The 113,164-nt window shown below is 66.8% G+C and carries 104 protein-coding genes and 7 pseudogenes; 44 read left to right on the top strand and 67 right to left on the bottom strand.

Features of this window, described 5'->3' with window-relative positions; all coding sequences use genetic code 11:
* Positions 1–30: 30 nt before the first annotated feature.
* From truD to FKV23_RS05455, 8 genes and pseudogenes are all read right to left on the bottom strand, one after another.
* Complete coding sequence (gene truD / locus FKV23_RS05485; protein ID WP_279633043.1) at positions 31–1,098, bottom strand: tRNA pseudouridine(13) synthase TruD; 1,068 nt, start codon at positions 1,096–1,098, stop codon at positions 31–33.
* On the bottom strand, positions 1,091–1,582 hold the full coding sequence (gene ispF, locus FKV23_RS17325) for a 2-C-methyl-D-erythritol 2,4-cyclodiphosphate synthase (RefSeq protein ID WP_208543280.1): 492 nt from the start codon (positions 1,580–1,582) through the stop codon (positions 1,091–1,093). Before ispF ends, truD begins: the two co-directional genes overlap by 8 nt.
* 33 nt (positions 1,583–1,615) lie before the next feature.
* A pseudogene (gene ispD / locus FKV23_RS17320) lies at positions 1,616–2,308 on the bottom strand (2-C-methyl-D-erythritol 4-phosphate cytidylyltransferase); the annotation flags it as partial.
* Positions 2,305–2,684: pseudogene (gene ftsB / locus FKV23_RS05475) on the bottom strand (cell division protein FtsB). The pseudogenes ftsB and ispD, both read right to left, overlap by 4 nt.
* On the bottom strand, positions 2,685–3,968 hold the full coding sequence (gene eno, locus FKV23_RS05470; RefSeq protein WP_141622940.1) for a phosphopyruvate hydratase: 1,284 nt from the start codon (positions 3,966–3,968) through the stop codon (positions 2,685–2,687). It abuts the pseudogene before it with no gap.
* 171 nt (positions 3,969–4,139) lie between these two features.
* The gene (gene kdsA / locus FKV23_RS05465; protein ID WP_141622939.1) at positions 4,140–4,973 is read right to left on the bottom strand and encodes a 3-deoxy-8-phosphooctulonate synthase; all 834 of its coding nucleotides are present in this window, start codon (positions 4,971–4,973) and stop codon (positions 4,140–4,142) included.
* Positions 4,974–5,027: 54 nt separating this feature from the next.
* Positions 5,028–6,698 carry a CTP synthase gene (locus FKV23_RS05460; RefSeq protein ID WP_141622938.1) on the bottom strand — a complete coding sequence of 557 codons (1,671 nt, stop codon included), beginning with the start codon at positions 6,696–6,698 and terminating at the stop codon, positions 5,028–5,030.
* Between the two features lie 112 nt (positions 6,699–6,810).
* On the bottom strand, positions 6,811–7,215 hold the full coding sequence (locus tag FKV23_RS05455) for a globin (RefSeq protein WP_141622937.1): 405 nt from the start codon (positions 7,213–7,215) through the stop codon (positions 6,811–6,813).
* A 200-nt stretch (positions 7,216–7,415) separates the two neighbouring features.
* On the opposite strand from FKV23_RS05455, the gene parE reads away from it, so the two are divergent.
* Entirely contained in the window at positions 7,416–9,323 is a 1,908-nt protein-coding gene (parE, locus tag FKV23_RS05450) for a DNA topoisomerase IV subunit B (RefSeq protein ID WP_141622936.1), read from the top strand.
* A gap of 30 nt (positions 9,324–9,353) precedes the next feature.
* Here parE and FKV23_RS05445 read toward each other — a convergent pair whose 3' ends face one another.
* The 6 genes from FKV23_RS05445 to FKV23_RS05420 all read right to left on the bottom strand — a co-directional run bounded on the left by FKV23_RS05445 (position 9,354) and on the right by FKV23_RS05420 (position 16,213).
* Positions 9,354–10,409, bottom strand: coding sequence for a hypothetical protein (locus FKV23_RS05445; RefSeq protein WP_141622935.1), 1,056 nt, complete (start codon positions 10,407–10,409; stop codon positions 9,354–9,356).
* A 120-nt stretch (positions 10,410–10,529) separates the two neighbouring features.
* Positions 10,530–11,312 (bottom strand): N-formylglutamate deformylase, encoded by a 783-nt coding sequence (gene hutG, locus FKV23_RS05440; protein WP_141622934.1) that lies wholly within the window; start codon positions 11,310–11,312, stop codon positions 10,530–10,532.
* Positions 11,313–11,499: 187 nt separating this feature from the next.
* On the bottom strand, positions 11,500–12,894 hold the full coding sequence (gene gorA, locus FKV23_RS05435) for a glutathione-disulfide reductase (protein WP_244244110.1): 1,395 nt from the start codon (positions 12,892–12,894) through the stop codon (positions 11,500–11,502).
* A gap of 65 nt (positions 12,895–12,959) precedes the next feature.
* Positions 12,960–14,219, bottom strand: coding sequence for an NAD(P)/FAD-dependent oxidoreductase (locus tag FKV23_RS05430; protein WP_141622933.1), 1,260 nt, complete (start codon positions 14,217–14,219; stop codon positions 12,960–12,962).
* A 12-nt stretch (positions 14,220–14,231) separates the two neighbouring features.
* Positions 14,232–15,455 (bottom strand): DUF418 domain-containing protein, encoded by a 1,224-nt coding sequence (locus FKV23_RS05425; RefSeq protein ID WP_141622932.1) that lies wholly within the window; start codon positions 15,453–15,455, stop codon positions 14,232–14,234.
* A 278-nt stretch (positions 15,456–15,733) separates the two neighbouring features.
* The gene (locus tag FKV23_RS05420; protein ID WP_141622931.1) at positions 15,734–16,213 is read right to left on the bottom strand and encodes an FKBP-type peptidyl-prolyl cis-trans isomerase; all 480 of its coding nucleotides are present in this window, start codon (positions 16,211–16,213) and stop codon (positions 15,734–15,736) included.
* Between the two features lie 158 nt (positions 16,214–16,371).
* Between FKV23_RS05420 and FKV23_RS05415 the strand changes: the two genes are divergently transcribed.
* Together FKV23_RS05415 and FKV23_RS05410 are read left to right on the top strand one after the other, a co-directional pair.
* Positions 16,372–16,944, top strand: coding sequence for a C40 family peptidase (locus FKV23_RS05415; RefSeq protein ID WP_244244109.1), 573 nt, complete (start codon positions 16,372–16,374; stop codon positions 16,942–16,944).
* Positions 16,945–17,072: 128 nt separating this feature from the next.
* Positions 17,073–17,792 carry a C40 family peptidase gene (locus FKV23_RS05410; RefSeq protein ID WP_244244108.1) on the top strand — a complete coding sequence of 240 codons (720 nt, stop codon included), beginning with the start codon at positions 17,073–17,075 and terminating at the stop codon, positions 17,790–17,792.
* Between the two features lie 48 nt (positions 17,793–17,840).
* Here FKV23_RS05410 and FKV23_RS05405 read toward each other — a convergent pair whose 3' ends face one another.
* Together FKV23_RS05405 and FKV23_RS05400 are read right to left on the bottom strand one after the other, a co-directional pair.
* The gene (locus tag FKV23_RS05405) at positions 17,841–18,350 is read right to left on the bottom strand and encodes an acyl-CoA thioesterase (RefSeq protein ID WP_141622930.1); all 510 of its coding nucleotides are present in this window, start codon (positions 18,348–18,350) and stop codon (positions 17,841–17,843) included.
* Complete coding sequence (locus FKV23_RS05400; protein ID WP_208543246.1) at positions 18,340–18,939, bottom strand: NADPH-dependent FMN reductase; 600 nt, start codon at positions 18,937–18,939, stop codon at positions 18,340–18,342. The genes FKV23_RS05405 and FKV23_RS05400 overlap by 11 nt, the downstream gene beginning before the upstream one ends.
* A gap of 162 nt (positions 18,940–19,101) precedes the next feature.
* On the opposite strand from FKV23_RS05400, the gene bla (FKV23_RS05395) reads away from it, so the two are divergent.
* Together bla (FKV23_RS05395) and FKV23_RS05390 are read left to right on the top strand one after the other, a co-directional pair.
* Entirely contained in the window at positions 19,102–19,986 is an 885-nt protein-coding gene (gene bla, locus FKV23_RS05395) for a subclass B3 metallo-beta-lactamase (protein ID WP_141622929.1), read from the top strand.
* Positions 19,986–20,474, top strand: coding sequence for an NUDIX hydrolase (locus FKV23_RS05390; RefSeq protein ID WP_141622928.1), 489 nt, complete (start codon positions 19,986–19,988; stop codon positions 20,472–20,474). The genes bla (FKV23_RS05395) and FKV23_RS05390 overlap by 1 nt, the downstream gene beginning before the upstream one ends.
* A gap of 304 nt (positions 20,475–20,778) precedes the next feature.
* On the opposite strand, the gene FKV23_RS05385 is transcribed toward FKV23_RS05390, so the two are convergent.
* Both FKV23_RS05385 and FKV23_RS05380 read right to left on the bottom strand, forming a co-directional pair.
* A complete protein-coding gene (locus tag FKV23_RS05385; RefSeq protein WP_141622927.1) occupies positions 20,779–21,045 on the bottom strand; it encodes a DksA/TraR family C4-type zinc finger protein in 267 nt (88 codons plus the stop codon).
* Positions 21,046–21,117: 72 nt separating this feature from the next.
* Positions 21,118–22,404, bottom strand: coding sequence for a dicarboxylate/amino acid:cation symporter (locus FKV23_RS05380; protein ID WP_141622926.1), 1,287 nt, complete (start codon positions 22,402–22,404; stop codon positions 21,118–21,120).
* 183 nt (positions 22,405–22,587) lie between these two features.
* On the opposite strand from FKV23_RS05380, the gene FKV23_RS05375 reads away from it, so the two are divergent.
* Positions 22,588–24,288 (top strand): alkaline phosphatase, encoded by a 1,701-nt coding sequence (locus FKV23_RS05375; protein WP_141622925.1) that lies wholly within the window; start codon positions 22,588–22,590, stop codon positions 24,286–24,288.
* 106 nt (positions 24,289–24,394) lie between these two features.
* Here the strand turns inward: FKV23_RS05375 and FKV23_RS05370 are convergent, their stop codons facing one another.
* Positions 24,395–24,817, bottom strand: a complete 423-nt coding sequence (locus FKV23_RS05370; protein ID WP_141622924.1) for a CopD family protein — start codon at positions 24,815–24,817, stop codon at positions 24,395–24,397.
* Between the two features lie 248 nt (positions 24,818–25,065).
* Between FKV23_RS05370 and FKV23_RS05365 the strand changes: the two are divergent.
* Together FKV23_RS05365 and FKV23_RS05360 are read left to right on the top strand one after the other, a co-directional pair.
* Positions 25,066–25,676 (top strand): annotated as a pseudogene (locus tag FKV23_RS05365) (class I SAM-dependent DNA methyltransferase).
* A 267-nt stretch (positions 25,677–25,943) separates the two neighbouring features.
* Positions 25,944–27,188: a polyhydroxyalkanoate depolymerase gene (locus FKV23_RS05360; RefSeq protein WP_141625064.1), complete on the top strand. Its 1,245-nt coding sequence runs from the start codon at positions 25,944–25,946 to the stop codon at positions 27,186–27,188.
* A 61-nt stretch (positions 27,189–27,249) separates the two neighbouring features.
* On the opposite strand, the gene FKV23_RS05355 is transcribed toward FKV23_RS05360, so the two are convergent.
* From FKV23_RS05355 to FKV23_RS05345, 3 genes are read right to left on the bottom strand one after another with little or no spacing between them, the layout of a single operon-like run.
* Complete coding sequence (locus FKV23_RS05355; protein WP_141622923.1) at positions 27,250–27,603, bottom strand: DUF6289 family protein; 354 nt, start codon at positions 27,601–27,603, stop codon at positions 27,250–27,252.
* 28 nt (positions 27,604–27,631) lie between these two features.
* Positions 27,632–28,531: a sensor domain-containing protein gene (locus FKV23_RS05350; RefSeq protein ID WP_141622922.1), complete on the bottom strand. Its 900-nt coding sequence runs from the start codon at positions 28,529–28,531 to the stop codon at positions 27,632–27,634.
* Positions 28,528–28,893, bottom strand: coding sequence for a PadR family transcriptional regulator (locus tag FKV23_RS05345; RefSeq protein WP_141622921.1), 366 nt, complete (start codon positions 28,891–28,893; stop codon positions 28,528–28,530). The genes FKV23_RS05350 and FKV23_RS05345 overlap by 4 nt, the downstream gene beginning before the upstream one ends.
* A 300-nt stretch (positions 28,894–29,193) precedes the next feature.
* Here FKV23_RS05345 and FKV23_RS05340 point away from each other — a divergent pair, with 300 nt between their 5' ends.
* From FKV23_RS05340 to FKV23_RS05325, 4 genes are all read left to right on the top strand, one after another.
* On the top strand, positions 29,194–30,039 hold the full coding sequence (locus FKV23_RS05340; protein ID WP_141625063.1) for a peptidylprolyl isomerase: 846 nt from the start codon (positions 29,194–29,196) through the stop codon (positions 30,037–30,039).
* A 93-nt stretch (positions 30,040–30,132) separates the two neighbouring features.
* Positions 30,133–30,456, top strand: coding sequence for a metalloregulator ArsR/SmtB family transcription factor (locus FKV23_RS05335; RefSeq protein ID WP_141622920.1), 324 nt, complete (start codon positions 30,133–30,135; stop codon positions 30,454–30,456).
* Positions 30,457–30,624: 168 nt separating this feature from the next.
* Positions 30,625–31,920, top strand: a complete 1,296-nt coding sequence (locus FKV23_RS05330) for a DUF2867 domain-containing protein (RefSeq protein ID WP_341867573.1) — start codon at positions 30,625–30,627, stop codon at positions 31,918–31,920.
* A 78-nt stretch (positions 31,921–31,998) separates the two neighbouring features.
* A complete protein-coding gene (locus tag FKV23_RS05325) occupies positions 31,999–32,295 on the top strand; it encodes a hypothetical protein (RefSeq protein WP_141622918.1) in 297 nt (98 codons plus the stop codon).
* A 34-nt stretch (positions 32,296–32,329) separates the two neighbouring features.
* Here FKV23_RS05325 and FKV23_RS05320 read toward each other — a convergent pair whose 3' ends face one another.
* Positions 32,330–32,578, bottom strand: coding sequence for a hypothetical protein (locus FKV23_RS05320; RefSeq protein WP_141622917.1), 249 nt, complete (start codon positions 32,576–32,578; stop codon positions 32,330–32,332).
* 154 nt (positions 32,579–32,732) lie between these two features.
* On the opposite strand from FKV23_RS05320, the gene FKV23_RS05315 reads away from it, so the two are divergent.
* Positions 32,733–34,562: a DUF885 domain-containing protein gene (locus tag FKV23_RS05315; RefSeq protein WP_141622916.1), complete on the top strand. Its 1,830-nt coding sequence runs from the start codon at positions 32,733–32,735 to the stop codon at positions 34,560–34,562.
* Positions 34,562–35,428 carry a DUF72 domain-containing protein gene (locus FKV23_RS05310; protein ID WP_141622915.1) on the top strand — a complete coding sequence of 289 codons (867 nt, stop codon included), beginning with the start codon at positions 34,562–34,564 and terminating at the stop codon, positions 35,426–35,428. Before FKV23_RS05315 ends, FKV23_RS05310 begins: the two co-directional genes overlap by 1 nt.
* 7 nt (positions 35,429–35,435) lie before the next feature.
* Here FKV23_RS05310 and arsN2 read toward each other — a convergent pair whose 3' ends face one another.
* Both arsN2 and FKV23_RS05300 read right to left on the bottom strand, forming a co-directional pair.
* On the bottom strand, positions 35,436–36,110 hold the full coding sequence (gene arsN2, locus FKV23_RS05305; RefSeq protein ID WP_208543245.1) for an arsenic resistance N-acetyltransferase ArsN2: 675 nt from the start codon (positions 36,108–36,110) through the stop codon (positions 35,436–35,438).
* An 8-nt stretch (positions 36,111–36,118) separates the two neighbouring features.
* Complete coding sequence (locus FKV23_RS05300; protein WP_141622914.1) at positions 36,119–37,045, bottom strand: DMT family transporter; 927 nt, start codon at positions 37,043–37,045, stop codon at positions 36,119–36,121.
* A 103-nt stretch (positions 37,046–37,148) separates the two neighbouring features.
* Here FKV23_RS05300 and FKV23_RS05295 point away from each other — a divergent pair, with 103 nt between their 5' ends.
* From FKV23_RS05295 to FKV23_RS05275, 5 genes are all read left to right on the top strand, one after another.
* Complete coding sequence (locus FKV23_RS05295) at positions 37,149–38,033, top strand: LysR substrate-binding domain-containing protein (protein ID WP_141622913.1); 885 nt, start codon at positions 37,149–37,151, stop codon at positions 38,031–38,033.
* Between the two features lie 229 nt (positions 38,034–38,262).
* On the top strand, positions 38,263–39,204 hold the full coding sequence (locus FKV23_RS05290; protein ID WP_141622912.1) for a DMT family transporter: 942 nt from the start codon (positions 38,263–38,265) through the stop codon (positions 39,202–39,204).
* Positions 39,205–39,268: 64 nt separating this feature from the next.
* Positions 39,269–39,664 (top strand): DoxX family protein, encoded by a 396-nt coding sequence (locus FKV23_RS05285; protein ID WP_141622911.1) that lies wholly within the window; start codon positions 39,269–39,271, stop codon positions 39,662–39,664.
* A 52-nt stretch (positions 39,665–39,716) separates the two neighbouring features.
* Complete coding sequence (locus tag FKV23_RS05280; RefSeq protein WP_141622910.1) at positions 39,717–40,283, top strand: hypothetical protein; 567 nt, start codon at positions 39,717–39,719, stop codon at positions 40,281–40,283.
* A 7-nt stretch (positions 40,284–40,290) separates the two neighbouring features.
* Positions 40,291–40,512: an RNA-binding S4 domain-containing protein gene (locus FKV23_RS05275; protein WP_141622909.1), complete on the top strand. Its 222-nt coding sequence runs from the start codon at positions 40,291–40,293 to the stop codon at positions 40,510–40,512.
* Positions 40,513–40,571: 59 nt separating this feature from the next.
* Here FKV23_RS05275 and FKV23_RS05270 read toward each other — a convergent pair whose 3' ends face one another.
* The 3 genes from FKV23_RS05270 to FKV23_RS05260 form a co-directional block, all read right to left on the bottom strand.
* Positions 40,572–41,510 (bottom strand): COG3904 family protein, encoded by a 939-nt coding sequence (locus FKV23_RS05270; protein WP_167284986.1) that lies wholly within the window; start codon positions 41,508–41,510, stop codon positions 40,572–40,574.
* A 225-nt stretch (positions 41,511–41,735) separates the two neighbouring features.
* Positions 41,736–42,845 carry a WD40/YVTN/BNR-like repeat-containing protein gene (locus FKV23_RS05265; RefSeq protein ID WP_141622907.1) on the bottom strand — a complete coding sequence of 370 codons (1,110 nt, stop codon included), beginning with the start codon at positions 42,843–42,845 and terminating at the stop codon, positions 41,736–41,738.
* A 1-nt stretch (position 42,846) separates the two neighbouring features.
* A complete protein-coding gene (locus FKV23_RS05260) occupies positions 42,847–43,140 on the bottom strand; it encodes a MoaD/ThiS family protein (RefSeq protein ID WP_141622906.1) in 294 nt (97 codons plus the stop codon).
* Positions 43,141–43,789: 649 nt separating this feature from the next.
* Between FKV23_RS05260 and FKV23_RS05255 the strand changes: the two genes are divergently transcribed.
* The 6 genes and pseudogenes from FKV23_RS05255 to FKV23_RS05230 all read left to right on the top strand — a co-directional run bounded on the left by FKV23_RS05255 (position 43,790) and on the right by FKV23_RS05230 (position 47,963).
* Positions 43,790–44,212, top strand: a complete 423-nt coding sequence (locus FKV23_RS05255; protein WP_141622905.1) for a YciI family protein — start codon at positions 43,790–43,792, stop codon at positions 44,210–44,212.
* Positions 44,213–44,237: 25 nt separating this feature from the next.
* The gene (locus tag FKV23_RS05250; protein WP_141622904.1) at positions 44,238–44,681 is read left to right on the top strand and encodes a VOC family protein; all 444 of its coding nucleotides are present in this window, start codon (positions 44,238–44,240) and stop codon (positions 44,679–44,681) included.
* Between the two features lie 40 nt (positions 44,682–44,721).
* Entirely contained in the window at positions 44,722–45,135 is a 414-nt protein-coding gene (locus FKV23_RS05245; RefSeq protein WP_141622903.1) for a VOC family protein, read from the top strand.
* 45 nt (positions 45,136–45,180) lie between these two features.
* Complete coding sequence (locus FKV23_RS05240) at positions 45,181–46,461, top strand: RNA polymerase sigma factor (protein WP_141622902.1); 1,281 nt, start codon at positions 45,181–45,183, stop codon at positions 46,459–46,461.
* A gap of 11 nt (positions 46,462–46,472) precedes the next feature.
* Positions 46,473–46,874, top strand: a pseudogene (locus FKV23_RS05235) (DUF1428 domain-containing protein).
* A 174-nt stretch (positions 46,875–47,048) separates the two neighbouring features.
* Complete coding sequence (locus FKV23_RS05230) at positions 47,049–47,963, top strand: CPBP family intramembrane glutamic endopeptidase (RefSeq protein ID WP_167284985.1); 915 nt, start codon at positions 47,049–47,051, stop codon at positions 47,961–47,963.
* 5 nt (positions 47,964–47,968) lie between these two features.
* On the opposite strand, the gene FKV23_RS05225 is transcribed toward FKV23_RS05230, so the two are convergent.
* Positions 47,969–48,955, bottom strand: a complete 987-nt coding sequence (locus tag FKV23_RS05225) for a zinc-dependent alcohol dehydrogenase family protein (RefSeq protein WP_141622900.1) — start codon at positions 48,953–48,955, stop codon at positions 47,969–47,971.
* Positions 48,956–49,085: 130 nt separating this feature from the next.
* On the opposite strand from FKV23_RS05225, the gene FKV23_RS05220 reads away from it, so the two are divergent.
* A complete protein-coding gene (locus tag FKV23_RS05220; protein ID WP_208543244.1) occupies positions 49,086–49,847 on the top strand; it encodes a pseudouridine synthase in 762 nt (253 codons plus the stop codon).
* A gap of 20 nt (positions 49,848–49,867) precedes the next feature.
* Here FKV23_RS05220 and FKV23_RS05215 read toward each other — a convergent pair whose 3' ends face one another.
* The 7 genes from FKV23_RS05215 to hutU form a co-directional block, all read right to left on the bottom strand.
* A complete protein-coding gene (locus FKV23_RS05215) occupies positions 49,868–50,248 on the bottom strand; it encodes a SpoIIAA family protein (RefSeq protein WP_141622898.1) in 381 nt (126 codons plus the stop codon).
* 153 nt (positions 50,249–50,401) lie between these two features.
* The gene (locus FKV23_RS05210; protein ID WP_141622897.1) at positions 50,402–52,288 is read right to left on the bottom strand and encodes a DUF3857 domain-containing transglutaminase family protein; all 1,887 of its coding nucleotides are present in this window, start codon (positions 52,286–52,288) and stop codon (positions 50,402–50,404) included.
* Positions 52,289–52,430: 142 nt separating this feature from the next.
* Positions 52,431–52,940 (bottom strand): DUF1697 domain-containing protein, encoded by a 510-nt coding sequence (locus FKV23_RS05205; protein WP_141622896.1) that lies wholly within the window; start codon positions 52,938–52,940, stop codon positions 52,431–52,433.
* An 83-nt stretch (positions 52,941–53,023) separates the two neighbouring features.
* Positions 53,024–53,818, bottom strand: coding sequence for a class I SAM-dependent methyltransferase (locus FKV23_RS05200; protein WP_141622895.1), 795 nt, complete (start codon positions 53,816–53,818; stop codon positions 53,024–53,026).
* 60 nt (positions 53,819–53,878) lie between these two features.
* Entirely contained in the window at positions 53,879–55,336 is a 1,458-nt protein-coding gene (locus FKV23_RS05195) for an MATE family efflux transporter (protein WP_141622894.1), read from the bottom strand.
* A 146-nt stretch (positions 55,337–55,482) separates the two neighbouring features.
* A complete protein-coding gene (gene bla, locus FKV23_RS05190; protein WP_141622893.1) occupies positions 55,483–56,379 on the bottom strand; it encodes a class A beta-lactamase in 897 nt (298 codons plus the stop codon).
* A gap of 42 nt (positions 56,380–56,421) precedes the next feature.
* On the bottom strand, positions 56,422–58,095 hold the full coding sequence (gene hutU, locus FKV23_RS05185; RefSeq protein ID WP_141622892.1) for a urocanate hydratase: 1,674 nt from the start codon (positions 58,093–58,095) through the stop codon (positions 56,422–56,424).
* Between the two features lie 146 nt (positions 58,096–58,241).
* Between hutU and FKV23_RS05180 the strand changes: the two genes are divergently transcribed.
* The 6 genes from FKV23_RS05180 to FKV23_RS05155 all read left to right on the top strand — a co-directional run bounded on the left by FKV23_RS05180 (position 58,242) and on the right by FKV23_RS05155 (position 64,322).
* Positions 58,242–58,832, top strand: coding sequence for a TetR/AcrR family transcriptional regulator (locus FKV23_RS05180; protein ID WP_141622891.1), 591 nt, complete (start codon positions 58,242–58,244; stop codon positions 58,830–58,832).
* Positions 58,833–59,152: 320 nt separating this feature from the next.
* Complete coding sequence (locus FKV23_RS05175; RefSeq protein WP_244244107.1) at positions 59,153–59,803, top strand: ThuA domain-containing protein; 651 nt, start codon at positions 59,153–59,155, stop codon at positions 59,801–59,803.
* A 78-nt stretch (positions 59,804–59,881) separates the two neighbouring features.
* Complete coding sequence (locus tag FKV23_RS05170; protein WP_141622889.1) at positions 59,882–61,174, top strand: alkaline phosphatase family protein; 1,293 nt, start codon at positions 59,882–59,884, stop codon at positions 61,172–61,174.
* Positions 61,175–61,317: 143 nt separating this feature from the next.
* A complete protein-coding gene (locus tag FKV23_RS05165) occupies positions 61,318–62,856 on the top strand; it encodes an AlkA N-terminal domain-containing protein (protein ID WP_141622888.1) in 1,539 nt (512 codons plus the stop codon).
* Positions 62,857–62,858: 2 nt separating this feature from the next.
* Positions 62,859–63,425: a methylated-DNA--[protein]-cysteine S-methyltransferase gene (locus tag FKV23_RS05160; RefSeq protein ID WP_244244155.1), complete on the top strand. Its 567-nt coding sequence runs from the start codon at positions 62,859–62,861 to the stop codon at positions 63,423–63,425.
* 81 nt (positions 63,426–63,506) lie between these two features.
* Positions 63,507–64,322 (top strand): isocitrate lyase/PEP mutase family protein, encoded by an 816-nt coding sequence (locus FKV23_RS05155; RefSeq protein WP_244244106.1) that lies wholly within the window; start codon positions 63,507–63,509, stop codon positions 64,320–64,322.
* Positions 64,323–64,368: 46 nt separating this feature from the next.
* Here FKV23_RS05155 and FKV23_RS05150 read toward each other — a convergent pair whose 3' ends face one another.
* The 7 genes from FKV23_RS05150 to FKV23_RS17130 form a co-directional block, all read right to left on the bottom strand.
* Positions 64,369–65,148, bottom strand: a complete 780-nt coding sequence (locus FKV23_RS05150) for a LytR/AlgR family response regulator transcription factor (RefSeq protein ID WP_141622887.1) — start codon at positions 65,146–65,148, stop codon at positions 64,369–64,371.
* Positions 65,145–66,362, bottom strand: a complete 1,218-nt coding sequence (locus FKV23_RS05145) for a sensor histidine kinase (protein ID WP_141622886.1) — start codon at positions 66,360–66,362, stop codon at positions 65,145–65,147. Before FKV23_RS05145 ends, FKV23_RS05150 begins: the two co-directional genes overlap by 4 nt.
* A 174-nt stretch (positions 66,363–66,536) precedes the next feature.
* Positions 66,537–67,952: a serine hydrolase gene (locus FKV23_RS05140; protein ID WP_141622885.1), complete on the bottom strand. Its 1,416-nt coding sequence runs from the start codon at positions 67,950–67,952 to the stop codon at positions 66,537–66,539.
* Positions 67,953–68,091: 139 nt separating this feature from the next.
* Positions 68,092–69,465: a formimidoylglutamate deiminase gene (locus tag FKV23_RS05135; RefSeq protein WP_141622884.1), complete on the bottom strand. Its 1,374-nt coding sequence runs from the start codon at positions 69,463–69,465 to the stop codon at positions 68,092–68,094.
* A gap of 49 nt (positions 69,466–69,514) precedes the next feature.
* Positions 69,515–70,354 carry a class I SAM-dependent methyltransferase gene (locus FKV23_RS05130; protein WP_141622883.1) on the bottom strand — a complete coding sequence of 280 codons (840 nt, stop codon included), beginning with the start codon at positions 70,352–70,354 and terminating at the stop codon, positions 69,515–69,517.
* A 42-nt stretch (positions 70,355–70,396) separates the two neighbouring features.
* Positions 70,397–70,585, bottom strand: a complete 189-nt coding sequence (locus FKV23_RS05125; RefSeq protein WP_141622882.1) for a hypothetical protein — start codon at positions 70,583–70,585, stop codon at positions 70,397–70,399.
* On the bottom strand, positions 70,575–70,739 hold the full coding sequence (locus FKV23_RS17130; RefSeq protein ID WP_167284984.1) for a hypothetical protein: 165 nt from the start codon (positions 70,737–70,739) through the stop codon (positions 70,575–70,577). Before FKV23_RS17130 ends, FKV23_RS05125 begins: the two co-directional genes overlap by 11 nt.
* 115 nt (positions 70,740–70,854) lie before the next feature.
* Here FKV23_RS17130 and hutI point away from each other — a divergent pair, with 115 nt between their 5' ends.
* Complete coding sequence (gene hutI, locus FKV23_RS05120; RefSeq protein ID WP_141622881.1) at positions 70,855–72,078, top strand: imidazolonepropionase; 1,224 nt, start codon at positions 70,855–70,857, stop codon at positions 72,076–72,078.
* Positions 72,079–72,087: 9 nt separating this feature from the next.
* Here hutI and FKV23_RS05115 read toward each other — a convergent pair whose 3' ends face one another.
* The 3 genes from FKV23_RS05115 to FKV23_RS05105 form a co-directional block, all read right to left on the bottom strand.
* A complete protein-coding gene (locus FKV23_RS05115; protein WP_244244105.1) occupies positions 72,088–72,774 on the bottom strand; it encodes a hypothetical protein in 687 nt (228 codons plus the stop codon).
* Between the two features lie 200 nt (positions 72,775–72,974).
* A complete protein-coding gene (locus tag FKV23_RS05110; RefSeq protein WP_141622879.1) occupies positions 72,975–73,151 on the bottom strand; it encodes a 30S ribosomal protein THX in 177 nt (58 codons plus the stop codon).
* A 338-nt stretch (positions 73,152–73,489) separates the two neighbouring features.
* Positions 73,490–73,912 (bottom strand): MerC domain-containing protein, encoded by a 423-nt coding sequence (locus FKV23_RS05105; RefSeq protein WP_141622878.1) that lies wholly within the window; start codon positions 73,910–73,912, stop codon positions 73,490–73,492.
* An 80-nt stretch (positions 73,913–73,992) separates the two neighbouring features.
* Between FKV23_RS05105 and FKV23_RS05100 the strand changes: the two genes are divergently transcribed.
* The gene (locus tag FKV23_RS05100) at positions 73,993–76,221 is read left to right on the top strand and encodes a TonB-dependent receptor (protein WP_141622877.1); all 2,229 of its coding nucleotides are present in this window, start codon (positions 73,993–73,995) and stop codon (positions 76,219–76,221) included.
* Between the two features lie 132 nt (positions 76,222–76,353).
* Here the strand turns inward: FKV23_RS05100 and FKV23_RS05095 are convergent, their stop codons facing one another.
* The 5 genes from FKV23_RS05095 to FKV23_RS05075 are packed head-to-tail and all read right to left on the bottom strand — an operon-like array spanning position 76,354 to position 81,440.
* On the bottom strand, positions 76,354–76,842 hold the full coding sequence (locus FKV23_RS05095) for a transcriptional repressor (protein WP_141622876.1): 489 nt from the start codon (positions 76,840–76,842) through the stop codon (positions 76,354–76,356).
* 9 nt (positions 76,843–76,851) lie between these two features.
* Complete coding sequence (gene gltX / locus FKV23_RS05090) at positions 76,852–78,258, bottom strand: glutamate--tRNA ligase (RefSeq protein ID WP_141622875.1); 1,407 nt, start codon at positions 78,256–78,258, stop codon at positions 76,852–76,854.
* A 33-nt stretch (positions 78,259–78,291) separates the two neighbouring features.
* Complete coding sequence (locus tag FKV23_RS05085; RefSeq protein WP_141622874.1) at positions 78,292–79,611, bottom strand: sensor histidine kinase; 1,320 nt, start codon at positions 79,609–79,611, stop codon at positions 78,292–78,294.
* Entirely contained in the window at positions 79,608–80,297 is a 690-nt protein-coding gene (locus tag FKV23_RS05080) for a response regulator transcription factor (protein ID WP_141622873.1), read from the bottom strand. The genes FKV23_RS05085 and FKV23_RS05080 overlap by 4 nt, the downstream gene beginning before the upstream one ends.
* 3 nt (positions 80,298–80,300) lie before the next feature.
* The gene (locus tag FKV23_RS05075; RefSeq protein WP_244244104.1) at positions 80,301–81,440 is read right to left on the bottom strand and encodes a type 1 glutamine amidotransferase domain-containing protein; all 1,140 of its coding nucleotides are present in this window, start codon (positions 81,438–81,440) and stop codon (positions 80,301–80,303) included.
* Positions 81,441–81,550: 110 nt separating this feature from the next.
* Here FKV23_RS05075 and lpxH point away from each other — a divergent pair, with 110 nt between their 5' ends.
* Entirely contained in the window at positions 81,551–82,288 is a 738-nt protein-coding gene (lpxH, locus tag FKV23_RS05070) for a UDP-2,3-diacylglucosamine diphosphatase (protein WP_141622872.1), read from the top strand.
* A 21-nt stretch (positions 82,289–82,309) separates the two neighbouring features.
* On the opposite strand, the gene FKV23_RS05065 is transcribed toward lpxH, so the two are convergent.
* From FKV23_RS05065 to FKV23_RS05020, 10 genes are all read right to left on the bottom strand, one after another.
* Complete coding sequence (locus tag FKV23_RS05065) at positions 82,310–83,113, bottom strand: ferritin-like domain-containing protein (protein WP_141622871.1); 804 nt, start codon at positions 83,111–83,113, stop codon at positions 82,310–82,312.
* 62 nt (positions 83,114–83,175) lie between these two features.
* Positions 83,176–84,645: an amidophosphoribosyltransferase gene (purF, locus tag FKV23_RS05060; RefSeq protein WP_141622870.1), complete on the bottom strand. Its 1,470-nt coding sequence runs from the start codon at positions 84,643–84,645 to the stop codon at positions 83,176–83,178.
* Between the two features lie 59 nt (positions 84,646–84,704).
* Complete coding sequence (locus FKV23_RS05055) at positions 84,705–85,340, bottom strand: CvpA family protein (RefSeq protein WP_141622869.1); 636 nt, start codon at positions 85,338–85,340, stop codon at positions 84,705–84,707.
* Positions 85,340–85,561 (bottom strand): CvpA family protein, encoded by a 222-nt coding sequence (locus FKV23_RS17660; protein WP_167284982.1) that lies wholly within the window; start codon positions 85,559–85,561, stop codon positions 85,340–85,342. The genes FKV23_RS05055 and FKV23_RS17660 overlap by 1 nt, the downstream gene beginning before the upstream one ends.
* 220 nt (positions 85,562–85,781) lie before the next feature.
* Positions 85,782–86,759 (bottom strand): SPOR domain-containing protein, encoded by a 978-nt coding sequence (locus tag FKV23_RS05045; protein ID WP_141622867.1) that lies wholly within the window; start codon positions 86,757–86,759, stop codon positions 85,782–85,784.
* 108 nt (positions 86,760–86,867) lie between these two features.
* Positions 86,868–88,136, bottom strand: a complete 1,269-nt coding sequence (gene folC, locus FKV23_RS05040) for a bifunctional tetrahydrofolate synthase/dihydrofolate synthase (RefSeq protein ID WP_141622866.1) — start codon at positions 88,134–88,136, stop codon at positions 86,868–86,870.
* Positions 88,137–88,227: 91 nt separating this feature from the next.
* Positions 88,228–88,875, bottom strand: coding sequence for a histidine phosphatase family protein (locus FKV23_RS05035; RefSeq protein ID WP_141622865.1), 648 nt, complete (start codon positions 88,873–88,875; stop codon positions 88,228–88,230).
* A 9-nt stretch (positions 88,876–88,884) separates the two neighbouring features.
* Complete coding sequence (gene serA / locus FKV23_RS05030; RefSeq protein ID WP_141622864.1) at positions 88,885–90,450, bottom strand: phosphoglycerate dehydrogenase; 1,566 nt, start codon at positions 90,448–90,450, stop codon at positions 88,885–88,887.
* Between the two features lie 486 nt (positions 90,451–90,936).
* On the bottom strand, positions 90,937–93,027 hold the full coding sequence (locus FKV23_RS05025; protein ID WP_141625058.1) for a S46 family peptidase: 2,091 nt from the start codon (positions 93,025–93,027) through the stop codon (positions 90,937–90,939).
* Between the two features lie 177 nt (positions 93,028–93,204).
* Entirely contained in the window at positions 93,205–95,370 is a 2,166-nt protein-coding gene (locus tag FKV23_RS05020) for a S46 family peptidase (protein WP_167284981.1), read from the bottom strand.
* Positions 95,371–95,556: 186 nt separating this feature from the next.
* Here FKV23_RS05020 and tdh point away from each other — a divergent pair, with 186 nt between their 5' ends.
* Positions 95,557–96,594 (top strand): L-threonine 3-dehydrogenase, encoded by a 1,038-nt coding sequence (gene tdh, locus FKV23_RS05015; protein ID WP_208543243.1) that lies wholly within the window; start codon positions 95,557–95,559, stop codon positions 96,592–96,594.
* Between the two features lie 118 nt (positions 96,595–96,712).
* Here tdh and FKV23_RS05010 read toward each other — a convergent pair whose 3' ends face one another.
* On the bottom strand, positions 96,713–97,417 hold the full coding sequence (locus FKV23_RS05010; RefSeq protein WP_141622863.1) for a hypothetical protein: 705 nt from the start codon (positions 97,415–97,417) through the stop codon (positions 96,713–96,715).
* A gap of 84 nt (positions 97,418–97,501) precedes the next feature.
* On the opposite strand from FKV23_RS05010, the gene kbl reads away from it, so the two are divergent.
* Entirely contained in the window at positions 97,502–98,722 is a 1,221-nt protein-coding gene (gene kbl, locus FKV23_RS05005; RefSeq protein ID WP_141622862.1) for a glycine C-acetyltransferase, read from the top strand.
* A gap of 10 nt (positions 98,723–98,732) precedes the next feature.
* Here kbl and FKV23_RS05000 read toward each other — a convergent pair.
* From FKV23_RS05000 to FKV23_RS04980, 4 genes and pseudogenes are all read right to left on the bottom strand, one after another.
* Positions 98,733–99,613: pseudogene (locus FKV23_RS05000) on the bottom strand (pseudouridine synthase).
* Positions 99,614–100,256: 643 nt separating this feature from the next.
* The gene (locus FKV23_RS04990; RefSeq protein WP_141625055.1) at positions 100,257–101,390 is read right to left on the bottom strand and encodes an OmpA family protein; all 1,134 of its coding nucleotides are present in this window, start codon (positions 101,388–101,390) and stop codon (positions 100,257–100,259) included.
* Positions 101,391–101,699: 309 nt separating this feature from the next.
* Positions 101,700–102,833 (bottom strand): OmpA family protein, encoded by a 1,134-nt coding sequence (locus FKV23_RS04985; protein ID WP_141622859.1) that lies wholly within the window; start codon positions 102,831–102,833, stop codon positions 101,700–101,702.
* A gap of 184 nt (positions 102,834–103,017) precedes the next feature.
* Positions 103,018–103,944, bottom strand: coding sequence for a LysR family transcriptional regulator (locus FKV23_RS04980; protein WP_141622858.1), 927 nt, complete (start codon positions 103,942–103,944; stop codon positions 103,018–103,020).
* Positions 103,945–104,071: 127 nt separating this feature from the next.
* On the opposite strand from FKV23_RS04980, the gene FKV23_RS04975 reads away from it, so the two are divergent.
* The 7 genes and pseudogenes from FKV23_RS04975 to FKV23_RS04945 all read left to right on the top strand — a co-directional run bounded on the left by FKV23_RS04975 (position 104,072) and on the right by FKV23_RS04945 (position 111,656).
* Complete coding sequence (locus tag FKV23_RS04975; protein WP_208543242.1) at positions 104,072–105,304, top strand: MFS transporter; 1,233 nt, start codon at positions 104,072–104,074, stop codon at positions 105,302–105,304.
* Positions 105,305–105,315: 11 nt separating this feature from the next.
* Positions 105,316–106,581 (top strand): SGNH/GDSL hydrolase family protein, encoded by a 1,266-nt coding sequence (locus FKV23_RS04970; protein ID WP_407067647.1) that lies wholly within the window; start codon positions 105,316–105,318, stop codon positions 106,579–106,581.
* Positions 106,582–106,653: 72 nt separating this feature from the next.
* A pseudogene (locus FKV23_RS04965) lies at positions 106,654–106,875 on the top strand (aldo/keto reductase); the annotation flags it as partial.
* A 25-nt stretch (positions 106,876–106,900) separates the two neighbouring features.
* Positions 106,901–107,920, top strand: a complete 1,020-nt coding sequence (locus tag FKV23_RS04960) for a zinc-binding alcohol dehydrogenase family protein (protein WP_141622855.1) — start codon at positions 106,901–106,903, stop codon at positions 107,918–107,920.
* A gap of 63 nt (positions 107,921–107,983) precedes the next feature.
* Positions 107,984–110,035 (top strand): NADPH-dependent 2,4-dienoyl-CoA reductase, encoded by a 2,052-nt coding sequence (locus FKV23_RS04955; RefSeq protein WP_141622854.1) that lies wholly within the window; start codon positions 107,984–107,986, stop codon positions 110,033–110,035.
* Between the two features lie 447 nt (positions 110,036–110,482).
* A pseudogene (locus FKV23_RS04950) lies at positions 110,483–110,955 on the top strand (cell wall hydrolase).
* Positions 110,956–111,044: 89 nt separating this feature from the next.
* The gene (locus FKV23_RS04945) at positions 111,045–111,656 is read left to right on the top strand and encodes a glutathione S-transferase family protein (RefSeq protein ID WP_141622853.1); all 612 of its coding nucleotides are present in this window, start codon (positions 111,045–111,047) and stop codon (positions 111,654–111,656) included.
* Between the two features lie 280 nt (positions 111,657–111,936).
* Here the strand turns inward: FKV23_RS04945 and prpC are convergent, their stop codons facing one another.
* Positions 111,937–113,091, bottom strand: coding sequence for a bifunctional 2-methylcitrate synthase/citrate synthase (prpC, locus tag FKV23_RS04940; protein ID WP_141622852.1), 1,155 nt, complete (start codon positions 113,089–113,091; stop codon positions 111,937–111,939).
* Between the last annotated feature and the right edge of the window lie 73 nt (positions 113,092–113,164).

Below are 113,164 nucleotides of genomic sequence, written 5' to 3'. Positions count from 1 at the left end.
GCCTGTCTACACGCTTCCGACAGGCGGTAATCAGCGTGACACGGATGAGGCGTCCCGCACCGCACCGAGCTCGGCAAGCAGCGTGGTCGCATAGGTGCCGGCCGGTAGGCTGAAGCACAACTCCAGCTCATTGTCGGCCGGCCACGACCACGTCAGACCGTCCGGACGTAACCGCAGTGCGCGCCGCTCCTGCTTCAGGCCGGCTTTCTCCAGCCCGCGGCACAAGGCCTCGCCCGGCGGCTCGGCCAGCGCGGCCAACTCGATCCGGGCCGTCCCGGCCTCACTGCGCAGCTCGCCCCGCCCCCACAACGGTCCACTCGGGTGGATGTCGAAAGCCGCCAGACGCCGCATCAACTCATCGTTGAACGGCTCCGGGCCGAACACGCTGCGGCTTCCATCCAGGATCCAGACCTCGCCCTCCAGCGGCGCATCCCAGCAACCGGCCGTCACCCGCGCGGCCAGCACCCGGTTGAACAGCGCCGAGCGCGCCGCCGACAACAGGTGGGTGCGCTGCTCGCGCCCGACCCGCCGCCCGGCGAACATCGACAATGCGGCGTGCAGGTTGTCGCCACCACGACCGAAGCGCTGCTCGCCGAAGTAGTTGGGCACGCCGCGGCTTGTCAATGCCCGCAGGCGTGCCTCGATGGCCTCACGGTCGCCGGCGACCTCGCGCAGCACCAGCACGAAGCGGTTGCCGGCCAGCGCACCGCGTGGCAGCTTCTTCGCGTGCCGGGCATGATCGAGCACCCGTAAAGACTCGCCACCCTCGTTGTCGAAAGCGAGTGTCTCCAGCGACGGCGCCTCACGTCCGGGCAGGTGCACGCTGAAGCGCTGACGGGTCACGGCATGGCGATCCTTCAGGCCGGCATAGCCGATCGCCGACACGTCGACGCCTGCCCATTGCGCGATCCGCTGGGCGGCAAAGGCGGTGTTCATGCCGCGTTTCTCGACCGTCAGCAGCAGGTGCTCGCCGCTGCCGCTGGGCTCGAAGCCGGGCAGTTCCTCGACGAAGAAGTCCTCCGGCACGCTGCGCATGCAGGCCGAAAGCACGGCCTCGCCATGCGCCCGCGGCAAGGCGGACGGGCGCGGGTCAGACACGGTGGAGCAGTACCGCCGCCTGCGCGGCGATCCCCTCTTCGCGACCGGTGAAACCGAGCTTCTCGGTGGTGGTCGCCTTGATGCTGACGGCATCGACCTCGACACCGAGCTCTGCCGCCAGTTTTTCGCCCATGGCCTGCACGTGCGGGCCGACCTTGGGTCGCTCGCAGATCACGGTGACGTCGGCATTGCCGAGCACCCAGCCGCGCTCGCGCGCCAACTCATTGCAGTGGCGCAGGAACGCGCTGCTGTCGGCATCCTTCCAGCGCGGGTCGCTGGGCGGGAAATGGCGGCCGATGTCGCCCAGCGCCAACGCGCCGAGCATGGCGTCGCACAGCGCGTGGATGACCACGTCGCCGTCGGAATGAGCGACCACACCGCACTCGTGCGGCACGCGCACGCCACCGAGCATGACGTGGTCGCCATCGCCGAAGGCGTGGACGTCGAAGCCCTGGCCGATGCGGATGTTCGGGGTGCCTTGCATGGTCGATTCCTTGCCACGTCGCTCCTGTGCGCCGCGTCGGGAGAGTATGAAACGGAAACGGTCGAGGTCGGCCGGGGTTGTGACCTTGAAGTTGTCCTCGCGGCCCTCGACCAGTGCCGGCCGTGCGCCCTGGCGCTCCATCGCCATCGCCTCGTCGGTGACGGCGATGCCCGCCGCACGGGCCGTTTCCAGCGCCAGGATCAACGGGCCGCGGCGGAATGCCTGCGGAGTGAATGCGCGCCACAGCTGCTCGCGTGGTTCGGTCGTGGCGATACGGGCCGCGTCGTAGGCACGCTTGAGGGTGTCGCGGACCGGTGCAGCGAGGATGGCACCATCGGCGTGGGCTTCGGCCGCTTCGATCAGGCGGTCGAGGTCGCCGAGCGCGAGGTTGGGCCGCGCGGCGTCGTGGACCAACACCAGAGTGTCGTCCCCAAGCTCAGCCGGCAGCGCGCGCAATCCCGCAAGCACCGAATCGGCGCGCTCGCCGCCACCGATGCATCGCAGCACCGGCTTGCCGAGACGCCCGGTCCAGCCGGGCCAGTCTCCATCATCGGCCGCCAGCGCGACCATCGCCCCAGCCACGCGCGGATGCGCGAGCAGTGCATCGAGGGCATGCGCGAGTACCGGTTGACCGGCGACTTCAAGGTACTGTTTCGGCCGTGACCCGCCGAAACGGGTGCCACGGCCTGCCGCCGGCACCACGGCCCAGATGCCAGCGCCGCTCATGGCGTCTCGTCGACCGGTTCGGGGACTGGCGTCGGGGCTGCATTCCCCCCGGCGGTGCCCGGTTCCACCACGCGGTAGAACACTTCGCCGGGCCTGATCATGCCCAGCTCGCTGCGGGCGCGTTCCTCGACCGCGGCGCCGCCGGAGGACAGGTCCTTGAGGTCGGCCACCTCGGCCGCCAGGGCGTCGTTGCGCTGCTGGCGCGAGGCGTTGTCCTGGACCTGCTGCTCGACCTGGACCTCGAGCTCGGCGACCGCATCGCGGCCACCCTCGCCCCCCACAAGCGGAGCTGCAGGTAGACCAGCACGGCGAGCAACAGCAGCAGCACGGCAGGAAGGCCCCATCCGCGCCCACGATTGCCCGCCGCCTGGATCATTTACTTCAGCGAGACGAAAGCGTCGCGGCCGGCATACTTCGCGGCACTGCCGAGCTGTTCCTCGATGCGCAGCAGCTGGTTGTACTTGGCCACGCGATCGCTGCGGCTCAGCGAGCCGGTCTTGATCTGGGTCGCGGTGGTCGCCACGGCGATGTCGGCGATGGTGGTGTCCTCGGTTTCGCCCGAGCGATGCGAGATGACCGCCGCATAGCGGTTGGCATCGGCCATCGCGATGGCCTCCAGGGTCTCGGTCAGGGTGCCGATCTGGTTGACCTTGATCAGGATCGCATTGGCCACGCCCTTCTCGATGCCTTCCCTGAAGATCTTCGGGTTGGTCACAAACAGGTCGTCGCCGACCAGCTGGACCTTGTTGCCGAGCGCGGCGGTGAGCTGCTTCCAGCCGTCCCAGTCGCCCTCGTCCATCCCGTCCTCGATGGTGATGATCGGGTACTGCGCGCACCAGTTGGCGAGGAAGTCGACGAACTGCTCGGAGGTCAGGCGCTTGCCCTCGCCGGTCAGGTTGTACTTGCCGTTGTCGTAGAACTCGCTCGCAGCGCAGTCCAGGCCCAGCAGGATGTCCTCGCCGGCCTTGTAGCCGGCCTTGCCGATCGCCTCGAGGATGGACTCCAGTGCTTCCTCGTTGCTGCGCAGGTCGGGGGCGAAGCCGCCCTCGTCGCCGACCGCCGTGCTCAGGCCGTGACCCTTGAGCACCGACTTCAATGCGTGGAACACCTCGGTGCCGGCGCGCAACGCCTCGGAGAAGCTGTCCATGCCCACCGGCAGGATCATGAATTCCTGCAGGTCGACGTTGTTGTCGGCATGCGCGCCGCCGTTGATGATGTTCATCATCGGTACCGGCAGCACCGGTGCGCGCCCATCGGCCAGGCACTGCCACAGTGGCAGCTTCTTCGAGGCCGCCACCGCATGGGCGTTGGCCAGCGAGACGCCGAGCAGCGCGTTGGCGCCGAGACGACCCTTGTTCTCGGTGCCGTCGAGGTCGACCAGGCGGCGGTCGAGGCCGGCCTGGTCGGCCGCGTCGAAGCCAGCCAGCGCCTTGGCGATAGCGGTGTTGACGTTCTCCACCGCCTGCCGCACGCCCTTGCCCAGATAGCGGGTCTTGTCGCCGTCGCGCAGCTCGACGGCTTCCTTGGTGCCGGTCGAGGCGCCCGATGGCACCATCGCGCGGCCAAGGCTGCCGTCGCTCAGGGTGATTTCTGCTTCCAGGGTCGGGTTGCCCCGGCTGTCGAGGATTTCACGGGCGTGGACTTTGGCGATCGTGGTCATGGTCTCGTGGGGTCGTGGGTCTTGTTCGTGGAGGAAGGCGCGGGTTCCGGCACGGAACCACCAGGATTAGCGCCAATTACAGCCGGGGATTAAAGCAAAAGTCGGGGGGCAGCGGGGCCGCCACTCATTCCATCTGCTTCTGATCCGCATCGGTCCGTGTCAAAAGGCGCTTCAAACGCTGGACTCGGGAAAACCGCTGCCCTTGGCAATTCGATCGATCTCCAGCAGCGTCTCGAGCAGCCCTTCCATCCGGTCGAGCGGCCAGGCGTTGGGGCCGTCGGACAGGGCCTTGGCCGGGTCGGGGTGGGTCTCGGCGAACAGGCCGGACACGCCCACGGCAACCGCCGCACGCGCCAGCACCGGCACGAATTCGCGCTGGCCGCCGCTGGAGCTGCCCTGCCCGCCCGGCAGCTGCACCGAGTGGGTGGCATCGAACACCACCGGGCAGCCGGTATCGCGCATCACCGCCAGCGAGCGCATGTCGCTGACCAGGTTGTTGTAACCGAAGCTGGCGCCGCGTTCGCAGACCATGATCTGCTCGTTGCCGGTGGAGCGGGCCTTCTCGACCACGGGCTTCATGTCCCACGGCGACAGGAACTGGCCCTTCTTGATGTTGACCGGTTTGCCGGCCGCGCAGACCTTGCGGATGAAGTCGGTCTGGCGGACCAGGAAGGCCGGGGTCTGCAGCACGTCGACGACCGAGGCGACCTCGTCCATCAGGGTGTACTCGTGCACGTCGGTCAGCACCGGCACGCCAAGCTGGCTCTTGACCTCGGCCAGCACCTTCAACCCCTCCTCCATGCCGGGGCCGCGGAAGCTGCCGATGGAGGTGCGATTGGCCTTGTCGAAGCTGGACTTGAAGATGAAGTTCATCCCCAGCTTGCCGGTGATCTCCTTCAGGCGGCCGGCGGTGTCGATCTGCAACTGCATCGACTCGACCACGCAGGGGCCGGCAATCAGGAACAACGGCTGGTCGAGGCCGGCTTCAAAACCACAGAGTTTCATTCGTTGCATTCTCCATGCCTTCCCCCTCAAGGGGAGGGTTGGGGTGGGGATGGGTTACGCCCGGGCTTCTTTCAGCAGACCGCTGCCCTCGCCCTCGTTGGCCTTGTACTCGCGCGCGGCGCGGATGAAGCCGACGAACAGCGGGTGGCCATCACGCGGCGTGGACAGGAACTCGGGATGGGCCTGGCAGGCCAGGAACCACGGGTGGCGGTCTTGCGGCAGCTCGACCATCTCGACCAGGGTCTCGTCCAGCGACTTCGCACTGAACACCAGGCCGGCATTCTCGAGCTGGTTGAGGTAACGGTTGTTGAACTCGTAGCGATGGCGGTGGCGCTCGCCGACGATGTCCTTGCCATACATCCTGTGGGCGAGCGTGTCCGGCTTGATCCGCTGCTCCTGCAGACCCAGGCGCATGGTGCCGCCGAGGTCGCTGTCTTCGCTGCGCTTCTCGACCTCGCCGCTGGCGGTGCGCCATTCGGTGATCAGGCCGATCACCGGGTGCGGGCAGGTCTTGTCGTTCTCGGTGCTGTTGGCTCCATCAAGCCCGGCCACGTGACGGGCATAGTCGACCACCGCCGCCTGCATGCCGTAGCAGATGCCGAAGTACGGCACCTTCTGTTCGCGCGCATGGCGGGCGGTGATCACCTTGCCCTCGAATCCGCGGTCGCCGAAACCGCCCGGCACCAGGATGCCGTCCACGCCCGCGAGCGCCTTGTCGCCATCGCGCTCGACGTCGGTGGACTCGATCCATTTCAGGTTCACGCGGGTGCGCTGGCGCAGGCCGCCGTGCTTGAGCGCCTCGCCAACCGACTTGTAGGCGTCCTGGTGGTCGACGTACTTGCCGACCACGCCGATGGTGACCTCGTCGACCGGGTTCTCGCTGGCGTCCAGTACCGCTTCCCATTCGGACAGGTCGAGCTCGCCCGCCGGCAGGCGCAGGCGCTCGACGATCAAGGTGTCCAGGCCCTGTTCGTGGAAGCGTGCCGGCATCCGGTAGATGTTGTCGAGGTCGACCGCGGAGATGACCGCACGCTCGGAGACGTTGGTGAACAGCGCGATCTTGCGACGCTCGCTGTCCGGCAACGGCTGCTCGGAGCGGCACAGCAGGATGTCGGGCTGGATGCCGATCGAGCGCAGTTCCTTGACCGAGTGCTGGGTCGGCTTGGTCTTGAGCTCACCGGCAGCGGCGATCCACGGCACCAGGGTCAGGTGCATGAACAGCGCCTTGTCCGGGCCGCGCTCGGTGCGGATCTGGCGGATCGCCTCCAGGAACGGCAGCGACTCGATGTCGCCGACGGTGCCGCCGATCTCGACCAGGCCGACATCGTAGCCCTCGACCGCTTCACCGATGCAGCGCTTGATCTCGTCGGTGATGTGCGGAATGACCTGCACGGTGCCGCCAAGGTAGTCGCCGCGGCGCTCCTTGCGGATCACGTTCTCGTAGATGCGGCCGGTCGTGACGGAGTTCTTGCGACTCAGCCGGGTCCGCTGGTAACGCTCGTAGTGGCCGAGGTCGAGGTCGGTCTCGGCACCGTCGTCGGTGACATAGACCTCGCCGTGCTGGAACGGGCTCATCGTGCCCGGATCGACGTTGATGTAGGGGTCGAGCTTCATCATCGTCACGCGCAGGCCGCGCGCTTCGAGGATGGCCGCCAGCGAGGCCGCTGCGATGCCCTTGCCGAGAGAGGACACCACGCCGCCGGTGACGAAGATCAGGGGAGTCATGGGATTGCTGCCGCTGGAAAGCCGTAGTTTACAGGCTGAAGGTGAACACCGCGACCACTTGACGGATGCGGCTTGCCCCGCCAAGCCCCGCCCGGCGCGGCAGGCCGCCGTCTCAGTACTGCCGGGAAAACAAGTCCACCACCCGCGACATCGCCAGTCGCCAGCGGGCCAGCAGCGCCTCGTCTGCCTCCGGGTCGTATTCGGCGATCGCCGCCAGCATGCTGTCGACCCAGTACGGATACAGCGCCGGCGGCACCGGCGCCCGCCCCTGTCGGCCGTGCACGGCCGCCATGTGGGTACAGGTGCGGCCAACGATCGTGCTGCCGCCGGCATGCAGGATCGCGACGCTGATCCCGCGGCGCAGGGCCAGCCGCTGGGTCCGGAAGTCGGTATTCGCGAACATCGGTGCGACGTCCGGATGGCTGTCCATGAAAATCTCGTAGAAGCGCTCGATGAAGCCTCGTCCGGCCAGACAGCGGCCATAGCTGCGTTGCAGGTCGTTGAATGTATCGGTCATGGGCGTCCCCCTGTGGAAAACGCCGGCAGAGTGCCGGAAGCGGGGCAGCCGGCGCTTGACCGCGATCAAGCGGATACCCCGCCTTCGCGCCTAGCACAGGGCAGCCGGTTTGGCGCGGTTGAATTTCCGGCCCGCCCCCCCGACCATCCACCCACGCCTCGCCGCATCCCGAGATCGCCCATCCCGATGAGTTCACCTTGATGAGTTCCCGCTACAACGCCGCCGATATCGAAGTCCTGTCCGGCCTGGACCCCGTCAAGCGCCGTCCCGGCATGTACACCGACACCACGCGGCCGAACCACCTGGCGCAGGAGGTCATCGACAACGCGGTCGACGAGGCACTGGCCGGGCACGCGAAGTCGATCGAGGTCACCCTGCACGCCGATGGCAGCTGCGAGGTCGCCGACGACGGTCGCGGCATGCCGGTCGACATCCACCCCGAGGAAGGCATCCCCGGCGTCGAACTGATCCTGACCCGCCTGCACGCGGGCGGCAAGTTCAGCAACAAGAACTACACCTTCTCCGGCGGCCTGCACGGCGTCGGCGTCAGCGTGGTCAACGCACTGTCGAAGCGGGTCGACGTGTTCATCAAACGCGACGGCAACGAGTACCGGATGTCGTTCAGGGACGGCGACCGCGACAGCGCGCTGGACGTGGTCGGCAGCGTCGGCAGGAAGAACACCGGCACCCGCCTGCAGTTCTGGCCGGACCCGAAATACTTCGACACCGCCAAGTTCAACCTGCGCTCGCTCAAGCACCTGTTGCGCGCCAAGGCGGTGCTGTGCCCCGGCCTGACCGTGAAGCTGTTCGATGTCGCCAGTGGCGAGAAGCTCGAATGGCATTACGAAGACGGCCTGCGCGACTACCTGCGCGGCGAACTGGTCGAACGCGAGCTGCTGCCGCCGGAGCTGTTCGTCGGCAACCTGAGCAAGGACACCGAGACCGTCGACTGGGCGGTGGCCTGGGTCGTCGAGGGCGAGCTGGTGCAGGAGAGTTACGTCAACCTGATCCCGACCGCCCAGCACGGCACCCATGTCAACGGCCTGCGCACCGGCTTCACCGATGCGCTGCGCGAGTTCTGTGACTTCCGCAACCTGCTGCCGCGCGGGGTGAAGCTGGCGCCGGAGGATGTCTGGGACCGGGTGTCGTTCGTGCTCAGCCTGAAGATGACCGACCCGCAGTTCAGCGGCCAGACCAAGGAGCGGCTGAGTTCGCGGCAGGCCGCCGGCATGGTCGAGGGGGCGGCGCACGACGCCTTCAGCCTGTGGCTCAACCAGCACGTCGAGCTCGGCGAGAAGATCGCCCAGCTCGCGATCGAACGCGCCAGCGCGCGCCTGAAGACCGAGAAGCAGGTCACCCGCAAGAAGGTCACCCAGGGCCCCGCCCTGCCCGGCAAGCTGGCCGACTGCACCAGCCAGGATCTCTCGCGCACCGAGCTGTTCCTGGTCGAGGGCGACTCGGCCGGCGGCAGCGCCAAGCAGGCGCGAGACAAGGACTTCCAGGCAATCATGCCGTTGCGCGGCAAGATCCTGAACACCTGGGAGGTCGCGTCCGGCAGCGTGCTGGCCTCGCAGGAAGTGCACGACCTCGCGGTCGCGATCGGCTGCGACCCGGGCAAGGACGACATCAGCGGCCTGCGCTACGGCAAGGTCATCATCCTCGCCGACGCCGACTCCGACGGACTGCACATCGCGACCTTGCTGACGGCGCTGTTCCTGAAGCACTTCCCGGCGCTGGTCGCGGCCGGGCACGTGTTCGTGGCGATGCCGCCGCTGTTCCGTGTCGACCTCGGCAAGCAGGTGTTCTACGCCCTCGACGAGGAGGAAAAGCGCATCCTGCTGGAGAAGATCGAGCGCGAAAAGGCCGAGAAGAAGAAGGGCTCGGCCGGCGCCGTCAGCGTGACCCGCTTCAAGGGCCTGGGCGAGATGAACCCCTCGCAGCTGCGCGAATCGACCATCCACCCGGACACCCGCCGCCTGGTGCAGTTGACCGTCGAGGATGCCGATGGCACCCGCTCGCTGATGGACATGCTGCTGGGCAAGAAGCGCGCGTCGGACCGCAAGGCGTGGCTGGAAGCCAAGGGCGACTTGGCGACACTGGAGGTCTGAAGCCTCAGCGCTCCGGCAGCAGCACTCGGCTCAGCCCGGCGCCAGGTAGACCCGTCCGCGGACCGGTCTATCCACCTCGCCAAGCAGCCGATAGCGTGCCGCCATCGGCAATATCTCGCCGATGGCCTCGAACAGCTCGATTGGTGTATCGGCCAGGCGGGAAACAAGGTCCGCAACCGGCGGATGTGCATCCGGCCAGTTGCTGAAGTCCAGCGCCAGTTCGACCGCGCCCTCCGCATCCATCCGCTCGTGCACGACGACGACTCGCGGTTCCAGATTCCGCCATTCGTGGGCGGTAACCGTACCGGTTTCCAGGAAGCGGTCGATCAGCGCCGATTCGAGTGCAGCGATATGGCTGGCCCGGCTCATTTCCAGTGCCTGCTGTTTCTGCTCCTCATCCAGGTCGCGCGGGCCGCCGAACATCTCGACGTTGCGATCCAGTGCCTCCATGTCTGGCCCGCCCGATGCCAGGATATGGTCCATGACGCGCGCATAGGCATCGGTGAAACATTTGACCCAATTGCGGTGGTCGACCCGCACCACCGGCGCGCGCACTGGCATGGAATTCAGCAACGCATGCGCCTGCGCGGGCTCCAGTTCCGGATCGGCCGTCGTGGTGCATGCCGGCGGCGTATGCCGGGGGTCGTGTTTGTCGGTCGATGTCACCGTGTCGGTGTCTAGGCTTTCGTAGACGCGGACCAAGTCGAACCATGGCGGAAGCACGGCATGGTCATACACCGCCACGGCAAAACCTTCTGCCGGATGGAAGCCGGCCCAGAGCCGCATGCCTTCCATTTCAGGAACGTCGAACGTGTCCACCGCGACATATCCTGCCGCCTTGAAATCGGCGATCAGCGACGCCGTTCCATCCTGCTGATGCTCATCTTCGCTCCGGACCAGACTGACCCGTGCGGCTATCGGTTGCACCCCAAGTTTCATCAGCGCAGCGGCCTGGGGACCGAGCTTCCAGCGGATCCAGAATCGGAACGCGAAGTACCCCAGCACCAACAGGAGCACCACGAACACCACCACCGCACCCACGACCTGCAGGAACAACTGCATACCCCCTCCCGAGCGCTTCTCCACTGACTGCGTAAGCATGCCATGACAGATGCGAGAACCGGTCGCGGTCTCAGCACCGACCGACCAGGAGCACACCCATCGGCGTCGGCCTCCATGCCGGGATCGTCCGGCTCAAACCATGCCCTACGGGAGCGTGCTTTCCAGCAGCCGGCGCAACAGGGATTGCAGACGCATGGCGCGTTCGGGGAGGTACTCGAAACTGTCCTCGTCCATGTAGTTGAGCTGGGCCAGTTCCAGCTGCACCGCATCGATGCCGTGGGCCGGGTCGCCGTAGTGGCGGGTGATGTGGCCGCCCTTGAAGCGGCCGTTGCTGACGTGGGTGTAGTCGGGCTGCGCTGCCATCACCGCCTCCAGTTTCGCCTGCAGCGCGGGCGAGCAGCTGGTGCCGGCGGCGGTACCCAGGTTGAGATCGGGCAATCGGCCCTCGAACAGGAACGGGACGACACTGCGGATCGAGTGGCCTTCCCACAGCACCGCGCGGCCGTGCTCGGCGCGCAGGCGGTCGAGTTCGGTTCGCAGGGCGTCGTGGTACGGACGCCAATACGTCTCGACACGGGCGACAACCTCGACCTCGTCCGGGGCCTGGCCGTCGAGGTAGACCGGTTCGCCGCTGAACTGCACGGTGGGACACAGGCCGGTGGTGTTCTGGCCGGGGTACAGGGAGACGTCATCCTGCGGGCGGTTGAGGTCGACGACGTAGCGCGAGTAGCGCGGGACGAGGATGGAGGCGCCGAGTTCGCGGGCGAAATCGTAGAGTTTCGCGACGTGCCAGTCCGTATCCGGTGCGCGACGGGCCGGTGGAACCATGCGCACGGCGATGTCATCCGGGATCAGGCTGCCGTCATGCGGAAGACTGATCAGCAGCGGCGCGGTGCCGCAGTGGAGGGTGTAGGTTTCGGCTTTCATGCGGACATTCTAGTTTCTTCACCCGAAACCAGGATGGTCTGCATGGAAGCCGATGGCCATGGGTTTGCGTGACACGCCGTGAACCCGTCCATGGGGGCTCTTCCGCAACATCCATGTTGCGGAAGGTCACGCAAACCCACGGCCACCGGCTTCCGGAAAGTCTGCTGGGACACGGGAAGAAGCTGGCTTACCGCATCAAGACGACCTCTTCCGCACTGGTCGGGTGGATCGCGACGGTGTCCTGCAGGTCCTGCAGGGTGACACCCTTTTTCAGCGCGACCGCGAAGCCCTGCAGGATCTCGTCGGCGGAGTCGCCGAGCAGATGCAGGCCGATCACGCGGCGTTCGTCGCCGACGCAGACCAGCTTGAACAGGCTGCGTTGCGAACCGTCGACCAGCGCTTCCAGCATCGGCCGGAAAGCGGCTGTGTACACGTGCACGTCGTCGCCGTGGCGTTCTCGGGCCTGCGCCTCGGTCAGGCCGACGGTGGCAAGTGGCGGATGCGAGAACACCACGGTCGGCACATCGGTCTGGTCGAGCGTGGGATCGGGGGCGCCGCCAAACAGGTGGGACATCAGACGGCGTGCGGCGGCGATCGCGACCGGGGTCAACGCAAGGCCGGACGTCACGTCGCCGACCGCGTAGATGCCCGGGACATTCGTTGCATGGCCTGCATCGACCTTGATGTGACCGCCTGCATCGGTGGCCAAGCCCGCCGTCTCCAGTCCAAGTCCGGCCGTGTTCGGGGCGCGCCCCGTGGCAAACAGCACCTTGTCATACGGCCCATGCCAGTCGCCGTTGCCATCCCGCACGCGCAGGCCGCCTTCGGCCTTTGCCACCTCCACAGCCTCGCGGCCGAAGTGCAGCCGCACGCCGGACAGGCGGTAGTCGTCGGCCAGCTGGTCGGTAACCACCCCGTCGAAGCCGCGCAGCAACCGTTCCCCACGCACCAGCATGTCGACATGGCTGCCGAGCTGCTGCAGCACACCGGCCAGCTCCACTCCTATGTAGCCACCTCCGACGATCGCCACCCGCTCCGGCGCTGCACGCCATTGGAAGAAGTCGTCCGACACGCTCCCCAGTCCGCTTCCCGGGATGTCGGGACGCAGCGCATGCCCACCGGTCGCGATCAGGAGCCGCGGCGCCTGCATGCGCAGGCCGTCGTCGCATTCGACCACGCTCCTGCCGGATGCATCGCGTGCGACCAGACGTCCGCGACTGACGACATGCACGATACCGGCCGCGTCCAGGCGTCGCCGGTAGCTCTGGTGGATGTTGTGGATGTAGCGCTCGCGGTGGGTAATGAAGGCCGGCCAGTCGAGCGGGCGGGCCGGCATCGGGAAACCCAACGCCTCCGCCATGCCCAGCCGGCGACCGGCCTCGGCCGCCAGCCACATCGCCTTCTTCGGCACGCATCCCGCGTTGACGCAGGTGCCCCCCAGTGCAGACGGTTCCAGCAGGGCGACACGAGCACCATGTTCGGCGGCACGGAAGGCGCCGGCCAGGCCACCTGAGCCTCCACCGATCACGATCAGGTCGAAGTCACCAATGGCACAGGAGGTGGCGGCAGAGGGCTGGGACACGGCGGCCTCGCGGGCATGGGGTCGACCTACTTTCTACCAGCCCGGGATTGCCTCGTGTACCCGCATCAGCGGACGAAGCGTTCCATCCGGAACGGCACCGGGTCGACCGCCGGTGTCCGCTGCATCATCAGATCGGCCAGCAGCTGGCCGGTACCGGCACTCATGCTCACCCCCATCATGCCGTGGCCGGTAGCGACCCACAGGCCGGCGCGGCCGGGCACCGCACCGATCACCGGCACATCATCGCGACTCATCGGACGCCAGCCGTACCAGCGCTCGACGACTTCCGGGCCAACCGGTTCGTGCAGGTACTCCGCCGCGCCTTTTTCCAGCGCGGCCAGCCGGCGCGGGTTGAGGGTGGTGTCGTGGCCGGAAAACTCCATGGTGCTGCCGAGACGGAAACCCTGCTCCCATACCGTCACGCAGACCGAGCGCTCGTGAAGCACCAGCGGGCGCCTTGGTACGAGTGCAGGCCGGCTGTAGGTGATCGAATACCCCTTGCCCGGCTGCAGCACCCGCTTCAGCACCGGCACGCCGAATGCATCGGCACGCTGCGGCGACCAGGCGCCGATCGCGAGCACCACATCACGCGCCTGCAGCCGCCCCTGCACGGTATCGACGCGCAAGCCGGACGCGGCGGCATCGACCGCCGTCACGTCACAATGCTCGACGATCACTCCGCCGCGCTCACGCACCGCCCGGGCCAGCTCGGCGACATAGCGATCCGGGCGCAACGAGGCATCGCCGTCGAAGCGGATCGCGCCGGCCACGCCGGGCTTGAGCGCCGGCTCCATTGCCTCGTAGGCGGCACCGTCGACGACCTCGACCGGCACCCCGAGCTCGCGCAACAGCGCGACTTCCTTAAGGCCATGTTCCAGCTCGCGCGGGTCGCGGAACACGTAGTCCTCGCCCGAGGCCCGGAACTCGCACTGCAACCCGAAACGGTCCGTCCATTCTTCCAGGCGGGTCCTCGAATCGTTCAGCAGCGCCCCCTTGGCGATCGCGCTGGCACGCCAGTCGCGCTCGTTGCAGCGCGCGGCGAAATGCAGCATCCAACGCCACAGGGTGGGGTCGAAGCGGGGCTTGACGTACAACGGTGCATCCGGGGTGAACATCCACCTGATCGCGGTGGCCACCATGCCGGGTGCGGCCAGCGGGGGCGCATGGCTGGGGGTGATGGTGCCGCAGTTGCCATGCGAGGTGCCGCCACCGATGCGTCCGGCGTCGATCACCTTCACTCCGCGCCCGGATTCGAGCAACGCCAACGCCGAGGCCAGGCCGATCACGCCCGCGCCCACGATCACCACGTCTTCGTGTTGTGCCATGCAGAGGAGAACTCAGTTGGGCTGTCGCCACATCGGCGGCAGTCGCAGGTAGGTCAGGCCACGCCACAGCCACTCGACCGGCCCGAAGCGGAAGCGTGCCATCCATGCATGGGCCAACGCTACCTGCACGGCGAAGACCACGACCACGCCAAGTATCTGCGTTGTGCGGCCGACCTGTCCCCACAGGCCCAGACCGTAGCCGTAGAACACCAGTGTCCCGATGACCGACTGCATCAGGTACAGGGTCAGCGCCATGCGCCCTGCCGGCGCCAGCACGCCGGGCCAGCGTGCCCCGCGCTGCAGGAACAACATGAACGCCCCGAAGTAGCCGAGCATCATCAGCGGCGCCCCCGCCATCTGCAACGTCGATGCCCACATCGGCCGGGCCAGCGCTTCGGACAACAGGTCGGGCGCAGGATCGATCGCCACCGAAATCAGCGTCAGCATCAACCCCGTCGGCCAGGCGATGAAAGCAAACCCGCGAAACAACCGCCGGTGCGCCTCCGGATCGGCCATCACCCCGCAGCGCACCAGCCAGGCGCCGAATGCGAACACCCCCAGCGCCATCGGCAGGAAAAACAGCATTTCGCCAAACACATCCAGCAGGAAACGCAAGCGGAACGCTGTCGCAGCCGCATAACTGCCAGCGCTGTAGGTGGCGATTTCTTCCTCACGGAACGCCAACCTGCCGGCGTCCACGACCTGCTCGTCCATCGCCACCCCCAGTGCCTCCATCGCACCCAGCAGCAATGCCGAAGCCGCCACCATCCCGACGATGCCGTAGTACAGGCCGCCTCCCCAGGCCCACAGACCACGCGTCGGCGCGCGGGCGAAGCAGGCCAGCAACAACAGCGCTGCCAACGAATAGGCGAGCAGGATGTCGCCGGCCCAGAGCAGCCAGGCATGGCCGAACCCGATCGCCAGCAGGCCCAGGCTGCGGCGCAGGTAGACCGGCGCGAATGGCCGCCCGGCCGCTTCCGCCCGCTGCTGCATTACCGCGAACCCCATCCCGAACAGCAGCGCGAACAGCGCCCAGAACTTGCCGGTGACGAACACGTAGACGAAGGCGTCGGCCAGCCAGTCGAGGCCGCTGGCCGCCGGATCGATGCCGTCGCCCCGCGCGACCAGCGGCGAGGTGAAGAACTCGACGTTCATCAACGCAATGCCGAACAGGGCAAAGCCACGCAGGACGTCCAGCGACCCCAGACGTTCGTTTGCGCCGGTGGGTTGCAGCATTCTTTGTTGTGGCGGCGCCCCCATTTTCAGTCCTGCTTCCATTTCCCCCTGCCCGTAAATTATCGAATGAGCGGGAAGTGTATGCGGGAGAGGCGGTTATCCGGCCTGCCGGGGAGGCAGCTTCGGGCACAGGCAGCGTCCGGCATGGGATCCCGCATCGCCGCGGCCACAGGCTTCCACTGGACGCCCCGCTCCTGGCAACAGAACCATCAAGAGAAGAACCAAAAGAAGCGGCCCGCTCGAAGCGGGCCGTTTCCGATCATCAGTTCGAGTGCCGGTCAGTGCTCCACGCCGCCCTCGCCGTGCACGTGGCCGTGCTCGATCTCCTCGGCGCTCGCCTCACGCACGTCGACGATTTCGACCGCGAAGTGCAGGTCCTTGCCCGCCATCGGGTGGTTGAGGTCGACGTCGACCACGCTCATGCCGACCTTGGAAACGGTTACCGCACGCGGGCCGAAGTTGGTCTGCAGGATCGCCTGCATGCCCGGGGCGATCTTCTGGCCCTTGAAGTATTTCTTCGGCACCCGCTGGGTCAGGCCTTCCTTGATCTCGCCGTAGGCGTCGGCGGCAGACACGTCGACCTCGAACTTGTCGCCGGCTTCACGGCCGTCCATCGCCTGCTCCAGGCCCGGGATGATGTTGTTGTGGCCGATCAGGATCACCAGCGGATCGCGCCCCTCCGAACTTTCCAGCGGCTCCTGGCCCTGCTCGGAAACGGTGTAGTGGAAGTGGACGACGCGGTCTTTCTCGATCTTCATGGCAATGGCGACTCTGGCATGGCCACCGCATGGCGGCGGACCGGAATGAAATGGATGCCCGGCTTGCCATCGGCAGCAGTTGCCATCAGCAGCACGGGGTGGGTGGATTGTTGCAGCGAAACTTGTCGCCACGCCGTCCAGCAGCCAAGCTATGGCCCGTGGACAGGACCGCGCATTATCCCGGCAACATCGATCCGGCGCCAGCGAGTACGCGCCGCCCTTTCCCCGTCGCCGTGCTGCTGGCTTCCGTGCTGTGCATGGGCCTGCTCGCCGGCTGTGGCAGCAAGCGCACGCGTGCGCCGGTACCCGCCGACTCCACCCGGACCTGGGCCGTGGTGCCCCCTTCCGACCCGGCCGCCGCCAACGCCGTGCTGATGCGGGCGATCAGCCTGGTCGGCACGCCGTATCGCTATGGCGGCAACACGCCCGAAGGCGGCTTCGATTGCAGCGGGCTGGTCAACTACGTCTACCGCGACATGCTGGACCTGCGCCTGCCGCGTACTGCCAGCCAGCTGGCCGGCTACCAGGGGCCAAAGATCGCGCCGTCGAAGCTGACGGCCGGCGACCTGGTGTTTTTCGGCAGCCGCGGCAAAGTCACCCATGTCGGCATTTACGTCGGTGAAGGTCGCTTCGTGCATGCGCCGAGCACCGGCGGCACGGTCCGGCTCGACCATCTAGATGGCAACTACTGGCGCAGCCATTACTCCGGTGCCAGGCGTGTGCTGCAATGACTGGAAAAAGGCCAGACCGCAGGAAACGTGACGCTCATCCATTAAATTAACTATTATTTAACGAATAGTAAACATTCAAGTTGTGACGGACAGGCATTATCGCGCGGTCGCAACTTAGTGATCGCCGCGTGAAATCCGACGTACCTCGACATGGCCCCGGCCCCATCGCCCGCCCCGGCCAGTTCGCCCACCGCCTCACGCGGCCCCTTACCCGCCTCTTCCTGACCGCCCTGCTGGCCCTGCTGGCGGCACCGGTGCTGGCGCAGCAGCTGCCCATGTCCTCGTTGGCGGCCGATTCGGCCGACCTGCCTTCGGCGATCACCCGCCCGATGCTGCCTGAGGCGATGGGCATGTCCGACCGGGCCCTGCTGCTGGCCACCGATCTCAACCGCCTGCTCGCCACCGATATGGCCGACGAAGAGGCCGATGAGCCCGAACAGACGCTGGACGGAAAGAACGAAAGCCCCACCCGCACCGTGCTGCAGAAGGCCCTTGCCCTGCTCGGCACGCCGTACCGCTGGGGAGGCACCAGCCCCGAGCGCGGCTTCGATTGCAGCGGTCTGGTCAAGTACGTTTTCAGCCATGCACTTGGCATCGAGCTGCCACGCGTTTCCCGCGATCAGGCCCGTAACGGCCAGGCCGTCAAGAATCGCAAAGAGATGGCCGCCGGCGACCTGGTGTTCTTCGGCCGCCGGGGCCGTGTCGACCATGTCGGCATCTACCTCGGTGAAGGCCGTTTCGTGCATGCCCCCAGTCGCGGCAAGTCGGTGAGCGTGTCCCGCCTCGACAGCGGCTACTGGAGCAACCGCTTCATGCAGGCACGACGGGTCGAAGTCGAAGGCATCTGAATCAGTGAAGGCCGCCCGGAGCGGCCTTTTTCATTCGCAGCACGCGATTCAGCCTTCCACCGCCGCGTGGCGGTATCGGGCCACGGTGTCCTCGATGCCCTTGCTCAGCGCCATCACCTTGAGCGCGTATTCGGCCAGGCTCTTGTCCACCTCATTGATCGGCGTCCACGGCGGCACCGGGGTTGGTGAGCCTTCCACTCCGTCCAGTGCAACGAACACGATCACGCAATGGGTGCACAGGCGGCTTTCTCCGCCCATCGGATCGCGTGCCGTCACGTCGATCGCGAAATGCATGCTGGTGGTGCCGGTGTGCACGAGCTTGGCCCGCACCGTGACCAGGTCGCTGGTCCGGATCGGCGCGACGAAGCGGATGCCGCCGACCGCGACGGTCACGCTGTAGCGCCCGCTCCAGCCCACCGCGGCGGCATAGCCGGCCTGGTCGATCCATTTCATCACCACGCCGCCGTGGACCTTGCCGCCGTAGTTGACGTCGGTCGGTTCGGCCAGGAAGCGCATCGTCAGTTCGCGCGGCTTCAGTTCACGTTGCTCACCGCTCATCGACCCCTCCCTTGAGCCGGAACGCGAGCTCGGCCACCGCTGCGCCCACGCCGTGCACGCCCGCGCGCAGACGCTCGTCGGCCAGCATGCCGGTCTCCGGCAGGCGCTCGCCGGCCTGCCCCACCGCGACCTGCTGTGGCACCACCACCAGGCCGAGCTTGGCCAGCGCGTCGCGCAGCACCAGCAACGAGCGCAGCCCGCCCAGCGGGCCCGGCGAGGCCGAGACGATGCCGGCGACCTTGCCGCGGAACAGCGTCGTTCCCGATGGCCCGGGCTCGGTCGGACGCGAAATCCAGTCCAGGGTGTTCTTGACCAAGGCCGGCATCGAACCGTTGTACTCGGGCGTACTGATCAGCAGGCCGTCGTGCTCGGCCAGCAGATCCTGCAGGCGGTATACGTTCTCCGGCATGCCGGCGGCCTCGATATCGCCGTCGTAGACCGGCAACGGATAGTCGCGCAGGTCGATCAGGCTGACCTCGGCGCCGGCGGCGCGTGCGCCTTCGGCCAGGACCGGGATCAGGCGGCGATTGAACGATTCACGGCGCAGGCTGCCGGCGAAGGCGAGCAGGCGGAGCTGGGCGATGGCCATGCGATGGGATCCTGTCGTGTTGCCGCCAGTATGCCCACACCGGTGTGCAGCATGCATGTGTACGGCGCGCATGTGTATGCCGTGGCATGCGGGCATGGCGACGCTGGCCGCGGCAGAGCGGATCGACGAAACTGTTGTGCCCCCAGCACGGAACCACGCCCGATGCGTCACTGCCTGCCTGCGCTTGTACTGACCGCCTCGCTTGCCACCGCCTTCGATGCCACCGCCACCGAAGCGGTGCCGCCGTTGCCGCAGCTCAAGGCCTACACCGTCCATGAAAGCTGGCTGCAGCCGATCGAGCCATTCCGGATCGCCGACCGCACCTGGTACATCGGCACCGCCGGACTCAGCGCATTACTGGTCAAGACCGGTGAAGGTGCGGTGCTGATCGACGGTGGCATGCCGCAGGCAGCCGACATGCTGCTCGCCAACATGGCCAAGGCCGGCGTGAAGCCATCGGAAGTGAAATACATCCTGCACAGCCACGCCCATGCCGATCACGTCGGCCCGCTGGCGGCGGTGCAGCGCGCGACCGGCGCGATGCTGGTCAGCAACGCCGAGTCGGCGGTGCTGCTCGCGCGCGGCGGCAGCGACGACATCCACTTCGGCGACGACCTGCTCTACCCGCCGACGCAGGCCGGGCGGATCGTGATGGACGGCGAGGTGGTCGAGCTGGGTGGCATCCGTTTCCAGGCCCACTTCACCCCCGCGCACACGCCCGGTTCGACGAGCTGGACCTGGACCGACAACCGCGACGACCAACCGCTGCGCATCGCCTATGCCGACAGCGTCAGCACGCCCGGCTACCGCCTGCTCGACAACCCGCGCTATCCGCACATCGTCGACGACTACCGCCGCGGCTACGCGGTGATGCGTGCCCTGCCCTGCGACCTGCTGATCACTCCGCACCCGGGCGGCAGCGGCTGGACCCCGCAGGACGCCGACAATCGGCTGCCGAAGCCGATGAGCTGTGCCGATTACGCGAACACCGCCGAAAACGCCTTCGATGAGGCGATCGCCAAACAGCGCGACGCGGAGAGCCGTTGATGCCCTACACCCCGATCGTCGCCACCCTCGGCTACGTGCTCTCGCCCGACGGCCGCGAAGTGTTGATGGTCCACCGCAACGCGCGGCCCGAGGACCATCAGCTCGGCAAGTACAACGGCCTGGGCGGCAAGCTTGAGCCGGAAGAGAACGTGCTCGCCGGCATGCGCCGCGAGATCCACGAGGAGGCCGGTATCGACTGCACCGCGCTGCAACTGCGCGGCACGATCAGCTGGCCCGGCTTCGGCAAGCACGGAGAGGACTGGCTCGGCTTCGTGTTCCTGATCACCGCGTTCACCGGTACCCCGTTCGAGCGCAACCCGGAGGGCACGCTGGAGTGGGTGCCGCTGGACCGCCTGAACGGACTGCCGATGTGGGAAGGCGACCGCCACTTCCTGCCGATGGTGTTCGACGACGACCCACGCCCGTTCCACGGCGTGATGCCGTATCGCGACGGGCGCATGCAGTCGTGGAACTACTCCCGGATCTGAACCACGGAAATGCTTGGTTCTTCTCCCAGGTGAGGGGGAACTCGCCTTCAAAGGCATGGACGCTGCCGCTTGCGTTCGATCGCCGGGTTTCGTCGCTACCTGGCTGTCCCGAAGCGACCTGCCGGCCTTGACGGCGAATGTCCCCCGGCGCCCCGGTCATCCAACAGACCCGGCGCTTTCCCCGAGATCGGGCGAAGAACCAAATGTCTGGCAGGAATGGCTTTGGCCGCGATGAACGAACACGGGAAAAGCCTCGCGCCCAAGGCGCCCCTGAAGTCGAGTTGCTCCCACGCGGACCTGCGATCTATCTGAGCTGACTGTCCTTGCTGCCGCGACGGTTGAAACCGGAGGCGGCCCGTCCGGCCTCGTCCTCGGCCTCCTGGCAGGCGACACACAGCCGCACGCCGGGCACGGCCTTGCGCCGTGCCTCGGGAATCGGCGCGTCGCACTCCTCGCAATGGCTCAGGCCCGGGCCACGCGCGAGCTGGCTGCGCGCACGCTTGATCGCGTCTTCGACAGTTGCGTCGATCTGGTCCTGAACCGAAGTGTCGCTGGTCCAACCACCGGCCATGTCGTCCTCCCGGGTCCTGTCCTCACCGGAATGATATGTGGTTCCGGCGGCCCTGCTTCAAGGACATCGTGGTCAAGCCGCCTCGCGCTCGGCCGCCTCGCCTTCAACCATGCCGACATTGCTCGATGCGGCATCGTAGACCTGTTTGTCCAACAGCCCGGTCTCTCGCGCGACCAGTACCGGCACCAGCATCTGCCCGGTGACATTCGTCATCGTCCGCATCATGTCGAGCACCCGGTCGATCGCGACCACGAAGCCGATTCCCTCCAGCGGCAGCCCGGCCGCCGACAGCACCAGGGTCACCATCACGATCGCCGTGCCCGGCACCCCGGCGGTGCCGAAGCTGCCCAGCACCGAAGCGACGAGGATGGTGAAGTACTGCGCCAGCGACAGATCGAGGCCGAAATACTGGGATACGAAGATCGCGGTCAGCGCCGGGTAGATCGCCCCGCAGCCGTCCATCTTGATGCTCGCACCCAGCGGCACCGCGAACGACGCATAGTCCTTGTCGACGCCGAGATTATGGGTGACCGAGCGGATCGCCGCCGGCATCGAGGCGAAGCTCGACGAACTGACGAAGGCGACCTGCATGCCCGGCGCGGCGCCACGGAAGAACTTCAGCGGACTCAGCCCGTGTGCGGCCACCAGACCGCCATAGACGAACACGATATGCAGCGCGCAGGCCAGGTACAGCGCGAATACGTAGTTGCCCAGCGGCAGCAGCTTCTCGAAACCGTAGCTGCCGACCAGGCCGGCGATCAGGCCGAAGGTGCCGATCGGGGTGGTTTCCAGCACGAAGCGGGTGACCTGGATCATCACCTCGCTGGCCTCGCCGACCAGCTTGCGCACGCCCGCGACCCTGTCGCCCAGCTTGACCAGGGCGAAGCCGACCAGGCCGGCGAACACGATCACCTGCAGGATCTTCCCTTCGGCCAGCGCCTTGAACGGGTTGCCGGGCACCACGTCGAGCAGTACCTGCACCGGCGACGGAATCTCGCGCACGCTGTAGTCGGCGGCCATGCTCAGGCCGGTCACGCCCTCGCCCGGCTTCAGCACCCAGCCCACGCCCAGGCCGACGCAGACCGCCAGCGCGGCGGTGATCGCGAACCAGGCAAAGGTCCTTCCGCCCAGCGCCGCCACCGACTTCTGCCCGTGCAGCGAGGCGACCGCGTTCATCACCGCGAACAGCACCAGCGGCACCGCGATCATCCGGATCAAAGTCACGTAAGCCTTGCCCAACGGACCGAACCAGGTCTCCGCGGCCGGCCCCATCAGCCAGCCGGCGAAGGCGCCCAGCACGAAACCGGCCAGCACACGCTGCCAGAACGGGATGCGGAACCAGGCGGCCATCAGCTTCATCGGCAAATCCAATGGAAAGATCGCGCCACAGTAGCCGAGTCGGCACCTACCAACGAGACCATGGCCGGAACGCCGGCATTCCATGCATTGCAGCAACCTCCCGCCCGACGAGGCCGGATTCCGACAATGGGCGACGATGATCGCGCGGGCATAATCACGGGTTCAGTCCACCGCCTACATGCCATGAACCACCTCCGACACACCGCCCTCGCCTTCGCCATGACCGCGCTGTGCGGCGCCTGCGCCGGCACGTCCCAGCCACGCCCTCCGCTGGGGGACGCGATGGTGGAGATCGCGGTACCGACGATCCAGCGCCCGGACGGCGAAACGCCTGCCTGGTGGTTCCGCGACGGCGCCGCCCAGGCCGCCGCACGCGGGGCGATGGCAGGCCAGGCGCGAAACGTGATCCTGTTCGTCGGCGACGGCATGAGCCTGCCCACGGTGGCTGCCGCGCGCATCCTCGACGGCCAGCGCAAGGGCGTGCCGGGCGAGGAAAACCACCTCGCGTGGGAACGGTTCCCGGCGACGGCGCTGAGCAAGACCTACAACACCGATTCGCAGACCCCCGACTCGGCCGGCACCATGAGTGCGATGGCCACCGGCGTGAAAACCCGTGCCGGCGTGCTCGGCATCGGCCAGGGGGCCGCCCGCAAGGACTGCGCCGGCGCGCTGCAGGCGCCAATACTGAGCCTGTGGGAACTGGCCGCCGCCAGCGGCCTGGCCACCGGCGTGGTCACCACCACCCGGGTCACCCACGCCACCCCGGGCGCGACCTTCAGCCATTCGGCCGACCGCAACTGGGAAGCCGATTCGGCGATGCCGGAAGAGGCCCGTGCCGCCGGCTGCATCGACATCGCCCGGCAACTGGTCGAAACCCCGTTCGGCAACGGACCGGACGTGCTGATGGGCGGTGGCCGCGCGATGTTCATGCGCGACGACCAGGCCGACCCCGAATACCCCGACAAGACCGGCAGGCGTGCCGACGGCCGCGACCTGATCGCCGACTGGCAACGGCGCCACCCCCGCGGCACCTATGTCTGGAACGCCGCCCAGCTCGAGGCGGCACCGACCGACGCACCACTGCTGGGCCTGTTCGAGCCCAGCCACATGCAGTACGAGCACGACCGGGCAGATGATGGCGCCGGCGAACCCAGCCTGGCCGAAATGACCCGCGCCGCGATCGCACGCCTGTCGCGCAATCCGGAGGGCTACGTACTGCTGGTCGAGGGCGGCCGCATCGACCACGCCCACCATCTGGGCAACGCCTACCGCGCACTGACCGACACCGTCGCGATGAGCGAGGCGGTACAGGCCGCACTCGAGCTGACCTCGGCCGACGACACCCTGATCCTGGTGACCGCCGATCACTCGCACACGCTGAACTTCGTCGGCTACCCGGCGCGCGGCAACCCGATCCTCGGCAAGGTGGTCTCTCCCGGCGCGACCGGGCCGGCGAAGGATGCGCTTGGCCTGCCCTACACCACCCTCAGCTACGCCAACGGTCCCGGCTATGCCGGCGCCAGCGATCAACAGCCCGAAGGGCCGAAGTCGCACCCGCACGAACCCGATCGCTTCGAGGCCGCCGTACATGGGCGCCCGGACCTGAGCCATGTCGACACCGAACACCCCGACTACCTGCAGGACGCACTGGTGCCGATCGCCGCCGAAACCCATGGCGGCGACGATGTCGGCATCTGGGCACAGGGGCCGGGCAGCGAAGCGGTACGCGGCAGCGTCGAACAGAACGCGATCTTCCACTTCATGTTGCAGGCGACACCAAAGCTGCGTGCTGCGTTGTGCACGCGCGGCGGCTGCGATGCGAATGGCGTGCCGGTGGAGTTGCCGGATTTCGAAACGTTCCAGGCCGAAAACCGGAAGCAATGACCCGTAGCCCGGGTAAGCGGAGCGCACCCGGGGATTTGACGCAGCGGATCCCGGGTGCGCTCCGCTTACCCGGGCTACAAGGTAGCCACCATCATCTTGATGCCGCTCAGAACGGCTTGGCCAGCACCATCCAGATCACCGCGACCAGCAGCAGCACCGGCAGCTCGTTGAACCAGCGCAGCGCACGTGAAGACGGCAGCGCGTGGCCGGCATCGACGCCCTTGAGCCAGCGCCCGGCGACGATGTAGTGGACCAGGATCAGCACGACCAGCAGCAACTTGGCATGCAGCCAGCCGCCGGTGACGTGGAAATACAGCCACAGCACCAGCCCGAACACGAAGGCCAGGCCGAACATCACGTGGCCGAAGCGGTACAGCCGACGCCCCATCAGTACCAGCCGTGCCTTCACCTCCGGCGAGTCGCCGGCCTCGGCAAGGTTGACGAGGATGCGCGGCAGGTAGAACACCGACGCCATCCACGCGATGACGAACACGAGGTGGGCGGTCTTGGTGATGAGATAGGCAATCATGTGCACTAGGATGCCGTGCTATCCATGAAAATGACATCCCAAGCCCTGTGAGGGGGCTGCTTTGAGTCTGTCCATGGGGACGCGAGCGGACACGGCATTGCAGGACACGCCGTGAACCCGTCCATGGGGGCTCATCCGCAACATCCATGTTGCGGAAGGTCCTGCAATGCCGTGTCCGCTCGCGTCTGGATGGTCCGTCGGAAAGCAGCCCCTCACAGGGCTTGGGATGACAGCAGGAATGCAACCACATGAACAAGCAATACGACCGCGCCTACTTCAACCGCTGGTACCGTGATCCGGCATTGAAGGATTCGGCCATCGGCGGCCGCGCCCGCCTCGCCCGCAAGGTCGCGATGGCCGTCGCCACCACCGAGTACCACCTCGAACGTCCGCTCCGCAGCGTGCTCGACATCGGCTGCGGCGAGGGCACCTGGCGCGCGCCGCTGCTCAAGCTCCGACCGAAGGCGGACTACCTCGGCTTCGACAGCAGCGAATACGCGATCACGCGGCACGGCCGCCGCCGCAACCTGCACTTCGCCCGCTTCGGCGACTTCGAACACCTGCGCCCTGCCCGCCCGCCGACCTGCTGGTGTGCAGCGACGTGATGCACTACCTCGAAGCACGCGAACTCAACCGCGGCCTGCCCGGCCTGGCCGAGCTGTGCGGCGGCGTCGCCTTCCTCGAAACCTTCTGCCGCGAGGACGGTATCGACGGCGACACCCACGGCTTCAAGCGCCGCCCGGCCAAGTTCTATCGCCAACGCTTCGAGGCCGCCGGTTTCATCCCGCTGGGTTCGCACCTGTGGCTGTCGCCATCGCTCGGTGATGGCCTGGCTGCGCTCGAACACATGCGAACCTGAATCGGGCTTCTCCGAAACCGCCGGCTCACTGTCCAGACGCAGGCGGATATGGGTTTGCAGGACCTTCCGCGGCATGGATGCCGCGGATGAGCCTACACGGACGTACTTGCGGCGTGTCCTGCACACCCGTATCCGCCTGCGGCCCCGCGAACCCGAGAAACAAGCCCGTTAACCCTCCCGCAATCCCGATCAGGTATGCTGCAACGCAACAGACCCGCCTGCGCCGAAGCATTCGCGCGGCACGTCGACCGGAGACTGCAATCCATGATGCTCTACCAGATGCACGAACTCGGCCGCGCATGGATGGCACCGATCACCTACTGGGCCGACGCCAACTCCAAGATGTTCGGCAACCCGGGCAGCTGGCTGTCCAACATGCCCGGCGCCACCCGCCTGGCTGCCGGCTACGAACTGCTGTACCGGATCGGCAAGGACTATGAAAAGCCCGAGTTCGGCATCCATGCCATCGACATCGACGGCGTTTCCTACCCGGTGGTCGAACGCGAGGTTGCCCGCAAGCCTTTCTGCCGGCTGTTGCGCTTCAAACGCTACACCGACGACGCCGGCCAGTTGCGCGACCTCAAGGACGACCCGCCGGTTCTGGTGGTCGCACCGCTGTCCGGCCACCACTCCACCCTGTTGCGCGACACCGTGCGTACCCTGCTGCGCGACCACAAGGTCTACATCACCGACTGGATCGACGCGCGCATGGTGCCGCTCGAAGAAGGCGAGTTCACCCTCGACGACTACGTCGCCTACGTGCAGGACTTCATCCGCCAGATCGGCGTTGACGATCTGCACGTCATCAGCGTGTGCCAGCCGACCGTCCCGGTACTGGCGGCGATCTCGCTGATGGCTGCGCGCGGCGAGAAGACGCCGCGCTCGATGGTGATGATGGGCGGCCCGATCGACACCCGCCAGAGTCCGACCGCGGTCAACAACCTCGCCACCGAAAAGCCGCACTGGTGGTTCGAGAGCTCGGTGATCCACCCGGTACCGGCCAACTACCCGGGCCACGGTCGCCGCGTCTACCCCGGCTTCCTGCAGCACATGGGGTTCATGGCGATGAATCCGGAGCGCCACGCACAGTCGCATTGGGACTTCTACCAGGACCTGCTGAAGGGCGATCTCGAAGACGCCGAATCGCATCGCCGCTTCTACGACGAATACAACGCCGTGCTCGACATGCCGGCCGAGTACTACCTCGATACCGTCCGCATCGTGTTCCAGGAACACCTGCTGCCGCGCGGCTTGTGGGACGTGGCCGGCGAACGCGTCGACCCGTCGGCGATCAAGGGCACCGCCTTGCTGACCATCGAAGGCGAGCTCGACGACATCTCCGGCCAAGGCCAGACCCGCGCCGCGCACGAACTGTGTGACGGCATCGCGAAGAAGAACAAACAGCACCTCGAGGTGAAAGGCGCTGGCCATTACGGCATCTTCAGCGGCCGTCGCTGGCGCACTCAGGTCTATCCGAAGGTGCGCGACTTCATCGCCCGCTACGCCGGCTGACTACCCCGCAACAGGACCGGAAAGCCCCGCAACAAGCGGGGCTTTTTTACTCCGGAAGGAATCACATGTCGACGGCGCAGCCCTGTGAAAACCACTTGTTCGAGGTTTCCATGCCCCAGCGGCCATCCGCGTCACCACAGCCCGCGGTCCACTGGCCGACCAGCACGCCCTCCTCATCGTAGTAGTTCCATGTTCCCTGCCAACTCGCGAGTGCGGTCAGCGAATAGGCGGCAAGCAGTCCCACAACCATTGCAGCAGCAACGACCTTGATGCGACGCATCTTCTGTTCTCCTTGATTGGCGCGGCATTCCGTCCGCGTCGCCATCGTGTGCAGGATCGAAACGGGTTCTGTTAACCCGGCCACAGTGCGGGAGAGCTGCTGCCATTCGCTTTCCTGGATAGCGACATCGATCACCTCGCGAACGGACAACCGCTCACGCGTACTACGCGCTCTTCACCAGCAGGTGCTTGGCGAACTGACCGTGCAGGTAACCGATACCGCGTGCGACATGCAGGGTGACGAACAGCAGCAGCACGCCGAACACGCTGAGCAGCGGCAGCAGCCACGGCGCCTCGATCGCCAGGTCGATGCCCAACATCCACACGTTCAACTCCACCCCGGGCAGCAGCGCCAGCGGACTGGCCAGCAGCGTCAATCCGACGCTGACCATGGCTATCGCCAATGTGAAATAGGCGATGCCCAGCGGCAGCATCAGCAACATGTACAACAGGGTGCTCCAGGTGCGCGGGTCGGTGAACATGTCGCCGATCCGCTGCCAGATGCTGCGCCCCTGCGCGCTGTACAGCGGCCGACGCGGCATGCGCTCGCCCAGCATCACTTCCACGATCCGCCCTTCGACCAGCGACAGCACGCGCACCGAGCCGAAGAACATGATCAGCAGCGGGATGCCGATGATGGTGATCGACAGGCCCAGCGACACCGAGAACCCCGTTACCACCCAGGTGAAGTAGAAGATACCGGTGGCCAGCGCCAGCACCATGTAGAACAGCGACGCGTATGCGCGCGGATCGGCGGCGACGCCGAAGAAGCGGCCGGCCAGCGACTTGCGCACCGGCGGCTTGGGCGACCGCAGCGCGGTCTGCACCTTGACCTCGGTGTCGCGGTAGATATCGGCGACCTCCTCCGGCGCGCCGTAGCTGCCGGCGACCGCGGCGATCACCTCGGCTTCCCGCTTGCCCGGCTGCTCGGCCATTTCCGAGCGCAGGTATTCCTCGGCATCGTAGAGCGCGTCCTGGATCATCGCCGGGTCGGCGCCCCTCAGCGCCATCCGCAACTGGTCGAGGTACTCGGGGATGGTGGTCGGCAAAGTGGTCGTGTTCATGTGGACTGTTCCCCCAGGATGGAATCGACGGAATCGCGGGTCGCGCGCCAGGCGGCGACCCAATCGCGCAGGGCCTCGCGCCCCGCTTCGGTGATGCGGTAGTAGCGTCGCGGCGGGCCGGAGGCGGACGGCTCGACATGGCTGTCGAGCAGGCCGGCCGCACTCAGGTTGCGCAGCACCGGATACAGCGCACTCTGCTTGCCGCTGAGCACGCCCTCGCCCTCGCGCTCGAGCCGCTTGGCGATCTGGTAGCCATACATCGGCTCTCCGGCAGCGGCCAGAACCGCGAGCAGGCTCAGCGAAACGGTGCCCGCACTGAGCTCCTTCTGGAACTTGCGCAACTGCAGTTCGAGGTCGGTCATCGGGCGTCTCCACAGATTTGCAGCCAGCTTGATGCAAATACTACTGATGACTTCGATATAGTGGATGTGCCACTAGTCATTACTTCGATATAGCAATCCGTGGCGCCCCGGCCGAGCCCATCCGGTGGTACTCATCTGGCAGGGCATATCGGTCAGAATCGGGCACTTCGATATCCGAACGCAGGGAGTCCCGCCGTGCCCGTATCCCGAAACCTCCGCGCCCCGACCGCCCTCACCCTGGCCTGCCTGCTTGCCGCGGGCAGCGCACTCGCCGACGACAAGCCGGCCAAGCCGCGCACCATGCAGGAGATCATCGAAGCCGCAGCCGAGAGCGACTGGCGCACCCCGGATCCGGACAACACGCTGTACATGGAGATTGACAGCGCCGCCCCCGACAGCGGCCGAGTGATCATCGAGCTCGCGCCCACGTTCGCGCCGGAGCACGTCGGCAACGTCCGCACCTTCGCCCGCGAAGGCTACTGGGACGGGATGGCGATCAAGCGCTCGCAGGACAACTTCGTCGTGCAGTGGGGCGACCCGCGCGGCGAGGACGAGGAAGGCAAACCACTCGGCTCGGCCAAGGCGAAACTGCCAGCCGAATTCAGCCGTGCGAGCAAAGGACTCGATTTCCACGCCCTGCCCGATCCGGACGGCTGGGCAGCCGAAGTCGGCTTCGCGGCCGGCTTCCCGGCCGGCCGCGACACCGGCGAAGGCCTGGCCTGGATGGCGCACTGCTACGGCACGGTGGGCGCCGGCCGCAACATCGAGGCCGACTCCAGCGACGGCAGCGAACTGTACGTGGTGATCGGCCAGTCGCCGCGCCAGCTCGACCGCAACATCACCGTGGTCGGCCGGGTAATCGAGGGCATGGAGCTGCTGTCGGTACTGCCGCGCGGCAGCGGCCCGCTCGGCTTCTACGAGGACCCGGCGCAATACGTGCCAATCAGGTCGATCCGCCTCGCCTCCGAAGTCCCGGAAGCCGAACGCAGCCTGCTGCAGGTGATGCGTACCGACACCGCGCTGTTCGACGAACTGGTCGAGGCCCGCCGCAACCGCCGCGACGACTTCTACAAGCGCCCGGCCGGCCACATCGACCTGTGCAACGTGCCGATCCCGACACGGCAGGGGAATCCGCAAGCCCTATAGGGCACGGCCAAGGGAAAGAGCCTGCACAGCGGAGTTGACAGGAGACGCCCAACCCAATAATTTAACTAATAAGTTAATTAGTTAAGTCCTGTCATGGCCAGCATCGGTCCCGTCTTCGAAGCACTTGCCTCACAGCCAAGGCGCGAGATCCTCGCCTATCTCTCGGCGCAGGAACTCACGGCCGGCGAGATCGCGGCGCGGTTCAAGATGAGCGCGCCCGCCATCTCGCGGCATCTGTCGATCCTCGAAGCCGCGGGGCTGGTATCCAGCGAACGGCGCGGCCAGTTCGTCCACTACCGGCTCAAGTCCGACAACCTGGTCAATTCGCTTACAGGCTTCGCATTCGAACTCTGTCCAACTGCGGGACCGCTGAAACGAGAATCGCGCAAGCTCGCCAAAGGCGGCTCAGGGCGCTGAAGCGCCACCTGCCCGACAAACCCGACATCGCGACGACGGAGCAAGCCGATGCCAGCGCAAGCAAGTCACATCGAAGGATTCCCGACGGTCCGCATTCCCGCCAGGCATGGCGGTCTGCCCGTCGAGGTCTCTCTGATCACCCAGCTCGGGCACGGTGCCGGCAACCGGTTGTTCGCCGACGCGAGTGCACGCCAGCGCAGGCACGATACTTTCGTCGACGCGCTGGACGAGCCCTCGGCGAAGCTCGCCGGAACCGATCTCGGCAAAGGCGACGCCACCTCGCTGTACTCGTTCGCTGTCGACGGCAAGGGGCATCCATTCCATCGTCATGCAGGTCATCGCATCTTCACCGCCATAGCCGGCAGCGGTGGCGCGCGGCTGCGCTTTTCGACCATCGATGACCGGGACCTCCATTCGGATCCGTCGAATTTCGCGCGCACGCTGCGCCAGGTCGACATCCCGCCCGATGCGATGTTCACCGTCCGCTTCGGTGGCGGCACCTGGCACCAGTTCGCGCCGCTGCGTGAGAACGGCCTGCACCCGACGCTGTTCGCACTTTCCTGCCATACCGACGAACTCGGCGGCATCGACGATCCGATCGTGCGCGAACGCGTGATCGCAGGCGGTGCGGACATCCCGTGCCTGACCGAGCTGCTTCCCGACCGGGTTGCAGACCATCTTGCCGCTCATCCGCCGCAGGCCGGCACAATTCCGACCGTTCGCCTGTCCTTGCATGCACCTTCCGGCAGCTGGCACGACCGCATGTGCGCCACTGTCAGGTGTGGCATCGGCATGGTTCGGCGCATGGCAGCCGGCTGGCGGCGCTCGACCGGATTTCTCGCCCGGCTGCCACATCGGCATCTCGTCACCCATCTCGCGCATGCTCCGGGCGATTCGCTGCTTGCCGGGCAATTGACGGAACGTTTCGATCACGATGACACCTTCACGCTGGCCGTGGATGGGGTCCCTGCCCCATCGGCAGGCGCCACCGACCTGCTCGCGCGCGTGCTCGAAGGCTTCCTAACCAACCGTCCGGCAGGCGTGACCGGACTGATGCGGCTGCGCAATATTCTTGTGCGCCCCCTGCGCCTGCGCACCTCGCCGCTGGGATGCCCCGCATCGTCCCTGCTGTCGAACGACCGCACACAACTGTTCGTGGGCCGGTTTCCGGTACTTGCCCAGCGCATGGACCTCGACGGTCGTCGCGCGCAGGTCATTCTCGGTGCGGACGACCGGCATCTGGTATTCCGCTCGTGTGTCGGCGTGGAGATCGGCGACGATGGCCGCATCCACGTCTCACTGGGCACCCGGGTCCGCTGCCGGAACCTGTTCGGGCGCTTGTACATGGCGCTGATCAACGGCGTTCACAGGCACTACATTTCACCGGCGATGTTGAGGATGGCCGTCATGCATGCGCTGCCGGTCCCGGCAGGAGCGGAGACTGGCGCGCAGCTACCCGCCTGAATCGTCCGTTCCGGCCATCACGCGCACTTAGCCATTCGCCGCCTAGCCTGAGCGCAGGCCAGCCCCCGGAGTTCTGCCATGCCCCTGTTGCGAATGCGCGTCACCGGCGACGAGGACAGCGCCCGAGCGATCGCCAACCTGCTGTCCAGTCTGGAAGGCGTGGATCACATCGAGGAAGTCGCCGACCTGATGTCGCACATGGACGATGCCGATTCGAGCTCTGCCGGGCTGCCCGACGACCAGGGGCCGGGCGTCCACGAACTGGAAGTGGAAGTGTCCAACGCGTACTCGGCCAACCGGCTCCGCCGCGCGGTGGAGCAACTGGCGTTCGAACTTGAGGTGATGGTGGAGTTCGAGGTCGAAGAGGAGCGCTGAGCCGGGAGCATCCGCTTATCCCCGGCCATCGCGCTCAGGCGAGCCCCACTCCCCGGCGCCAACGTTCCAGCCACCACAGGACGGCGATCGACGCGAGCCACGCGATGAGCCACGGCCAGGACGGTCCGCGACGCGGTGCAGCGGATGCATCGACCCACGTCGGCGTGCGTGCGGCATCGCCGGCCAACTTCAGGGTGGCCTCGCGCAGTTCCATCGCACGCCGGCCGGGGGCATCGTCCGGAGTGCGCACGAAGAATGCCCAGCTGTCGTCTCCCTGCTGCAAGCGGTGCCAGCCGGGCGAGCACGGTCAGAACCCGGCGCAGCGGCCGGGATCCGCGGTGGGATCGGGCAGCAGCCAACGGCACACCCGGCGCGTGCAGTGGCGATCGCGCCCGCCGCGGTTATGCTTGCCATTCGCGCCCCTGCCGGAGCCCGCCATGCGCCCAGCCCTGATCCCGCCTGCCCTGATCCCATCGGTCCTGTTCGCCCTGGTCCTGGCCGCATGCCAGCCATCACCACCGGCCGCGCCCGAAACTCCTGCGGTGGCGACAGGCGCGTCGACCACCGCTGAAGCCGATGCCCACTTCCTCGACCTGGCCCAACGCTGGCTGGACAAGTCGCTGGAGTTGTCGCCGATCGCCGCGACCCAGGTCGGCGACCATCGCTTCGACAGCCATATCGACGACCTGAGCCAGGGCGGTCGCAATCGTGCGCTCGAATTCAACCGCAAGATGCTGGCGGAACTCGATGCGATCGAGATCCCGTCGCTGTCGCGCGAGAACCAAGTCGACGCCCGCATCCTGCGCAACAAGTTGCGCTACGACATCTGGACCAGCGAGACCCTGCAAAGCTGGGCGTGGGATCCGCAGGTTTACAGCCAGCTTGCCGGCAGCGCCCTGTACGGGCTGATGGCGCGCGATTTCGCGCCGATGCCGGAACGGCTGAGATCCGCCACCGCGCGCATGCAGCAGATCCCGACGCTGTTCGCGCAGATGCGCCAGAACCTGGACTCCGCACGGGTACCGAAGATCCATGCCGAAACCGTCTCCCGCCAGAACGCCGGCGTGCTGTCGCTGGTCGATGAGCTGATCCTGCCCAACGCCGGGCTGTTGCAGGGGCAGGAGCGCAGGCAGCTCGACGCCGCCGTCGCCGTCCTGCGCGAAGCGGTGGACGAGCACCAGAAGTGGCTGGACGAAACCCTGGTGCCGGATGCCCGCGGCGACTTCCGCATCGGCGAAACGCTGTACGACGAGAAGCTGGCTTTCGCGCTCGACTCGCCGCTGTCGCGGCAGGAGATCCGCAGTCGGGTCGAGGCCGACATCCGGCGTACTCGTGAAGAAATGTATGAAATCGCACGAAGCGTGCTTCGCGATCGGGACGATGCTCCCGCGAAGATGCCCGACAGGCCTTCGCCGGAACAGCAGCAGGCGGTGATCGAGGCCGCACTGGAGCTGGCCTACGCCGACCGCCCGGCGCGCGAAGAGGTGGTCGAGCTCGCCACCCGCAGCACCGAGGAGGCGACCGCGTTCGTGCGCGAGAAGGATCTGGTCACCGTTCCCGACGAGCCGGTGAAGATCATCCTGATGCCGGAGTTCCAGCGCGGCGTCGCGGTCGCCTATTGCGACCCGCCCGGGCCGCTCGACAAGGGCCTGGAGACGTTCTACGCGGTCTCGCCGATCCCCGACGACTGGAACGACGACCAGGTCGATTCGTTCCTGCGCGAATACAACACCCGCTCGATCCACGAACTGAGCATCCACGAGGCGATGCCGGGCCACTTCCTGCAGCTCGCACATGCCAACAAGCACCCGTCGATCCTGCGCGCGGTGCTCTATTCCGGCCCCTTCGTCGAAGGTTGGGCGATGTACGCCGAGAAGGTTATGGCCGACGCCGGCTACATGGACAACGATCCGCTGATGCAGCTGATCAACCGCAAGTGGAACCTGCGCGCGATGGCCAATGCATTGCTCGACCAGGCCATCCACGTCGACGACATGAGCCGCGAAGAGGCGATGAAACTGATGACGGTGACCGCCTTCCAGCAGGAGAGCGAGGCCGCCGGCAAATGGGTGCGCGCCCAGCTGACCTCGGCCCAGTTGCCGACCTACTACGTCGGCTACAGCGAGCACCTGGACCTGCGCGCCGAGATCGAGCAGCGCGAGAGCAAGAACTTCGACCTAAAGAGCTACCACGACCAGGTACTTTCGTACGGCTCGCCGCCGGTGCGGTTCGTGCGCCAGCTGATGCTGGACGAACCGATCCGCTGATGAGCGACCTGTTCGCGCCCGGCGACGAGGACACATCCGGCGTCGATGCCATCGACGGCATCCGTGTCGGCATCGGCGGCTGGACCTTCGCCCCGTGGCGCGACAATTTCTACCCCAGGGGGCTGGTGCAGCGCCGTGAGCTGGAATACGCCAGCCGCCAGCTCAGCAGCATCGAGATCAACGGCACCTTCTACGGCGCGCAGAAGCCCGCGACCTACGCCAGATGGGCGGCGGAAACGCCAGCGCATTTCATGTTCTCGCTCAAAGCGCCCAAGCGCGTCACGCACGGCGGTGCGCTCGCCCGTGCCGGCGGCCAGGCCCGCGCGTTCATCGACGGCGGACTGGCCGAGTTCGGCGAGCGGCTAGGGCCAATCCTGTGGCAGCTCTCGCCGCAGCGCGTGTTCGACCGCGACGACCTCGCCGCCTTTCTCGATGCGCTGCCGGATACGCTCGATGGCCGGACACTCCGGCATGTGCTCGAAGTCCGCCACGACAGTTTCCGCGACCCCGCCTACCTGCGACTGGCTCGCGAACGCGGTATCGCCACCGTGTTCACCGACTCCAACCAGCACCCGTCGCTGGCCGACATCACCGGCCCGTTCGTATATGCACGGCTGATGCGTTCGCAGGACCCGGTCACCACCGGCTATCCGGAGCAGGCATTGCAGCTCTGGGTGCGACGCGCGCGGCAATGGGCGCGTGGCGGGGACCCCGACGACCTGCCGCATGTGGAGACACCACGAGCGCCGGCTGGACATGCGCGCGAAGTGTTCATCTATTTCATCAGCGCGGCGAAGGCACGCAACCCTGCCGCCGCGACCGCCCTGATCCGCTGCCTGCAGGAAGAAGGCTCGCGGGACGGCTGAACCCACCTCAGGACGTGGCGTCGGCCGGAATGGACGGCGCGTCCTTCGGCAACACCAGCGCCTTGGACATGAGCGTTGCCGAGGCCGGGCACAGCGAGGCGAACTGCGCCGTCGCCACCACTGCCGGCGGCGCGGACCCACGCGGCGTTTCCACGTAGCCGTGCCGGTTGAAATAGGCCGTTGCATCGGTCGTCAGCAGGAACAATCGACGCACACCCGCATCCTGGGCGATGCTTTCGACATGCTCCACGAGCTCGCGGCCGATGCCCTGCCCGCGCGAATCTGCAGCGACCGCCAACGAACGCAGCAGCGCATCGCTCCCGTAGCCCTCGATGCCCACGACACCCTGCAGCACGCCGTTGCGGCGGCTGCCGAACAGGCGCAATGGCGAAAGCGCCAGGTCCGTGGTCGGCAGGCCGGCGGAGGCAAGCAACGCCTCGGCCTCCGCGTCGATCTCGACCGGTGCGATCCGCGGCCGCTTGTGCGGCTCGACAATGATCCGTTTGTCGAGGATCCGCACCGCGCCGACCATCAGCAGGCGCATGTCGCGGACGATGTAGTCGGCAAGTCCCGCGTCATCGATGTCGTCGCCGTCGATGTCGAGGCGGAAGTCGTGGCCTTTCAGGCCGCCGCCATTGCTGAAGTCGATCTGGAAATCGAACACGACACGGTGCTGGGCCATCTCTGGAATCACTTCGCTCGCTGGCTGAAGGCCACGCTGGCCAGGATGATCGCGCCGGCGACGCCCATCGTCATGGTCAGCGGCTCGTCGAGCAGCCACCAGGCCCAGGCGACTCCGAACACCGGCACCAGGTAGGTCACGGTCGAGGCACGGTTCGCCCCGACGCGAGCGATCAGGCGGTAGTACATGACGAACGCGATCCCGGTGCAGAGCACACCGAGCAGGGCCGCACAGGTCCATGACAACAGCCCGATCTCCTGCGCCGGCCAGCGGGCGATGGCGAGCGGCGCCACCAGCAGGGCTGCGCAGCCAAGGGTCGCGGCAGCAACCGCGGCCGGCGGCAGACCGGTCAGGTGACGGCGCACCAGATTGATGCCGATTCCGTACAGGAACGCCGCAGCGGCGCCCGCTGTCGCGGCCAGGCCGATGCTGGCCCCGGCGACCTTGCCGCTGGCCAGCACCACGACGCCGGCAAACCCCGCGAACAGCGCAACCGCACGCCGGGTACCAATGCGTTCGCCAAAGAACAGGAAGCCGATCAACGCGGTGAACAATACCGTCATCGCATTGGTGATCGCACCGATCCCGGCCGGGGCGTGCTGTGCAGCCCACGCGAACAGCACGAACGGTATCGCCGAGTTGATCAGGCTGATGCCGGCCAGCTTCGGCCACAGCGAAAGCGGAAACTGCGCACGCGCACGCCACAGGAACGGCAGCAGCACCAGCGAGCCCAGCGCCAACCGCACCTCGACCAGCGGGAGGGCACCGAAGTCGGGAGCGGCGACGCGCATGAACAGGAACGAGGCACCCCAGATCGCACCCAGTACGCACAGTTCGACAGGGGTGATCCAGTCCCCTGCGCGACTGCCAGCTCCATGCACGCCGGACTCGACGGGGGATACGGCGACGGCAGGAGCGGCGACAGGGGGAGCCATGAGCGACGAATCCAGTTTGTGACTTGAGACTATTTTCCGCACCATATCAGGTGCCACAAGCGCATACTTTCGCAATCAGCCACAAACATTGCTTGAGGCTTACATGGCCCTGAGAGCCGACCTGCTGCCGGCCCTGGCGGCATTCGAATCCGCCGCCCGGCACCAGAACTTCACCCACGCCGCCGAGGAGTTGCACCTGACCGCGAGCGCGGTCAGCCACCACGTGCGCAAACTCGAATCCCGGCTTGGCGTGACCCTGTTCCAGCGCCACGCGCGCGGTGTCTCGTTGACCGCCGAGGGACGCCAGCTGGCCGATGCCGCCAGCAGCGCCTTGGCCGACGTCGACAGCGTGGTACGCGGTCTTCGCGCGGCGCGCGCCGAGCACAATCGTGTCCGCATCACCACCCTGCATTCGCTGACCTACACCTGGCTGATCCCGCGCATGCGCGACCTGCACGCCGCGCACCCCGACATCCGGCTGAGCCTCGACACAGAAGTAGCCCTGACCCGTTTCGACGATGCCGGCCCCGACCTCGGCATCCGCCACGGCCCCGGCCACTGGCCCGGCCTGACCGCACACCTGCTGATGGACGAAACCCTGTTCCCGGTCGCCGCCCCCGATTTGCCCGGGCTCGACAAGGTGACCACCCCCGCGGACATCGCCCGTATGCCGCTGATCGCCGACCATGCACGGCAGGGGTGGCTGGACTGGTTCCGCGCCGCCGACGTGCATGGCGCGCACATCGAGGAGCGCCACACTTTCAGCGACACCACCGACGCGCTCAATGCAGCCGCGTTCGGTCATGGTGCCGCGCTGGCACGCCAGCGCATCGTGGCCCCCTATCTCGAAGCCGGGCGGCTGGTGCAGCTGCCCGGCCCGGAGCTGCAGGCGCGCTGGGGCTACTACGTGGTCTACCCCGCGCACCGGCGGCTGCGCCCGGCGGCGCGACGCTTCGTCGACTGGCTGTTGTCGCAGCCCGTCGATTGAGCATCATTGTCAGTTCATGGCGTTGGGACTCGCATTGCCTACCCCAACCCAAGCCCCCGGGACCTCGGTCCCACTGCGCCAGCCAAATGTCCAGAAGCCTGTGGCCATGGCGTTGCGGGACCGTCCGCGACATGGATGTCGCGGAAGAGCCCCAAGGACGGGTTCACGCGTGTCCCGCAACGCCATGGCTACAGGCTTCCCGTCGAATCATCCGCGATCGCACATCACCATGCCTCCCACCACCAAAGCCCAACTCCAGATCCACTTCTGCGTCCTGCTGTGGGGCTTCACCGCCATCCTCGGCAAACTGATCACCCTGCCCGCCTTGCCACTGGTGTGGTGGCGCATGCTGCTGGTGACCGTCGCACTGGCACTGGTGCCGCGCGTCTGGCGGAACCTGAAGGCGCTGCCGCCCCGTCTGCGCTGGTCCTATGCCGGCATCGGCGTGCTGGTCGCCCTGCACTGGCTGACCTTCTATGGCGCGATCAAGCTGGCCAACGCCTCGGTCGCGGCTACCTGCATCGCACTGGCGACCGTGTTCACTGCCCTGATCGAACCGTGGCTGGCACGGCGGCCGTTCTCCCGGCGCGAACTGGTCCTGGGCATTGCGGTGCTGCCCGGCATCGTGCTGGTGATCGGCGGCGTGCCTGCCGGGATGCACCTGGGCATCGCGGTCGGGGCACTGTCGGCGCTGTTCGTGGCGCTGTTCGGCTCGCTCAATAAACGGCTGGTCGACCAAGCCGACCCCCTGACCGTGACCGCACTGGAACTGGGTGCCGGGACCCTCGCCCTGACCCTGCTCGCGCCACTGATGCCACTGTTGTTCCCGGCCTTCGCCGGCCCGCTTCTGGTCGCACCTTCGCTGCAGGACGGCGTGCTGCTGGCCGTGCTGGCCCTCGTCTGCACCCTGTTTCCATTCGCGCTGTCGCTGCTGGCGCTACGCCACATGAGCGCGTTCTCGGCGCAACTGGCCGTCAACCTGGAGCCGGTGTACGCGATCGCCCTGGCCATCGTGCTCCTGGGCGAGCAGCATGAACTCTCATCCCGCTTCTATTTCGGGGTGGCAATCATCCTGCTGGCGGTGCTGGTGCACCCGCTGATCAGCCGGCCACGCCAACCGGCACACCCGGAGAACCTCGGCACCGGCGAGATCAAGGACATCGGTGGCTGATACAGCCCGCGCCCGATACCGGCTATCCTCCCCTCGCAGACCACCATCGACCCGAGTCCCGCTCATGAACCCTGCAACCCAACACGACATCGGCAAACTGATCCTGCGCCTGGCTCTCGGCCTGCTCGTGCTGCTGCACGGCATCGCCAAGCTCAAGGGGGGCATGGGCGGCATCGTCGGCATGGTCGAATCGCACGGCCTGCCAGGCTTCATCGGCTACGGTGTGCTGATCGGCGAGGTGCTGGGCCCGCTGATGTTGATCGTCGGTTATCACGCGCGTATCGGCGCGGTCCTGGTGGCGGTGAACATGCTGTTCGCGATCGGACTGGCGCACATGGGCGAACTGGGCAGATTCAACAACCAGGGCGGCTGGGCGCTGGAACTGCAGGGCATGTTCCTGTTCTCCGCGATCGCGCTGGCTCTGTTCGGTCCCGGACGCTTCAGCGCCAACCAGCGCTGAAGCCAGAGCGCGGGAGGGAGGCATCCAGGCACGCCCGCGCCGGGAGGATGGCATGGAGCAGTACCCCCACATCCGGATCCTGATGGGCATGGTGCTCGGCCTGTCGATTACCGTCCTGCTCAAGGGGCTGGCGCAGTTCGTCCAGCACCCGGGCCGACAGAAGGTGTATTGGGTGCACATCGGCTGGGCGATCATGATGTTCGTGCTGCTGGTGCATTTCTGGTGGTGGGAGTACCGGTTGGTACACATCGACGAATGGACTTTCGTCAAGTACGGCTTCCTGATCTTCTACATCGTGCTGTTCTTCCTGCTCTGCACGCTTCTGTTCCCGGACGATCTGCGCGAATACAGCGGCTACCGCGACTATTTCATGTCGCGTCGCAAGTGGTTCTTCGGCTTGATGGCCCTGTCCTACGTACTCGACCTTGGCGATACCCTGCTCAAGGGCCGGTTCTATTTCGAAGAGCTCGGCACCGAATACCTGATCCGCAACGCACTCTATGTCGCGCTATGCCTGGTCGCGATCCGCACGCGCTCACAAGCCTTCCACTTCGGCTTCGTCGCGATCGCCCTGCTCCACGAATTGAGCTGGATCTACCGGCTCTACGACTATCTCTGAGAATCCGATGCAACGCATCCGCTTCGAACTCGATCGCGACCATGTCGAACTCAACCAGTTGCTCAAGCTGGCGGGACTGTGCGACAGCGGCGGCATGGGCAAGGCCATCGTCGCCAGCGGCGCGGTCTGCGTCGACGGCGAAGTCGAGCTGCGCAAGACTTGCAAGATCCGCGCAGGCCAGACAGTGCGGTTGGATGATCTGGAAATCGAGGTCGTCGCAGCGGGCTGACCGTCAACGACTCCGGCGACGTCGACGCAGGCATCTGCCAGTCCGTTACCTCCGGCCGTTCAGTCGTACTCCGACAACGGGCTCTCGGTCGGGCAATCCCGGTCCGGGAAGCCGTAGCGTTTCTTCAGGTCCCGGCTGCATTCGCCCATCCCTGCGACCTCCTCGCCCTGTGCCGTGCACAGCAGGCTGTAGTCGCGGAAGAACGCATCCTGACGACGGACGAAGGTCTCGCCGCATTTGCGGCCAAGGCGGATGCGGTCCAGGTCGTCCGCCGCGGCATTGCGCCCGGACAGCCCGAACAGTTCCAGCTCCTGCGCGGTCAGCTGTCGCAGGCTGCGATTGGGTACGGTCATCATCAGGTCGGCGATGGCGGTCGCCGCGCCGTTGCGCTGCAGGTACTGGCTGGTCTGTTCGTGGATATCGCGCAGCTCCTGGTTGAGCTCCGCGCGCGAGGTCGCCTTGGACCCGATCCGCAACATGCGATGGATGCCGACCGGACCGGCAATCATGCGCATGTCACCGGCCGCCAGGATCAGCACACAGGAACTGTGGCAGACCGCACCCTCACGAACCCAGACCATCCAGCCGGACTCGGCGATCGCGTCGCCAGCACGGATGCCCTCCTCGACCTGGCCGCCACTGGAGTCGATGTCGAGGATGCGCTTGTGGATGCCGAGGGTGTCGCCCATATCGGCCACCCTGTGTACCAGCGCAGTGAAATCGGAGGCGACCTTGCCGCGGTACCGCAACCGCACCATGCCGGTCTCGCGGCATGGTTGCATCCGCTTCCAGATGCTGGAGAAACCGAGTTCGGCAAGCGGCTCGCCATCGCCATTGACCGCGTAGTCCCGATCACAGCTGACCCAGGCCTGTCCCGAAGACAGTTCCATCGGAGTCCAGTCGATTTCCGCGATGTTCTCGTAGGGGTCCCATTGCGGCTGCGGCTTGGGCACCTCGATCACGGTGGCGCCGAAGTCCTCGCGGCCGGCACTGTCCATGGCGGTCGCGGGTGTGGCTTCCGTGGATTCAGCAGACTCCTTCGGCGCACAGGCCGCCACGACGGCGCTGATCAGCAGTAATCCACAGATTCGGGGCAGGTATCGCATCGGGCTCCGGACAGGGTGCCTGCCCTCCACCGGATCGGGAGGGCCGCCCCCAGTCTAGGCGGCAATCGGTGCATCGTGTTCAACGCCGGGTAAACGGTCACGGCCGACCTGGGCCCGTCAGGGCACGAACTCAACGGCATGTATCGGCGGCAGGCGGGCCTCCAACTGCGACCAGCGGTCACCCTGGTCATCGCTGGTCCACAGGCCACCGGTGGTGCTGCCGAATGCGAGCCCGTCGCCGCCGACATCGATGGCCAGGCCATGGCGATACACCAGATCGTAGGCCGGAAACTGCGGCAGACCATCGTCGAGCAGGTCGAATGTGCTGCCCCCATCCCGGGTGCGCGCAACCACCAGGCGGCCATCGACCGGATAGCGGCGCTCGTCCTTGACCGCCGGCACGAACCAGGCGGTTTCGGGCTGCTCCGGATGCACCGCGACTGCGAAGCCGAACACCGACGGCGGCACATCGATAATTTCCTGCCAGTCGTTGTCGCCGCCACCGGTGCTGCGGAACACGCCGTTGTGGTGCTGCACCCACAGGCTGTCCGGCGCCGAGCGGCACTGCACCATCCGGTGTACGTCCTGCACGCCCGGCTCATGGCTCTGTTCGGGCGGCATGTATTCGGCACGCATGCCTCCGGCACACTGGCGCCAGTTGCCGCCGCTGTCATCGGACTGCCATACGCCACCAGTCGACACCGCGATCCGCAGACAGCGGGCGTCGCGCGGGTCGACACAGATGGAGTGAATGCCCGGCCAGTCGTAGCCGCCCCCGAACCAATCGCCACGACCCGGGTACTGCCACAGCGATTCGACCAGTTGCCAGCTTGCGCCAGCATCGTCGGAGCGGAACAGTCCGCCCGGAATCGTGCCTGCCCACAACCGGCCCGGCTCGTCCGCCCCGCCCGGCACCAGCGACCACAGCAGCTTCAGCGTGGCCGGCGTCGGTGGCTTGCCGTCGCCGGTGTGCGCCATCTGTCCTTCAGCGTAGATCGGTACCGCACGCTCCTCCCAGGTTTCGCCGCGGTCGGTGGAGCGGTGCAGCTTGGTACCGAAATGGCCCAGGTTCAGCGAGGCGTACCAGCTCCCGTCGCGCGGATCGACCGCGGTCAGGGTGACGTTGTCGCCAAGGAAGGCGGTGCGTGCGATCCGCCATGCGGTCGCGCCATCGCGTTCGAGCACGAACAGTCCCTTTCGGGTGGACACCAGCAACGTATCGGACATGTCAGCCTCCTGACAGCGCCTGCATCACATAGAGTTCGGCGCCTTCGCTCATCGGATGGTCGAGCACCTTGCCGCGCACCGCTTGCCCGTCGACGAACAGCGCGACGTGATGGCGGACGGCGCCCTGCTCGTCGAGCACGTAGCCGCGCAGGCCCGGATGGCGCGCGAACACGCCGTCGAGCACCTCGCGCAGAGTCGAGCCGTCGACATCAAGCACGGCCTCGCTCCCTGTCGCCGAACCGGTGTCCGGCGACAGCCAGCGTGCCAGTGCCGATGCGAGTACGACCCGGGCCATGACGCCTCCATTGCAGGGTGGGGCCGAGCCTACGCCGGTCGTCCGTGTCTTGCCACTGCGACGCCCGAAAGAACTGGTTCATCCTCCATGAGCAGGATCCCTGTTGGGAAGCCGGTGGCCATGGGGCTGCGGGACAGAAGGTTCTTCGCCCATTCGAGGGGGAAGCGCCATCTGTTGGATAACCGGGGCGCCGGGGGCGAAGGCCCTTGGATGCGAATGTCCCCCGGCACCGGCCAGGGCCGGCGCCTCCTCCTTGATTTCGCACCCAAGGGCCTTCGCCCCCGGCGTTCCAACATGGCTGGTGGTCCTAGGCGCATCCCCGGAAGAGCCCGCTTCGCGTTCCAGCGTGGCCGCGCGACCCGACGTGGCCTGCCGGCCTTGACGGCGAAATCAAGGAGGAGGCCGCCGCCACGGGCGGCGGCCGGGGGACATTCGTCGTCAAGGCCGGCGGGTCGCGTCGGGACAGCCAGATAGCGGCGAGAACCGACGATCGAACGCAACCGGCAGCGTCGACGCCTTCGCTGAAGACGAGTGCCCCTCACTTGGGAGAAGAAAAAAAATCGACGACTCATGTCGATCCCACACGATCCCGCTCGTCGACATGTCGAAAGCGGGCGAAAACTGCCCACCCCCAACAGGAGAAACCATCATGCGCGTCATCGTCATCGTCAAGGCCACCGCCGACTCCGAGGCCGGGATCATGCCCAGCGAGCAGCTGCTCACCGACATGGGCCGCTACAACGAGGAACTGGTCAAGGCCGGCATCATGCTCGCCGGCGAGGGCCTGCACCCGTCCTCGCGCGGTGCCCGGGTCACCTTCAACGGCAAGGAGCGCACCGTCACCGACGGCCCGTTCACCGAGACCAAGGAACTGGTCGCCGGCTTCTGGCTCTGGCAGGTCCGCTCGATGGACGAGGCCATCGAATGGGTCAAGCGCTGCCCGAACCCGATGCCGGGCGAATCGGTGATCGAGATCCGCCCGGTGTTCGAAGCCGAGGACTTCGGCGAGGCATTCACCCCCGAGCTGCGCGAACAGGAAGAACGCCTGCGCGAGCAGATCGCCCGAAGCTGACATTCCATTCAACAGGAGAACCGCGATGCAATTCATTCCCTACATGTGCGACTTCGGCGGCAAATGTCGCGAGGCCTTCGACTTCTACGCCAAGGCCCTCGGAGGCGAAGTCGTCGGCCGCATGACCTATGGCGAGTCGCCGATGTGCGACCAGATGCCGCCCGACTCGAAGAACCTGGTCATGCACAGCTGCCTGATGGTCGGCGATGCCGTGATCATGGGCGCGGACGGTCCGCCGCCGGAAAGCGCCGGCACCGACAGCACCACCATCAACATCAGCGTCGACACCGTCGAGGAGGCCGAGCGCGCCTGGGCCGCGATGATCGAAGGCGGCGACATCAAGATGCCGCTGCAGGAAACCTTCTGGGCGCTGCGCTGGGGCATGTTCACCGACCGCTACGGCAAGCCGTGGATGATCAACTGCCTGCGCCCCAGCGAGGACTGCCCCACCCCGGGCAAGGCGGCCTGACCCGGCACGCCACAACCAGAACACGATTCAGGAGAAAACCATGACCACCACCCACCCGCAGATCTTCGTCAACCTGCCGGTCAAGGACCTCGATCGCTCGGTCAAGTTCTTCACCGCGCTCGGTTACGCCTTCAACCCGGCCTTCACCGACGAGAACGCCACCTGCATGATCCTCGGCGAAAACCTGTTCGCGATGCTGCTGGTCGAGAAATACTTCGCGACCTTCACCACCAAGCCAGTCAGCGATGCCGGCAAGAGCACGGAGGTGCTGGTCGCACTGCCAATGGAAAGCCGCGAGGCGGTCGACGAGATCGTCGCCAAGGCGGTCGCCGCCGGCGGCACAACGCCGCGCGAGGCGATCGACCACGGCTTCATGTACGGGCACGGCTTCGAGGATCTGGACGGCCATGTGTGGGAGGTGTTCCACATGTCGGGTGAACCGCCGCAGGAATGAATCGGCACTTGCGTCGATCATTGGCCAGTGCTGTCATTCCCACGCATGACGGACCATGACCTCAACCGCCGCATCGACGCCATCTGGCGCATGGAGTCGGCCCGGGTGATCGCCACCCTGGCCCGGATGCTGCGCGACGTCGGCCTGGCCGAGGACATCGCCCAGGACGCCTTGGTCACCGCGCTGGAGAAGTGGCCGGTCGACGGCATTCCCGACAATCCCGGCGCCTGGCTGGTGACGACCGCAAGGCGCCGCGCGATCGACCGCATCCGCCACGGCCGCATGGCCGACCAGAAGCACCTGCAGATCGCCTACGAACTGGAGTACGAACAGCAAGAAAGACACGAGGCCGAGCAGGCCTCGCTCGACGACCCGATCGGCGACGACCTGCTGCGACTGGTGTTCGTCGCCTGCCACCCGGTGCTGTCGCGCGAAGCACGGGTGGCGCTGACCCTGCGCCTGCTTGGTGGCCTGACCACCGCCGAGATCGCGCGCGCCTTCCTCGCCGCCGAACCCACCATCGCCCAGCGCATCGTCCGTGCCAAGCGCACTCTGTCGGAGGCCGAAGTCGCGTTCGAAGTCCCTCGTGACGAGGAACTCAACGCGCGGCTGGCCTCGGTGCTCGAGGTCATCTACCTGATCTTCAACGAAGGCTACTCGGCCACCGCCGGTGACGACTGGCTGCGTCCGGCGCTCTGCGAGGAAGCCCTGCGTCTGGGCCGTATCCTGGCCGGCCTGATGCCCGCCGAGGACGAGGTACACGGTCTGGTAGCGCTGATGGAAATCCAGGCCTCGCGGAGCCAGGCCCGCACGAGCGCGGACGGCGAACCGATCCTGCTGATGGACCAGGACCGCGCACGCTGGGACCAATTGTTGATCCGCCGCGGCCTGACCGCACTGGAGCAGGCGGAACGGATCGCGACCGCGCGCAACATCGAACGCGGACCCTACACCCTGCAGGCAGCGATCGCCGCCTGCCACGCCCGCGCGGTCACCGCCGACGACACCGACTGGGCTGCGATTTCGGCCCTGTATGCCGAACTCGCACGGCAGGCACCGTCACCGGTGGTCGAACTCAACCGCGCGGTCGCGATCGCGATGCATGATGGGCCGGAAGCCGGCCTCGACCATGCCAACAAGATCGCCGACGAACCCGTGCTCAAGCATTATCACCTGCTGCCCAGCGTGCGTGGCGACCTGTTGTTCCGGCTCGGACGGCACGACGAAGCGCGCGAAGAGTTCGAACGTGCCGCGGAGCTGACCCGCAATTCCCGGGAACGCGCGCTGCTGCTGGCCCGGGCGGCGCAGTGCCATGTGGACACCTGACATGGAACGAAATGCCCATGTGGGCGTATACGCCCCCACCCGACAGGAGTGACGCAATGAGCTACGCAGATGGATTCATAGTGCCCGTCCCCAGGGAGCGCCTCGACGACTATCGCCGGTTGGCCCGGAAAGCCGGCAAGATCTGGATGGAATACGGCGCACTCGCCTACCACTAATGCATCGCTGATGACGTAGAGCCCGGCAAGACCACGTCGTTCCCGCGCAGCATGAAGCTCAAGGACGACGAAGTAGTGGTGTTTGCCTACATCATCTACAAGTCACGCGCCCACCGTGACAAGGTCAACAAGCAGGTGATGGCCGATCCGCGCCTCGCCGGCATGGACCCGAAGACCCTGCCATTCGACGGCAAGCGCATGATCTGGGGCGGGTTCAAGTCGCTGGTGGAGTTCTGAGCAAACCCCGGGGCGCTGCCCGGTGGCGCCTGCCTGCGCCGGCCGCGGCGCTTCGGACCCGGCAGGCCACCAGGCACATGCCATGAGTTGGGCCACGAATGTCGGATACCTCCGGCGAACGCCTGGCCCATGATGCCGCGATCATCATCACGCCAAACCGCCATGCGTCGTCGAATGCACTTCCCTGGTCGCCAGGCGGCCATCGCACTCGTCGTCGCAGCCGCCGCCTACGTCGCGGCGCTGCTGTTCCTGTCGCGCGAGCCGGATTTCTCCATCGTGGAACCACTGTTCCTGCTTGGAATAGTGGGCCTGGCCTTCCCTCTGCTTGCCTGGCTGCTGACCCGGAGTCGCATTCCAATGGCGGCCGCGCAGGCCCCTGCTCCACGCGCTCCGGGGCTGCCGGCAGTGCTGGCCTACCTCGCCGCGTTCGCGGTGCTGGTCCTGGGGTGGGGGTTCAGCGCCATCAATGGCGCCTTCCCGTGGGAACCCGCGCAGTCGATCGTACAGGTCCTGGTGAAGCTCGCCACGATGGTGGTTCTGCCGCTGTGGCTGTTCGCCGCGCTGCGTCCGGCACCCGGGCCATTCGGTTCGCGGCGCCTGTGGCTCGTGTTCGCGGTGATGGGCGCCGCCTACCTCGGGCTGCAGGCGGTGTTCGGGCGTGGTCTGGCCACGCTCGCCGAGCTGGCGCCGACGGCAGCGACGCTGGCCTGGGCCATCCCGCTGTGCTGGCTCTGGCAGACGATCGAAGCCGGGCTCGCGGAGGAAGTGCTGTTCCGCCGCATCCTGCAGGAGCGATTGGCACGATCGACCCGGTCGCAGGTGGCCGCGGTGGCCTGGGCGTCGCTTTTGTTCGGCTGCGCGCACGCACCGGGACTGTGGCTGCGGGGTGGCCATGTGATGGAAGGCGTCGCCAGTGCCACCCCCGCCTGGGCGCTGGCGTATTCAGTGGTGATGATCGCGCCGGCCGGGATCGCCTTCGGCGTGCTGTGGGCGCGGACTCGCTCGCTGTGGCTGCTGGTGCCACTGCACGGTCTGGTTGACCTGATTCCGCAGCTGGCCCCGTTCATCCGGACCTGGACCGGTAGCTGATGGCATCAGCCGTTCGGCAACAGCAGGATCTTGCCGGAACGCTCACCGGCCGCGGCGGCCGCGACGGCGGCCTTGATCTCATCGATGCCGTAGGTCTGCTGGATCCGTGCCTTCAACTGACCGGCGGCGATCAGGCCGACGAGTTCGGCAAACAGCGTGTTGCGGGTGGCGGCATCGGTGTTCTTGAACCATTGGGCCAGCCAGAAACCGCGCAGGGTGATACCACGGAATATCAGTGCGGAGGGTGATATCGCACAGGGTTCGCCGCCCATTGCGCCGTAGTTGACAAGGGTGGCGCCCGGCGCCAATGCCTGCGCCATGCGCTCGGTCGCCATGCCTCCGACGGCATCGATGCCCAGCCGCGGCCTGGCACCGCCGGTGGCCTCGGCGACCCGCTGGCTGAGGTCGTCGCCATCAACCAGCACCACGTTCGCGCCCAGTTCCTGCACGTCGGCCACCGCAGCTTCCCGGCGGACGATATTGACCGTGCGCACGCCGCGGATCCGGGCCAGCTGGATCAAGTAACCGCCTACCGCGGAGTTGGCCGCGTTCTGGATCACCCAGTCGCCAGGGTGCAGATCGACGATGTCGCTCAACAGCAGCCGCGCGGTAGGCGGATTGACGGTGAGCATCGCGAGCTGATGTGGGTCGCCCCCCCTGGGCAGCGGAACCAGGGCCTCGGCGTCGACGATGAGATGGGTGCTCCAGGTGCCACAACCGATCGGCAGCAGCACGGTCTGGCCGGGACTGAGACCGGCGACATCCGCCGCGACCTCCGCCACCCGTCCCACCCCCTCGTTGCCACCCACCGCCGGCAAAGGTGGCAACGACCCGTAGTCGCCGGTCAGGGTGAGCACATCGGACGGATTGATGGGCGCGGCCAGCACTTCCACCCGTACCTGCCCCGCTTGCAGCGCCGGCAGGGTGAACGGTGTCGCTTCGATGACATCCTGCGGCACCGGGCCGCGGTGGGTGTAGCGGGCGTGTTTCATGGCGCACCAGGTGCCAGGAGGAAGCCTTGAGCATACGGCGCTTTGCCGGCGGAGAGGGATGACGCCGGCGCCGGTCCGGGGAACCCGCGCATCTGCGGACAGGGGCCCAGCGTGCGCGCGGACACAAGGTATGACAGCATGCGCGCCCACCTGCCGCCGGTTGCCACCGCCCCGCCCCATGCGCCTCAACAAATTCATCAGCGACACCGGCTTCTGTTCGCGACGCGAGGCCGACCGGTTGATCAGCGCCGGCCGGATCACCGTCAACGGCATCCGCGCCCGTATCGGCAGCGAAGTGGGCGAAGACGACAGGGTCCAGGTCGACGGCGATGATCTGCGCGTGCGCAGTGTCGCCAAGGGCAGACGCCAGCATGTCTATATCGCCCTGAACAAACCGGCGGGCGTGACCTGCACGACCGAGTCGGGCGTGAAAGGCAACATCGTGGACTTCATCGGCCACCAGCAGCGCATCTTCCCGATCGGCCGCCTCGACAAGGATTCCGAAGGCCTGATCCTGCTGACCAGCAACGGCGACATCGTCAACGAGATCCTGCGCGCCGAAAACAAACTGGAAAAGGAATACATGGTCGCGGTGAACCGCGCAGTCACCGACGAATTCCTGCGCGGGATGAGCCGCGGCGTGCCGGTGCACGGCCAGATGACCCTGCCCTGCCGGACCGGCAAGCTCGGCCGGTTCGGGTTCCGCATCATCCTGGTACAGGGTCTCAACCGGCAGATCCGGTTGATGGCCACGCACTTCGGTTACCGCGTCAAACAGCTGGTACGCGTTCGCATCGGCAACGTGAAGCTGGCCCACCTCAAGCCGGGCCAGTGGCGCAATCTCACCGAAGCCGAACTGCATGGCTTGCTGCCGCACCGCACCAACTGGTGATCGTGGCGCGTAGCGCCGCCTCACTTGGGCGGAATCGGCTGCGAGGCCCAGGCCATCGCATCCTCGCGCTCATCGGGTTCGAACGTCTTCAGTTCCGTCGTCGGCACCAGCTTGCCGACGAAGGTCGACACATTGGCCAGCCAGTGACGCTCGGTAACCACCGCCGAACGGGCGAAACGGCTGTACTCGCCGAACTTGCCGATGGCATAGCGGACATCCTTGCCCATCGCTTCAGCGCTCATGCCGGTCATCCCGGTGAGATCGGTATAGACCGCGATGCGCGGGTTGAGCGACAGCCGGGTTTCGACCTCGGCGATACAGGTGTCGTAGTCCTCGCCGCTCAAGGTGCCGGTGAAATGGAACGCCGCCACATGCGGCGCGGATTTCAGGATCTCGATCATGGTGTTGTCTCCATGCGGGTCGACACACGCGTATCAGGATCCTGTCACCAACAGCATTCAGCAATCGTCAAATTCAGGTCGGGGGCAGGCGAGCTGCCCCCGAAGCCAGTTCACGATTCCAGGGCGGCCGCACCCGGAATCATGAACACACCTTCATGACTTCCCTGAATCCCGCAGGTAAACGATCTGCGAGCGCAGCCCGGGCAGAATCTTCCGCATCATGTCCGAGTACCCGGCATTGTATTCCGGCGAGCAGACCGGGCCTGGCGTGCGGTCGTTGAGAAGGCGTCGGACGTGGATCCGGTTGCCGTCCCGCCGATGGGTCGCGGTATAGGTGACATCTTCGGACTCGAGCGAAACATCCGGCGGCAATGCGACGACTTCCAGCTCGTCCGGGAACTCCAGGGTGTACTCCTCCTCGGAGAAGATCCCACCGCAATTGCTCTCCCCCGACGGGAGCTCGTCGCTTCCCACGTTGCCGGCGACCAGCATCATGACCGGCGCATAGGTGATGAACCACGGCTGGACATGGAAGCCACCCGGCACGGGAAGCATCTGCTCCACCTCGAACTCGGCATCGATGCTGAACTGCTCCAGCAAGGGCGTCGGATCGGGATAGCTTACCGAGCCGCTGGCCTTCAGTGCACTTTGCTGGAAATAGCGCTTGACCAGTTGCCCGGCATCGGTCGCCGACACGCCACGAAACTGGTCGCGCGCGCGCGCCGCCAGGCGGCCACTCAGCTCGAGCTGCTGGGTTCCCGATACGGAACCATCCTGCTTGATCCGCAATGTCGTCATCAGCTTCTGGCCATCCCGGCCAATGTCCTGGGTCGGCGTCCTGGCTTCCGGATGATGACCATCCACCAGCAACACCGGCTTGCCGGTGGCGCTGCCGGGCAGGCTGCCGAACGGTACGGTCGCCGCTGTCGAGTCCAGGTACAGGTCCATTCCCGGGATGTAGTTGATGACGTGGTTGACTACCGACGCCACCGGGATGTCCGGCAGTGTGTAGGTCCCTCCGGCGTTGATAAGCGCCTGGGTGCTTTCGATGCCCCTGGCCTCAAGCAGGGCCTGCAACAGGGTCGCATGGTCCTTGCAGTCGCCCATGCGGTTGTCCAGCACGACATCCAGGTCACGTGGAACGACGGCACCCAGCCCGATGCAGTTGCCCGCGTAGGTGACGTTGCGCGACACCCATTCGTACAAGCGTTTGGCGACAGCCCTCGGCTCCTGTGCATCGCCTGCGATCTCGTCGGCAAGGCTGCGGATACGGGGTGTGGGCACCGCCTTGGCATTGGCCGGGCCGCCGTAGGCCTGCGCGATCGCCTCGTAGCTGTCGAATGTCGAGAACGCGTAGCCCGGGTAGCGCTCGAAGCTGAAAACCGAGTCGCGCAGGTCCTCCTGCTCCACCGGGTTGCGGTTCTGCCAACGCCACTCGACGAGTTTGCGCCCCTTTCTTTGCACGGACGACTCGCGCATCTGCCAGGCCAAGTGGCGGGCTTCGAGACTCTCCGGCGCATCGATACTCACCTTCACGTCACCGTAGTAGGTCGCCGGGCTGAAGCTCTCGATGACCGAAAAATGCCCCTCAAACATCGGCGTGGATGCGGTCAACCGATAGGAGAAAACGGTGGTGTCGCCGACCGCCAGGTCGGGGAACACCACAGTCAGTGTGGTGCGGTCCGAGTAGACCGGGGAATCGCCATCCTGTCCCGAGCTCGCACTGATCTGGTAGTTTCCAGGCGGCACCGGGATCCTGCGGCCGTCAGCCTTCAGCGTGTAGGCCTCCAGCACGTCGGCCTTCTGGATGCTGCTGCTGTAGCCCACGGAAGCCCTCTTCGCGTACTCGAGCACCGACTCCTTCAGCACACGCGTCGCCGTCTCGCGCGATTCGGTATGGCTGCCGTCCGTATTGACGACATAGTGGATGTTCTCGTACTCGACCTGCCACACCCGGTCATCGGCTTCGTTCGCGCTTGCGGCACAGGCCAGCGCCATGGCCATGACGAACAGGCCAGCCTTCCATCGTCCAAGATTCACGATCCCCCCTTCCCTTTCATGGTTTCCAATCCCTGCAGATGTCGCGGCAGGGCAGCCACGCTTCCGGATCACACGCCACCCGCCCAGGAGCGAACGCCCGCATCCTACACTGACGCAATGGCCGAAGATCAACGACAGCCGTCTACTCTCGCGCCATTTCCACCAGCTTCGCCACTGTGTTCATGTTGCGCGCGGTACCGGCCGAGGCGGCGGGCACCTTGAGCTTCGAATCGGCCATGCCGCTGCCGTAGTCGATGTATATCTCGCGTCGGCCCAAGGCCAGCCGTTCGTCCTTGCGACCACTGGCAGCATCGAGCGCATCAGCCGGCGGTGGCGCGTCGAGGAACACCGCCAACACCCGGTTTGGTGCAGCATCCGGAAACGGGTTGCCCTGCAGCACCGCCTGCATTTCCTGGGGCGTGCGCACCATCACGCCGACGCGCTTGCCCATGCGTGCTTCCAGGGCTCGCTCCAGCACGGTCTTCACCTCTTGCGCCGGGAGCGTGCCGCGCAGCACGACATTTCCGCTGGCGATGTAGGTACGCACGTCGCTGAAACCGGCCCGTTCGCACAGCGCGCGCAACTCAGCCATCGGTAGTTTGCCGGTGCCGCCGACGTTGACCGCGCGCAGCAGGCAAATCCAGGTTTTCATGGGCACTCCGTTCCGGGCAAGCCGGAATCGATCGTGCCCCGCCAGCCTGTCGGCGGCAAGCGCCCGACTGCTGCAGTGCGAGGTCAGCGTGCCGCCATCCGGCACACCACCAGAGAGGAGCCGAACTCGCGCAGCCATCGATGCCGAAGCAGGCCCAGCCCTCGGATCGGCCGCGTGTCCAGCACTTCGAGTTGCAGCGGGCCATGCGCCACCTGTCGCTCGAAGCGGTGGATGGTCATGCCGTTGAGTCCACCCTCGACCTCGTTGAAGCGGGTCGCGCCATCGGATTTGAAGTCCGAGCGCCAGCGGATCAGGGCCTTCTCGGTGAACACCAGATGCGACCACGGAAACACCGAGAACAGGTGGCCGCCGTAGGGATGGAACCAGGTCGGCCCGAACGCCGCCAGCACCCGGCCACCGGGCTTGAGCAGGCCAGCCATGAGCGCCAGCACGCCTTCCGGATCATCGAAATGTTCGAAGGCATCCTTGCTGATCACGAAATCGGCCTTCTCGTCGGTATGAGTGACGAAACTGCAGCGTTCGGCCACGCCCTGCTCGCGGGCATGTGCCTCGCCGGCATCCAGCATCCGCTGCTGGATGTCGATGCCGATGACGCGTGCAGCGCCCTGCCGGGCCATCTCCACCGTCTCGTGGCCCGGGCCGCAACCGAAGTCGATAACGGTCTTGCCGCGTATCTGCTCGAAGAAGTCATCGCCAAAATACTGCCGCAGCCTGGCATCGAGCCCGGCCGGCATGGCGCCGTCTTCACGCCCGCAGCCTCCGGGCCAGAACGTCTTCAGGATCCAGTAACCGAGCCTGCCACCCACGATCATCGCCATGCTCTCCGGTATGGGCCCGTCCACGTTCAGGCGGGCCATGCATCTGCATGGTCGGGAACGTGGCCGCCGCCGGTTTCCGGCCAGCTGTCGCCTGGGCGCCTACACCTGCATCGTCTTCCAGCGCCCGCGCGAGAACAGCCACAGGGTGAACAGGCCGACCGAGGTCTCGGACACGAACACGCCCCAGAACACGCCCGTGTGCTCCCAGCCCAGGCTGATCGCGAGCGCATACGACAGCGGGATCTGGATCAGCCAGAAGAACACCAGGTTGATCCAGGTCGGCGTGGCGGTGTCGCCGGCACCGTTGAAGGCCTGTACCGCCACCATCCACCAGCCGTAGACGAAGTACGAGTACGACAGGATCCGCAGCCATTCGCCGCCGATCGCGATCACCTTCGGGTCGTCGCTGAACAATCCCACGATACGGTCGTGGAAGAAGAAGAACAGCACCGACACCGCAAGGGTGAAGGCCATGTTGTACCAGCCGATCCGCCACACCGAGGCCTCGGCGCGGTCGGGCTGGTCGGCGCCCAGGTTCTGCCCGACCAGGGTCGCGGCGGCGTTGGACATGCCCCAGGCCGGCATCAGGGTGAACATCATGACCCGGATCGCGATCGTCGCCCCGGCCACCGCGTCGCTGCCGAAGCTGGCCAGGATCCGCACCAGGAAGATCCACGAAGTGGTCGCCACGATCATCTGGCCGATCCCGCCCAGCGAGGTACGCACGATGTTGAACGCAGTCGCGCCATGCCACTTGAGCTGGGAAAGCCCCACGCGGATGTGCCGACCGCCGCGGAACAGGATCCACAACTGCATCAGCACGCCGGCGCCACGACCGATGTTGGTGGCGATGGCCGCGCCTTCGATCCCCATTGCCGGGATCGGTCCCAGGCCGAAAATCAGGATCGGGTCGAGCACGATGTTCAGGCCATTGGCCACCCACAGCACCCGCATCGCGATGGCGGCATCGCCGGCACCGCGATAGATCGCATTGATCACGAACAGCAGCATGATCACCGCGTTGCCGCCGAGCATCCATTGCATGTAGCGGTAGCCGTGCTCGAGCGTCCAGGGATCGGCGCCCATCAACTGCAGCAGCTCCTTCGCATAGACGATACCGGCCACCGCGAACGGTACCGATGCCAGGACTGCGATCAGGATCGCCTGCACCGCGGTGATCGCGGCCTCGTCGGGCTTGTGCTCGCCGATGCGCCGGGCGACCACCGCGGTCACTGCCATCGACAGGCCCATCGCGATCGAATAGAGCAGGAACAGGTAGCTCTCGGTCAGCCCGACCGTGGCCACCGCCGACGAGCCGAGCTTGCCGACAAAGTAGATGTCGACCACCGCGAAAGTGGACTCGAGCACCAACTCCAGCACCATCGGCACCGCGAGCAGGAATACCGCCTTGCGCAGCGGGATCCTGGTGTAATCCGCGCCGGTGCCGCGGACCGCCTCGCGCAACGCGGACCAGATGGATTGCGGGGGCGCATGCAGCGCGGCTTCGGCAACGCCGGCCGCGGGTCGGTCGGTCGAGGACCGGGATTCGTCGTTCATGGAGAGATCCGTGCAGGAGGGAGCCGCGCAGAAGCGGCAAACGCAACGACGGACCGGCATCTGGCCGGTTCGTCACTACTGATTGCGACGAATCACTTCTTCATGGATCGACAATGCCTCTCGTGGGGCGCGATTGCGCGGCCAGACTATACCCCGGCCGGCAGGCTGGCAACAATCCGCCCCACTTCCGCCAGCACGGCATCGCGCTGCTCCGGGGGCAGTTCGCCATTGTCGTAGTACGCACTGACCAGCAACGGGGCGCGCCCCGGCGGCCAGGCGATGGCGATATCGTTGCTGGCGTTGCCATTGGTGCCGGTCTTGTTGCCCACGCGCCAGCCTTGCGGAAAGCCGGCACGCAGACGGGCATCGCCGGTGCTGGTCGCCACCAGCCAGTCGACCAGCTGTTGTCGCGATGCGGCCGACAGCGTTTCGTCGATCAACAACGCACGCATGCTCGTCAGCATCGCCGCAGGGGTGGTGGTGTCCCGCTCCTCGCCCGGCGGAACGATGTTGAGCTCCGGCTCGATCCGGTCGAGCCGGGTATGGCGGTCCCCCAGCGTGCGCGCGAAAGCGGTCAGTGCAGGCGGCCCGCCAAAGCTCTCCAGCAGCAGATTGCCGGCGGTGTTGTCGCTGATCGTGACCGTGGCATGACACAGCTCGGCCAGAGACATGCCCGCCCCACCCGTGCGCCCCTCGGTGACCGGCGAGTACGGCACCAACGCCTCACGTTCGAACACGACGCGGCGTTCGAGCCGCTCCTCGCCCCGATCGACCCGGGCCAACACCAGTGCCGCGGCCAGGAACTTGAAGGTGCTCAGCAAGGCGAAGCGTTCTTCGCCACGGTGATTGATGCGGCGGCCGCTATGCGCGTCGAGGATCGCCACGCCCAGCTGGCCGCCATGACGGCGTTCAAGCGCGGCCAGCTGCGCAAGCGGACCCTCCTTCGGGATGCCCGCCAACACACGTGAAGATGGCAGCGCCAGCGTTGCGGCACCCAGCGATGCGGCCAGGAAACGGCGGCGGGAAGTCATATCCAGGCTCATGCGACTCATCCGGCAACGAAGTTCAAAGTTGGCTGCTCCAGCTTATAGCATCGGCAACTTCAGTCCCTGCTCTTCCGCGCACTGCTTCGCGATCTCGTAACCCGCGTCCGCGTGACGCATCACACCGGTGCCGGGGTCGTTCCACAGCACGCGGGCGATGCGCTTGTCCGCTTCCTCACTGCCGTCGCAGACGATGACCACGCCGCTGTGCTGGCTGTAGCCCATGCCGACGCCACCGCCGTGGTGCAGGCTGACCCAGGTGGCGCCGCCGGCGACATTGAGCATGGCGTTGAGCAGTGGCCAGTCGGACACGGCATCGGAACCGTCCTGCATCGCCTCGGTCTCGCGGTTGGGCGAGGCGACCGAACCGCTGTCGAGGTGGTCGCGGCCGATCACCACCGGTGCCTTCAGCTCGCCATTGCGGACCATCTCGTTGAAGGCGAGGCCGAGCTTGTGGCGCAGGCCCAGGCCGACCCAGCAGATGCGCGCAGGCAGGCCCTGGAAGCTGATCCGCTCCTTCGCCATGTCCAGCCAGTTGTGCAGGTGGGCGTCGTCAGGGATCAGTTCCTTGACCTTGGCGTCGGTCTTGTAAATGTCCTCCGGATCGCCGGACAGCGCGACCCAGCGGAACGGGCCGATGCCGCGGCAGAACAGCGGACGCACGTAGGCGGGGACGAAGCCGGGGAAGTCGAACGCATTCGCGCAGCCCTCGTCCTTGGCCATCTGGCGGATGTTGTTGCCGTAGTCGAACACCGGGATGCCCATGTCCTCGAACTTCAGCATCGCCTCCACATGCACGCGCATCGACTTCTTGGCCGCGTCGCGCACGCGCACCGGGTCCTCGCGCTGCATGCGTTCCCACTGCTCGACCGTCCAGCCGATCGGCAGGTAACCGTGTACCGGGTCGTGGGCGCTGGTCTGGTCGGTGACCGCGTCCGGGCGCACGCCACGCTCGACCAGCTGCGGCAGGATCTCGGCGGCGTTGCCGAGCAACGCGATCGACTTCGCCTCGCCGGCTTCGCAGTACTTCTCGATCCGGGCCAGCGCGTCGTCGATATCGCTGGCCTGCTCGTCGACGTAGCGGGTACGCAGGCGCATGTCGATGCGGCTCTGCTGGCACTCGATATTGAGGCTGCAGGCACCCGCCAGCGACGCCGCCAGCGGCTGCGCGCCGCCCATGCCGCCGAGGCCGGCGGTCAGGATCCACTTGCCCTTGAGGTCGCCGCCGTAGTGCTGGCGGCCCATTTCGACGAAGGTCTCGTAGGTGCCCTGCACGATGCCCTGGCTGCCGATGTAGATCCAGCTGCCGGCGGTCATCTGGCCATACATCATCAGGCCCTTGCGATCGAGCTCGTTGAAGTGCTCCCAGTTGGCCCAGGCCGGCACCAGGTTGGAGTTGGCGATCAACACGCGCGGCGCATCCGGATGGGTCGGGAAGATGCCGACCGGCTTGCCCGACTGCACCAGCAAGGTTTCGTTGTCGTCAAGCTTCTTCAGCGACTCGAGGATCGCGTCGTAACTCTCCCAGTCGCGCGCGGCGCGGCCGATGCCACCGTAGACGACCAGGTCCTCCGGGCGCTCGGCGACCTCGGGATCGAGGTTGTTCTGGATCATCCGGAACGGTGCCTCGCTCAGCCAGGACTTGCAGCTCAGTTCGCCGCCGCGTGGGGCGCGGATCGTGCGGGAGGGGTCGTGGCGGGTATGCGTGCTGCTCATCTCGGGCTCCATCTGGGCATTCGTATGGCGCCCATTATCGCGCCGGGCTCGTTGCGGCACCGTCGCCGCAGAGGCGAAACACGTGCGACAAGGCCAATTTCGATCCCAAATCCGCCGACCGGCGCGGTTTTGTTTACGCTGTACACATGCCAGTCGCATCCAACACCGCCGAACGCATCCTCAAGGCCGCCCGCCGCCTGTTCGAGCGTGAGGGTGCCGCCGGGGTAACCATGCGCCGCGTCGCCGCCACGGCCGGCATCTCGCCGATGGCGATCTATCGCCATTTCGACAACCGCGAAGCGCTGCTGGCGCGGATCGGCGACGACAGCTTCGAGGCGATCGCCGGGCATTGGTCGGCCCGCGCGCGCGGGCTGGACCCGCTGACCCGGTTGATCGAGGTACACCGGCTCTACCTCGACTACGCCCTCGCCCACCCGCATCTGTTCGACCTCGCATTCTCGATGCCACGCCGCGATGCGCGCCGATATCCCGAGGACTTCCAGGCCCGCCGTTCGCCGACCCTGACCGTGGTCGCCGATGCAGTCGTCGATGCAATGACCTCCGGCATGTTGCGTGAGGATGATGCCTGGGACGTGACAATGACGCTGTGGGCACATACCCACGGGCTGGTGGCGCTGTACCGCAGCGGCCGCTTCAGCTACGACGAAGGCACGTTCCGCGCGTTCTACGAAGCCTCGCTGCAGCGATTGCTGGACGGACTGCGCACCGGCACCTGAATCGATACCGGAGCGCCATCTGTGGCACCCTCGGATGCACGGCAGTCATCCTCGTGACAGCGGGGCCCATGGACTTGCTTCCAATGGATCCAATGTCCATCGCGCACGCCGCCCCTGGACGGCCCCAAAGCCCCGCCTTCGCTGGAGCGACGATCATGTTTCCAGCTTCATTTCCGGCTTCCTTTGTGCCACCGACCATGACCATGCACCCGACCATCAAATACCTGCTGGCATCAAGCCTTCTCGCCGCTGTGTGCGCCTGTGCCAAACCCGCACCACCGCCTGCACCTGCCGCAACTGAAGCCTCCCCGGCAATGCGCATGCTGGTGTTCACCCGCACCACCGGCTACCGCCACGACTCCATACCCGATGCGGTGGAAACACTGCGCCAGCTTGCGCGAGCGGACTCGATTGCCGTCGATGTCAGCGAGGATCCCGCCGACTTCAATCCGGACAACCTTGCACGCTATCGACTGGTGGCATTCGCCAATACCACCGGCGACGTGCTCGACCCGGCGGGCAGAGTGGCGATGGAAGCCTTCGTCAGTGCGGGTGGCGGCTTCATCGGCATCCACTCGGCCGCCGATACCGAGTACGACTGGCCCTGGTACGGTGAACTGGTCGGGGCCTGGTTCAAGGGCCATCCGCCAGGGCTGCAGACCACGCGGGTGGAGTTCGACCGCGACGGCATCGCACCCGAAGGTCGCAACTGGACGGTCACTGACGAGATCTACAACTACCGCGACAATCCCCGCGACCGGGTCCACGTGATCGCCTCCGTGGACGAGGGCCTGTACGAGGGCGGCGAGATGGGCGACGACCACCCGATCGCCTGGTGCCACGAACGCAACGGTGGTCGCGCCTGGTACACCGGTCTCGGCCACGATCCCGCGCTGTACGCGGACGCAACCTACCGACGCCATCTGGCCCGCGGCCTGCGCTACGCCGCGGGGCTGGCGGAGGAGTGTTGATGGCCCGGGGCGAGGTCCAGGGCGATGCGCTGTCCCCGACTCCCGTAGTTGCAACATCCACCCGCTAAAATCGGCGGCATGCATCCGATCCGTATCCTGGCGCGTGCGGCGCGCGCCACCCTGTCCCCTGCCCTGTTCGCCGCAGCCACCCTTGCCCTTGCCGCCTGCGTTTCATCCCCGCACAGTCCGCAACGCGGTTCGATACCGACGCCATCGCCATCGCCGCCGGTACTGCTGGTGTCGATCGACGGGTTTCATCCCGGTTACCTCGACCTCGGCATCACTCCCAATCTCGCCCGTGTCGTCGACGCCGGCGTGCGCGCCGAATGGATGAACCCGTCGTACCCGTCGCTGACCTTTCCCAACCACTACACCCTGGTCACCGGCCTGCGTCCGGATCGCCATGGCATCGTCCACAACACCATGCAGGATCCTGAGCTGGGCGATTTCAGCCTGCGCAACCGCGACGCGGTCGGCGATGGCCGTTGGTGGGGCGGCGAACCGATCTGGGTCGGCGCAAGCAAGGCCGGCCTGCCCAACGCAACCGTGTTCTGGCCAGGAAGCGAGGCCGCCATACAGGGCATGCACCCCGATCGCTGGATGCCCTACGACGGCGACCTTCCGTACAACGAGCGCGTCGACACCGTACTGGGCTGGCTGTCGGAACCGGAAGCCACCCGGCCACGCATCGCCACGCTCTATTTCGAGAACGTCGACAAATACGGCCACGAAAATGGGCCGGATTCGTCCGAGACCCGGGCCGCCATCCGCGAGGCCGATGCCGCCATCGGTCGCCTGCTCGATGGCCTGCAGGCCCGCGGCCTGCTCGACCGGATCAACCTGATCGTCGTATCCGATCACGGCATGGCCGCCACCACCGCGGAACAGGCCGTTGCGATCGAAGACATCGTGTCACCGAGCGACGGCAAGGTGGTGTCGCACGGGCAATCGGTCGGCATCGAACCCGTACCAGGGCGCGAGGCAGCGCTGGAAGCCCACCTGCTCGGCCGCCATGACCGCTATCAGTGCTGGCGCCGGCAGGACCTGCCCAAGCGCTGGCATTACGGCCGCAACCCGCGTATCCCGTCAATCATCTGCCAGATGGACGAAGGCTCCGACGCGATTCCGGCCCAATGGATCGAGCGCCGCCGCGCTTCGGGTTCACGTGGCTCGCATGGCTTCGACCCCGACCTGCCATCGATGCGCGCGATCTTCATCGCCCGTGGCCCGGCATTCCGCAACGGCGCAGTAATCCCGGCATTCGACAACGTCGATGTGTACCCGCTGCTGGCGCGGCTGATTGGCATCGAACCGGCCGACAACGATGGCGACATCTCGTCCCTGTTGCCGGCACTGGAAGGCGAACAATGAGTGGAGAGGAGTGAGAACGAGTAGAAGCAACGGACGCAAACCCCGCCTTCCTCTCGTTCCTCGCTCCTCTTCCCTCTCCACTCGTCCATATTGATGTCCGAAAACGGCGAGTCCATGGCGGCAGGCGGTGTTAGCCTGCTCCCATGTCGAACGATGCCGCCCCCGCGATCGCCCATCCCGAAGGCCTGCCTTCACACCAGGTCTGCGAACAGGCGCGGCTGAGCCGCGATGTCCGCTTCGACGGCCTGTTCTTCACTGCCGTCACCACTACCGGCATCTACTGCCGCCCGGTCTGTCCGGCACCGGCACCAAAACCGCGCAACGTCGTCTACTACCCGAATGCTGCCGCAGCGGAGGCCGCCGGCTTCCGTCCCTGCCTGCGTTGCCGGCCCGAACTGTCGCCCGGCGATGGTGCATGGCGGCGCGGCGACGCGGCGGTGGAGCGTGCGATCAAGCTGATCAATGAAGGGCTGCTGGCCGACGCGTCGGTATCGGCCCTGGCCGAACGGGTCAACCTCGGCGAGCGCCAGTTGCGGCGGCTGTTCGTCGAGCGTCTGGGCGCCGCCCCGCTCGGCGTGCACGGCACCCGCCGGTTGCTGTTCGCCAAGCAGTTGCTGACCGAGACCGACCTGTCGATCACCGACGTGGCGATGGCGGCGGGTTTCGGCAGCCTGCGCCGCTTCAACACCGCCTTCAAGGATGCCTACCGGATGGCACCGCGCGACCTGCGCCTGCGCCCGAAGGCGCAGCAGCACGAGACACTGGCATTGCGGCTCGGCTACCGCCCGCCCTACGACCTGCCGGCGATGCTGGATTTCCTCCGCGGCCGTGCGCTGCCCGGCGTGGAAGTGGTGGGCGACAGCGCCTACCAGCGCGTGATCGCGCCTGCCACCGGCGATGGCCCGACCGGCTGGCTGCGTGTGTCCGCCTGGCCCGGCGACGAGCCGGCCCTGAAACTCGAACTGCACGGCATCGCGCCGCTGCAATTGCAGCCGGTGGTGAACCGGGTCCGGCGCATGTTCGATCTCGATGCCGAGCCACAGGTAATCGCAGACACGCTGTCGGTGGACCGGCGCCTGCGCCCATTGCTTAAGCAACGCCCGGGCCTGCGCCTGCCCAGTGGCTGGGATGGTTTCGAGATCGCGGTGCGCGCGATCATCGGCCAGCAGATCAGCGTCACCGCCGCCCGCACCGTCGCCGCACGCGTCGCACAACGTTTCGGCACGCCGTTGGCGGCACCGCTGGCCGAAGGCCTCGAACATCTGTTCCCGACGCCGGAAGCGCTGGCCGACGCCGACCTCACCAGTGTCGGCTTGACCCGTGCCCGTGCCGCGACCATCCGGACCGTCGCCCAGGCGCTGCTCGACGGCCAGGTCGACTTCGCCGCGGAGCGCACGCTCGAGGATTTCGTTGCGCGCTGGACCGCGTTGCCCGGTATCGGGCCATGGACCGCGCACTACATCGCCCTGCGTGCACTGGCCCATCCCGACGCCTTCCCGGCCGACGACTTGGTACTGCAGAAAACCCTGCCCACCGATGGCAGTCGACTGACCGCGAAGGCCCTCACCATCCGTGCCGAAGCCTGGCGTCCCTGGCGGGCCTACGCCGTGATCCAGCTATGGCGCGAAGCCGCGGCTTCTGCCTCGCGCCAGCCCACGCCCAAACGGAGCAAAGCCGCATGAACATGCCATCAATGAGCACGCCATCCCGGGGCACGCGCTCCACAAGCACGCAACACCTCATCTTCCACCGCATCCTGCCCAGCCCGGTCGGCCCGCTGCGGCTGGCCGCCTCCGACGCTGGCGTGCACGCAATCGAATTCCACGCCCAGCGCCACCCGGTGCCACGCGACGCCCGCTGGCAGGAAGGCGACCACCCCCTGCTCGAACAGGTGGCCACGCAGCTGGACGAATACTTTTCCAACCAGCGCACCGTGTTCGACCTCCCGCTCGCCCCGCAGGGAACCGAATTCCAGCGCGCCGTGTGGTTCGCGCTGGCGGCGATTCCATTCGGCGAAACCGTCAGCTACGCCCAACTCGCGGCGCGGATCGGCAAACCCGCCGCGGTGCGTGCGGTCGGCGCCGCCAACGGCCGCAACCCGATCCCGATCGTGCTGCCCTGCCATCGCGTGATCGGTGCCGACGGCTCGCTGACCGGCTTCGGCGGCGGGCTGCCGACCAAGCAGTTCCTGCTGGAACTGGAAGGCGCACTGGCGAAGGATGAAGCAGCTGGCGATCTGTTCGCCGCATGAGCGAACGTTGATGTCCGAAAACGGCGAGCCGGCGGCCTCGGCCCCGGTCATGATGCCCTTCCCTTCCCGATGGATCGAACGATGCCCAGCACCATGCACGCCGACATGCACGCCCGCTTCCTCGCCCTGCACCGGGCCGAATCGCCCCTGCTGATCGCCAACGTCTGGGATGCCGCCAGCGCCGCGTTGTGGCAGCATGCCGGCGCCCCCGCGCTCGTTACCGGCAGTGCCGCGCTGGCCTGGGCCTGCGGCCATGCCGATGGCGGTGCGCTCCCGCGCGAGGCCCTGCTGCAGAAGGTCCACGACATCGTGCGTGTCGCCGCCGTGCCGGTCAGCATCGATGTCGAGGACGGATACAGCGACGCCCCGGAGATCGTCGCTTCGCTGGTACGCGAAGTCGCCGAGGCCGGCGCGGTCGGCATCAACCTGGAGGACGGCAGCGGCGACCCGGACCTGCTGGTCGCCAAGATCAAGGCCATCCGCACCGCGCTCGGCGACACGCCCTTGTTCATCAACGCACGCACCGATGTCTACCTGCGTGGCATGGCCTCGGGCGAGGCGGCGGTGAAGATGTCCGTCGAGCGCCTGGCGCGCTATGCCGAAGCCGGTGCGGACGGCGCTTTCGTACCCGGCCTTGCCTCCGCGGACGAGATCGCCACGGTCGCGTCAGGCACGACGTTGCCGTTGAACGTGATGACCGTACCCGGCCTGCCGTCGCTGGCCGAACTGCAGCTGGCGGGCGTGCGCCGCATCAGTGCCGGCCCGGCGCTGTTCCAGCACGCCTACGCCGCCGGCCTGCAGGCGACACGGCAATTCCTGGCAGGCGACATGGCGCGCGGGCTGGACACTGCCATGCCCTACGGCGAGCTCAACGAGCTGTTTGCGGCCGCCGGCTGAGCACACGGATCAGGCAGCACGCAAGATCGATCGCCTACATATCGCCCTACATACCGCGGAAGCGGTGCAGGAACGCGGCGCTGACCGGAAGCTCATCGCCGCGTCCACGCAGACACAGCCGCCATTTGCCGAGTTCGTCCTTGTACACGCGCTCGATCGCCGCCACCCGCACGATCACGCCGCGATGCACCTGCCAGAACACCTCCGGATCCAGCCCCGCCAGCAGTTCTTTCAATGGGGTGCGGATCACCGCCTCTCCATCGACAGTGACGACCTGCACGTACTTGTCGCGGGCCTGGAAGAACAGCACTTCGTCGATGCCGATCATGCGCACGCTGTCGCCGGCGCTGGCACTGATCCAGCGGATCAGGCGGTCGCCACGCGGTCGCAGGCGCGCTTCCAGCTCATCCACGCGCGACTGCAGGTCGTCCTGGGACGGCTGGGCAAGGCGTTCGCGCAAGCGTTCGACCGCCCGCGCCAGGCGCGCCGGTTGCACCGGCTTGAGCAGGTAATCGACCGCGCCGGCCTCGAACGCACCGATCGCATACTGGTCATAGGCAGTGGTGAACACCACCAACCCGCCGGACGCGACCACCGCTCGCGCCACGTCCAGGCCGCTGACGCCGGGCATGCGGATGTCGAGGAAGGCGACATCGGGCCGCCGTTCGGCCACCGCCTGCAAGGCCGCCACGCCGTCCTCGCAGGCGGTGACGTCGGCAAGGTCGGGCCAGGCCTCGGCCAGCATCGACAACAGCGCGGCGCGCTGGGGTGCTTCGTCCTCGGCGACCAGCACTTTCACCGGTTCGCCGCTCACGCGCCCGATCATGATCGGGGCTCCTCCAGCGGCACGCGGATTTCGGCACGCACGCCCCCGCCCTCGCGGCCATCGAGACGGAAACCGGCGCGCCCTTCGTAGTGCATCGCCAATTGCTCACGCACATTGGCCAGCCCGACCCCGCCACCCACTCCGGGCTGCAGGCCGGCGCCGTCGTCCTCGACTCTCACGACCAGCGTCCCCTGCTCGCGCCGGGCACGCACGTCGATGCGTCGCGAGCCCGGGCAGGGCTCGACACCATGCTTGATCGCATTCTCGACCAAGGTAATCAGCAGCAGGGGGGGATACGGACAGGCACGCAGGCCGTCGGGTGCGTCGAACGCGTACTCCAGCCGCTCGCCGATCCTCAGCCGCATCAGTGCCAGATAGCTGCTGCAGACATCCAGTTGCTGGCCGAGGGTGGAAGACAGCAGCTTGCCGTCTTCGCGCAGTTTCGGAATCGTCACCCGCAGGTGTTCCACCAGGGCGTCCAGGGTAGCCTCGGCGCGGCCCGGATCCTGCCGTACCAGCGCGCGCACCGAGGCCAGAGTGTTGAACAGGAAGTGCGGCTCGACCTGCGCCTGCAGCACGCCCAGCCGCATTTCGGCGTCATGCCTCTGCGCGCGCAGCTCGGCCTTCTCGCGCTTGTCCAGGCTGGACCGCCAGCGGCGGCGCTCACTGAAATAGGCCCGCAGCGCCAGGCCACCGCCAAACAGGGAATACACCAGCACGGGCAGGGCAAAGCGGAGCAGCGGCGAGCCCGGCTGCATCGACTGAACGACGGCCTCGGCCGTTTCCGGTTGTCCCGGCATTCCAGCCAGGATCGCGGCGATCCGCCGGCTGGCGAACGAATCGATGACGAAACTGCAGGCCATGCCGAACAGCAACGCCACCACCACCGCGACCTGTTCCCGCCGCAATGGCCAACGCCTGTGGCGGACCAAGGTCGCCAGCCCGGGGCCGGCAGTCGCCATCAGCAGGAACGACACCACCATGTAACCGGCACCGACCAGGCCCTGCAGATAGCCATCGCCACTGGCGGCCACGCCGAGCACCGACAACAGCCCCCAGGCCACGATGGGCACCGCGAACACCAGCGTGCGGCGCGAGAACCACGGCCAGCTGAACACCGGATAGTGGCGATATCGGCTCCACAGGGCGTTGCCCGCGACCAGGACGTCGGCGGGCAACGAGCTTTGCAGCGGGTACTCGTGGGTGCGTGACATGTGGCGTCCCGCTCAGCGTTTGGGCCTGGCGGAGTAGTGTTTCTCGAAATAGTGCGTCGCGAAGTCGGCAAACATAACCGTCTGCATCACGAACATGGCGGCAATCAGGATATCGGTCATCTTGATTCTCCTCGTAGTGGAACGGGACCAGATCGTCGGAACGGATGCAAATCGCTATCGCTTCTCGCCGCGGGTGACATGGCCGGCCTGGTGCAGTTCGAGCGCGACGACCTCATCGCCACCGCCACGCAGGAAGCGCAGTTCCGCACCTACCGCGTCGATCACGAACACATCCTCGCCGGCCCGCCCCAGTGCGAACTCCTGCTGGCCGGTGGCTTGCGCATGCAGCACGCCATCACGTGCGCGCACGGTGACCACGAACGATGGCGCCAATGGGTACTCGCCGACATAGGCATCCAGTTCCGGGGCGCTGGAAGTGGATGGTGCCCGCTTCGGTCCGCCCAGCGGCAGCCGGGGGTCGATCAAGTGCATGCCGATATCCCCCAGGCCGCCAAGCGAGAATTGCTCAGTGTCCGACAACACCACCACGCCGCGCCGGCGTTCGACGTCCAGTCCGACGAAGGAGGCGAAGCCGCCCGTTCCGCCTTCGTGCGCGTGCACGTCGCGGCCGTCGAGCGGCACCAGCAGCCAGTTCATCGCCATCGGCTGCGCAATACCGGTCGCCAGCGGTTGCCGGATCAGCGCAAGTGCCGCATCCAGCGACCCGGGCGCATTGCCGAGCTGGGCCTCGACGTACCGCACCATGTCGTCGAGCGTGGCGCGCACGCCACCGACGCCGGCCAGGTCGGTGGCGAAATGCCAGGCCGGCGCCGCCTGCCCATCCGTGGCATGCCCCCGCGCGGCGACGACCCCCGCCGGCGGATCGGTGATGTAGGCACCCTCCATGCCAAGCGGAGCGAACAGCCGGTCGGCCAGCAGCGATTCGAAGTCCATTCCGGCACGCCGCGCAACTGCAAGGGAAAGCAGCATCGAGGCGAAGTTCGAGTACTCGAACCGTTCTCCCGGCGCATGCGACAAGGCGCTTCGCCCGAGCGCTTGCAGCAGGTCCTCGGGGGACATCGCGGCATACGGATCGGCCGGGTCGGTGATCGGCACGCCGGGCGGCAGCCGCGGCAGGCCGCTGGTATGTGTGACCACGTGCCGCAACAGGATCGGCTGGCCCTCGTGCTCCGGCACCGCCGTGCCCTCGGGCAGGTAGTCGGCCAGTGGATCGTCGAGATCGGCCTGGCCGCTCTCGATCAGCCCGGCCAGCAGCGCGGCGGCCATGGTCTTGCTGACCGAGCCGATCTCGAACGCGCTGTTGCGGCCGATGCGCGGAGTGTCGCTGCCATCCGCGCAGGCATAGCTGCGACGGACATCGAAGCCTTCACCCGATTCGCGACCCTCGACCACCGCCACCGCGAAGCAGGCACCCGTGCGGTCGCCAAGCAGGCGCTTTTCGACCGTGGCCTGCAGCCCGGCATCGATGCGGGTTTCGGGTTCGGGAATGGAGCCTGCCCGGGCGATGGCACTGGCGGCCAGGGTCGCGGCCATGATGGCCGCGAGCGGAGCAATGCGGAGGTGGCGCATGTCGATCTCCTTTCGTTCAGGGACGGCTGCATCCTGGCGCCTGCCTTCCGCTACTACCGGGGTTTGCGACGAAACCGGTCACGGCTCGGACGAACCCATCTCCTCGCGCGACGGAATGTCACCGCACCGCCGCAGGCACTCAGCCGGCCATCAACATCGCCAGGGCATCCCGGTAGCGCGCCGCGATCGCATCGCGGTCGCGGTGACATCCGTCGTGGACGACACGCGTCCCGGCCACGAACACCTCATCGACCAGGTTGCGGTTGCCGCTGAAGATCCAGCGGTCCAGCACGTCGTCGTCGGTCGCGCCGGCCAGTTGCGGGGCCTCGGCATCGAGCACGACCACGTCGGCCGCGGCACCTTCCTCCAGAAGGCCGATCGCATAGCCGCTGGATCGCGCGGCGCTCGCAGCCACGCCGCGCATCAACGTCTCGCCGACGCTGGGCGCGTCCGCAGCAACGGCGATGTTGCGGCGGCGGGTGACCAGCCGTTGGCCGTATTCGAGCCAGCGCAGCTCCTCGACCGGCGACACCGAGATGTGCGAATCCGAGCCGATACCCCAGCGCCCGCCCGCATCCAGGAAGTCGCGCAGCGGGAACAGCCCGTCGCCGAGATTGGCTTCGGTGGTCGGGCAGATCGCCACCGTCGCGCCGCTACGGGCGATGCCGGCAACTTCGGAATCGTCGAGGTGGGTCGCATGGACCAGCGTCCAGCGCGCATCGACGTCCGCATTCGCCAGCAGCCATTCGACCGGGCGCGCGCCGCGCACCGCGAGGCAGTCCTCCACCTCGGCCACCTGCTCGGCGATATGGACGTGCACCGGCATCGCCGGTGGCAATGCGGCCAGCACCTCGCGCATCGCATCCGGCGGCACCGCGCGCAGGCTGTGCAGCGCGCAGCCGATGTGGTGCGTCCCCTCGTGGCGCCTGCCATCGCCCGACATGCCACCGGCGTCCTCGCACAAGCGGTCGAGCAGGTGCAGGTAGGCCTCGATGTCATGCCCGAACCGCCGCTGGCGCTCTCCCAGCGGGCGCCCATCGAAACCGCCGGTCATGTACAGCACCGGCAGCAGGGTCAGGCGGATGCCGGTGTCGCGTGCCGCCGCGACCAGCGCCTGCGACATCGACGACGGGTCGGAGTATGGCCGTCCGTCGGGCGCGTGGTGCAGGTAGTGGAATTCACAGACGGTGGTATAGCCGGCCTCCAGCATCTCGGCGTACAGCTGCGCGGCCACTGCGTAGAGGGTGTCGGGCGAGAAGCGCGTGGCGAAGCGATACATCGTCTCGCGCCAGGTCCAGAACGAATCGGACGGATCGGTCTGCCGCTCGGCCATGCCAGCCATGGCACGCTGGAACGCATGCGAATGCAGGTTGGCGATGCCGGGCAGCAGACGCTTGCCACTGCTGCGCGCATGCGGCGCGAAGGCCAGTCGGCCGTGCGGATCGGTCTCGGGTCGGATGTCGTGCCGCCAACCGCCGGGGGTCCAGATACTGCCAAGGGGGATCGCTTTCATGGCCGCTATTGTCGCGCGGTGAGCACGGCGTTGGCGACAGCGGGCAGGGCTATGACGCCGACACGACCAGCGACTGGGCCGGAATCGCGATCCGCCCGTCCCTGCTGAAGCGGCCGATGGCACCGGCGATCCGGGTGCGCACCCGGTCACGCTCATCGGCGTCGAGCCGGTTCAACACCATCGCGATTGCCCCGGCAGCATGGCTGAGGAGGTTCCAGTAGTCGTCAACGTCGTCGGCACGGACAACGAAATCGACCTCTTCGATGACCGGACCGCCGAAGCCCGCCGTGGTGAACAGCCCGCGCAGGCGATCACGGTCGGCCAGCGCGAGAATCCCGGGATCCCCGGGTTTCGGCGGCGGCATGTGCCCGCATTCGACCAGGATGCGCGCCGGCAGCGCCGCCCACGGGTTCCGTTCCGGTCCCGAGAAAACCGCGCAGGCGACCCGCCCACCCTCACGAAGCACGCGCCGGGTTTCGCGCAGGGCCGCGCCCGGATCGGCCATCAACATGTAGCCCCAGCGGCAGGCCACGCCGTCGACGCATCCGTCGGGCAGGTCCAGCGCCTCGGCATCGAGCACCCGGCACTCGACGTTGTCGAGACGCAGCTCGCCGGCGCGACGGGTCGCGGCGGCGACCATCGCCTCGGCGAAGTCGCTGACGATCACCTTCCCCTCCGGCCCGACCATCGCCGCTGCCGCGAAGCCGACGATACCGGTCCCGGCCGCCAGGTCGAGGATCTCCTCGCCCGGAGATGGATCGAGTCGCTCGAGCATGCGCACGGTGACCGGCCGCGCGATCTCCTCGAAGTAGGCATGGCGCGCTACCCAACCCGGCGCCATCGCCTCCCAGACGGCGCGGCTGACCTGTTTGAATTCCCGCTCGTCCATGCGCCCGACACTAACGAGAGCCGGTGCCCGCCACAATCGCGGTCAGCCTGTCGCCGACGAGCGGTCGATGGCGGGCTCGCGCATCCATATCACCGCGAGGGCAAATCCAAGCGTGAGACGGACGACACCCCACAGGATCGCGGTAACCGCCACCCCCGCGAGCGCGGGAAAGAACGCCACCGCCATGCCGATGGCGAGGGCCACGTTCTGGAACGCGACCTCAAGCGTCACCGCGCGGCGGTCCGCTATAGAACTGGTCCCACGTCAGCTCCAACGCCACGGCGAAGACCAGAAAGCCCACCATGACGGCAACCGCGAGGCCCTCCGTCGGGCTGAAGCTGAACCGGGCCAGGTCGATGGCTTCCATGTTGCTCAGCGTGGACACGGAAGGTTCGCCCGATCAACTTCGCAAAAAAAAGCCCCACCCCACCATCGTGTTGCCAACTCCTGTTGCGACTCGCCCTTACAATGGCGCCTGCTCCGCAATTCCAAGCCTGCACATGAGCGCTGGAACACCCCGCTGGGATGGCCTCATCACCGGCATCTCCCTGGCCACCCTCGACGGCGCCGGCTACGGCGAAATCCCCGACGCCGCGCTCGGCTGGCAGAACGGCCGGATCGTCTATGTGGGCCCGCGCGCCGACCTGCCCGCGCCCGAGGACACGCTGGCCGACCAGGTAATCGAGGCCAGCGGCTGGATCACCCCGGGCCTGGTCGACTGCCACACCCATGTGGTGTTCGCCGGAGACCGCGCGCGCGAGTTCGAGATGCGCCTGCAGGGCGAGAGCTACGAAGCCATTGCCCGCGCCGGAGGCGGCATCCTCTCGACCGTACGTGCGGTGCGCGCGGCCAGCGAGGACGAGCTGCTGGCGCAGTCGCTGCCGCGGGCGAAGGCACTGGTCGCCGACGGTGTGACCACATTGGAGATCAAGTCCGGCTACGGCCTCGACCTCGCCAACGAGCGCAAGATGCTGCGCGTCGCGCGGCGCATCGGCGAAGTGCTCGGCATCGAAGTGCGCACCACGTACCTCGCCGCGCATGCGTTGCCGCCGGAATTCAGTGACGATGCCGACGGCTACATCGACGCGGTGCTCGAATGGCTGCCGATGCTGCACGGCGAAGGACTGATCGATGCGGTGGACGCGTTCTGCGAAGGCATCGGTTTCACCCCGGCGCAGACCCGGCGCGTGTTCGAGGCCGCGCACACGCATGGGTTGCCGGTCAAGCTGCACGCCGACCAGCTCAGCGACCTGGGCGGTGCCGGCCTGGTCGCTGAATTCGACGGTCTGTCGGCCGATCACGTCGAATACACCAGCGCCGAAAGCGTCCAGGCGATGGCCGGCCATGGCACGGTCGCGGTGCTGCTGCCGGGCGCCTTCCACGTATTGCGCGAAACGAAGCTGCCACCGCTGGATGCGTTCCGCGAGCACGGCGTGCCGATGGCGGTCGCCACCGACTGCAACCCCGGCACCGCGCCACTGCTGTCGCTGCGCCAGGCGATGCAACTGGCCTGCACGCATTTCCGCCTGACGCCCGAGGAAGCCCTGCGCGGGGCCACCGTCCATGCCGCGCGCGCGCTCGGCTTGGATGATCGTGGCGTGCTGAAGGTCGGCGCACGGGCCGACTTCGTGCTCTGGGACATTGGCCACCCGGCCGAGCTGGGCTACTGGCTCGGCGGGCGGCTTTGCCTGGGCGTGTTCGCAGGCGGGCGGCTGATCGCGTAGCGGATCCGCTTACTCCGCTTTCGGCAGCGAGTCGGGCGTGAGCCGTCCCGTCACCTTGCCCTCGTCATCGAGGAACTCGATCGCGGCCTCGCCGTCGGCATCGACCGCGATCCGGATCCGGGGTTTTTTGCTGGCATCATTCAATACCAACGCCACGGTGCCGTCCGGTCCCCGACCTGCGAACAGGCGCTGTCCTCCAGTGTAGTTCCGATCGAACTCCTCCAGCGCCGCATTGCGCTCCTCTTCCGGAAGGGACTTGATCTTTTGCATCTCCTCAAGATCGGAAAGGATCGAGTAGTCTGGGCGGTCGTTGACTACCAGACCTGCCGCATATTGATCGCCGCCCCTATCGTTCGCCAGGATCTGCACGATCTGGTCCTGTTCGTAGCGGTCGAAAGACATGCTAACGATGGACATCACCTTGCCGTCCGCATCGCGCGAACCTGAGAAGCCCAACCCCCCGACTTCGGTTCCCTCGTCGTTGTAGAACAGCATCCCGGCCAGCGGGCGCGGGTGTTCGTATTCCTTCCCACGGATGATCGCGCCGGGCAGGCGCGCCGAGTTCGAAAGCACATAGCGCAGGGTGCCATCGGGCTCGCGCAGGTTGAGCCGCTGCACGTCGATTTCCTCGAACGTGGTCTTGCCGGAACCGACGGCGCCTGTCAGCAACACGACCGCCAGCGTCGCCGTCAGCACGCCGCTGTAGGCGACCAGGAAACGATTGCTTTTTTCCACTTTGCATGCCCTCCTGGATGAAAATGTGGTCTGCTGTCCGAGGATACGACATCTGCCCGCATATGGCGGTCGTAACGGGTCCGACCCGAAGCTTTTGCGCAGAAACGAAAAAGCCCCGCTCTTGGCGGGGCTCTTCAGTCAGGCAATATGCCGGCGAAGGCTTACTGCTTGGCAGCTGTCTTCTTGGCCACGACCTTCTTGGCGGCCTTGGTGGCCTTCTTCGCTACCGGCGCCGAAGCGGCACCCGTGGCCTTGGTCACCGCCACGTGCGAACGGATGTTGCCGTAGCTGGAGTTGTAACGCTTGCCCTTGGCGGTCTTGCGGTCGCCCTTGCCCATGTCTTCGTGCTCCGGATATGTCGATGTGTTGATGGTGGCGCACCGTCGGGAAGGCGCTGCCGGCTACGCACTGTGGCGTGACCGGGCATTCTAGCACGCGAGAGTCTGGGACTGCCCTCGATGACTCTTCGAGCCCCCTCTCTGATGGGAATGGGTTGCCTCTCGACTAACGGCCAACTGTCCAGAAGCCGGTGGCCATGCCTTTGCGGGACCTTCCGAAACATGGATGTTTCGGATGAGCCCCCAGGGACGGGTTTACCGCGTGTCCCGCAAAGGCATGGCCACCGGCTTCCCTCGCAAAGGCTCATCTGATTGGCACTACCCCGGACTGCGCCGGATCAATGCGCGCAACTGGCGTCGTGCACATGCCCGTGGTTCAGCCGCAGGTTGGCCAGATGGGCCAGGCCGACCAGGGTGCCACCGAAGGTCATCGCCACCGCGTGCGGCAACAGGGCTTCGTGCAACGGACGATACAGCACACCCAGCCACAGCACGAACAATCCCGGCACCAGCAGGGACAACGCCCGCACCGCGCGATGGCGGCGGTAGCCCCAGGCCACGCTGAACAGCCCCAGGGCGGTCGCGAAAATCACGAAGGCCAGCTCGAAGCTGTCATCGAACCAGCCCGATACGCCCAGCGATGGCAGGGTCGCAATCATGATCGGCACCAATGCGCAGTGCGCTGCACACAGCAGCGAACCGGCTGCGCCGATGCGGTCGAGGAAGCGACGGAAAAGTGGCTGGGGCTTGGGGGAAAGCATGACGTGCGGCAGGGGCTGGACTGCGGATGGTTATAGTATAACATTCGGACCCCTCCGGTACGCCACTTTAGCTGAACCCAATGCCAGCCAACACCTTGCCTCGCCGCCTCCCCCTTTCCATCGCCCTTGCCATCGCCCTCTCGACGCCCCTTGCGGCCAATGCCCAGGAGATGGAGGCTGCTGCCGACGCGGCCGAGCGCGAACATGCCCATGACCCTGTCGACCTGCAGGCCGTCAAGGTCCGCGCCACCCCGCTGGCCGGCACCGCCGAGGACCTGATCCGCCCGGTCGAAGTCCTGGCAGGCGAGAAACTCGACGAGGCCAAGAGTCATTCGCTCGGCGAGACGGTCTCGAAACTGCCCGGTGTGCAATCGACCTACTTCGGGCCCGGCGTCGGCCGGCCGATCGTGCGCGGTCTGGACGGTGCCCGCGTGCAGGTGCTCAACGACGGCCTGGGCACTGGCGACGTATCCACGGTCAGCGCCGACCACGCGGTCACCATCGAACCGTTCCTGGCCAACCAGATCGAAGTGCTGAAGGGCCCGGCCACCCTGCTCTATGGCAGCGGCGCGATCGGCGGTGCGGTCAACGTGATCGACGGCCGGATCCCCGAGGCCCCCACCGCCGCACCACTGGAAGGTCGTGCAGAGTTGCGCTACGGCAGCGTCAACGACGAGAAGACCGGCATGGTGCGCCTTGATGGCACCGCCGAGGGCGGCAACCTGGTGTTCCACTTCGACGCATTGCACCGCGAGACCAACGACTATCGCATTCCCGGCCATGCGGAGAGCGAGCACGCCCACGAAGACGATCACGATGATGATCACGACGACCATGACGACCACGATGAAGAGCGCGGCGCCCATGGCACCCTGCCGGGCAGTGCAATCCGCACCGACGCCGCTTCGCTGGGTATGTCGTGGGTCGGCGAACGCGGCTTCATCGGCGCCAGCTACAGCATGTTCAACAGCCGCTACGGCGTGCCGGGCCATGCGCACGACGATGATCACGGCCATGATGACGATGACGACGATGACCATGACGATCACGAGGAAGAAGGCCCGGTCCGCATCGTCATGGATCAACGCCGCACCGAGGTGCGTGGCGGACTGGACGACCTCGGCCCGTTCGCCTCGATGCGCGTGAAGCTCGCCCACAATGAGTACACCCATACCGAGTACGAAGGCGACGAAGTCGGCACCGTGTTCGACAACGACAGCACCGAGGCTCGCCTGGAGCTGGTCCATCAGCCGCTGTTGGGCTGGGACGGTGCGGTCGGCCTGCAGTGGTCGAAACGCAACTTCAATGCGGTCGGCGAAGAGGCCTTCGTGCCCGGCACCACAGGACGCGACACCGGCCTGTTCTGGATCGGACAGCGTGAGTTCGACGCACTGAGGATCGAGCTGGGCGCACGGCATGATCGCAACCGCATCGACGTCGATGCGGCCGACGCCATCGGCCCGGACCGCGACTTCGATACCACCAGCCTGTCGGCAGCAATGCGCTGGAACATCAATCCGGACTTCCATCTGTCCTTCGGACTCGACCGCGCCCAGCGTGCGCCAACCGCCGAGGAGCTGTATTCCAACGGCTTCCATGTGGCCACCGGCAGTGTCGAGCTGGGCGATCCCAACCTCGACGTGGAGACCGCCAACCGCGCCGAGATCGGCCTGCACTGGCACGCCGGCCCGCTCGAACTGGCTGCCTCGATCTACCACACCCGCTTCGACGACTTCATCTACCAGGCCGACACCGGCATCGACGACGGCGGTCCGGTGCGGGTCTGGAGCCAGGACGACGCCCGTTTCAACGGCGCCGAAGTCGAGGCGAACTGGAACTTCGCCGACAACGACAGCGGCTATTGGGACCTGCGGGTATTCGGCGACGTAGTGCGCGGCAAGCTGACCGGCAGCGGCACGCGCGAGGTGGATATCTCGGTGCCGCATGGCGATCACACCCACGACTACACCGTGGAACTGGCCCGCGGCGGCAACCTGCCCCGTATCGCCCCGTCCCGCATCGGCAGCGAGCTGCGCTGGGCATTGGGCGCATGGCGGGCGTCGCTGGGCGCGGTTCGCTACGCGAAACAGGACGATGTCGCCGAGCATGAGGAACCGACCCCGGGCTACACCCTGGTCGACGCCCACCTCGCCTGGCACTTCGATACCGCCGCCGGCGGCGCCTGGGAAGTGTTCGTCAACGGCAGCAACCTGCTCGATGAGGAAGCCCGCGTGCACACCTCCCCGCTCAAGGACCTTGCCCCGCTGCCGGGTCGTGGAGTCGCCTTCGGCGTGCGCGCGTTCTTCTAAGGACGATCCCGGCACGATACCCGGGCGATGCCCGGGTATCGCCGGAGTTTGCCGTGCAAACCCTGGCCCCATTCGCGCCTGCGGCGCGAATCGCCCCCTGACTCAGGGGGCTGGGTATCGCACTCAATCGGATCAATCACCTTTCTTTGCGCACTCCGCGCAGACGCCATGCACTTCCAGCGTCTGCGCCTGCGGCATGAAGCCGAGCGCGCGGGCGCGACGGTCGAGCGAAGCGACGATGTCCTCGTCCTCCAATTCGGTCGCAGAATGGCACGTGTCGCAGATCAGGAACGGCACCGCATGTGTTTCGGCCCCGGGGTGGTGGCAGCCGACGAATGCATTGATCGAGGCGAGCCTGTGGATGAAGCCGTGCTCGAGCAGGAAGTCGAGCGCGCGGTAGACCGTGGGCGGTGCCGCCGAATCATGGGTCGCCTTCATCCGATCGAGCAGCTCATAGGCCTTGACCGGACGCCCGGCATCGGCGATCAGCTGCAGCGCATTGGCCCGGAGCGGGGTCAGGCGCAGGCCGCGTTGCAGGCACTGACGCTCGACCTCGCGCACGAAACCGGCCGCGTCATGGACGTGGTGCTTGGGGTCGGTGCATGCGTGCGGCTTGGTCATATCCCTGATTTAGGCCTGCGGCGGCAGTTTTGCAAGTGCGGCGTCGATCCGTGCCAGTGCCTCGTCGCGCCCGCACAGGTAGACAGTATGGCCGATGTCCGGGCTGACCTGGGTGCCGGTGATCGCCACCCGCATCGGCTGGGCGACCTTGCCCATGCCGATCTCCAGCGCTTCAGCCGTCGCCTTGAGTACGGCGGTGATCGCGTCGGCGCTCCAATCCGGCAACGCTGCCAGTCGCACCCGGGCCTCGGCCAGTGGCGCGCGGGCCTTGTCGGTCAGGTGTTTGATGACGGCGGCATCGTCGTATTCGCTCAAGGGCCCGAACCAGACCTTTGAACGCTCGGCCATCTCCTTCAGCGTCTGCACGCGGTCGCGCAGGGCAATGACGATGTCGGCCGGCGCCGGTCCCCTGGCCGGATCGCAGCCCTGCTGCTGCAGATGCCACTCCAGATGCTTCGCCACTTCGGCCGGGTCATCGCTCTTGAGGTATTGCTGATTGAGCCAGCCAAGCTTGGCCGGGTCGAGGCGCGAGGCCTTGGCGTTGACGTCCTTGAGGTCGAACAGCGAGATCATCTCCGCGATCGAGAAGATCTCCTGGTCGCCATGCGACCAGCCCAGCCGCACCAGGTAGTTGAGCAATGCGTGCGGCAGGTAGCCCATGTCGCGGTACTGCATGACGTCGGCGGCGCCGGTACGTTTGGACAGCTTGGCGCCCTGCTCGTCGAGGATCATCGGCAAGTGGGCGAAGGCCGGCACCGGCACACCGAGCGCCTGGTAGATGTTGATCTGGCGGGGGGTGTTGTTGACGTGGTCGTCGCCGCGCACGACATCGGTGATGCCCATGTCCATGTCGTCGACCACGACCGCGAAGTTGTAGGTCGGGTAGCCGTCGGAGCGGAAGATCACCAGGTCGTCGAGCTCGTCGTTGCTGATCTCGATGCGTCCCTTGACCTTGTCCTCCCACACAACGCTGCCGCCCTGCGGGTTCTTGAACCTGATCACGCGATTCGGATCATCGCGGTACGGCAAATTGGCGTCGCGGGCGGCGCCGTTGTAGCGCGGCTTCTCGCCCTTGGCCATCGCCGCCTCGCGCATCGCCTCCAGTTCTTCCTTGCTCTCGTAGGCGTAGTAGGCGGTGCCGTCGGCGAGCATCTTCTCGGCGACTTCGCGGTAACGCTCCAGCCGCTGCGTCTGGTAGAACGGGCCCTCGTCGTAATCAAGACCCAGCCAGCCCATCGCCTGCAGGATCGCGTCGATCGCGGCCTGGGTGCTGCGCTCGCGGTCGGTATCCTCGACCCGCAGGATGAACTGTCCGCCGAATCGGCGTGCCTGCAGCCAGCAATACAGCGCGGTGCGGGCGCCGCCGATGTGCAGGTAGCCGGTGGGACTGGGGGCGAAGCGGGTACGGCAGGTCATGCGGAGCTCGGGAATGCGGCGGAAGGCGCGATTTTACCGGATTGCCTCCCCGGCAACCGCCGCCCCCTCCGTCCCGCGCGCATCCAGGCCGATGCTTGCCTCGGCGCCATCGGCACGGGAAACGAGTTGCAGGTCGATTCCGTGGCGCTCGCAGACCCGGTGCACGATCGCCAACCCGAGCCCGAAGCCGCTGCTGCCCTCGCGCTTGCGCAACGGTTCGCCCTGCGTCCAGTCGCCCTCGGCGGCGGCGATCCGCCCGCTGTTCGCGATCCGCAGCCGGCCGTCGGCAAGGTCGATCCGCACCCGCCCGTCCTCGGTGTGGGCGAAGGCATTGCCGACCAGGTTCGACAGCAGTACGTGCAGCACCGCTGCGGACACAGGCAATACGAGGTGAGGCGGCACCTCCACATCGACCTCGACCGGCTTGCCATCCAGCAAGGGTGACTGCTCGACCACCACGCGCTCGACCAGGGGCAGCACCGCCGTGGACTCGCCGCCATGTTCTGTCCACGCCTCGCGAGCGAGCGACAGCAACATCGTCACCGTCTGCTCCAGTTGCCGCGCGGATTCGTGCACGTGGGCGAGATGCTGACGGCCGCCCGGCGACAGTCCCGTCTCACCTTGCATCCGCTCGGAGGCACTGCGGATCACCGCCAACGGCGTGCGCAGTTCGTGGCTGGCGTCACGGGTAAACTCCCGCTCACGGGCAATGAACGCATGCACGCGCTCACCCAGAGTGGCAAGTCCGCGCGCCAGTACGCCGACTTCGTCATCGCCGGCATAGCGCGCAAACGGTGGCGGTGGCCTGTCCGGGCGCATGGCGTCGACCAGCGCGGCCAGCCGCGACAGCGGCCGCGCGGTACGCCTGGCCAGCCAGAACCCGAGCCCGATTGCCAGGGCAACCAGTCCAAGCCCCGTTGCCGCCAGCAGCGCAAACAAAGGATCGCGCATCGGACGCACGATCAGCCAGTCGCTGACTTCGGCGACCAGCCAGGTCGGGGCTACTTGAGCGGATGGCTGAAGCGCGTGTACGTGGTAATGCCGGCCTTCCCGTCCCGCGAACTCACGCCGCCACGGTTCCTCCACGCGCGCCTCGCGCAGGTCCTCGGGGAACGCATCCGGCGACGCGTATATGCGCACGAACGGTTCGCGCGGTTGTATCCATTCCCCGCTCGCGTGCCAATGCGCGAGCTGGGTTTGTGCTTCCTGTTCGAGAACACGGTCGAAGAACGCGTCCTCGACGGCGTACATGAACGCCACGGCATACAGGGCGAACACACCTGCAACCAGCAACGTGAAGACCGCGAACGCCAGCATCAGCCGCGTCTGCAACCTGCGCACGGGCCGACTCATTCGTCGGCCACCAGCGCGTAGCCGACGCCATGCACGGTGCGCAACATCGGCACCTCGAATGGCCGGTCGAGCACCTGCCGGAGCAGGTAGAGATGCGAGCGCAACGGATCGGACTGCGGCACGCTACCGCCCCAGATGCGCTCGACCAGCTCACTGCGCGTCAGTGTGCGCGGCCAGGCCTCGGCCAGTGCCAACAGCAGGCGCGCCGGAATCTGCGGCAGATCGAGCGGGCGCTCCTGTCGCCAGGCCTGCCCACTGCGTCGGTCGACGCGCAGCGAGCCCACCCGCAACAAATGTCCCTCGCCGGCGCGGTGCCGGTGCGACAACGCCATGCATCGTGCCAGCAGCTCCTCGCCAGCGAACGGCTTGATCAGGTAGTCGTCTGCACCGGCGGAGAAGCCGTGCAACTTGTCGTCGAGCGAGTCGCGCGCGGTCAGCATCAGCACCGGCACATGGCGATCGCATTGCGCGCGCAGCCGCTCGCACACGGCCAGGCCATCCAGCCCGGGCAGGGTCAGGTCGAGCACCATCACATCCGGCGGATCGGCCAACGCCAGGCGCAGGCCGGTCGGGCCATCGGCGGCGAAATCCGGGCGGTGGCCATGCGCTTCCAACAGCGCAGCAATGCTGCCGCGCAATGCCAGGTTGTCTTCGACCACCAGAATGCGCAGGCGCTCGGCCGCCATCGGTCACTGCTCCATCTTGGCTTGCAGGGTCCTAGCTTCGTCGAGTTCCGGATGGGTTGCCAGCACCTTCGCCAATCGCTGCCGGGCCTGTCCGGCATCACCGAGCCGCCATTGCGCCTCGGCGATGCCGACCTCGAGCTGCGGCGCGAGCATGTGTGACTGCGCCAGCTGCATGATCGCCAATGCATCGCGCACCGCGTCATCGCCGGCGGCAACCTGCAACTGGTAGTAGCCCAGCAGGCCGATCAGTTCGGGATGGAAGCGCGCCGTGTCGGCGGCCAGTTCGCTACGGACCGAGCCATCTTCCCCTTGCAGCAGGCGCTGAACCAGCGCCATCGTGGCCTCGTCCCGCCAGGGCGTGCGAGCGACCGGCGTGCGGCCTGTGGCCCGGACGACGGCTTCAGCGACCGCAGCGCTCGAATACGGGTTCTGCCCGGTAATGAGCCGACCATCGACGACGAGCTTGGGCATCATCAATGGCGCCTCCTCCCAGAGTGCCCCGCGCTCCCGCATCGCATCCTCGATCAGGAAGCGGAACTGTTTCGCCCACTTCTTGCCAAACACCGATTCCTCTTCGTTGCTGAAGCCGGTAACGCGGCGCCCTTCGACCAGCAAACGTCCATCCTGCAGGCGCACATCGACCAGTGCCGCAGGTCCATGGCACACCGCGGCGACCACGCCGCCGCGTTCGTACACGCCGGCAAGCAGCGAACGAAGCGCCTGATCCTCCGGCAAGTCGAACATCGCGCCCTTGCCGCCGACGACATATACCGCGGCGTAATCCTCCGCCTGCAGGGACGAGGTTGCGCGGGTAGAGGCCAGCTTTTCCACGGCTTCCGGATCGGCCAGCAGGCGTGCGTTGAACGGCTCCTCCGGGTCGAATCTGTCCGCTTCGACCTTGCCGCCGCGCGGGCTCGCGATGTCGACTGCCAGGCCATTGTCACGGAATACATGCCAGGCCTGCGCCAGCTCGTCCATCTCGAAACCGGGCCGGGTCTTGCCCTGATCGCGCCCCTCGCCGCTGACGATGATAAGGACCCGATCCTGACCGGGCGAAGCAGCGACAGCCTGCAGGGGCGCCAGTGCGCAGACGAGCAACACGCCAAGGATCCGGCGCAGACGATGAATCATGAAAGCAGGCATTGAGGTGCTCCATTCGCGGAATTCGGAACGGAGTCTGGCGCCATGATGTGAAGCGAATTTCAAATCCCGGCGCCCATCGGGCAGAACCGGAACACACCTATAATGTCGGCATGACCACCCTTTTCATATCCGACCTGCACCTCGATCCCGAGCGTCCGCAGATCACCGACCTGCTGGTCGAATTCCTGCGCGGCGAGGCCCGTGGCGCCGACGCGCTGTACATCCTCGGCGACCTGTTCGAGGCCTGGGTCGGCGACGACGACCCGTCCGCGGCCGGCGCCACCGTCGCCACCGAAGTCCGCGCGCTGGTGGATTCGGGCGTGCCGGTGTTCTTCATCCGCGGCAACCGCGACTTCCTGCTCGGCGAGGACTATGCCCGCCGCGCCGGCATGAGCATCCTGCCCGACCCGGCAGTGGTGAGCCTTTACGGCCGCCCCACCCTGCTGATGCATGGCGACACCCTGTGCACCGACGACCTCCCCTACCAGCAGTTCCGTGCCCAGGTGCGCGACCCGCGCTGGCAGGCGCAGATGCTGGCTCAGCCTCTGGCCGCACGGCTGGCGTTCGCGAAGCAGGCACGCGAGGCCAGCATGAAGCGGCAGTCGGAAATGAAAGGCGATGACCGTGCGCAGTTCGAAACCATTACCGACGTGTCCCCGACCACCGTGCAGGCAACCCTGCACCGTTACGGCATCGACACCCTGATCCACGGCCACACCCACCGTCCGGCCATCCATGAGCTCGAGGTCGACGGCCGCGCGTGCCGGCGCATCGTGCTCGGCGACTGGTACGAGCAGGGCTCGGTGCTGCGGGTGGATGCGGATGGGGTGAAACTCGACCGCCTGTGATGATCGCCCGGCAATCCGTTCCTACAAGTCCATGGACGCCAGCATCGCCAGTTCGTCTTCGTCGAAGCCCGCCATCAAGCGCGCCTCGAGATTGAACGGCCCGTGCAGTTGGCCGCTGGCGTATTCGCCCAGCAATTCGCGAAAACGCGAACGCGGTTCGATGCCGCTTTGTTCACAATGCCAACGATACCAGCGTGAACCGGCGGCAACATGCGCCACTTCCTCGCGCAGGATCACTTCGAGGATGCCGGCGGTGGCTTCGTCGCCGAGCGAGCGCAGCTTGACGATCATCCCCGGCGTCACGTCCAGCCCGCGTGCTTCCAGCACGCGCGGCACCAGGGCCATCCGTGCCAGGCCGTCGTGGGCGGTCTTCTCGCACATCTCCCACAAGCCGTTGTGGGCGTCGAAGTCGCCGTAGTCGTAGCCTAGATCGCGCAGGCGATCGCGCAACAGCACGAAATGACGGGCTTCGTCGTCGGCCACCGCAATCCAGTCGGCGTAGAACCTGTGCGGCAGTCCGCGAAAACGGTAGGCCGCATCCCAACCCAGATCGATGGCATTGAGTTCGATATGGGCGATGGCATGGATGAAGGCCGCGCGGCCCTCGACAGTGCCGAAGCCGCGCCGTGGCAGCTCGCGCGGATGCACCAGCCGTGGTCGCAGTGGCCGGCCGGGCATGCGGATCGGCTCTGGCGGCGGCGCATCACCGGCCACCTCCAGTTCGCCGCGCGCGAAGGCGGCAGCGTAGCGGTGGGTCAGAGCAACCTTTTCATCCGGATCACGGGCATCCAGGCAGTGGCGGGCGGCGGCGAAGAGCGAAGTCATGCAAGTGCCCGGCCGTCATTCCGTCGGGATGACAACGGAGGCCGCGGAAACGACCTCAAGCATCACGACACCCGGCGCTGCTTCTTCGCCTCGTCCGAACGCAGGTGCTTGATGCGCTCGAAGTAGTCGTCCGCGGTGCCGGTGACATACTCGCCATTGAAGCAGGACGAGTCGAAGTGGTCGATGGAGTGCTTGGGCCCGGACACCGCTTCCTGCAGGTCGGAGAGGTCCTGGTAGATCAGCCAGTCGCAGCCGAGGATGGCCTGCACGTCCTCCTCGCTGCGGTTGTAGGCGACCAGTTCCTCGGCAGTGGGCATATCGATGCCGTAGATGTTCGGATAGCGCACCGGCGGTGCCGCCGAGGCCAGATAGACCTTGCGAGCGCCGGCGTCGCGCGCCATCTGCACGATCTGCTGGCTGGTGGTGCCGCGCACGATCGAGTCGTCGACCAGCAGCACCACCCGGTTGCGGAATTCCAGCGGGATGGGGTTGAGCTTGCGTCGCACCGACTTCGCGCGCTCGCTCTGCCCCGGCATGATGAAGGTGCGGCCGACGTAGCGGTTCTTGATGAAGCCCTCGCGGTACTTCACTCCGAGCACATTGGCGACCTCCAGCGCGGCGTCGCGCGAGGAGTCCGGAATCGGGATCACGGTATCGATGTCGTGGTCCGGGCGCAGGCGCAGGATCTTCTCGCCCAGCTTCTGGCCCATGCGCATGCGCGCCTTGTGCACCGACACATCGTCCATCATCGAGTCCGGCCGCGCGAAGTAGACGTATTCGAAGATGCACGGCGTATGCACCTGCTCCTCGGCGCAAGCCTGGGTGAACAGCTGTCCATCGGCGGTGACGACGATGCCCTCGCCCGGACGCACGTCACGCAGGCGTTCGAAGCCGGTCAGGTCGAGCGCGACCGACTCGCTGGCCACCGCATACTCGTCGCGGCCGTTGACCGTGCGCTTGCCGAGCACCAGTGGCCGGATGCCGTGCGGGTCGCGGAACGCGACCAGGCCCATGCCGAGCACTGCCGCGACCACTGCGTAGCCACCCACGCAGCGCTGGTGCAGATTCTCGATAGCCTTGAATGCCGCTGCCGGGCTCAGTGCCTTCTGCCTGTCCAGTTCGTGCGCGAACACGTTGAGCAGCACTTCGGAGTCGGACTCGGTATTGATGTTGCGGCGATCCTGTGCGAACACCTCGTTGCGCAGGGCTTCGGTGTTGATCAGGTTGCCGTTGTGGGCGAGCACGATGCCGAACGGCGAATTGACGTAGAACGGCTGCGCCTCGTCGGAGCCTTCGCTGCCGGCGGTCGGATAACGGCAATGGCCGATACCGATATTGCCGCGGAGCAGCTGCATCGAAGCCTGGTCGAAGACATCGCGGACCAGACCGTTGCCCTTGTGCACGCGCAGGCGAGTGCCCTCGGAAGTGGCGATACCCGCCGCATCCTGGCCGCGGTGCTGAAGCACGGTGAGACCGTCATACAACTGGGCCGCAACGTCGTTATGGCCGACGATACCGATAATGCCGCACATGGGGCGTGTGTCCTGCGTTTGTTTGTTGAGATGGGAAATTGATGGAATGAAGCCGGGTATCAGTGTCCGCCGTCCACTGCGGCCGGATCCGGCGTGCGGTCGGCATTGACATTGGCCGGATCCACCGCCCGCCCGGCGGACTGTTGCGTCGGCGCCTGCGACTGCGTGCCCGGCAACGGCAGATTCTGGCCTTGCAGCAACTCGCCCAGATCACCCAGGTCCGGTAGCGGCAATTGCTGCGTCTGCATCGGCGCACCGCCATTGGCTGCGCCCGGCTTCGCGCCCTGCCCGGACAATTCGCCGAGCCGGCGCAGCAGTTCCTGCGAGTCCTGCCCGCCCGGCATGCCCGGCATGCCGCTACCGTCGATCAACGGCTGCAGCGCCTTTTTCTGTTGCTGGATGTTGTCTTTCGACAGCGGGCCGCCGGCATCGAAGTCGATCTGCCGCGCAACCGCATCGGGCAGCATTCCGCGCATCCAGCGTGCGCCCGGCTCGAACGCCGGCATGGTCAACGACTGCTGCCACTGAGGCCCGCGCGGCAACGAGGTGAAGCCCATCAGCAGTACCAGCATGCAGGCGAACAGTCCGCCACGGACGACGCCGATGGCGAGCCCGAGACTTCGATCCAGTCCCGACAGGCCCACCGAGTCAAGCACCCGGCGCACGAACCAGCTGAGCAGCTTCACTGTCACCATCACGATTCCGAAGCACAGCAGGTAACCACCAACGAGATAGCCGGTGCCCGGGTCGAGGTGTCCGACATCATGGCCGCAGCATCGCCGCCGAACCAATATGCAGCCGCACCCGCAAAGACCCAGGACAGCAGCGACAGCAGCACGCCGACGAAGCCGCGCATCAGGCCAAGCAGTGCCGAGATCGCCACGATCGCAAGCAACACCCAATCGATAGCCGTCATCGCGCAAGCCTCCATGCGTGAGCTCCTCGCGGTCCGCACCGGAGCTGCGGGCCTGCAGAGCGGGGAAAGACAAAGACGTCCATGTCGGCATGCCGGATATCAGTGCACGGCATGTCGAAAAACAGCCCGGGAACGCCGCCGCGCAGGTGCACGGCGTTCCTGCAGGAAGCCGCAGAGCGGCCGTTCGGGCCTGGTGGCATGCGTGGGCAAGCACTCAGATTCACGGATGCGGCCGGACCATGCCGGTGATGCCAAGCTTGCCCGCGACCTGAGCCTTGAGCTGTTCGGCCTCGGCACGGGTCGAAACCGGGCCGACACGGACGCGGCTGAGCGTACCCTTGTCTGTGTTGACCCTCTCGGTAAAGGCACTGAAACCGGCGGCGCGCGCACGGTCGCGCAACTTGTCGGCTTCGGCTGCCTGGCTGAAAGCACCGAGCTGGACCGCAAAGCCGACCGTGGCCGCGGCCGGTGCGCTCGACGCAGGAGGCGGCGCAGTGGCGACAGGTTGCTGCGGGACCGATTGTTGTGGGGCTGGCTGCTGCGGCGCGGGATCGACCTTCGGCGGCGCCGGCTTCGGGGCCTCGGGTTCGGGCGCCGTCGCCACCTCGGCGGGCTCCGCGCCGACCGGGGTCGCTGCATCGGCATTGAGCACCACCACCCGCACCTCGACATCGTTGCGGATCCGGCCCGCCCGAATACGCGCGGCCTCCGCATCGGCCTGGGTCGCGAAGGGGCCGATCCGGACCCGGTGCAGGGTCCGGTTGTCGCGACCGCTGACGGCCTCCTGGTACCCCGGCAGGCTCGCGGCCTTCAAGGCCGCGATCACGCGACCGGCGTCGTCGGCACTGGAATAGGTGCCGAAGCTCACCGCGTAATCGCCACCGACAGTGGCGGCCGGCATCATTCCATCTTCTTCAGGCTTGGCGACCTGCTCGCGGGTATCGACGGTCGGCAGGCGACCTTCATCGTCGGGCTCCATGCCAACCACCCCGCCGGCAGGAGCGGCACCCGACGGGGTAACCAGTGGCAGTTCACGGGTCTGGAAGCCCTCCCGTGGTGGTGCGGCTGGCAGGTCGAGCTGGATGTCGGCGACCCCGCTTTCCGGGGCCGGGCCCTTGATCAGCATGGGCAGAAAGATCACGGCAAGCGCAACCAGGACGATTGCGCCGATCAGGCGCTGTTTCAGGGCGGGTTCCACAGGGCGGGTTCCGGGTCTCGCGGCCAGACGATTCGCGTCGCGATTATACCCCGCACGCGCGCCGACCCCAGCGGGCAGCCGGAACGGTTGTTCAGCCTCGCCTGCCGGTCAGGCGAGCACTCCGAGCGCGGCGGCGGCAGTGTGGAAGGAGCCGAACACCAGGATCCGGTCATGGATGCCCGCCTCATCGCACGCCACCCGGATGGCCGAGGCCACGTCGACATGCGGCTGCCCGCCTTCGGCCGCGGTGCCGGCCAGGCGTGCAGCCAGCGCAGCGGCACTGCCGCCACGCGGGCCGACGCCCTCCAGTCCGGCCAGGTGCCAGCCGTCGATGCAATCGGCCAGCGCAGCGACCACGCCAGCGGCGTCCTTGTCGTCCAGCGCCGCATACACCGCCAGCGTGCGGCCGGGTACCGGGTGCGCCTGCAACCACTCGGCCACCGCTCCAGCCGCCTGCGGGTTGTGGCCGACGTCGACCAGCACTGCCACGCCATCGCGCTCGAAACGCTGCAGGCGGCCGGCTACTGCGGCTTGGGCGACGCCTTCGGCAACTGCCTGGGCGGAAGGCGGGCTTTCCAGCGCGCGCAGTGCGGCAATCGCGGTGGCGGCATTGCGCAGCTGCACCGGCGCGGACAGGAGTGGCATCGGCAAGGCGAGCTCGCAGCCAATCTCACGCCAGTGCCAGGTGCTCGGATTGCCCTCGTCCGGCAGGTCGATGAAGAAATCGCATCCGATCCGGATCGCCGAAGCGCCGATCGCATACGCATGCCGCAATACACTCGATGGCGGATCGTCATCGCCCAGCACCAGCGGCTTCCACGCCCGCGCGATGCCAGCCTTTTCGACACCGATGGTCTCGCGGTCCCCGCCGAGCCAATCCTGATGGTCGACGTCCACGGTGGTGATCACCGCCACGTCCGGGTCGATCATGTTGGTGGCGTCGAGACGGCCACCCAGGCCGACTTCGAGAATCGCGAGGTCGAGATCGGCGCGTTCGAACAGCCGCAACGCGGCCAGGGTGGCGTATTCGAAGTAGGTCAGCGTGGTGCCGCCGCGCGCGGCTTCGACCGCCTCGAAGGCCTCGACCAGCGCGGTATCGTCGGCATCGACACCCTCGATCCGTACCCGCTCGTTGAAGGCGAGCAGGTGCGGTGAAGTGTAGGCACCGACGCGCCAGCCGGCCGCACGCGCGATCGCCTCGATGAAGGCGACGGTCGAGCCCTTGCCATTGGTGCCGCCGACGGTGACGACCTGCCGCGCGGGGCGGCCAAGCGACATGCGGCCGGCGACCTCGCGGACGCGGTCCAGTCCCATGTCGATGGACTTGGGGTGTTGCTGCTCGATGTAGTCGAGCCATTCGGGGAGGGTGCGGGACATGCACTGGATTGTATGTCGCGTCCGCGACCTTGGTGGAGAGGCGTGAGAAGCCATGGGACTCGTTTCTCACTCCTCTTCACTCGTGTGGGCTTCAAAGCGCCCGGTGCACCGCCTCGCCGAACAGGGCGGTGTGGTGGCTGCAGTCGTTGAGCCGCACGATCTCGAGCTGCCCGACGCTGTCGCCCTCGAGCAGATTGAGCGTGGTCGGTGCCTGGCGGAAAGTCCACAGGCGCCGGAACGGGATCCCGAGCAGATGACACAGGATCACCCGGTTGACCGCGTCGTGGGCAACCACCAGCAGGGTCTCGTCCGCTCCAAGACCTTCGCCAGCGCGCAGCAGGGCCGGCCAGGCACGGTCGAACACCTGCTGCAACGACTCGCCGCCCTGCCCCGGCATCTGCACGGTCTCGGGCGCCTCGCGCCAGGCCTTCAGGCGTTCCGGGTCACGGGTGTGGATCTCGCTGGCGAGCAGGCCTTCCCACTCGCCATGGCCGATCTCCTTCAGGCCCTCGTCAAAGGAAAGCAGGCCGGCGCGGTGGCCGAGCGCCAGCTGTGCCGTGGTCTTCGCTCTCGACAGCGGCGAGGCCACCGCGCGGGTGACAGGCATCTCGCGCAGGCGTTCGCCCAGCGCACGCGCCTGCGCTTCGCCGACCGGCGACAGCGGGATGTCTTCCTGGCCCTGGTAGCGGCCTTCGGCGTTCCACGGCGTCTCGCCGTGGCGGGCAAGCAATACACGCATCTTCGGACCTCAGACCTGGTGCAGGGAGAGGACGCCCGGCGTGCCACGCAACGCCAGCAGTTCCTCTTCGGTGACTGGACGGTCGACGGTGATCGCCGCGCGGGCCTGGCCATCGCCGGCCGCACCCAATGCGAAGTTGACGATATTGACGCCGGCCGTGCCGAGCTTGCTGCCGACCGTGCCGATCATGCCCGGGCGGTCTTCGTTGCGCATCAGCAACACCGGTGCGAGCGGGTCGAATTCGATCTCGACGCCGTCCAGCCGCACCACGCGTGGACCGCGGTGCAGGGTCGCCTCGACCTCGCGGGTGCGGCCCTCGCCTTCGATGCGCACCCGCAACAGGCGGTCGAAGCCGTCGCCATCGCCGCCGACGGTCTCGGCCACGGTCAGGCCACGGTTGGCGGCTTCCTGCAACGCATTGACCGGAGTCACCCGGCCGGAATGCTCGCCCATCAGCGCGGCCACCAGCAGGCGGCTCAGCGGACGGGTATCGAGCGCCTCGGTGCGGCCGGCGTAGGTGATGTGCAATCGGGTCGGTGCCGGTACCAGCCGCGAGGCCAGTTTGCCGAGCGCGGACATCAGCGGCATCCACGGCCCGACTTCGCGTGCGGCCTCGGCGGTCAATGGCGGCAGGTTGACGCAGCCGGCGACCGCGCCGGTGGCGACGAAGTCGATGATCTGGCGGGCTAGGATCGTACTGACCGCTTGCTGCGCCTCGCTGGTCGACGCGCCCAGGTGCGGGGTCAGGATCAGCTTCGGATGGCCACGCAGTGGCGAGTCGGCCTGCAGCGGCTCGGTAACGAAGGTGTCGAGCGCAGCGCCGGCGAGGTGGCCTTCGTTGAGCATCTGGACCAGCGCGGCCTCGTCGACCAGGCCGCCGCGAGCGGCGTTGATCAGGTAGGCGCCCTTCTTCATCGAGCGCATGCTCGCCTCGGACAGCAGGTTGGTGGTGTCCTTGGTGCGCGGGATGTGCAGGGTGACGATGTCGGCCCAGGCCAGCAGTTCGTCGAGGGTCTTCAGCGGCACGCTGCCCTTGGCGGCGGCGGCGGCGGGCAGGAAGGGGTCGAATGCGGCGACCTCCATGCCGATGCCGGCGGCCTTGCGCGCGACGGTGCCGCCGATGCGGCCGAGGCCGATCACGCCGAGCTTCTTGCCCTCCAGCTCGAAGCCGGTCAGGCCGGCCTTGGGCCATTCGCCGGCCTTCATGCCGGCGTCGGCGCGCGGGATGTGGCGGGCCAGCGCGAACAGCAGCGAGATCGCGTGTTCGGCGGCGGCGAGGGTGTTGCCGTCGGGCGCGTTCATCACCGCGATGCCGCGCTCGGTGGCGGCGTTGACGTCGATGGTGTCGACGCCGGCGCCGGCGCGGCCGATCACCTTCAGTTTGGTCGCCTTGGCCAGCGCGTTGGCCGGGACCTTGGTCGCCGAGCGCACGAGGATGGCGTCGAAGCCGGCCAGCTTGTCGGCCAGCGCTTCGGGGTCCTTGATCGGTTCGGGGGCGACTTCGACCTCCCATCCCGCGTCGCGGAACAGGTTGAGGCCGTCTTCATGGATGCCATCGCAGGCCAGGACTTTCATTGCATGCTCCAGTGGGTTGAGTGACCCGCGGAACACATGCAGCCGGCATGCTGGAGGAAGGTTCTGCCCTGTGTGGTACTTCCACTCCGGGCAGCCGCACCGGGAGGTGCGGGAGGATCTGCGGAGAAATGCAGATCGGGAGATGTTGCCTTCGATCGGGAAACGGGGCCGGCTGGCATGGGAATCCGCGATGCAGGCAAGATTAGCAGAGCCGTGCTGCGACGCAACAGTTGCGTTGGAAACCGGGCTGGCGGGAGGGCTCACGAGGGAAACCGGTGACCGGCATTCCAGGTTCTTCGCCCAATCGAGGGGAAAGCGTCAGTTCTGCTGGATGACCGGGGCACCGGGGGCGAAGGCCCTTGGATGCGAATGTCCACCGGCGGCGGCCGGGGGACATTCGCCGTCAAGGCCGGCAGGTCGCGTCGGGACAGCCAGGTAGCGGCGAAACCCGGCGGAGACTCCATCCGAAGCCGCTTCAACAGAACCTCACTGCTTCGCCGGCACACCCATCTCCTGCAGCAGCTGCGGCGCCGGGAATACCTCCTGCATGATCCAGCGCATGTAACGCTGGTCGACCGCGATCACCCGGGTCATCGCCGGGTCGAACACCCAGTTCGAGCTGACGCTCTCCCAGTTCATGTCGAACACCAGCCCGACCAGTCGGCCGTGCGCATCCAGCGCCGGCGAACCGGAATTGCCGCCGGTGATGTCGAGGTCGGCCATGAAGTTGACCGGCACCGTGCCCAGCCTGCGGTCGGCCAGCCCGCCATGGTTCTTTGCCGCGACCGCATCCAGCAACGCCTGCGGGGCATCGAACGGCTCCTCGCCGGTGGCCTTGGCGGCAACCTCCTCCAGCAGGGTGAACGAGGCCTGCTTTCTGCCATCAGCGTTGATATAGCCCTGAACGTTGCCGAAGGTGATCCGCAACGAGGAGTTGGCGTCCGGATAGACGGATTCGCCCTTGCTGGCCTTGTAGTCGGCCACCGCCTGCAGGTAGAGCGGGCGGGCGAGCAGCGCATCGCCGGCTCGGGCCTTGCCCTGCTCTTCCAGCGCCAGCAGGGTCGGCATGATCGCGACTGCGAACCGGATCGCGGGATCCTTGTTCTTCTCGAAATCGCGACGGCCGGCCTTCATCAGGCCGAGACGGTATTCGGCGTCGCCGAGGTCGGTTTTCGCAAGCTTGTCGAGCGCGCGCCGGATCGCCTTGTCGTCGTTGCCACCCAGCCATGCGTCGACCACCTCCACGCGTTGCGTCGCCGGCAGCTTGACGTACTCGCGCAGCCAGTAAGCCTGCAGCTCGCGGTCCATCTTCGGGTCGTAGCGGCGCTCCATCTGGCGCAACCCGCCTTCGAACACCGGCAGATCGCGCTCCTGGTAACCCTGTTCCCGCTCGGCATCGGGCTTGTCGCGCTCGATCGCAAGGCGATACAGCTGCACCGCGGCGCCGATCGCACCGGTACGGCGCAATTGCCCGAACACCAGGTCGCGTTCGCGGTGGGCACGCGCCTGCTCATCCAGCGCAACCAGGGTGGCATGCGCATCGAGTGCGGCCCGGCCATCCTCGGCCTGCCCGCGCAGCCATTCGAGCACCGCTTCCTCCTCGGTTCTCTTGGAGGTGGCGGCATCGATGCGGCGGAAACCTTCCAGCTGGCCGTCATAGTTCTTCATCGCGTTCTGCCAGCCACGCACGGTGCTGGCGTATTTGACCGCGATGTCCGGGTCGGCCTTGCCGGCCTCTTCGACCAGCGCCACCAGCCGTTTGTAGTGCGCCCCAACGACGGGATAGGTCCAGTTCGCGGTCTCGTTGAACTCCTCGGCCAGTGCGTAACGCGCGGTACGACCGGGATAGCCGGCGACCATCACGAAGTCGCCCGCCTGCAGCGGCCTGTCGGCAATCTTCAACCAATGCTTCGGCTGGTACGGCACGTTGTCCTCGGCGTACGCCGCCGGCTTGCCGTCCTTGTCGACATAGGCGCGGTAGAAGGCGAAATCGCCGGTGTGGCGCGGCCACATCCAGTTGTCGATATCGCCGCCGTAGCTGCCGATGCTGTCGGGCGGCGCGTAGGCCAGGCGCACGTCCCGGATCTCCAGATTGCGGAACAGGCGATAGCTGTTGCCGCCGGAAAAGCTGTAGAGACGGCAGCGATAGCCTTCCCCGGCCTCGCAGTCGGCGACAAGTTTCTTCTCGATCGCCTCCAGCGCACGGGTGCGGCCAAGACCGTCGGCAGCGGCGTCGATCGCTTCCATGACCTTGTCGGTCACGTCATCGATGGAATCGAGCGCGTAGATGCGCGCATTGGGACCGGCGGAGACTTCATCGGCCGGTGTGGCCGCGTTGAAGCCCTCCTTCATCAGGTTGTTCTCGGGCGTTGAGTTGAGCTGGATCGCGCCGTAGGCGCAGTGGTGGTTGGTCGCCACCAGGCCCTGCGGGGAGACGAAGCTGGCGGTGCAGCCACCGAGCGATACCACCGCGCCCATCGGGTCGCCGGTCAGGTCGGCCAGTTGCTCGGGCTTGAGCTTCAACCCGGCCTTCTTCAGTGGCCTGGCGATCTCCGGCAACTGCTGCGGTACCCACATGCCCTCGCCCGCCATCGCCGCTCCCGCGGTCATGCCACCTGCCATGGCCACCGCCGCCAGAAGGCTGTATCGCATCACGCCGTTTCGCACCCTGCTCTCCTCGTCAATGAAACAATGTTTCAGTCTACCCGCCGGCCGTAATCATCGCCGCATGACCAATGGCACGGATGCCGGCGCTCATTCCGCCGGCAGGCCCATCTCGGCCAACAGGTGCGGCGCCGGGTAGACCTTGGCCATCAGCCAGCGCATGTAGCGCATGTCGACATGGATCGCGCGCTTGTAGCGTGGGTCGTACATCCAGCTGGCGCTGACCGATTCCCAGTTGCTGTCGAAATTGAGACCGATCAGGCGGCCTTCGGCATCCATCACCGGCGAGCCTGAGTTACCGCCGGTGGTGTCGAGGTTGGTCAGGAAGTTGACCGTCTGCGTGCCAAGACTCGGTTCTGCCGTGCCGCCGAAGTCGCCGCGCGCAATCGCATCGAGCAGCGGCCGGGGCGCGTCGAACGGCTCCTCGCCAGTGTGTTTCTCGGCGATGCCCTGCACCGTGGTCAGTGGCAGGTAGCGCACGCCATCGCGCGGGTCGAGGGTGCTGATGCGGCCGTAACTGACCCGCAACGTCGCGTTGGCATCCGGATACACCGCACGGCCCTGCGACTGGCGATAGCCGATCAGCGCGCGCATGTAGGCCGGGCGCAGGCGCAGCAGTTCGCCTTCATGGGTCTTGAATTCGTCCTCCAGGCGCAACAGCGCCGGCTGCAGGGCTGCGGCCGCGCGCAGCAGGGGATCATCCGATCCGGCCAGTGCCACCGCATCGGCCTGCATCGCCGCCAGCCGCGTGGCCTCGTCGCCGAGCGCGGTGCCGGCATACAGCGCAGCGATCCGCTCGCGGGCTTGCTCCGCGGTGGTGCCGAACACTGCGTCGAATTCGGCCACGCGCTGCCCGGCCGGCAGCGCCAGATACTGCGATACCAGGTCGGCCAGCAGGGCCTGTTCCACCGCCGGCGCATAACGCCGTTGGACCTGACGCAGCTGTCCTTCGATCAACGCTTCGTCACGTTGCTGGTAGCCCGGCTCCCGCTGCGCATCCGGCTTGCCGCGCTCGAACGCGAGCCGCTGCAGGGTCACTGCAGCGCGCAGCAACTGCGTATGGCGCAGGAGCGTCGCCAGCAACTGATCGCGCTCGCGGGTCGAGGCGACTTGCTTGAGCACCACTCGCGCGGCATAGATGTCGGTCCGGATCGTGGCAGCATCCGACTGACCTTCGAGCCAGGCAAGCATCGCGGTCTCGTCCACCACGCGTGCCGCGACCGCATCGCTGCGCTTGAGTCCGTCGAGCTCGCCGCGTGCGCGCTTGAGGCCATTGAGCAGGCTGCGCACCTGCGAGGCATACAGCACGCGGGCCTCCGCATCGTCCGCGGTCTCGGCCTCGATCACTTCCAGCATGCGGCCGAACAGCGCGGCCCGCGAGGGCAGCTGCCATTCGACTTGGCCTTCGAACTCCGAGGCCATGCGGTGGCGATAGGTGATACCCGGGTAGCCGGCCAGCATCGCGTAGTCGCCCTCCTTCACGTTGCGGGTGGACACCGGCAGGTGCGCGGGCGGCGTGAACGGCACGTTGTCGGGCGAGTAGCCGGCCGGCGTGCCATCGGGCGCGACATAGGCCCGCAACAGGGTGAAGTCGCCGCTGTGACGCGGCCAGATGAAGTTGTCGACCTCGCCACCGTAGTTGCCGATGCTGCCCGGCGGCGCATAGACGAGGCGGATGTCGCGCAGCTCCAACTGCTTCACCAGATGGAAATCGGTGCCGTAGTACATGTTGGCGACACTGCAGCGCAGGCCCGGCTCGCGTTCGCACTCGGCCACCACGGCCTTGCTGGCATGGTCGATGGCATCGAAATAGTCACGCCCCCGTTTGCCGTGTGCGTCGGCGAGGATGCGGTCGGTGATTCGCTCGAAGCCGGTGGTGACGAGAACGCGATAATCCGGGTTGGCCGGCAGCTCCGCCGCACGGTCGGCGGCGATGTAGCCCTCGCCGATCAGGTCGCGCCCGGCCGTGCTGTTGTACTGGATGACCCCGAACGCGACATGGTGGTTGGTCAGAACCAGTCCGTCGTTCGATACGAACGCGCCGCTGCCACCACCAACCCGGACTACCGCGTTCATAGGCGGTCGCGCCAGCTCGCTCAGCTCCCCCGCCCTGCCCCTGAAACCGGCAGACTCCATCCGTTCGGCGATCTCGGGCAGTTGCGAAGGCATCCACATGCCCTCATCGGCATGCAGGACGGAAGACATGCCGGCCGTCAGCGCGGCGACGATGGCGGGCAACAACAGACGGTGGCGCATGGTCTATTCGGTCATCCAGCAAGGAAGCCAGCGACGATAGGCGAACCCCATGTCGGCGGCAAACCCGCGCCACGACCTGAACCCGGCCGACCTGCCAACGGCCGCAAACGGCAAACCCGGCGAGGGCTGCGCGCGAGACGCGGCGTATAATTGCCGGCCAGTCCAAACCCACGCCCGGCAACTCCCATGACGCAAATGATGAAGGCCCTGGTCAAACGCGAAGCCGGCAAGGGCATCTGGATGGAACAGGTGCCGGTGCCCGCCCCCGGCCCCAACGAAGTGCTGATCAAGCTGGAGAAGACCGCGATCTGCGGTACCGACCTGCACATCTACCTGTGGGACGAGTGGAGCCAGCGCACCATCAAGCCAGGCCTCGTCATCGGCCACGAGTTCGTCGGCCGCATCGTCGAGATCGGTCCCGGCGTCACCGGCTACCGCACCGGCCAGCGCGTTTCGGCCGAAGGCCACATCGTCTGCGGCCACTGCCGCAACTGCCGCGCCGGCAAGCAGCACCTGTGCCCGAATACCGTCGGTATCGGCGTCAACCGCAACGGCGCCTTCGCCGAATACGTGGTGATGCCGGCCAGCAACCTGTGGCCGATCCCGGACCAGATCCCGAGCGAGCTGGCGGCGTTCTTCGACCCCTACGGCAACGCCGCGCACTGTGCGCTGGAGTTCGACGTGGTCGGCGAGGACGTGCTGATCACCGGCGCCGGCCCGATCGGCATCATCGCCGCCGGCATCTGCAAGTACATCGGCGCGCGCAATGTGGTCGTCACCGACGTCAACGACTACCGGCTCAAGCTTGCCGCCGACATGGGCGCCACCCGTGTGGTCAACGTCACCAACACTTCGCTCAAGGAGGTGATGGCCGACCTGCACATGGAAGGCTTCGACGTCGGCCTGGAGATGAGCGGCAACCCACGCGCGTTCAACGACATGCTCGATTGCATGTACCACGGCGGCAAGATCGCGATGCTCGGCATCATGCCCAAGGGCGCCGGCGTGGACTGGGACAAGATCATCTTCAAGGGCCTGACCCTCCACGGCATCTACGGCCGGAAGATGTACGAGACCTGGTACAAGATGACCCAGCTGGTGCTGTCCGGCTTCCCGCTCGGCAAGGTGCTGACCCATCAGCTGCCGGTGGACGATTTCCAGCAGGGCTTCGACCTGATGGAATCGGGCAAGGCCGGCAAGGTCGTGCTCAGCTGGGTGAGCTGACGCGCTTGGCAGATGCCCTATCGGCATCTGCCGCGTCAGCGAACGCCCGGCCAGGGATGGCCGGGCCGGGCGATCCGAAGCCGACGTCGTTTCGCCATGGAAGGCAGCAAAATGATTCCTACACCAGCACCACCCGCAAGCGCTCGCGCCACCAGTGCCAGGCGATCACCGCGAACATCGCGGTCAGCCACAGACCGAGGTGCCATTCGAGCCGGTTCTCCCAGCGATCGCGCGCATCCGGATCGCCAACCACAGCACTGGCGATCACGCTGGCCACGCCCATCGCCAGCATGCCCAGCGCGATGCATTGCAGCGGCTTGCACACCGGCGCATCCGGCCATTGCCTGGACAGGCGCCGCAACATCGCCATCAGTGCAAGGAAAGTGGCACCGAAGTACACGGTCACACCGTAGCGCCGCAGCATGCGATACGCATCGCCTTCGGTACCGAGGAAGGTCGCGTACAAGGCCAGGGACACGCCCGCCATCAGGCCCAGCCACGGCAACAGGCGCGCGGGCGAACCGGTCCGCCGCTGCAACCACTGCGCGGCTACCCACCACAACGCGACCTGCAATGTCGCACACGGCAGCATCGCCAGCCGGAACAGATGGTTGCCGAGCCCATGACGGGCCGCGCGGCTGATCGATACGCAGCCTTCGACATAGGGATTGCAGACCGGGACCAGGCCATCGCGCATCGACAGCCACCAGGCCAAGTGCGCCGCGACAAGCGGAATCAGCGAAGCGAGTGCCGGCAGCAGCCAGGCCGGGAAGCCACCTGCCGGGGCGGGCGCGGACGATGACATGCGCATCAACACGTTCATGACCGCATCCTAGCGCCGGTATGCGATGTCCCGGAACCGCAACCGATAGAATGGCGACCTCCCCGCCTCTTGCCGGAAGCCACCATGTCCGACGCCCCGTCCCTGACCGCACCATCTTTGACCCAGCACTACGCCGCCGAACTGGACTCGATCCGCGAGCAGGGCCTGTTCAAGTCCGAGCGCATCATCACCAGCCCGCAGTCGGCGGAGATCACCCTCGCCGATGGCCGTACGGTGCTGAACTTCTGCGCGAACAACTACCTCGGCCTAGCCGACCATCCAGAGGTGATCGCCGCGGCCAAGGCGGCCCTGGACACCCACGGTTTCGGCATGGCCTCGGTGCGCTTCATCTGCGGCACGCAGGACCTGCACAAGCAACTGGAGAAGACCATCGCCGACTTCTTCGGGACCGAGGACACCATCCTCTACGCAGCCTGTTTCGACGCCAACGGCGGCCTGTTCGAGCCGTTGCTGGGGCCCGAGGACGCGATCATCTCCGACGCGCTCAACCACGCCTCGATCATCGACGGCGTGCGCCTGTGCAAGGCGCAGCGCTTCCGCTACGCCAACTGCGACATGGCCGATCTGGAGAAACAACTTCAGGCTGCCGACGCCGCTGGTTGCAAGACGAAGTTGATCACCACCGACGGCGTGTTCTCGATGGATGGCTTCATCGCCCCGCTCGACGAGATCGCCGCGCTGGCGCAAAAGTACGGCGCCCTGGTCCACATCGACGAGTGCCATGCCACCGGCTTCCTCGGTGCCAACGGCAAGGGCTCGGCCGAGGTCAAGGGCGTGCTGGACAGGATCGACATCATCACCGGCACGCTGGGCAAGGCGATGGGCGGCGCGCTGGGTGGTTTCACCACCGCCAGGAAAGAGGTCATCGAGATGCTGCGCCAGCGCTCGCGCCCTTACCTGTTCTCCAACTCGCTGCCCCCGCATGTGGTCGCGGCCGGGATCAAGGCATTCGAGATGCTGTCGTCCGCCGGCGAACTGCGGGAACGACTGGCAGAGAACACCCGCTACTTCCGCGAAAAAATGACCGCCGCGGGCTTCGACCTCAAGCCCGGCGTGCACCCGATCGTGCCGGTGATGCTGTACGACGCACCGCTGGCGCAGAAGTTCGCCGAGCGGCTGCTGGAGGAAGGCATCTACGCGATCGGCTTCTTCTTTCCGGTGGTTCCCAAGGGGCAGGCGCGCATCCGCACCCAGATGAGCGCCGCGCATACCCGCGAGCATCTCGACCGTGCGATCGACGCCTTCACCCGCATCGGCCACGAGCTGGGTGTGCTGAAAGACTGAGTTCCGCCCGCTACTCCTCCCCGGAGCGTTCACGCAGCGCCGCGACTTCGTTGGCATCCAGGCAGCGCCACTGGCTCTTGGGCAGGTCGCCCAGGGCCAGCGTTCCGATCGCTACGCGAATCAGGCGCAGGACACGGATGTCGAACGCCGCCAGCAGGCGCCGGATCTGCCGGTTGCGGCCTTCGTCGAGGACGATTTCCAGCCAGGCGTTCTTGTCGCCCGCTCGCAACAGAGCGGCCGATCTCGCCGACAGACGCTCGCCATCGACCTCGACACCTTCTTCAAGCGCAGCCAATGTCGCCGCATCCGGGATAATGTCGACCTGCACATGGTAGGTCTTGTCCGGACCGGTCGCCGGATCGGCGATCCGCGCCGACCAGGCCGTGTCGTTGGTGAACAGCAGCATCCCCTCGCTGGCCTTGTCCAGCCGCCCGACCGGGGCCAACCATGGCAGACCGGCGCCATCGAAGCAGCGGTAGACCGTATCCCGGCCCTGTTCGTCGCGTACGGTGGTGACCAGGCCGCGGGGCTTGTTGAGCATCAGATAGATCCGCGCCGGCGGTTCAAGGTCGCATCCGTCTACGCGAATCTGCTGCCGTCCCGGCACGATCGGATACTCCGGATCCCGCACCACCCGGCCATCGACACTGACCCGTCCGGCAAGCACCCGCCGGGCCGCCTCCGTGCGCGAACAGATGCCTTGCTTGGAGAGGATGCGGGCCAGGCCGTGGCGGACGACCGGGCTCATAGTGAAAGCGGCCGCAGATGCGGCCGCTGTCGTATCAACACGAGGACACGCACGGTTTACTCTACGCCGGCCCCGGATTCGACCGCTTCCGTCGTGGCCGGAGCCGGCCTGGCCGGGACCACGCGCGCGCCGCGCGCCTTCATCCAGGCATCGAACTCGTCGGCGGTCATGCGCTTGCCGTTCTGGCTCATGTCGAAGCGCCACGGACCATTGTCGAATTCGGTGCGGGGCTTGTATGCCTCCGGTGCCTGCGCCTCGACAGCGGCGGGCGTGGTCGCCGGCATCGCCTTGGCCAGGCTCTGGCAGTTCTCCAGCTTCAGCCTGAATATCACCTGGTCGACCGACTGCGCCTCATCATAGGCATGCGCCAGCACTCCGGTCGGCGAGCCAAGTTGTTGCCCCGGCGTGGCCAGCTCGGCAGACACCGGCGCCACGATGGTCGGCTGGACCGGCATCGGCCTGGGGGCGACCAGGGCATTGCAATCACCGGCCTGCTGGGCCTGAGCCATTCCAGCCATGAGGATCAACGAAAGGGCAAGGACGGTGCGTTGCATGGAAATCTCCGGATTCGGATATCGCGCCGTGATGCGCGATGGCGTCGTTGCAGTGTATGCGTGCTGAATGCCACCGACAACAGGAAAGAACCGCGTTTGCGACTTGGCGCGACAACCGGTGTGACCGTCTTTACAGAGCAGCACGACGCCCCGTTTCGGAAAAGGAAAACCCGGCGCAAGGCCGGGTTTCCTTTCGAACCAGGACAGGCCGTCGCGGCCTGTCGCAATCGGTTCAGTTCTGCACGTTCAGCTCGGTGCGGCGGTTGATCTCCGACTTGCACCCCGGCAGGGTCTGCGGCGTCGCTTCCAGCGGACGGCTCTCGCCGTAGCCCCTCGGGCCCACCAGACGCGAAGCAGCAATACCGTTGCTGGTCAGGTAGTCGTACACCGTGGTCGCACGACGCTCCGACAGGCTCTGGTTGTACGCATCGCTGCCGCACAGGTCGGTGTGACCAGCCACCTCGACCCGCAACTCCGGGTAACGCTGCAGGATCTGCACCACCTCCGACAGGATCGACACCGCGTCAGGACGCAGGGTCGCCTTGTCGAAGTCGAAGTTCACACCCTTCAGGTCGATCGTCACCGGCACCGGACAGCCATCCGGACCGACAACCTCACCCGGCTTCGAATCCGGGCAGCGGTCGTCGCAGTTGTTGACGCCATCACCGTCGTCGTCCAGGTCGGCGCAGCTCGGAGCCACCGGCGCCGGCGGCGGCGGAGCAGCCGCGGCGGCACCCAGCGGAATCACGACGCCCAGCGAGGCGAGAACGTCGCCGAACCAGCTCTCTTCCTGGTTGTGCGGGTAACCGCCCCAGTCCGGGCCGGCCGTGGCCGCATAGCTGTTGTCGTCGAAGTCGGCCCGGTAGGCCAACTCGGCACGCATCGCCACTCGGCTGGAGAACGTGGTCTGCAGACCCACGCCGACCTTGGCCGCCAGGTTGCCGTCCTTGCGCTCAGCCGGGGAGTTCGGGCTCGGGAAAGCGTCGTACTCTTCCTCGGCACGCTGGTAGCCCAGGCCCATCAGCACATAGGGGTTCCAGTTGCGGCCGTCGCGGACGAAGTGGTAGCGCGCATCGAACGAAATGCCGTACTGGCTCCAGTTCAGGTTGCGGTTGGCGCCTTCGACACCATCATCGAACTTCGGATTCTGGTAGTTGAGTTCACCATCGATCGACCAGTTCGGGCTGATGAACTTGCCCAGACCGAGGGTCACGAACGGGGTGTCCTCCGTCCGGCGATCATTGTCCTGGAAGTTGTAACCGGCCGAGCCGGTCAGGTACCAGCGGTCGTCAAAGTCCTGCGCGTTGGCCGCCTGGGCGAATGCCAGGCCTGCCAGCAGGGCTGTGCTCAACAAACGGATCTTCATCATCTGACTCCTTGAGGGATAGACCGGTCTTGGAAAAGGGGGGGGATCGATCAATTCAATATTTCGCACGGCGCGCTGCAACCCGGGGGCGCGTTGGCTGGGCCCCTGTCCACATCACGGCCGCCGCGGCAGGGATCATACACTGTCAACGCGTTTGTTAAAACATCTTAACGAAAGGCTGCGGACAACCCTTATCCACGACCCTGCTTGCACGCACCCGCTTCCATGTCTGCGAGGCAAAAAGAAACCCGGCCATAGGCCGGGTTTCTTTCGAACCAGGACAGGCCGTCGCGGCCTGTCGCAATCGGTTCAGTTCTGCACGTTCAGCTCGGTGCGGCGGTTGATCTCCGACTTGCACCCCGGCAGGGTCTGCGGCGTCGCTTCCAGCGGACGGCTCTCGCCGTAGCCCCTCGGGCCCACCAGACGCGAAGCAGCAATACCGTTGCTGGTCAGGTAGTCGTACACCGTGGTCGCACGACGCTCCGACAGGCTCTGGTTGTACGCATCGCTGCCGCACAGGTCGGTGTGACCAGCCACCTCGACCCGCAACTCCGGGTAACGCTGCAGGATCTGCACCACCTCCGACAGGATCGACACCGCGTCAGGACGCAGGGTCGCCTTGTCGAAGTCGAAGTTCACACCCTTCAGGTCGATCGTCACCGGCACCGGACAGCCATCCGGACCGACAACCTCACCCGGCTTCGAATCCGGGCAGCGGTCGTCGCAGTTGTTGACGCCGTCACCGTCGTCGTCCAGGTCGGCGCAGCTCGGAGCCACCGGCGCCGGCGGCGGCGGAGCAGCCGCGGCAGCACCCAGCGGAATCACGACGCCCAGCGAGGCGAGAACGTCGCCGAACCAGCTCTCTTCCTGGTTGTGCGGGTAACCGCCCCAGTCCGGGCCGGCCGTGGCCGCATAGCTGTTGTCGTCGAAGTCGGCCCGGTAGGCCAACTCGGCACGCATCGCCACTCGGCTGGAGAACGTGGTCTGCAGACCCACGCCGACCTTGGCCGCCAGGTTGCCGTCCTTGCGCTCAGCCGGGGAGTTCGGGCTCGGGAAAGCGTCGTACTCTTCCTCGGCACGCTGGTAGCCCAGGCCCATCAGCACATAGGGGTTCCAGTTGCGGCCGTCGCGGACGAAGTGGTAGCGCGCATCGAACGAAATGCCGTACTGGCTCCAGTTCAGGTTGCGGTTGGCGCCTTCGACACCATCATCGAACTTCGGATTCTGGTAGTTGAGTTCACCATCGATCGACCAGTTCGGGCTGATGAACTTGCCCAGACCGAGGGTCACGAACGGGGTGTCCTCCGTCCGGCGATCATTGTCCTGGAAGTTGTAACCGGCCGAGCCGGTCAGGTACCAGCGGTCGTCAAAGTCCTGCGCGTTGGCCGCCTGGGCGAGACCCAGGCCGCCCAGCAGGGCGGCGCAGAGGAGTTTCTTATTCATATGCTGCTCCTTCGATCTATAAATGTGGAAACACGCGTCTGCGAGGATCCATACCGGTCTGGACGGTCACCCGTGAACGGACGCCATCGGAGCGCAGGGTAGGCGCGTGAATGTGAAAGCCATGTTAACAACGATCTAACATTGTGCCGCCAAGCCCAGTGAAGCTTAACGGGAATTCAGGCTTCTAGCCGCGTCTCTCGCGCAGGCAGCGTTCCCAGGGTGGATCGGAGAACCGCTCGGCGAGAAAGTCGACGAAGGCCCGCACCCGTGGCGGGACCAGCCGGCGTTGCGGCATCACCGCATGAATGCCGGTGTCTGTGAGCGGGTGCTCTGGCAACACCTGCACCAGTCGACCGGCACGCAGGTCCTCGCAGACATGCCAGACCGAATGCAGGGCGATGCCAAGACCGGCAACAGCGGCATCGCGCAACAACTCGCCGAAGTTGCTCTCGACCCTCCCGCGCACCCTTACCGTGACTTCGCCGCCATTGCCGTCACCCAGGCGCCATATGTCCTGCCGGCCGTGGCGTCCAACCAGCAGCAGGCAATCGTGGTCCGCGAGATCTTGCGGCGTGCGTGGAGTGCCGCGCTCGCGAAGGTAGCCGGGCGAGGCACACAGCAGCCGACGGTTGGCGGCCAGCCGGCGTGCGACCAGGGTCGAGTCGTCGAGCGTGCCGATGCGAACCGCAAGGTCGAACCCCGAGCTCACCAGGTCGACCAGTTGGTCGCCGAGATCCATGCTGAGCCGGATCCGAGGGTGCAGGGCGAGGAATTCCGGCAGCAGCGGCGACAGGTACTGGCGGCCGAAGGAGGCCGAAGCGGTTACCCGAAGGGTGCCGGCAACCTCCCTGCCAGCCTGGCGTAGACCGTCTGTCAGCACTTCCAGATCCTCGACGAGCGGTCGGCCCTGCTCGGCAAGCGCGGCTCCTTCCGGGGTTGCGTGAAGGCGACGCGTTGTCCGGTGCAGCAGGCGCACGCCCAGCCCCCGTTCCAATCGCTGCAGCCGCTGGCTGGCGACCGCAACGGAAAGATCGAGGCTGCGCGCGGCGGCACTGATCGAGCCGAAATCGAGTACGCGCAGGAACAGACGGATGTCGTCGATGCGGTCCATGGAGTCGTGCCGGGGGGCTTTCGCGATCCTATTATCAAATATTCATTGAATATGATTCTTCAAATTAGCTGTTTTTCGTGAATATGCAACGACCTAGGCTGCCGGCTTCCTTTCCGTGGAAGCCGCCATGCCGCCCACCTCTCCCACCACGGAGCGGTCCCCGATGCCGGTCGCGCTGTACGCGCTGACCGCCGGTTCGTTCGGCATTGGCTGCGCCGAATTCGTGATCATGGGCCTGTTGCTCCAGGTCGCCGCCGACCTTCAGGTCTCGATCGCAGCCGCCGGCCTGCTGGTCACCGGCTACGCGCTGGGCGTGACCGCCGGCGCACCAGTGCTGACCCTGCTCAGCCGACGGATGCCGCGCAAGGCGGTGCTGCTGGCGCTGATGGCGATATATACGGTCGGCAACGCGGCCTGCGCGCTGGCGCCGGACTACGCCACGCTGATGGCGGCCCGGGTATTGACCTCGCTGACCCATGGCACCTTTTTCGGTGTCGGCGCGGTGGTCGCCACCGGGCTGGTACCGGCCGACCGCAAGGCATCGGCGATATCGATCATGTTCTCCGGCCTGACCCTGGCCACCCTGCTCGGCATGCCGGCCGGGGCCTGGCTGGGCCTGCACTTCGGCTGGCGTTCGACGTTCTGGGCGATGGGCCTGGTCGGGGTGGTCTCGCTGCTGGTGATCGCGGCACTGGTACCGCGCAGTCGCAATGACGATGCGCCGGCGGCACTGCGCGAGGAACTGGCCACGATCGCGCGACCGCAGGTGCTGCTTGGCCTGCTGATGACGATGGCCGGCTTCGCCGGCGTGTTCGTGGTGATCACCTACATCCAGCCGTTGCTGACCCGGATGGCCGGCTTCGGCGAAGCGGCGGTGTCGCCGATCCTGCTGCTGTTCGGCGGCGGCATGGTGGTCGGCAACCTGATCGGCGGACGCTGGGCCGACCGTCGCCCGACGCCCGCGCTGCTCGGCAGCCTGCTGGTGCTGGCCGTGGTGCTGGGTGCGATGAGCCTGGTACTGCACAACCCGGTGGCGATGGCCGCCTTCGTCGGCCTGCTCGGCATCGCCGCGTTCGCCACCGTCTCGCCGCTGCAACTCAGGGTGCTGCGCTTCGCCGAAGGTGCCGGCCAGAACCTCGCCTCGAGCTTCAACATCGCCGCGTTCAATCTCGGCAATGCCGCCGGCGCGTGGATTGGTGGACTGGTCATCGAGCACGGCCCGGGGCTCGGCGCGGTGCCGTGGATCGCATCGCTGGTCACGCTGGCAGGGCTCGCGGTGGCGCTTTGGAGTGTCCGGCTCGAAAGCGGCCGCGAGCCGCCCGCCAGGCTCGTGACCTGCGCATCCGAACAGGCCCGGTAAGGAGAACTGACATGTCCATGGGAACACTTCGCTGGTGCGGCATCCTCGCCGTGCTGCTCATGCTCGCCGGGAGGACTGCACCGCTGCATGCCGCCGCTCCGGCGGAATCCACCTGGATCGCCACCTGGACCGCCAGTCCGCAAGAACGCTGGGATGGCGAATTCGCGTTGCCGACCCACCTGCCCTTCCAGTTCCGGGACCAGACCGTGCGCCAGGTGGCGCGGATCAGCATCGGCGGACAACGGGTGCGGGTGCGGCTGTCGAACGAATACGGCAATCGGCCGCTGCGGATCGGCGCCGCCCGGATCGCACTGGCCGGCAAGGACGGCGCGATCATCGCCGGCAGCGACCGCGAGCTGCGCTTTGGCGGCAAGGGCGACATCACCATCCCGCCCGGCGCACCGATGCTCAGCGACCCGGTCGGGCTGGACGTTCCCGCGCTGTCCCGGATCGCGATCAGCCTGTACCTGCCCGAACCCACGCCTCCGGCGACGTTTCATTGGGACGCGCGGCAGACCGCCCATGTCGGCCAGGGCAACCAGGCCTCCGCGATGAAGCTGGAAACCGATACCACCCTGACCACGCGCGTGTTCCTGGATTCGATCCTGGTCGAAGCCGATCCCGGCACGCGCGCGGTCGTCGCGTTCGGCGACTCGATCACCGACGGCAACATGGCCACCGTCGATGTCGACAGCCGCTGGCCGGACGTGCTCGCCGAACGATTGGCGGGACGAAACGTCGCCGTGCTCAACGCCGGCATCTCCGGTGCCCGCGTGCTGCGCGACCGGATGGGCGCGAACGCGCTGGCGCGCTTCGAACGCGACGTGCTGGCCCGGACCGGCGTGACCTCGGTGATCGTGCTGATGGGCATCAACGACATCGCCTGGCACGGGACGCCGCTGGCGCCCGACGAGGATGCAACCGGAGCCGAAGCGCTGATCGCGGGCTATCGCCAGCTGATCGCGCGGGCCCATGCACGCGGCATTCGCATCCTCGGCGCGACACTGACGCCGTTCGAGGGCGCACTCATCGACACACCGATGAACGGCTACCACGACGCCGACAAGGAACGCGTCCGCCAGCAGGTGAATGCCTGGATCCGCGATGGCGGCGAGTTCGATGCGGTGATCGATTTCGACGCGATCACGCGCGACCCCGCGCATCCGGCGCGCCTCCTGCCCGCATACGACTCCGGCGACCACCTGCATCCCGGTGACGCCTGGTACCGGGCGATGGCGGAGGCGATCGACCTGGATGCGCTGTTCGACGATGACTGAACCTGCCCTCCCCCAACCTGAGGATCATTCGATTGAAGAAAAAATCGCTGGCGCGTCCGACCGCCATGGCCGCTGCCGCAGATCGCGCTGAACCGGCTGCTGCAGCGACCGACCGTCTCGACCGTGGTGATCGGCGCACGCGACGAAGAGCAACTGAAGCAGAACCTCGGCGCGGTCGGCTGGAACCTGTCGCCGGAACAGGCCGCCCGGCTTGACGACGCCAGCACCGTCACCCTGCCGTATCCATACTGGCACCAGCGCGGGTTCGAGGAACGCAACCCGTCGCTGGTCTGAAGGAAACAATCCGAAGGAAACCTCCATGAAAGCCATCGCCCTCACCCGTTACCTTCCCATCGACGACCCCGCATCGCTGCAGGACTTCGATCTGCCCGAGCCACCGTCCCCGGCCGGCCACGACGTCCTGGTCAAGGTGTCCGCGGTATCGGTCAACCCGGTTGACACCAAGGTCCGCGCGCCCAAGGACAAGGTCGAGGATTCCCCGCGCATCCTCGGCTACGACGCTTGCGGCGTGGTCGAGGCGGTCGGCGACGCGGTCAGCCGCTTCAAGCCCGGCGACCGCGTCTACTACGCCGGCGACTTCAGCCGGCCGGGCAGCAATGCCGAGTACCAGCTGGTCGATGCGCGCGTGGTCGGCCATGCGCCCACGACGCTCGATGACGCCCATGCCGCCGCGCTGCCACTGGTCGCGGTCACCGCGTGGGAACTGCTGTTCCAGCGCATGCCGTACGACAGCGAGGGAGGCGGTGCCGGCAAGTGCCTGCTGGTCATCGCCGGCGCGGGCGGCGTCGGCTCGATCGCGATCCAGCTGGCCCGTCGCGCGGGCTTCACCGTGATCGCCACCGCTTCGCGCGCGGACACGGTTCAATGGTGCCAGGCGATGGGCGCGCACCACGTGGTCAACCACCGCGAACCGCTGGCGCCGCAACTCAAGGCACTCGGCTTCGACACCGTCGATGCCGCGATCAACCTCGCCGACACCGTCGCCTACTGGGACGTGCTCGGCGAGCTGCTGGCACCGCAGGGACATGTCGGCCTGATCGTCGAACCGGACGCGCCGCTGAAGATCGGCGACCCGTACAAGATGAAATGCATCGGGATCCACTGGGAAATGATGTTCGCGCGCCCGGTGCTGAAGACGCCGGACATGGACGAACAGGGCCGGATCCTCGATCGCGTCGCCGAATTGGTCGATGCCGGCGAGATCAGGAGCATCCAGCACGACCTGCTCACGCCGATCAACGCCGCCAACCTGCGCGAGGCACATCGGCGACTGGAGTCGGGCACCACGATTGGCAAGCTGGTACTCGAGGGGTGGTAGCGCGGACTTGAACAACCGCCCCTGACACGGCATCGTGCGGGATCCATACGCCAGCGTATCCGCATGAACGACGCCAGCCCCGCCGCCGACACCCCGCACCCGCTGTACCCGCACCTGCTGCGTCCACTGGACCTGGGCTTCTGCACCCTGCCCAACCGGGTGCTGATGGGGTCGATGCATACCGGGCTGGAGGACAAGGCCGCCGATTTCCCGAAGCTGGCGGCCTACTTCGCCGAGCGCGCCGCCGGTGGCGTCGGCCTGATCGTCACCGGCGGCTTCTCGCCCAACCTGGTCGGCTGGCTCAAGCCGTTCGGCGGCACCCTGCGCTGGCCCTGGGACGTGGGCAAGCACCGCCAGGTCACCCGCGCCGTGCACGAGCACGGCAGCCGCATCTGCCTGCAGATCCTGCACGCCGGCCGCTACGGCTATCACCCGTTGCAGGTGGCGCCATCGAAGATCAAGGCGCCGATCAATCCGTTCACGCCCCGAGCGTTGTCGGCGCGGGGCGTCGAGCGGCAGATCACGGCATTCGTGCGCACCGCCCAGCTCGCCCGCGACGGCGGCTACGACGGCGTCGAGGTAATGGGTTCGGAAGGCTACCTGCTCAACCAGTTCACCGCGCCACGCACCAACAAGAGGAATGACCGCTGGGGCGGCGATGCCGGCAAGCGGATGCGCTTCGCGGTCGAGATCGTGCGCCGGATCCGCGAGGCCTGCGGACCGGATTTCATCGTCATCTATCGTCTGTCGATGCTCGACCTGGTCGGCGACGGCCTGGCATGGGATGAGGTGGTGCAGCAGGCGAAGGCGATCGAAGCCGCCGGCGCGACGATCATCAACACCGGTATCGGCTGGCACGAGGCGCGGGTGCCGACCATCGCCACCTCGGTGCCGCGTGCCGCGTTCACCGGCATCACCGGCCGGTTGAAGCCGCATGTCGCGCTGCCGCTGGTGACGACCAACCGCATCAACATGCCGGACGTGGCCGAAGCCGTGCTGGCGCGTGGCGATGCCGACATGGTGTCGATGGCACGCCCGCTGCTGGCCGACCCGCAATGGGTCAACAAGGCGCGCGAACGGCGTGCCGACGACATCAACACCTGCATCGCCTGCAACCAGGCCTGCCTCGACCATGTGTTCGAGAACAAACACGCAAGCTGCCTGGTCAATCCGCGCGCCTGCGCCGAGACCGAACTGAACTACCTGCCCGCCGCTGCACCAAAGCGCATCGCTGTGGTCGGTGCCGGTCCCGCTGGCATGGCCTGCGCAACGGTCGCCGCCGAACGCGGGCATTCGGTGACGCTATTCGATTCCGCGGCCGAGATCGGCGGTCAGTTCAACCTCGCCAAGCGGATCCCGGGCAAGGAGGAGTTTCACGAGACGCTGCGCTACTTCAACCGGCGCATCGAGCAGACCGGCGTGGAACTGCGCCTGGGCAGGACCGTCGCCGCCGATGCGCTGGCCGGCTTCGATACGGTCGTGCTCGCCACCGGCATCCGCCCACGCGCGGTCGATTTCCCGGGCGCGGACCATGCCAAGGTGGTCAGCTACATCGACGTGCTGACCGGTCGGGTCGTACCCGGGCACAAGGTCGCGATCATCGGCGCCGGCGGGATCGGCTTCGACGTCGCCGAGTTCCTCGTCCACGAAGGCGTATCGCCGAGCCTCGATGCGAATGCCTGGCGCACCGAATGGGGCGTCGACATCGGCTACGACGGCAACCGTGGCGGCCTGGTCGCTCCCCGCCCGGAGCCGGCCGCACGCGAGGTCTGGCTGTTGCAGCGCAGCCCGGGCAAGCCCGGCCGGCGGCTGGGCAAGACCACCGGCTGGATTCATCGCGCCACACTGAAGGCCAAGGGCGTGCACATGCTGGGCAGCGTGGAGTACCTGGGCGTGGACGACACCGGCCTGCGCGTGCGCATCGACGCCAGCGAACAATTGCTGCCGGTCGACCATGTCGTGATCTGCGCCGGACAGGAGCCGTACAAGCCTTTGGCGACCGAACTCGGGAACGGTGGCATCGCCGTGCACGTGATCGGCGGTGCCGACGTGGCCGCCGAACTCGACGCCAAACGCGCGATCGCGCAAGGCAGCCGGCTGGCGGCATCGTTGTGACCACCTGCCCGCATGCGCGAGCGGAGTACCCTGCCGCCCACTGGCGACCCTGAACATGCAGTCAGCTCTTATCGGCCCCCGAAGCCTCCAAAAAACTTCCCGAATAACAACGAGTTGCAACCCGGAAACCCGGTTCCCAGCCTGACCCGGGACGTCCCGTCAAGCCGTCCTCGTTCACGCAACGTTTATCAATGCGCGGCTACCTTGCGCCAACTTTTGCAGCCGCCCTCCCTGCGGCCACCCACACCGCCCGCAATCCAGCGGCCCGGTGACGGGGCAAAGCGCGCCATAGAGCCGCCGCCCTAGTAATGCGATTCCCTCGCAGAAGTCCGGCCTTCAACCCGCCGCACTTTGAAAAACGCCATATCGGTCCGTAACACCGCAACACCGCCCCGAACGGGGTGGACGTTGAAGTGCGGTCCGACGCAACGAAGCCTGGAGTTCGACATGAAACTGGCATGGATTCTTTGGTTGGCTTCCGTACTGCCACCCAACGCCGCCGACTCGCTCTGCCTGAGCACCACTCTGTACCTGGAAGCCCGCGACCAGTCCGTTACCGGTCAGCAGGCCGTCGCCGAGGTCGCCCTGCGCCGCCGCGACAGCGGCCTGTGGGGGACAGCGTGTGCGAGGTGGTGACCGCGCGCAAGCAGTTCGCGCCCACCATCGTTTCCCCCAACACCCGCCTGGGCAATGTCGAGGCCTGGGGCGAGGCCGTGACCGTGGCGCTCGAAGCCGAGCGCAACTGGGCCCTGCCCGTCGGCGAACGCAAGGAAGTCGTGCCCGGCGCCAGCCACTTCCTCGCCCACAAGATCGCCAGCCCGAGCTGGCGCAACGCCTACCAGGTGGCGCAGATCGGCGACCATACCTTCCTCAGGGTGCAGACGCTCAGGCCCAAGCCGCAGGAAGAACCCGCTTCGTAACGCAGCGTTCCACTCCGGATGTTGAGAATGCCCGAACGGGTCGGCGATAGTCGCCGGCCCGTTCTTCGTTCAAGACTGCTGGAGACCGCATGAAGCTCTACACCAAGCCCGGCGCGTGCTCGACCGCCGTCCACATGGCGCTGCAGTGGACCGGGCAGCCGTTCGAGGTCGAGATCCTGGACGCCACCACCATGAAGGCGCCGGCCTACCTCGCGATCAATCCCGCCGGCGCGGTGCCGGCGATCGTCGACGGCGACTTCGTCCTGACCCAGAACGCCGCGATCATGGGCTACATCGCCGACACCTGGCCCGAAGCGGGCCTGGGCGGCGATGGCAGCGCGCAACAACGCGCCGAGGCCACACGCTGGCTGGCCTTCGTCAATTCCGATGTGCACCCGGCCTTCAAGCCGCTGTTCGCGCCCGCGCAGTTCAGTGCCGACGATAGCGATCGCGACGCCTTGCGTGCAGCCGCCCTCAAGCGCCTGCGCGGCCTGTACGAAGCCGCCGACAAACAGCTCGAAGGCCGCCAGTGGCTGGCCGGCTTCCGCAGTTTCGCCGACCCGTATTTCTACGTGACCCTGCTGTGGGCCGGAAAGATGGGGGTCGACCTGTCGGGGCTGGACAACATCGCCGCGTACAAACAGAGGATGGATGCCAATCCGGGCGTGCAGGCGGCGTTGAAGGCCGAAGGGCTGGTTTGAGGGAAATCACCGGCATCGGAGTGGTAACCCATCCCCACCCCAACCCTCCCCTTGAAGGGGAGGGAGCAAAGGCGAACGCCAGCCAACTTTCCAGAAGCTGGAGGTCCTGGGGTTTGCGGGACCTTCGGAGGCAGGATGCCGACGATGAGCCTACAAGGACGTACTTGCGGCGTGTCCCGTAAACCCCTGGGCCTCCAGCTTCCCCGCACACCCAAACCGCATCAATAAAAAGGCCCGGAGCAATCCGGGCCTTCTGCTTTCCAGCAAGCTCCAATCAGAATCAGCGCTTGTCGATCGGCACGTACTCGCGATCCTCGGGACCGGTGTAGTTCGCGCTCGGGCGGATGATCTTGCCGTCCTCGCGCTGCTCGATCACGTGCGCGCTCCAGCCGGTGGTCCGGGCGATCACGAACAACGGGGTGAACATCGGCGTCGGGATGCCCATCATGTGGTAGGCCGACGCGCTGTACCAGTCGAGGTTCGGGAACATCTTCTTGGTGTCCATCATCAGGTTCTCGATGCGCTCGGACACGTCGAACAGGACCTGGTTGCCGCCGTCGGCGCACAGCTTGCGGCTGATCTCCTTGATGATCGGATTGCGCGGGTCGCCGATCGTGTACACCGGGTGGCCGAACCCGATGATGATCTCCTTGCGTTCCATTCGCGCGCGGATGTCGGCCTCGGCCTCGTCGGCGGTGTTGTAGCGGCTGATGATGTCCATCGCCACCTCGTTCGCACCACCATGCTTGGGGCCGCGCAGCGCGCCGATCGCCCCGGTGATGCACGAATGCAGGTCGGAGCCGGTGCCGGCGATCACCCGCGCGGTGAAGGTCGAGGCGTTGAACTCATGCTCGGCGTAGAGGATCAGCGACTTGTCCAGCGAGTCGGCGTGCAGCGCGCTCGGCGGCTCGCCGTGCAGCAGGTGCAGGAAGTGCGCGGCGACGTTGTCGTCGTCGGTCTCCACGTCGATGCGGCGGCCGTTGCGGGTGAAATGCCACCAGTACAGCAGCATCGAACCGAAACTGGCGATCAGCTTGTCGGCAATGTCGCGCGCCTCGCTGGCCGGATGGCCGTCGCGCTCGGGCAGCACCGTGCCCAGCACCGAGCAGCCGGTACGCAGCACGTCCATCGGATGCGCGTTCGCCGGGACCAGTTCCAGCGCATCGGCCACGATCGCCGGCAGTCCGCGCAGGCGCCTGAGCTTGGCCTTGTAGGCGTTGAGCTGCGAGGTGGTCGGCAGCACGCCATGGACCAGCAGGTGGGCGACTTCCTCGAAGGTCGACTTCGTCGCCAGGTCGTGGATGTCGTAACCACGATAATGCAGGTCGTTGCCGCTGCGGCCGACGGTACACAGCGCGGTGTTGCCGGCGGGGGTGCCGCTCAGGGCGACGGATTTCTTCGGCTTGGGAGCGGCCGGGGCGGCGGTGGCGGTCATCGGGATTCTCCTGCGTGACGGTGTTCGGTGGATAGGCGGCCGCCTGGAGGACGAATCTTCGCCGAGGCGACTG

Source organism: Lysobacter alkalisoli (assembly GCF_006547045.1).
Taxonomy (GTDB): Bacteria; Pseudomonadota; Gammaproteobacteria; order Xanthomonadales; family Xanthomonadaceae; genus Marilutibacter; species Marilutibacter alkalisoli.
The sequence above is the reverse complement of the archived record's forward strand: the minus strand, read 5'-3'. Positions and strand labels throughout refer to the sequence as shown.

What these genes read in the sequence shown, in the direction of transcription:
- FKV23_RS05310 (WP_141622915.1), top strand. Translation starts at nt 34,562, where the DNA reads ATGAGCGACCTGTTCGCGCCCGGCGACGAGGACACATCCGGCGTCGAT.
- FKV23_RS05265 (WP_141622907.1), bottom strand. Translation starts at nt 42,845, where the DNA reads ATGTCCGATACGTTGCTGGTGTCCACCCGAAAGGGACTGTTCGTGCTC.
- FKV23_RS05035 (WP_141622865.1), bottom strand. Translation starts at nt 88,875, where the DNA reads ATGCGTGTATTGCTTGCCCGCCACGGCGAGACGCCGTGGAACGCCGAA.
- FKV23_RS05360 (WP_141625064.1), top strand. Translation starts at nt 25,944, where the DNA reads ATGCTCTACCAGATGCACGAACTCGGCCGCGCATGGATGGCACCGATC.
- folC (WP_141622866.1), bottom strand. Translation starts at nt 88,136, where the DNA reads ATGTCCCGCACCCTCCCCGAATGGCTCGACTACATCGAGCAGCAACAC.
- FKV23_RS05130 (WP_141622883.1), bottom strand. Translation starts at nt 70,354, where the DNA reads ATGGACGAGCGGGAATTCAAACAGGTCAGCCGCGCCGTCTGGGAGGCG.
- FKV23_RS05250 (WP_141622904.1), top strand. Translation starts at nt 44,238, where the DNA reads ATGCAATTCATTCCCTACATGTGCGACTTCGGCGGCAAATGTCGCGAG.
- FKV23_RS05295 (WP_141622913.1), top strand. Translation starts at nt 37,149, where the DNA reads ATGGCCCTGAGAGCCGACCTGCTGCCGGCCCTGGCGGCATTCGAATCC.
- FKV23_RS05110 (WP_141622879.1), bottom strand. Translation starts at nt 73,151, where the DNA reads ATGGGCAAGGGCGACCGCAAGACCGCCAAGGGCAAGCGTTACAACTCC.
- FKV23_RS04985 (WP_141622859.1), bottom strand. Translation starts at nt 102,833, where the DNA reads ATGAATAAGAAACTCCTCTGCGCCGCCCTGCTGGGCGGCCTGGGTCTC.
- FKV23_RS05280 (WP_141622910.1), top strand. Translation starts at nt 39,717, where the DNA reads ATGGAGCAGTACCCCCACATCCGGATCCTGATGGGCATGGTGCTCGGC.
- FKV23_RS05290 (WP_141622912.1), top strand. Translation starts at nt 38,263, where the DNA reads ATGCCTCCCACCACCAAAGCCCAACTCCAGATCCACTTCTGCGTCCTG.
- FKV23_RS05300 (WP_141622914.1), bottom strand. Translation starts at nt 37,045, where the DNA reads ATGGCTCCCCCTGTCGCCGCTCCTGCCGTCGCCGTATCCCCCGTCGAG.
- bla (WP_141622929.1), top strand. Translation starts at nt 19,102, where the DNA reads ATGCGTCACTGCCTGCCTGCGCTTGTACTGACCGCCTCGCTTGCCACC.
- FKV23_RS05220 (WP_208543244.1), top strand. Translation starts at nt 49,086, where the DNA reads ATGACAGCATGCGCGCCCACCTGCCGCCGGTTGCCACCGCCCCGCCCC.
- FKV23_RS05010 (WP_141622863.1), bottom strand. Translation starts at nt 97,417, where the DNA reads ATGAACGTGTTGATGCGCATGTCATCGTCCGCGCCCGCCCCGGCAGGT.
- FKV23_RS05390 (WP_141622928.1), top strand. Translation starts at nt 19,986, where the DNA reads ATGCCCTACACCCCGATCGTCGCCACCCTCGGCTACGTGCTCTCGCCC.
- kbl (WP_141622862.1), top strand. Translation starts at nt 97,502, where the DNA reads ATGTCCGACGCCCCGTCCCTGACCGCACCATCTTTGACCCAGCACTAC.
- FKV23_RS05380 (WP_141622926.1), bottom strand. Translation starts at nt 22,404, where the DNA reads ATGAAGCTGATGGCCGCCTGGTTCCGCATCCCGTTCTGGCAGCGTGTG.
- hutU (WP_141622892.1), bottom strand. Translation starts at nt 58,095, where the DNA reads ATGAGCAGCACGCATACCCGCCACGACCCCTCCCGCACGATCCGCGCC.
- FKV23_RS05270 (WP_167284986.1), bottom strand. Translation starts at nt 41,510, where the DNA reads ATGGACAGTGCCGGCCGCGAGGACTTCGGCGCCACCGTGATCGAGGTG.
- FKV23_RS05145 (WP_141622886.1), bottom strand. Translation starts at nt 66,362, where the DNA reads ATGTCACGCACCCACGAGTACCCGCTGCAAAGCTCGTTGCCCGCCGAC.
- FKV23_RS05135 (WP_141622884.1), bottom strand. Translation starts at nt 69,465, where the DNA reads ATGAAAGCGATCCCCCTTGGCAGTATCTGGACCCCCGGCGGTTGGCGG.
- FKV23_RS05180 (WP_141622891.1), top strand. Translation starts at nt 58,242, where the DNA reads ATGCCAGTCGCATCCAACACCGCCGAACGCATCCTCAAGGCCGCCCGC.
- FKV23_RS04970 (WP_407067647.1), top strand. Translation starts at nt 105,316, where the DNA reads ATGTCCATGGGAACACTTCGCTGGTGCGGCATCCTCGCCGTGCTGCTC.
- FKV23_RS05075 (WP_244244104.1), bottom strand. Translation starts at nt 81,440, where the DNA reads ATGCCTGCTTTCATGATTCATCGTCTGCGCCGGATCCTTGGCGTGTTG.
- FKV23_RS05215 (WP_141622898.1), bottom strand. Translation starts at nt 50,248, where the DNA reads ATGATCGAGATCCTGAAATCCGCGCCGCATGTGGCGGCGTTCCATTTC.
- FKV23_RS05425 (WP_141622932.1), bottom strand. Translation starts at nt 15,455, where the DNA reads ATGCTGCAACCCACCGGCGCAAACGAACGTCTGGGGTCGCTGGACGTC.
- FKV23_RS05420 (WP_141622931.1), bottom strand. Translation starts at nt 16,213, where the DNA reads ATGAAGATCGAGAAAGACCGCGTCGTCCACTTCCACTACACCGTTTCC.
- FKV23_RS05105 (WP_141622878.1), bottom strand. Translation starts at nt 73,912, where the DNA reads ATGCTTTCCCCCAAGCCCCAGCCACTTTTCCGTCGCTTCCTCGACCGC.
- FKV23_RS05195 (WP_141622894.1), bottom strand. Translation starts at nt 55,336, where the DNA reads ATGAACGACGAATCCCGGTCCTCGACCGACCGACCCGCGGCCGGCGTT.
- prpC (WP_141622852.1), bottom strand. Translation starts at nt 113,091, where the DNA reads ATGACCGCCACCGCCGCCCCGGCCGCTCCCAAGCCGAAGAAATCCGTC.
- purF (WP_141622870.1), bottom strand. Translation starts at nt 84,645, where the DNA reads ATGTGCGGCATTATCGGTATCGTCGGCCATAACGACGTTGCGGCCCAG.
- FKV23_RS05375 (WP_141622925.1), top strand. Translation starts at nt 22,588, where the DNA reads ATGAACCACCTCCGACACACCGCCCTCGCCTTCGCCATGACCGCGCTG.
- FKV23_RS04980 (WP_141622858.1), bottom strand. Translation starts at nt 103,944, where the DNA reads ATGGACCGCATCGACGACATCCGTCTGTTCCTGCGCGTACTCGATTTC.
- FKV23_RS05140 (WP_141622885.1), bottom strand. Translation starts at nt 67,952, where the DNA reads ATGCGCCACCTCCGCATTGCTCCGCTCGCGGCCATCATGGCCGCGACC.
- FKV23_RS05020 (WP_167284981.1), bottom strand. Translation starts at nt 95,370, where the DNA reads ATGCGCCACCGTCTGTTGTTGCCCGCCATCGTCGCCGCGCTGACGGCC.
- hutI (WP_141622881.1), top strand. Translation starts at nt 70,855, where the DNA reads ATGAGCGCTGGAACACCCCGCTGGGATGGCCTCATCACCGGCATCTCC.
- FKV23_RS05430 (WP_141622933.1), bottom strand. Translation starts at nt 14,219, where the DNA reads ATGGCACAACACGAAGACGTGGTGATCGTGGGCGCGGGCGTGATCGGC.
- FKV23_RS05260 (WP_141622906.1), bottom strand. Translation starts at nt 43,140, where the DNA reads ATGGCCCGGGTCGTACTCGCATCGGCACTGGCACGCTGGCTGTCGCCG.
- FKV23_RS05245 (WP_141622903.1), top strand. Translation starts at nt 44,722, where the DNA reads ATGACCACCACCCACCCGCAGATCTTCGTCAACCTGCCGGTCAAGGAC.
- tdh (WP_208543243.1), top strand. Translation starts at nt 95,557, where the DNA reads ATGACGCAAATGATGAAGGCCCTGGTCAAACGCGAAGCCGGCAAGGGC.
- lpxH (WP_141622872.1), top strand. Translation starts at nt 81,551, where the DNA reads ATGACCACCCTTTTCATATCCGACCTGCACCTCGATCCCGAGCGTCCG.
- FKV23_RS05340 (WP_141625063.1), top strand. Translation starts at nt 29,194, where the DNA reads ATGCAGGAGATCATCGAAGCCGCAGCCGAGAGCGACTGGCGCACCCCG.
- FKV23_RS05240 (WP_141622902.1), top strand. Translation starts at nt 45,181, where the DNA reads ATGACGGACCATGACCTCAACCGCCGCATCGACGCCATCTGGCGCATG.
- FKV23_RS05150 (WP_141622887.1), bottom strand. Translation starts at nt 65,148, where the DNA reads ATGATCGGGCGCGTGAGCGGCGAACCGGTGAAAGTGCTGGTCGCCGAG.
- FKV23_RS05285 (WP_141622911.1), top strand. Translation starts at nt 39,269, where the DNA reads ATGAACCCTGCAACCCAACACGACATCGGCAAACTGATCCTGCGCCTG.
- FKV23_RS05155 (WP_244244106.1), top strand. Translation starts at nt 63,507, where the DNA reads ATGCCCAGCACCATGCACGCCGACATGCACGCCCGCTTCCTCGCCCTG.
- kdsA (WP_141622939.1), bottom strand. Translation starts at nt 4,973, where the DNA reads ATGAAACTCTGTGGTTTTGAAGCCGGCCTCGACCAGCCGTTGTTCCTG.
- FKV23_RS05095 (WP_141622876.1), bottom strand. Translation starts at nt 76,842, where the DNA reads ATGACCAAGCCGCACGCATGCACCGACCCCAAGCACCACGTCCATGAC.
- bla (WP_141622893.1), bottom strand. Translation starts at nt 56,379, where the DNA reads ATGAGCCTGGATATGACTTCCCGCCGCCGTTTCCTGGCCGCATCGCTG.
- FKV23_RS05315 (WP_141622916.1), top strand. Translation starts at nt 32,733, where the DNA reads ATGCGCCCAGCCCTGATCCCGCCTGCCCTGATCCCATCGGTCCTGTTC.
- FKV23_RS05205 (WP_141622896.1), bottom strand. Translation starts at nt 52,940, where the DNA reads ATGAAAACCTGGATTTGCCTGCTGCGCGCGGTCAACGTCGGCGGCACC.
- FKV23_RS05325 (WP_141622918.1), top strand. Translation starts at nt 31,999, where the DNA reads ATGCCCCTGTTGCGAATGCGCGTCACCGGCGACGAGGACAGCGCCCGA.
- FKV23_RS05225 (WP_141622900.1), bottom strand. Translation starts at nt 48,955, where the DNA reads ATGAAACACGCCCGCTACACCCACCGCGGCCCGGTGCCGCAGGATGTC.
- FKV23_RS05165 (WP_141622888.1), top strand. Translation starts at nt 61,318, where the DNA reads ATGTCGAACGATGCCGCCCCCGCGATCGCCCATCCCGAAGGCCTGCCT.
- parE (WP_141622936.1), top strand. Translation starts at nt 7,416, where the DNA reads ATGAGTTCCCGCTACAACGCCGCCGATATCGAAGTCCTGTCCGGCCTG.
- FKV23_RS05460 (WP_141622938.1), bottom strand. Translation starts at nt 6,698, where the DNA reads ATGACTCCCCTGATCTTCGTCACCGGCGGCGTGGTGTCCTCTCTCGGC.
- FKV23_RS04975 (WP_208543242.1), top strand. Translation starts at nt 104,072, where the DNA reads ATGCCGCCCACCTCTCCCACCACGGAGCGGTCCCCGATGCCGGTCGCG.
- FKV23_RS05085 (WP_141622874.1), bottom strand. Translation starts at nt 79,611, where the DNA reads ATGAGTCGGCCCGTGCGCAGGTTGCAGACGCGGCTGATGCTGGCGTTC.
- FKV23_RS05455 (WP_141622937.1), bottom strand. Translation starts at nt 7,215, where the DNA reads ATGACCGATACATTCAACGACCTGCAACGCAGCTATGGCCGCTGTCTG.
- arsN2 (WP_208543245.1), bottom strand. Translation starts at nt 36,110, where the DNA reads ATGGCCCAGCACCGTGTCGTGTTCGATTTCCAGATCGACTTCAGCAAT.
- eno (WP_141622940.1), bottom strand. Translation starts at nt 3,968, where the DNA reads ATGACCACGATCGCCAAAGTCCACGCCCGTGAAATCCTCGACAGCCGG.
- FKV23_RS05100 (WP_141622877.1), top strand. Translation starts at nt 73,993, where the DNA reads ATGCCAGCCAACACCTTGCCTCGCCGCCTCCCCCTTTCCATCGCCCTT.
- FKV23_RS05065 (WP_141622871.1), bottom strand. Translation starts at nt 83,113, where the DNA reads ATGACTTCGCTCTTCGCCGCCGCCCGCCACTGCCTGGATGCCCGTGAT.
- FKV23_RS05370 (WP_141622924.1), bottom strand. Translation starts at nt 24,817, where the DNA reads ATGATTGCCTATCTCATCACCAAGACCGCCCACCTCGTGTTCGTCATC.
- FKV23_RS05160 (WP_244244155.1), top strand. Translation starts at nt 62,859, where the DNA reads ATGCCATCAATGAGCACGCCATCCCGGGGCACGCGCTCCACAAGCACG.
- gltX (WP_141622875.1), bottom strand. Translation starts at nt 78,258, where the DNA reads ATGACCTGCCGTACCCGCTTCGCCCCCAGTCCCACCGGCTACCTGCAC.
- FKV23_RS05405 (WP_141622930.1), bottom strand. Translation starts at nt 18,350, where the DNA reads ATGAGCGGTGAGCAACGTGAACTGAAGCCGCGCGAACTGACGATGCGC.
- FKV23_RS05275 (WP_141622909.1), top strand. Translation starts at nt 40,291, where the DNA reads ATGCAACGCATCCGCTTCGAACTCGATCGCGACCATGTCGAACTCAAC.
- FKV23_RS04945 (WP_141622853.1), top strand. Translation starts at nt 111,045, where the DNA reads ATGAAGCTCTACACCAAGCCCGGCGCGTGCTCGACCGCCGTCCACATG.
- FKV23_RS05345 (WP_141622921.1), bottom strand. Translation starts at nt 28,893, where the DNA reads ATGACCGACCTCGAACTGCAGTTGCGCAAGTTCCAGAAGGAGCTCAGT.
- FKV23_RS05400 (WP_208543246.1), bottom strand. Translation starts at nt 18,939, where the DNA reads ATGGCCATCGCCCAGCTCCGCCTGCTCGCCTTCGCCGGCAGCCTGCGC.
- FKV23_RS04990 (WP_141625055.1), bottom strand. Translation starts at nt 101,390, where the DNA reads ATGAAGATCCGTTTGTTGAGCACAGCCCTGCTGGCAGGCCTGGCATTC.
- FKV23_RS04955 (WP_141622854.1), top strand. Translation starts at nt 107,984, where the DNA reads ATGAACGACGCCAGCCCCGCCGCCGACACCCCGCACCCGCTGTACCCG.
- FKV23_RS05170 (WP_141622889.1), top strand. Translation starts at nt 59,882, where the DNA reads ATGCATCCGATCCGTATCCTGGCGCGTGCGGCGCGCGCCACCCTGTCC.
- FKV23_RS05335 (WP_141622920.1), top strand. Translation starts at nt 30,133, where the DNA reads ATGGCCAGCATCGGTCCCGTCTTCGAAGCACTTGCCTCACAGCCAAGG.
- serA (WP_141622864.1), bottom strand. Translation starts at nt 90,450, where the DNA reads ATGAAAGTCCTGGCCTGCGATGGCATCCATGAAGACGGCCTCAACCTG.
- ispF (WP_208543280.1), bottom strand. Translation starts at nt 1,582, where the DNA reads ATGCAAGGCACCCCGAACATCCGCATCGGCCAGGGCTTCGACGTCCAC.
- FKV23_RS05385 (WP_141622927.1), bottom strand. Translation starts at nt 21,045, where the DNA reads ATGGCCGGTGGTTGGACCAGCGACACTTCGGTTCAGGACCAGATCGAC.
- FKV23_RS17660 (WP_167284982.1), bottom strand. Translation starts at nt 85,561, where the DNA reads ATGACGGCTATCGATTGGGTGTTGCTTGCGATCGTGGCGATCTCGGCA.
- FKV23_RS04960 (WP_141622855.1), top strand. Translation starts at nt 106,901, where the DNA reads ATGAAAGCCATCGCCCTCACCCGTTACCTTCCCATCGACGACCCCGCA.
- FKV23_RS05175 (WP_244244107.1), top strand. Translation starts at nt 59,153, where the DNA reads ATGCTGGTGTTCACCCGCACCACCGGCTACCGCCACGACTCCATACCC.
- hutG (WP_141622934.1), bottom strand. Translation starts at nt 11,312, where the DNA reads ATGAAAGCCGAAACCTACACCCTCCACTGCGGCACCGCGCCGCTGCTG.
- FKV23_RS05025 (WP_141625058.1), bottom strand. Translation starts at nt 93,027, where the DNA reads ATGTGGGTACCGCAGCAGTTGCCGGAGATCGCCAGGCCACTGAAGAAG.
- FKV23_RS05255 (WP_141622905.1), top strand. Translation starts at nt 43,790, where the DNA reads ATGCGCGTCATCGTCATCGTCAAGGCCACCGCCGACTCCGAGGCCGGG.
- FKV23_RS05200 (WP_141622895.1), bottom strand. Translation starts at nt 53,818, where the DNA reads ATGGCCCGCCTGAACGTGGACGGGCCCATACCGGAGAGCATGGCGATG.
- FKV23_RS05055 (WP_141622869.1), bottom strand. Translation starts at nt 85,340, where the DNA reads ATGGTGACAGTGAAGCTGCTCAGCTGGTTCGTGCGCCGGGTGCTTGAC.
- FKV23_RS05080 (WP_141622873.1), bottom strand. Translation starts at nt 80,297, where the DNA reads ATGGCGGCCGAGCGCCTGCGCATTCTGGTGGTCGAAGACAACCTGGCA.
- FKV23_RS05230 (WP_167284985.1), top strand. Translation starts at nt 47,049, where the DNA reads ATGCACTTCCCTGGTCGCCAGGCGGCCATCGCACTCGTCGTCGCAGCC.
- FKV23_RS05350 (WP_141622922.1), bottom strand. Translation starts at nt 28,531, where the DNA reads ATGAACACGACCACTTTGCCGACCACCATCCCCGAGTACCTCGACCAG.